The 115,343-nt window shown below is 45.2% G+C and carries 110 protein-coding genes and 3 tRNA genes (2 of these 113 running past the window's edge); 67 read left to right on the top strand and 46 right to left on the bottom strand.

Translation table 11 applies throughout. From position 1 onward, the window contains the following. From LG368_RS02860 to LG368_RS02850, 3 genes are all read left to right on the top strand, one after another. Positions 1–410 carry the 3' portion of a phospholipase A gene (locus LG368_RS02860; RefSeq protein WP_226753218.1) on the top strand. Its footprint begins 622 nt before the window's first position, so only the last 410 of its 1,032 coding nucleotides appear in the window; its start codon lies off the left edge, out of view; the stop codon is at positions 408–410. Between the two features lie 92 nt (positions 411–502). After that, positions 503–1,018 carry a phosphatase PAP2 family protein gene (locus LG368_RS02855; protein ID WP_226753217.1) on the top strand — a complete coding sequence of 172 codons (516 nt, stop codon included), beginning with the start codon at positions 503–505 and terminating at the stop codon, positions 1,016–1,018. Then, complete coding sequence (locus LG368_RS02850) at positions 1,015–2,139, top strand: MJ1255/VC2487 family glycosyltransferase (protein ID WP_226753216.1); 1,125 nt, start codon at positions 1,015–1,017, stop codon at positions 2,137–2,139. The genes LG368_RS02855 and LG368_RS02850 overlap by 4 nt, the downstream gene beginning before the upstream one ends. 38 nt (positions 2,140–2,177) lie before the next feature. On the opposite strand, the gene LG368_RS02845 is transcribed toward LG368_RS02850, so the two are convergent. Further along, positions 2,178–3,101, bottom strand: coding sequence for a dienelactone hydrolase family protein (locus LG368_RS02845; RefSeq protein WP_226753215.1), 924 nt, complete (start codon positions 3,099–3,101; stop codon positions 2,178–2,180). 243 nt (positions 3,102–3,344) lie between these two features. Between LG368_RS02845 and folM the strand changes: the two genes are divergently transcribed. From folM to LG368_RS02830, 3 genes are all read left to right on the top strand, one after another. After that, positions 3,345–4,067, top strand: a complete 723-nt coding sequence (folM, locus tag LG368_RS02840) for a dihydromonapterin reductase (RefSeq protein ID WP_226753214.1) — start codon at positions 3,345–3,347, stop codon at positions 4,065–4,067. 84 nt (positions 4,068–4,151) lie between these two features. Then, on the top strand, positions 4,152–4,835 hold the full coding sequence (gene folE / locus LG368_RS02835; RefSeq protein ID WP_226753213.1) for a GTP cyclohydrolase I FolE: 684 nt from the start codon (positions 4,152–4,154) through the stop codon (positions 4,833–4,835). Positions 4,836–4,994: 159 nt separating this feature from the next. Further along, a complete protein-coding gene (locus LG368_RS02830) occupies positions 4,995–5,342 on the top strand; it encodes a hypothetical protein (RefSeq protein ID WP_226753212.1) in 348 nt (115 codons plus the stop codon). A gap of 46 nt (positions 5,343–5,388) precedes the next feature. Here LG368_RS02830 and LG368_RS02825 read toward each other — a convergent pair whose 3' ends face one another. After that, positions 5,389–6,315 carry a helix-turn-helix transcriptional regulator gene (locus tag LG368_RS02825; protein ID WP_226753211.1) on the bottom strand — a complete coding sequence of 309 codons (927 nt, stop codon included), beginning with the start codon at positions 6,313–6,315 and terminating at the stop codon, positions 5,389–5,391. 230 nt (positions 6,316–6,545) lie between these two features. On the opposite strand from LG368_RS02825, the gene exaC reads away from it, so the two are divergent. The 6 genes from exaC (at position 6,546) to LG368_RS02795 (ending at position 14,037) form a co-directional block, all read left to right on the top strand. Beyond that, positions 6,546–8,063, top strand: coding sequence for an acetaldehyde dehydrogenase ExaC (gene exaC / locus LG368_RS02820; protein ID WP_226753210.1), 1,518 nt, complete (start codon positions 6,546–6,548; stop codon positions 8,061–8,063). Positions 8,064–8,298: 235 nt separating this feature from the next. Then, positions 8,299–9,681: an L-serine ammonia-lyase gene (locus LG368_RS02815; RefSeq protein ID WP_226753209.1), complete on the top strand. Its 1,383-nt coding sequence runs from the start codon at positions 8,299–8,301 to the stop codon at positions 9,679–9,681. Positions 9,682–10,013: 332 nt separating this feature from the next. Then, on the top strand, positions 10,014–11,588 hold the full coding sequence (locus tag LG368_RS02810; RefSeq protein ID WP_226753208.1) for an inorganic phosphate transporter: 1,575 nt from the start codon (positions 10,014–10,016) through the stop codon (positions 11,586–11,588). A gap of 227 nt (positions 11,589–11,815) precedes the next feature. Beyond that, positions 11,816–12,496 (top strand): hypothetical protein, encoded by a 681-nt coding sequence (locus tag LG368_RS02805; protein ID WP_226753207.1) that lies wholly within the window; start codon positions 11,816–11,818, stop codon positions 12,494–12,496. 90 nt (positions 12,497–12,586) lie between these two features. Then, a complete protein-coding gene (locus LG368_RS02800) occupies positions 12,587–13,369 on the top strand; it encodes a hypothetical protein (protein WP_226753206.1) in 783 nt (260 codons plus the stop codon). A gap of 50 nt (positions 13,370–13,419) precedes the next feature. Further along, positions 13,420–14,037, top strand: a complete 618-nt coding sequence (locus LG368_RS02795) for a LysE family translocator (RefSeq protein WP_226753205.1) — start codon at positions 13,420–13,422, stop codon at positions 14,035–14,037. Here the strand turns inward: LG368_RS02795 and LG368_RS02790 are convergent. Together LG368_RS02790 and LG368_RS02785 are read right to left on the bottom strand one after the other, a co-directional pair. Continuing rightward, positions 14,034–15,995 (bottom strand): DNA topoisomerase III, encoded by a 1,962-nt coding sequence (locus tag LG368_RS02790; RefSeq protein ID WP_226753204.1) that lies wholly within the window; start codon positions 15,993–15,995, stop codon positions 14,034–14,036. The genes LG368_RS02795 and LG368_RS02790 overlap by 4 nt on opposite strands. 98 nt (positions 15,996–16,093) lie before the next feature. Next, positions 16,094–16,315: a hypothetical protein gene (locus tag LG368_RS02785; protein ID WP_226753203.1), complete on the bottom strand. Its 222-nt coding sequence runs from the start codon at positions 16,313–16,315 to the stop codon at positions 16,094–16,096. Between the two features lie 201 nt (positions 16,316–16,516). On the opposite strand from LG368_RS02785, the gene LG368_RS02780 reads away from it, so the two are divergent. Next, positions 16,517–17,137 (top strand): BamJ family beta-barrel-assembly machinery protein, encoded by a 621-nt coding sequence (locus LG368_RS02780; protein WP_226753202.1) that lies wholly within the window; start codon positions 16,517–16,519, stop codon positions 17,135–17,137. An 81-nt stretch (positions 17,138–17,218) separates the two neighbouring features. Here the strand turns inward: LG368_RS02780 and LG368_RS02775 are convergent, their stop codons facing one another. The 9 genes from LG368_RS02775 to LG368_RS02735 form a co-directional block, all read right to left on the bottom strand. Further along, on the bottom strand, positions 17,219–17,635 hold the full coding sequence (locus tag LG368_RS02775; protein ID WP_226753201.1) for a GNAT family N-acetyltransferase: 417 nt from the start codon (positions 17,633–17,635) through the stop codon (positions 17,219–17,221). A 15-nt stretch (positions 17,636–17,650) separates the two neighbouring features. After that, positions 17,651–18,874 (bottom strand): cupin domain-containing protein, encoded by a 1,224-nt coding sequence (locus tag LG368_RS02770; RefSeq protein WP_226753200.1) that lies wholly within the window; start codon positions 18,872–18,874, stop codon positions 17,651–17,653. 148 nt (positions 18,875–19,022) lie between these two features. Then, on the bottom strand, positions 19,023–20,396 hold the full coding sequence (purB, locus tag LG368_RS02765) for an adenylosuccinate lyase (RefSeq protein ID WP_226753199.1): 1,374 nt from the start codon (positions 20,394–20,396) through the stop codon (positions 19,023–19,025). A gap of 216 nt (positions 20,397–20,612) precedes the next feature. After that, a complete protein-coding gene (locus LG368_RS02760; protein ID WP_226753198.1) occupies positions 20,613–22,832 on the bottom strand; it encodes an NADP-dependent isocitrate dehydrogenase in 2,220 nt (739 codons plus the stop codon). 210 nt (positions 22,833–23,042) lie between these two features. Further along, entirely contained in the window at positions 23,043–23,672 is a 630-nt protein-coding gene (gene hflD / locus LG368_RS02755) for a high frequency lysogenization protein HflD (protein WP_226753197.1), read from the bottom strand. Between the two features lie 27 nt (positions 23,673–23,699). Continuing rightward, positions 23,700–24,830 carry a tRNA 2-thiouridine(34) synthase MnmA gene (gene mnmA, locus LG368_RS02750; RefSeq protein ID WP_226753196.1) on the bottom strand — a complete coding sequence of 377 codons (1,131 nt, stop codon included), beginning with the start codon at positions 24,828–24,830 and terminating at the stop codon, positions 23,700–23,702. A 69-nt stretch (positions 24,831–24,899) separates the two neighbouring features. Beyond that, positions 24,900–25,298 carry an NUDIX domain-containing protein gene (locus tag LG368_RS02745; protein ID WP_264193950.1) on the bottom strand — a complete coding sequence of 133 codons (399 nt, stop codon included), beginning with the start codon at positions 25,296–25,298 and terminating at the stop codon, positions 24,900–24,902. Continuing rightward, positions 25,234–25,989, bottom strand: coding sequence for a pseudouridine synthase (locus LG368_RS02740; protein WP_226753195.1), 756 nt, complete (start codon positions 25,987–25,989; stop codon positions 25,234–25,236). Before LG368_RS02740 ends, LG368_RS02745 begins: the two co-directional genes overlap by 65 nt. Before the next feature lie 170 nt (positions 25,990–26,159). After that, positions 26,160–26,372, bottom strand: coding sequence for a cold shock domain-containing protein (locus LG368_RS02735; protein WP_226753194.1), 213 nt, complete (start codon positions 26,370–26,372; stop codon positions 26,160–26,162). 205 nt (positions 26,373–26,577) lie between these two features. Between LG368_RS02735 and clpS the strand changes: the two genes are divergently transcribed. Together clpS and clpA are read left to right on the top strand one after the other, a co-directional pair. Then, on the top strand, positions 26,578–26,928 hold the full coding sequence (clpS, locus tag LG368_RS02730; protein WP_226753193.1) for an ATP-dependent Clp protease adapter ClpS: 351 nt from the start codon (positions 26,578–26,580) through the stop codon (positions 26,926–26,928). A gap of 20 nt (positions 26,929–26,948) precedes the next feature. Beyond that, a complete protein-coding gene (gene clpA / locus LG368_RS02725; RefSeq protein ID WP_226753192.1) occupies positions 26,949–29,204 on the top strand; it encodes an ATP-dependent Clp protease ATP-binding subunit ClpA in 2,256 nt (751 codons plus the stop codon). A 182-nt stretch (positions 29,205–29,386) separates the two neighbouring features. Here clpA and infA read toward each other — a convergent pair whose 3' ends face one another. Beyond that, positions 29,387–29,605 carry a translation initiation factor IF-1 gene (infA, locus tag LG368_RS02720; RefSeq protein WP_226753191.1) on the bottom strand — a complete coding sequence of 73 codons (219 nt, stop codon included), beginning with the start codon at positions 29,603–29,605 and terminating at the stop codon, positions 29,387–29,389. Between the two features lie 228 nt (positions 29,606–29,833). Then, complete coding sequence (gene aat, locus LG368_RS02715) at positions 29,834–30,577, bottom strand: leucyl/phenylalanyl-tRNA--protein transferase (RefSeq protein WP_226753190.1); 744 nt, start codon at positions 30,575–30,577, stop codon at positions 29,834–29,836. A gap of 653 nt (positions 30,578–31,230) precedes the next feature. On the opposite strand from aat, the gene LG368_RS02710 reads away from it, so the two are divergent. From LG368_RS02710 to cobA, 7 genes are all read left to right on the top strand, one after another. Then, positions 31,231–32,154, top strand: coding sequence for a hypothetical protein (locus LG368_RS02710; RefSeq protein WP_226753189.1), 924 nt, complete (start codon positions 31,231–31,233; stop codon positions 32,152–32,154). A 166-nt stretch (positions 32,155–32,320) separates the two neighbouring features. Then, positions 32,321–35,188, top strand: a complete 2,868-nt coding sequence (locus tag LG368_RS02705) for a DNA translocase FtsK (RefSeq protein ID WP_226753188.1) — start codon at positions 32,321–32,323, stop codon at positions 35,186–35,188. A 32-nt stretch (positions 35,189–35,220) separates the two neighbouring features. Further along, entirely contained in the window at positions 35,221–35,853 is a 633-nt protein-coding gene (gene lolA / locus LG368_RS02700; RefSeq protein WP_226753187.1) for an outer membrane lipoprotein periplasmic chaperone LolA, read from the top strand. Continuing rightward, entirely contained in the window at positions 35,853–37,226 is a 1,374-nt protein-coding gene (locus LG368_RS02695; protein ID WP_226753186.1) for a replication-associated recombination protein A, read from the top strand. Before lolA ends, LG368_RS02695 begins: the two co-directional genes overlap by 1 nt. Next, the gene (crcB, locus tag LG368_RS02690) at positions 37,223–37,594 is read left to right on the top strand and encodes a fluoride efflux transporter CrcB (protein WP_226753185.1); all 372 of its coding nucleotides are present in this window, start codon (positions 37,223–37,225) and stop codon (positions 37,592–37,594) included. Before LG368_RS02695 ends, crcB begins: the two co-directional genes overlap by 4 nt. 58 nt (positions 37,595–37,652) lie before the next feature. Continuing rightward, positions 37,653–38,954 (top strand): serine--tRNA ligase, encoded by a 1,302-nt coding sequence (gene serS / locus LG368_RS02685; RefSeq protein ID WP_226753184.1) that lies wholly within the window; start codon positions 37,653–37,655, stop codon positions 38,952–38,954. A 105-nt stretch (positions 38,955–39,059) separates the two neighbouring features. Beyond that, the gene (cobA, locus tag LG368_RS02680) at positions 39,060–39,806 is read left to right on the top strand and encodes a uroporphyrinogen-III C-methyltransferase (protein ID WP_226753183.1); all 747 of its coding nucleotides are present in this window, start codon (positions 39,060–39,062) and stop codon (positions 39,804–39,806) included. A gap of 35 nt (positions 39,807–39,841) precedes the next feature. On the opposite strand, the gene LG368_RS02675 is transcribed toward cobA, so the two are convergent. The 5 genes from LG368_RS02675 to LG368_RS02655 form a co-directional block, all read right to left on the bottom strand. Beyond that, positions 39,842–40,156: a TusE/DsrC/DsvC family sulfur relay protein gene (locus LG368_RS02675; protein WP_226753182.1), complete on the bottom strand. Its 315-nt coding sequence runs from the start codon at positions 40,154–40,156 to the stop codon at positions 39,842–39,844. Positions 40,157–40,163: 7 nt separating this feature from the next. Continuing rightward, entirely contained in the window at positions 40,164–40,451 is a 288-nt protein-coding gene (locus LG368_RS02670; protein WP_226753181.1) for a DsrH/TusB family sulfur relay protein, read from the bottom strand. A gap of 2 nt (positions 40,452–40,453) precedes the next feature. Next, on the bottom strand, positions 40,454–40,822 hold the full coding sequence (locus LG368_RS02665; RefSeq protein ID WP_226753180.1) for a DsrE family protein: 369 nt from the start codon (positions 40,820–40,822) through the stop codon (positions 40,454–40,456). A 4-nt stretch (positions 40,823–40,826) separates the two neighbouring features. After that, positions 40,827–41,219: a sulfurtransferase complex subunit TusD gene (gene tusD / locus LG368_RS02660; protein WP_226753179.1), complete on the bottom strand. Its 393-nt coding sequence runs from the start codon at positions 41,217–41,219 to the stop codon at positions 40,827–40,829. A gap of 164 nt (positions 41,220–41,383) precedes the next feature. Then, positions 41,384–42,037, bottom strand: a complete 654-nt coding sequence (locus tag LG368_RS02655) for a Bax inhibitor-1/YccA family protein (RefSeq protein ID WP_226753178.1) — start codon at positions 42,035–42,037, stop codon at positions 41,384–41,386. 232 nt (positions 42,038–42,269) lie between these two features. Here LG368_RS02655 and LG368_RS02650 point away from each other — a divergent pair, with 232 nt between their 5' ends. The 8 genes from LG368_RS02650 (at position 42,270) to LG368_RS02615 (ending at position 47,394) form a co-directional block, all read left to right on the top strand. After that, positions 42,270–43,076 (top strand): DnaT-like ssDNA-binding domain-containing protein, encoded by an 807-nt coding sequence (locus LG368_RS02650; protein WP_226753177.1) that lies wholly within the window; start codon positions 42,270–42,272, stop codon positions 43,074–43,076. Next, complete coding sequence (locus LG368_RS02645; RefSeq protein WP_226753176.1) at positions 43,012–43,794, top strand: replication protein P; 783 nt, start codon at positions 43,012–43,014, stop codon at positions 43,792–43,794. Before LG368_RS02650 ends, LG368_RS02645 begins: the two co-directional genes overlap by 65 nt. Positions 43,795–43,914: 120 nt before the next feature. Next, entirely contained in the window at positions 43,915–44,556 is a 642-nt protein-coding gene (locus LG368_RS02640; RefSeq protein ID WP_226753175.1) for a response regulator, read from the top strand. An 18-nt stretch (positions 44,557–44,574) separates the two neighbouring features. Next, on the top strand, positions 44,575–46,398 hold the full coding sequence (gene uvrC, locus LG368_RS02635; RefSeq protein ID WP_226753174.1) for an excinuclease ABC subunit UvrC: 1,824 nt from the start codon (positions 44,575–44,577) through the stop codon (positions 46,396–46,398). 71 nt (positions 46,399–46,469) lie between these two features. Beyond that, positions 46,470–47,030, top strand: coding sequence for a CDP-diacylglycerol--glycerol-3-phosphate 3-phosphatidyltransferase (pgsA, locus tag LG368_RS02630; protein ID WP_226753173.1), 561 nt, complete (start codon positions 46,470–46,472; stop codon positions 47,028–47,030). A gap of 95 nt (positions 47,031–47,125) precedes the next feature. Beyond that, positions 47,126–47,200 (top strand) — tRNA-Gly (locus LG368_RS02625). A 22-nt stretch (positions 47,201–47,222) separates the two neighbouring features. After that, positions 47,223–47,296: transfer RNA gene (locus LG368_RS02620), tRNA-Cys, on the top strand. An 11-nt stretch (positions 47,297–47,307) separates the two neighbouring features. Beyond that, positions 47,308–47,394: transfer RNA gene (locus tag LG368_RS02615), tRNA-Leu, on the top strand. A 280-nt stretch (positions 47,395–47,674) separates the two neighbouring features. Here LG368_RS02615 and LG368_RS02610 read toward each other — a convergent pair. The 3 genes from LG368_RS02610 to nspC all read right to left on the bottom strand — a co-directional run bounded on the left by LG368_RS02610 (position 47,675) and on the right by nspC (position 51,459). Further along, positions 47,675–48,880 carry a hypothetical protein gene (locus LG368_RS02610; protein WP_226753172.1) on the bottom strand — a complete coding sequence of 402 codons (1,206 nt, stop codon included), beginning with the start codon at positions 48,878–48,880 and terminating at the stop codon, positions 47,675–47,677. A 195-nt stretch (positions 48,881–49,075) separates the two neighbouring features. After that, a complete protein-coding gene (locus tag LG368_RS02605; RefSeq protein WP_226753171.1) occupies positions 49,076–50,314 on the bottom strand; it encodes a saccharopine dehydrogenase family protein in 1,239 nt (412 codons plus the stop codon). Between the two features lie 47 nt (positions 50,315–50,361). Then, positions 50,362–51,459: a carboxynorspermidine decarboxylase gene (gene nspC / locus LG368_RS02600; protein ID WP_226753170.1), complete on the bottom strand. Its 1,098-nt coding sequence runs from the start codon at positions 51,457–51,459 to the stop codon at positions 50,362–50,364. Positions 51,460–51,750: 291 nt separating this feature from the next. On the opposite strand from nspC, the gene LG368_RS02595 reads away from it, so the two are divergent. From LG368_RS02595 to LG368_RS02570, 5 genes are all read left to right on the top strand, one after another. Continuing rightward, positions 51,751–52,266: a PAS domain-containing protein gene (locus LG368_RS02595; protein WP_226753169.1), complete on the top strand. Its 516-nt coding sequence runs from the start codon at positions 51,751–51,753 to the stop codon at positions 52,264–52,266. 5 nt (positions 52,267–52,271) lie between these two features. Next, positions 52,272–53,750, top strand: a complete 1,479-nt coding sequence (locus LG368_RS15530) for a methyl-accepting chemotaxis protein (RefSeq protein WP_276572990.1) — start codon at positions 52,272–52,274, stop codon at positions 53,748–53,750. Between the two features lie 115 nt (positions 53,751–53,865). Continuing rightward, complete coding sequence (locus tag LG368_RS02580; protein WP_226753168.1) at positions 53,866–54,456, top strand: NnrU family protein; 591 nt, start codon at positions 53,866–53,868, stop codon at positions 54,454–54,456. A gap of 40 nt (positions 54,457–54,496) precedes the next feature. Continuing rightward, a complete protein-coding gene (gene yegD, locus LG368_RS02575) occupies positions 54,497–55,861 on the top strand; it encodes a molecular chaperone (RefSeq protein WP_226753167.1) in 1,365 nt (454 codons plus the stop codon). A 213-nt stretch (positions 55,862–56,074) separates the two neighbouring features. Then, on the top strand, positions 56,075–56,746 hold the full coding sequence (locus LG368_RS02570) for an energy-coupling factor ABC transporter permease (RefSeq protein ID WP_226753166.1): 672 nt from the start codon (positions 56,075–56,077) through the stop codon (positions 56,744–56,746). Positions 56,747–56,826: 80 nt separating this feature from the next. Here LG368_RS02570 and LG368_RS02565 read toward each other — a convergent pair whose 3' ends face one another. Further along, on the bottom strand, positions 56,827–57,732 hold the full coding sequence (locus LG368_RS02565; protein WP_226753165.1) for a LysR family transcriptional regulator: 906 nt from the start codon (positions 57,730–57,732) through the stop codon (positions 56,827–56,829). A gap of 113 nt (positions 57,733–57,845) precedes the next feature. Here LG368_RS02565 and LG368_RS02560 point away from each other — a divergent pair, with 113 nt between their 5' ends. Continuing rightward, the gene (locus LG368_RS02560) at positions 57,846–59,048 is read left to right on the top strand and encodes an MFS transporter (protein WP_226753164.1); all 1,203 of its coding nucleotides are present in this window, start codon (positions 57,846–57,848) and stop codon (positions 59,046–59,048) included. A 26-nt stretch (positions 59,049–59,074) separates the two neighbouring features. Here the strand turns inward: LG368_RS02560 and trxC are convergent, their stop codons facing one another. Further along, positions 59,075–59,524, bottom strand: a complete 450-nt coding sequence (gene trxC, locus LG368_RS02555; protein WP_226753163.1) for a thioredoxin TrxC — start codon at positions 59,522–59,524, stop codon at positions 59,075–59,077. Between the two features lie 142 nt (positions 59,525–59,666). On the opposite strand from trxC, the gene LG368_RS02550 reads away from it, so the two are divergent. Continuing rightward, the gene (locus LG368_RS02550) at positions 59,667–60,278 is read left to right on the top strand and encodes a 3'-5' exonuclease (protein ID WP_226753162.1); all 612 of its coding nucleotides are present in this window, start codon (positions 59,667–59,669) and stop codon (positions 60,276–60,278) included. Positions 60,279–60,458: 180 nt separating this feature from the next. On the opposite strand, the gene ppsA is transcribed toward LG368_RS02550, so the two are convergent. Then, on the bottom strand, positions 60,459–62,858 hold the full coding sequence (gene ppsA, locus LG368_RS02545; protein WP_226753161.1) for a phosphoenolpyruvate synthase: 2,400 nt from the start codon (positions 62,856–62,858) through the stop codon (positions 60,459–60,461). A gap of 217 nt (positions 62,859–63,075) precedes the next feature. Between ppsA and LG368_RS02540 the strand changes: the two genes are divergently transcribed. The 14 genes from LG368_RS02540 to LG368_RS02475 all read left to right on the top strand — a co-directional run bounded on the left by LG368_RS02540 (position 63,076) and on the right by LG368_RS02475 (position 75,555). Continuing rightward, a complete protein-coding gene (locus LG368_RS02540) occupies positions 63,076–63,879 on the top strand; it encodes a pyruvate, water dikinase regulatory protein (protein WP_226753160.1) in 804 nt (267 codons plus the stop codon). A gap of 340 nt (positions 63,880–64,219) precedes the next feature. Beyond that, complete coding sequence (rnr, locus tag LG368_RS02535; protein WP_226753159.1) at positions 64,220–66,829, top strand: ribonuclease R; 2,610 nt, start codon at positions 64,220–64,222, stop codon at positions 66,827–66,829. 57 nt (positions 66,830–66,886) lie between these two features. Next, positions 66,887–67,648, top strand: coding sequence for a 23S rRNA (guanosine(2251)-2'-O)-methyltransferase RlmB (gene rlmB / locus LG368_RS02530; protein WP_226753158.1), 762 nt, complete (start codon positions 66,887–66,889; stop codon positions 67,646–67,648). Between the two features lie 29 nt (positions 67,649–67,677). Continuing rightward, positions 67,678–68,751, top strand: coding sequence for a nicotinate-nucleotide--dimethylbenzimidazole phosphoribosyltransferase (cobT, locus tag LG368_RS02525; protein ID WP_226753157.1), 1,074 nt, complete (start codon positions 67,678–67,680; stop codon positions 68,749–68,751). Then, positions 68,748–69,536, top strand: a complete 789-nt coding sequence (locus LG368_RS02520) for an adenosylcobinamide-GDP ribazoletransferase (protein ID WP_226753156.1) — start codon at positions 68,748–68,750, stop codon at positions 69,534–69,536. Before cobT ends, LG368_RS02520 begins: the two co-directional genes overlap by 4 nt. Beyond that, a complete protein-coding gene (locus LG368_RS02515; protein ID WP_226753155.1) occupies positions 69,533–70,126 on the top strand; it encodes a histidine phosphatase family protein in 594 nt (197 codons plus the stop codon). The genes LG368_RS02520 and LG368_RS02515 overlap by 4 nt, the downstream gene beginning before the upstream one ends. Positions 70,127–70,202: 76 nt before the next feature. After that, a complete protein-coding gene (locus LG368_RS02510; protein ID WP_226753154.1) occupies positions 70,203–70,817 on the top strand; it encodes a trimeric intracellular cation channel family protein in 615 nt (204 codons plus the stop codon). Positions 70,818–70,898: 81 nt separating this feature from the next. Then, on the top strand, positions 70,899–71,573 hold the full coding sequence (gene cobO / locus LG368_RS02505) for a cob(I)yrinic acid a,c-diamide adenosyltransferase (protein WP_226753153.1): 675 nt from the start codon (positions 70,899–70,901) through the stop codon (positions 71,571–71,573). Positions 71,574–71,719: 146 nt separating this feature from the next. Next, entirely contained in the window at positions 71,720–72,163 is a 444-nt protein-coding gene (locus LG368_RS02500; RefSeq protein ID WP_226753152.1) for a tetratricopeptide repeat protein, read from the top strand. 293 nt (positions 72,164–72,456) lie between these two features. Beyond that, a complete protein-coding gene (locus LG368_RS02495) occupies positions 72,457–73,077 on the top strand; it encodes a YitT family protein (RefSeq protein ID WP_226753151.1) in 621 nt (206 codons plus the stop codon). 175 nt (positions 73,078–73,252) lie between these two features. Then, entirely contained in the window at positions 73,253–73,783 is a 531-nt protein-coding gene (locus tag LG368_RS02490; protein ID WP_226753150.1) for a GNAT family N-acetyltransferase, read from the top strand. Between the two features lie 25 nt (positions 73,784–73,808). Then, on the top strand, positions 73,809–74,498 hold the full coding sequence (locus LG368_RS02485) for a pseudouridine synthase (RefSeq protein WP_226753149.1): 690 nt from the start codon (positions 73,809–73,811) through the stop codon (positions 74,496–74,498). Positions 74,499–74,512: 14 nt separating this feature from the next. Beyond that, complete coding sequence (locus LG368_RS02480) at positions 74,513–74,881, top strand: DUF2750 domain-containing protein (RefSeq protein ID WP_226753148.1); 369 nt, start codon at positions 74,513–74,515, stop codon at positions 74,879–74,881. A 29-nt stretch (positions 74,882–74,910) separates the two neighbouring features. After that, entirely contained in the window at positions 74,911–75,555 is a 645-nt protein-coding gene (locus LG368_RS02475; protein WP_226753147.1) for a TetR family transcriptional regulator C-terminal domain-containing protein, read from the top strand. A 7-nt stretch (positions 75,556–75,562) separates the two neighbouring features. Here LG368_RS02475 and LG368_RS02470 read toward each other — a convergent pair whose 3' ends face one another. Beyond that, positions 75,563–79,018 (bottom strand): hybrid sensor histidine kinase/response regulator, encoded by a 3,456-nt coding sequence (locus LG368_RS02470; RefSeq protein ID WP_226753146.1) that lies wholly within the window; start codon positions 79,016–79,018, stop codon positions 75,563–75,565. A 356-nt stretch (positions 79,019–79,374) separates the two neighbouring features. Here LG368_RS02470 and LG368_RS02465 point away from each other — a divergent pair, with 356 nt between their 5' ends. Then, entirely contained in the window at positions 79,375–79,857 is a 483-nt protein-coding gene (locus tag LG368_RS02465; RefSeq protein ID WP_226753145.1) for an FKBP-type peptidyl-prolyl cis-trans isomerase, read from the top strand. Between the two features lie 135 nt (positions 79,858–79,992). Here LG368_RS02465 and LG368_RS02460 read toward each other — a convergent pair whose 3' ends face one another. Further along, positions 79,993–80,619: an OmpA family protein gene (locus tag LG368_RS02460; protein ID WP_226753144.1), complete on the bottom strand. Its 627-nt coding sequence runs from the start codon at positions 80,617–80,619 to the stop codon at positions 79,993–79,995. 592 nt (positions 80,620–81,211) lie between these two features. On the opposite strand from LG368_RS02460, the gene LG368_RS02455 reads away from it, so the two are divergent. The 4 genes from LG368_RS02455 to LG368_RS02440 all read left to right on the top strand — a co-directional run bounded on the left by LG368_RS02455 (position 81,212) and on the right by LG368_RS02440 (position 84,351). Then, on the top strand, positions 81,212–82,315 hold the full coding sequence (locus tag LG368_RS02455) for a DMT family transporter (RefSeq protein ID WP_226753143.1): 1,104 nt from the start codon (positions 81,212–81,214) through the stop codon (positions 82,313–82,315). A 15-nt stretch (positions 82,316–82,330) separates the two neighbouring features. After that, on the top strand, positions 82,331–82,624 hold the full coding sequence (locus LG368_RS02450; protein WP_226753142.1) for a hypothetical protein: 294 nt from the start codon (positions 82,331–82,333) through the stop codon (positions 82,622–82,624). Between the two features lie 396 nt (positions 82,625–83,020). Further along, on the top strand, positions 83,021–83,590 hold the full coding sequence (locus LG368_RS02445; protein WP_226753141.1) for a sigma-70 family RNA polymerase sigma factor: 570 nt from the start codon (positions 83,021–83,023) through the stop codon (positions 83,588–83,590). Further along, the gene (locus LG368_RS02440; RefSeq protein ID WP_226753140.1) at positions 83,587–84,351 is read left to right on the top strand and encodes an anti-sigma factor; all 765 of its coding nucleotides are present in this window, start codon (positions 83,587–83,589) and stop codon (positions 84,349–84,351) included. The genes LG368_RS02445 and LG368_RS02440 overlap by 4 nt, the downstream gene beginning before the upstream one ends. An 85-nt stretch (positions 84,352–84,436) precedes the next feature. On the opposite strand, the gene LG368_RS02435 is transcribed toward LG368_RS02440, so the two are convergent. The 6 genes from LG368_RS02435 to LG368_RS02410 form a co-directional block, all read right to left on the bottom strand. Then, positions 84,437–85,171, bottom strand: a complete 735-nt coding sequence (locus LG368_RS02435; RefSeq protein WP_226753139.1) for an amino acid ABC transporter ATP-binding protein — start codon at positions 85,169–85,171, stop codon at positions 84,437–84,439. Between the two features lie 13 nt (positions 85,172–85,184). Next, a complete protein-coding gene (locus LG368_RS02430; protein WP_226753138.1) occupies positions 85,185–86,132 on the bottom strand; it encodes an amino acid ABC transporter permease in 948 nt (315 codons plus the stop codon). A gap of 137 nt (positions 86,133–86,269) precedes the next feature. Further along, the gene (locus LG368_RS02425; protein WP_226753137.1) at positions 86,270–87,058 is read right to left on the bottom strand and encodes a transporter substrate-binding domain-containing protein; all 789 of its coding nucleotides are present in this window, start codon (positions 87,056–87,058) and stop codon (positions 86,270–86,272) included. A 196-nt stretch (positions 87,059–87,254) separates the two neighbouring features. Next, a complete protein-coding gene (locus LG368_RS02420) occupies positions 87,255–88,124 on the bottom strand; it encodes a DNA replication terminus site-binding protein (RefSeq protein WP_226753136.1) in 870 nt (289 codons plus the stop codon). A 66-nt stretch (positions 88,125–88,190) separates the two neighbouring features. Next, positions 88,191–88,664, bottom strand: coding sequence for a GNAT family N-acetyltransferase (locus tag LG368_RS02415; RefSeq protein ID WP_226753135.1), 474 nt, complete (start codon positions 88,662–88,664; stop codon positions 88,191–88,193). Between the two features lie 147 nt (positions 88,665–88,811). Then, positions 88,812–89,465, bottom strand: coding sequence for a helix-turn-helix domain-containing protein (locus tag LG368_RS02410; RefSeq protein ID WP_226753134.1), 654 nt, complete (start codon positions 89,463–89,465; stop codon positions 88,812–88,814). Positions 89,466–89,805: 340 nt separating this feature from the next. Here LG368_RS02410 and glnT point away from each other — a divergent pair, with 340 nt between their 5' ends. The 5 genes from glnT to LG368_RS02385 all read left to right on the top strand — a co-directional run bounded on the left by glnT (position 89,806) and on the right by LG368_RS02385 (position 95,662). Further along, a complete protein-coding gene (gene glnT, locus LG368_RS02405; protein WP_226753133.1) occupies positions 89,806–91,140 on the top strand; it encodes a type III glutamate--ammonia ligase in 1,335 nt (444 codons plus the stop codon). 44 nt (positions 91,141–91,184) lie between these two features. Next, positions 91,185–92,084 carry a class II glutamine amidotransferase gene (locus LG368_RS02400; protein WP_226753132.1) on the top strand — a complete coding sequence of 300 codons (900 nt, stop codon included), beginning with the start codon at positions 91,185–91,187 and terminating at the stop codon, positions 92,082–92,084. Positions 92,085–92,108: 24 nt separating this feature from the next. After that, a complete protein-coding gene (locus LG368_RS02395) occupies positions 92,109–92,792 on the top strand; it encodes a GltB/FmdC/FwdC-like GXGXG domain-containing protein (RefSeq protein ID WP_226753131.1) in 684 nt (227 codons plus the stop codon). Between the two features lie 20 nt (positions 92,793–92,812). After that, the gene (locus LG368_RS02390; protein WP_226753130.1) at positions 92,813–94,135 is read left to right on the top strand and encodes an FMN-binding glutamate synthase family protein; all 1,323 of its coding nucleotides are present in this window, start codon (positions 92,813–92,815) and stop codon (positions 94,133–94,135) included. 267 nt (positions 94,136–94,402) lie between these two features. Then, positions 94,403–95,662, top strand: coding sequence for an ammonium transporter (locus LG368_RS02385; RefSeq protein ID WP_226753250.1), 1,260 nt, complete (start codon positions 94,403–94,405; stop codon positions 95,660–95,662). 139 nt (positions 95,663–95,801) lie between these two features. Here LG368_RS02385 and LG368_RS02380 read toward each other — a convergent pair whose 3' ends face one another. Continuing rightward, entirely contained in the window at positions 95,802–96,557 is a 756-nt protein-coding gene (locus LG368_RS02380; protein WP_226753129.1) for an IclR family transcriptional regulator, read from the bottom strand. Between the two features lie 203 nt (positions 96,558–96,760). On the opposite strand from LG368_RS02380, the gene purU reads away from it, so the two are divergent. Genes purU through LG368_RS02350 form a run of 6 tightly spaced genes read left to right on the top strand, consistent with a single transcriptional unit; the run spans position 96,761 to position 103,637 of the window. Next, positions 96,761–97,615: a formyltetrahydrofolate deformylase gene (purU, locus tag LG368_RS02375; RefSeq protein WP_226753128.1), complete on the top strand. Its 855-nt coding sequence runs from the start codon at positions 96,761–96,763 to the stop codon at positions 97,613–97,615. Positions 97,616–97,645: 30 nt separating this feature from the next. After that, a complete protein-coding gene (gene folD, locus LG368_RS02370; protein WP_226753127.1) occupies positions 97,646–98,539 on the top strand; it encodes a bifunctional methylenetetrahydrofolate dehydrogenase/methenyltetrahydrofolate cyclohydrolase FolD in 894 nt (297 codons plus the stop codon). 14 nt (positions 98,540–98,553) lie between these two features. Then, entirely contained in the window at positions 98,554–99,801 is a 1,248-nt protein-coding gene (locus LG368_RS02365) for an FAD-dependent oxidoreductase (protein WP_226753126.1), read from the top strand. Between the two features lie 10 nt (positions 99,802–99,811). Continuing rightward, positions 99,812–100,123: a sarcosine oxidase subunit delta gene (locus LG368_RS02360; protein WP_226753125.1), complete on the top strand. Its 312-nt coding sequence runs from the start codon at positions 99,812–99,814 to the stop codon at positions 100,121–100,123. Then, positions 100,120–103,041, top strand: coding sequence for a 2Fe-2S iron-sulfur cluster-binding protein (locus tag LG368_RS02355; RefSeq protein ID WP_226753124.1), 2,922 nt, complete (start codon positions 100,120–100,122; stop codon positions 103,039–103,041). Before LG368_RS02360 ends, LG368_RS02355 begins: the two co-directional genes overlap by 4 nt. Further along, the gene (locus LG368_RS02350) at positions 103,041–103,637 is read left to right on the top strand and encodes a sarcosine oxidase subunit gamma family protein (RefSeq protein WP_226753123.1); all 597 of its coding nucleotides are present in this window, start codon (positions 103,041–103,043) and stop codon (positions 103,635–103,637) included. Before LG368_RS02355 ends, LG368_RS02350 begins: the two co-directional genes overlap by 1 nt. Before the next feature lie 123 nt (positions 103,638–103,760). Here the strand turns inward: LG368_RS02350 and LG368_RS02345 are convergent, their stop codons facing one another. From LG368_RS02345 to LG368_RS02295, 11 genes are all read right to left on the bottom strand, one after another. Further along, positions 103,761–104,234 carry a PaaI family thioesterase gene (locus LG368_RS02345; RefSeq protein WP_226753122.1) on the bottom strand — a complete coding sequence of 158 codons (474 nt, stop codon included), beginning with the start codon at positions 104,232–104,234 and terminating at the stop codon, positions 103,761–103,763. A gap of 103 nt (positions 104,235–104,337) precedes the next feature. After that, a complete protein-coding gene (locus LG368_RS02340) occupies positions 104,338–105,978 on the bottom strand; it encodes an electron transfer flavoprotein-ubiquinone oxidoreductase (protein ID WP_226753121.1) in 1,641 nt (546 codons plus the stop codon). A 60-nt stretch (positions 105,979–106,038) separates the two neighbouring features. Continuing rightward, a complete protein-coding gene (locus tag LG368_RS02335; RefSeq protein ID WP_226753120.1) occupies positions 106,039–107,829 on the bottom strand; it encodes an acyl-CoA dehydrogenase family protein in 1,791 nt (596 codons plus the stop codon). A 54-nt stretch (positions 107,830–107,883) separates the two neighbouring features. Further along, complete coding sequence (locus LG368_RS02330; protein ID WP_226753119.1) at positions 107,884–108,819, bottom strand: electron transfer flavoprotein subunit alpha/FixB family protein; 936 nt, start codon at positions 108,817–108,819, stop codon at positions 107,884–107,886. Beyond that, positions 108,820–109,608, bottom strand: a complete 789-nt coding sequence (locus LG368_RS02325; RefSeq protein WP_226753118.1) for an electron transfer flavoprotein subunit beta/FixA family protein — start codon at positions 109,606–109,608, stop codon at positions 108,820–108,822. Between the two features lie 11 nt (positions 109,609–109,619). Continuing rightward, a complete protein-coding gene (locus LG368_RS02320) occupies positions 109,620–111,299 on the bottom strand; it encodes an acyl-CoA synthetase (protein ID WP_226753117.1) in 1,680 nt (559 codons plus the stop codon). 24 nt (positions 111,300–111,323) lie between these two features. After that, positions 111,324–112,127, bottom strand: a complete 804-nt coding sequence (locus tag LG368_RS02315; RefSeq protein ID WP_226753116.1) for an enoyl-CoA hydratase-related protein — start codon at positions 112,125–112,127, stop codon at positions 111,324–111,326. Continuing rightward, positions 112,117–112,965, bottom strand: coding sequence for a 3-hydroxyacyl-CoA dehydrogenase family protein (locus LG368_RS02310; RefSeq protein WP_226753115.1), 849 nt, complete (start codon positions 112,963–112,965; stop codon positions 112,117–112,119). The genes LG368_RS02315 and LG368_RS02310 overlap by 11 nt, the downstream gene beginning before the upstream one ends. A gap of 21 nt (positions 112,966–112,986) precedes the next feature. Next, on the bottom strand, positions 112,987–113,910 hold the full coding sequence (locus tag LG368_RS02305) for a branched-chain amino acid ABC transporter permease (protein ID WP_226753114.1): 924 nt from the start codon (positions 113,908–113,910) through the stop codon (positions 112,987–112,989). Positions 113,911–113,921: 11 nt separating this feature from the next. Beyond that, the gene (locus tag LG368_RS02300; protein WP_226753113.1) at positions 113,922–114,809 is read right to left on the bottom strand and encodes a branched-chain amino acid ABC transporter permease; all 888 of its coding nucleotides are present in this window, start codon (positions 114,807–114,809) and stop codon (positions 113,922–113,924) included. A 78-nt stretch (positions 114,810–114,887) separates the two neighbouring features. After that, positions 114,888–115,343: the 3' portion of an ABC transporter substrate-binding protein gene (locus LG368_RS02295; RefSeq protein WP_226753112.1), read on the bottom strand. 759 nt of this gene lie beyond the right edge of the window; 456 of the gene's 1,215 nt are visible here — the last part of the coding sequence; its start codon lies off the right edge, out of view — the gene reads right to left on this strand; its stop codon occupies positions 114,888–114,890.

Genomic DNA, 115,343 nt, shown 5'->3' with positions numbered 1-115,343 from the left:
GGTTTGTGCATCAATCGAATGGGCAATCGGAAGCGCTTTCACGTTCTTGGAACCGTTTCTATGTTGACTTTATGTTTGAATATGGTGATACCGCGTTTTCGTTTAAGCCATGGTATCGTTTGCCTGAATCCCGCGACATAGACGATAACCCAAATATTGAGAATTATTATGGCTATGGTGAATTTAATCTGATTCACGCCATTGATGATTACACAGTAGAAATCATGTTGAGAAACAACTTAAAAGCCGATGATAACCGTGGCGCCATTCAGTTGGGTTTCACGTTTCCTTTATGGGGGAAAACCCGAGGCTACGTACAGTATTTCAATGGTTATGGGCAGTCCTTGTTGGATTACGATCATCAGACGCAATCCTTGGGAGTGGGGTTGATGTTGACTAACTGGCTTTAACCTTCTGTCACTGACTTGTCACCGGAATGCCATGTAACGGACACTTTACTGGTTTATGTTGGAATCATCACATAACCAGTTGGGTCCGTCTGATGAGTCTATTACAAAATATTCATTCCTTTGATGTGCAAACATTCTCTTGGTGCATGGCACGCAAACACAGAGTGACCCTAACTCGAATGGGTCGAGCGGTTTCTTTTTCAGCCGATGGGCCATTGTACGCTGTTTTGGCGGGGGCGCTGTGGTGGCTGGGTTACGAAGAGTTGGTTTGGGTATTGATGTTTGGCTTTTTGCTTGAGCGAAGCTTATATCTTATTCTCAAGCGAGGCTGCAAACGCAATCGGCCCGCTCAAGCGTTAGAAAATTTTAGTAGTTTTATCATTCCTTCTGATCAGTTCTCTTTTCCTTCTGGACACACATCCGGTGCCTTTTTTATGGCATGTTGCCTCAGTGAGTGGTTTCCGAGTTTCAATATGATTCTGTATGTATGGGCAGCCAACGTAGGCTTGTCTCGTATTTTCCTAGGAGTGCATTTTCCAACCGATACGGTGATTGGGGCTTTGTTAGGATGTTTGTGTGCTGGGCTGGCAATTGGAGTCGTGTTATGAGGATTCTGTACGGTGTTCAGGGCACAGGAAATGGTCATATTACGCGTGCTAGAGCCATGGCGTATGAAATGCATCAACTGGGTATTGACGTTGACTTTGTATTCTCGGGGCGAACCGTAGAAGATTACTTTGATATGGCGATATTTGGTCACTATCAAACGTTTGAAGGGTTGAGTTTTGTAGCGCGAAATGGCGAGTTAGATCTACATGCTACTTATAAAAAAGCCCGTTTAGGTCAGTTCTATCGCGATGTACAACGCTTAGATACACGAGGTTATGATCTGGTCATGACGGACTATGAGCCGATTGTGGCTTGGGCGGCAAAGCGTCAAGGCGTGCCTTGTCTTGGGTTTGGTCATCAGTATGCGTTTACACACGACATTCCGCGTTACCAAAAAAATCGACTTGCTCAATGGGTAATGTCGAATTTTGCGCCTGTATCATCGCAATTAGGCGCTCATTGGCATCACTTTGGGCATCCTATTTTGCCGCCCTTAGTATCCATGCCAGAAACACAGTCTACGGTTTCTGCAGATCATGTGTTGGTGTATTTGCCTTTTGAAAACAGTGAGGCGGTATTTGAATGGCTAGAAGCCGTACCGAACTACCATTTTCGAGTGCATTGCAAAGACATTGATCCGGGTATTTATGGCAATATTGAAGTCTTTCCCTTTGATCGAACGACTTTTCAGAAAAACCTTAGTGAATGTCAATCTGTGCTGTGTAATGCGGGATTTGAGTTAAATTCAGAGGCATTGCAGCTAGGGCGACGTATTCTAACGAAACCATTAAAAGGGCAAATTGAACAACACTCTAACGTCATGGCGTTGTCTCTACTGGGATTGACCAGTACTTGCGATGCACTGGATGAAAAGGTTATTGCCAACTGGTTAGAGACCCGTGAGGTTGCCCAGATACGTTACCCAAATGTTGCAAAAGCGGTGGTTGAGTGGTTGGTGTCTGGACATGACGAGCGCTTAGACGATCTGTGTGAGTCGCTTTGGAGTCAAGTGAGCAGCGATCAGCCTATTGATTTTTCCTATACAAAAACATCAAAAGTATCAGATCAACAACGCATAAAACCACTAAGGATACGAACTAAAAAAAGCGCGGCCATGTGACATCACATCAACCGCGCTGCGTTTTTCGCTGTATCGTATTAGGCGTTTAATGTCTGTTTAAAAAAGCCTAGGGTACGTTCCCATGCTAATTCGGCATTTTTCTCTTGATAGCGTGCCGTTGAGTCATTATGAAAACCGTGATTGGCGGTTTGATAAATATAAGCCGTGTAGTCAACATTATTGGCTTTTAAGGCTTCTTCATAATCAGGCCAGGTCGCGTTCACTCGTTTATCTAGCTCAGCAAAGTGCAATTGCAAAGGCGCCTTGATTTGATCAAGATTAGATTTTGCTGGTGTACCGTAATAGGGCGCGGCGGCGTGAATGGTATCCGGCATATTCGCTGCCAGTGAGTTAGTTAAGTAGCCACCAAAACAGAACCCCACCATGCCGACTTTACCTGTTGTAAACTCATGGTTTTTCAGCAACGTAGCAGCATCCATGAAGTCGCCTTCAATCTTCGCACCATCGAGCGTTTTCTGCATGGCTCGGCCTTCATCATCATTGCCGGGGTAACCACCGAGAGGAAAAAGTGCATCGGGTGCAAAGGCAATGAAACCTTCTTTAGCAAGGCGACGAGCCACATCTTCAATATATGGGTTGAGTCCACGGTTCTCATGGGCAACCAACACCGCGGCCGCTTTATTGTTTACATCGACACCCTTTGGTACGACCAAGTAGCCGCGGGCTTTGCCATGTCCATTGGGCGAATCATATTCCACGTAGCTGGCGGTAATATCCGGATCATTGAAAGAAACTTGTTCCGCAAGCGCGTAGTTGGGCGTGAGGGCACCGGCCACAACAGAGAGTGTTAGGCCTGCAACACTAAGAGTGCCAAGACGGGAAAGAAACGTACGACGATCGATGTCGCCATGAGCGTATTCATCGTACCAATCAAAGGCTTCTTGTGGAATGCTCTTAATGGCGGTGGTTTGGTGACCGGATTGCTCTGTCGATAATGTCATGGTGTTTCCTCTTATGTGAGTGAATAAAACGGTCCGATAAGTGTCGAGTGGTCATTCATTGATTTAACTTACGGCTTAAACATTGCGTAATAGTTACGATGGGTCAAGCACAACAGATGACATTTACTGATCTTATTCAATTACGGTCGCGTAACTAAAACATCTGCCAATGAAGAGTGAGACTCTTTTGAAGCATTTTTAACGAGTAGATCCACAAAGATAACTTAACAGGACTGGACATTCATGACGCGTAAAATGCCAATTATTATTACCGGTGGAGGGCAACGATTGGGGTTGGCTTGTGCGAAAGCGTTAAACGCTGAAGGGCATCAGGTTATCATAACGTACCGTAAGCCGAGAGAAGAGATTCGGTCGTTGGAGCAGCAGGGTGTCGTGTGTATTCAAGCCGATTTTTCGAGTACCAAAGGCGTAGATGATTTTATTTCCACTGTTAAGCAAAATTATTCCGCGTTAGGTGGCATTATTCATAATGCCTCTGAATGGGAGTCAGAAAAAAACAGTGTTGACCCTAGTACCTTGATGGAAAAGATGTGGCAAGTACATGTATTTGCGCCTTATCGTATAAATCTCGCGTTTGAAGGCTTATTATGTGCAGGTTTCGAGCACGACGGCCAAGCTGACATTATCCATATGACGGATTATGTGGCGGAAAAAGGCAGCGATAAGCACATTGCTTATGCGTCTAGTAAAGCCGGTTTAACCAATTTAACGTATTCCTTTGCGAAACGTTTCGCTCCAAATATCAACGTAAATGCGATCGCGCCTTCGTTGTTGATGTTTAACGATGAGGATGCACCAGAATATCGTAATAAAGCACTGAATAAGTCTTTGTTGCGTAAAGAACCTGGTGAGCAAGAGGGTGTGCTCGCGGTTCAATACATACTAAGCAGTCGCTATATGACAGGTCGAACCTTGTCACTGGATGGAGGTCGGCATCTAGTTTAATGATAACGGATGTCATTTATTTTAACGCCTCTATCGATATAATGAACGATATAACGAGGCAGGTTAAGCAACGTAGGACAAAACATGAAAGCCAATACAGCAGAAAAAATTAACCTCAATCGTCTTGTGTTGTCTGATGAGGCGAAAAAAGTACAGCAAGCTTTGATCAGTTCAGGGTTAGAAACTCCGATGATTGATAATGGCCTAACCACGGAAGAAAAATATCAGCGTATCAAAAATGCGTTTGAAGATGTGGTATCGACGCTTGGTCTGGATTTAACCGATGACAGTTTGGCGGAAACGCCCCATCGTATCGCTAAGATGTATGTGAAAGAGATTTTCTCTGGTTTAGATTACAGTCAATTTCCTAAAATTACCGTGATTGAAAACAAGATGAAAGTAGACGAAATGGTGAAGGTGAGCGACATCAGCTTTACCAGTACCTGTGAGCATCACTTTGTCACCATTGACGGCATGGCGACGGTCGCTTATTTGCCAAAAGATAAAATTATTGGTCTTTCTAAGATCAACCGCATTGTGCGCTTTTTCGCTCAGCGACCTCAAGTTCAAGAGCGCCTAACACAACAAATCCTGGTGACACTGCAAGCCTTGCTTGAAACCGACAATGTTGCTGTGAGCATCAATGCTGTGCATTATTGCGTAAAATCACGAGGTGTGATGGACGCCAGTTCTTCCACTCAAACCACAGCGCTAGGCGGTTTGTTCAAGCGCAGCGATAAAACGCGTGGCGAGTTCTTGTCAAAATAGTATCTAAACAGCTTTGTTGCAAAAATGCTCAGTTATCTTTTCATTGAGCATAAAACATAGGCTAATAAAGAGTCTGCTCCGGCAGGCTCTTTTTTTGTGTGCAATGCCTTGATCTAATGACACAATATTAAGCAAATTTAAAACAGCGGTAACATGGTCATGTCAAAAAACACTTCTAATAAAACACCGGAAGAGAATACAGCACCGGAACACGCTTCCTCAGAACGCCCTGTGGCAACACACAAACTTGTTTGGTTTCCTGCGAAAAAAAATGGCTGGGGGTGGGGAAAGCCTTGTACATGGCAAGGCTGGTTAGTCATGCTGATCTATCTGGCGTCTATTATTCTCTTTAGTGTTGCCATTGACCCCAAAGTGGATTTATTGCCTTGGTCAATCGCCATCGGCACCTCTACCCTGTTGCTTATTACTATGTACGTTTGGAAGGGCGATGCGCCAAACTGGCAGTGGAAAACCATTGATAAAAAAAAGCGTCGCCTTTTTAAATAGACTGAGCGTTATTGAGAGACACGGATTATTCAAATACGCAGTGTCTCTATTGTGTGCTGAGCGTTCTTTGTGCAACCTGTCGAGGCGACATGCCAAAGTGCTGATGAAAGCGTCGGCTGAAGTGACTCAAGCTTAAATACCCCAATTCGTAGCTTACTTCGGTCACAGAGCATTTTGCTTTTAAGCGCTGGTAAGCTTTTTCCATACGGCGCTGGTGTTGATATTCGACAGGCGTACAGCCTAATTGACGCTTGAAACTTTGATAAAAACGACTCCGACTCATACAAGCGGTTTTTGCTAATTGATGAATGTCTAACGGTTGAGAAAGGTGATTTTCTATCCACTGAATAACACAGGTTAGGCCATTGGCATCGGGGGTGTTGTGGCTAAAACGCAGCAAGGCGTCTCGACCGTGATGGCGAAGAATGCGCGTCACCAACTCACTGACGCCAAAATCCACCAGTAGATCTCGGTCTGGATCATTGCGAATAAAATCACTGGTCAATCGGTCAATAACCTGTTGTGTGCCCTGAGTATGCAAGGTGTGCAAGTGCTGATTCGGATCAATAGGGGCGTGAGTGGGTAATGAATCAACCATGATGTCGTTCATACGATCACAGATCTGCTCAACGCGTTCCTTAGAGATCGCAATGGTAAGGCATGTTGTTGGGGCATGGTGTTCTGCTTCAGGGAAGTCAATAAAGACTTCTTCTTTTGGCGCTAAGATAAAGGATTCATGGGGCAGAAATGGAATATTGTCATGGGCTTGGGTGTGCATCACCTTTGCGCCTGTCACCATACCGCAATACAGTAGGGTATCGGCTTTTAAGCTGACTTTTTGGGCTTGTTCATAGGTATCATAAATGCTGAGCTCAGCGTGGGGGCCGGCAAAGCAAACACGATTCTCCACCAGTTGGACGGGGGGACGCTTGTACCTTGATAGTGTTTTTTCTGTCGATGCAGATGTATTCATTTACCCACCTCTTTTTGTCTTAATTATTTGGCGTGGCGCATTTTTATACAGACATAATCACGTTTGTCCGTTCTGGGGTCAAGACTCTCTTTTCATTATTAGCGATAAATAAAAATGGATAATGAGGCAAGTTTGATGGACTCACAGGCAAGTTTTTTCTGTTTTTTGTTTCTACAGTAGTCATCAAGGTGACACCTTAATCTAACAAAAACAATAATGGAGATGACGATATGATCTATGCACAGCCTGGAACAAATGGAAGCCTTGTCACGTTTGATGCCGAATATGGCAACTTTATCGGTGGCGAATGGGTTGCCCCAGTCAAAGGGGAATACTTTGATAATATCAGTCCCGTTAACGGCGAAGTATTTTGCCGCATTCCTCGTTCTACAGAAGAAGACATAAACCTTGCACTAGATGCCGCTCATGCTGCGCGTGCGGCATGGGGAAAAACATCGGTCACGAACCGTTCAAACATCCTATTAAAAATCGCTGACCGCATTGAGCAAAACCTAGAAGCTTTAGCCGTTGCTGAAACATGGGACAACGGCAAAGCGGTCCGTGAAACACTCAATGCGGATATTCCGCTAGCGGCCGACCACTTTCGTTACTTTGCCGGTTGTTTGCGTGCACAAGAGGGCAGTACCGCTGAACTAGACGAACATACCGTTGCTTACCATTTTCATGAACCGCTCGGCGTTGTAGGGCAAATCATTCCGTGGAACTTTCCGATCTTAATGGCGGCTTGGAAACTAGCACCTGCATTGGCTGCGGGTAACTGTGTGGTCATGAAGCCAGCTGAACAAACGCCAGCATCGATTCTGGAATTGATCAAAGTGATTCAAGACTTGCTACCGCCGGGTGTATTGAACATCGTGAATGGCTACGGCAAAGAAGCGGGTCAAGCGTTGGCAACCAGCAAACGCATCGCTAAGATCGCCTTTACTGGCTCGACACCGGTAGGGTCACACATCCTAAAATGCGCGGCAGAAAATATTATTCCTTCCACCGTCGAACTCGGCGGAAAATCGCCGAACATTTATTTTGCCGACATCATGAATCATGAAAAAGAGTTTGTCAGCAAGTGTGTTGAAGGTTTGGTATTGGCTTTCTTTAACCAAGGGGAAGTGTGTACTTGTCCATCACGCGCCCTCGTTCACGAGTCCATCTACGATGAATTTATGGCGATGGTGGTAGAACGCACCAAAACCATCAAACGCGGCAACCCATTGGATACTGACGTTCAAGTCGGTGCACAAGCCTCAAAAGAGCAATACGAAAAAATTCTGAGCTACATTGATATCGGTAAAGAAGAAGGCGCAGAATTGCTTACCGGTGGTGGCGTCGAGTCGATAGACGGTTTGGGTAACGGCTTTTATGTGCAGCCTACCTTATTTAAAGGGTCCAATGACATGCGTATTTTCCAAGAAGAGATCTTTGGCCCAGTCGTTAGTGTGACGACTTTTAAAGACGAGGCGGAAGCCTTGGCGATTGCCAACGACAGTGAGTTTGGTTTGGGCGCCGGTGTGTGGACACGGGACACCAATCTTGCGTATCGCATGGGGCGTAACCTAGAAGCAGGCCGTGTTTGGATGAACTGTTATCACCAGTATCCAGCGCATTCTGCGTTCGGTGGTTATAAGAAATCCGGTGTGGGTCGTGAAACTCATAAAATTGCCCTTGAACATTACCAGCAAACAAAAAATATGTTGGTAAGCTATGATGTTAATCCACTCGGCTTTTTCTAATTTTCATTAGACTTGTCGTAAACAGCAAATCAAGATAACCCCCCAAAAAACCAAAAGAGATGTCTTTTGGTTTTTTTCGTTTAAGCCTCACAGTATTTTCAGTGGTTATTTTTATTTTGTTTCTTATTGGAAACTTTTTCTCTTAAGTGATAATTTTGTCGAATAATAAAATGACATTCTTCAATTTTTAATGCGGTGCACCCGTTTTGTGCACGTTCTGAAAGAGGTAAACGCCATGGCCACCAGTTTATTTGATCTTTTTAAAGTGGGGATTGGCCCTTCTAGTTCTCACACCGTTGGCCCCATGGTGGCGGCGCATCAATTTGCTCAGCAGTTAGCGTCTTTAGACATCATTGAAAACATCACTCGTATCACCGTTGATCTTTATGGCTCCTTAGGGGCAACAGGGAAGGGGCATGGTACTGGCAACGCTGTATTGATGGGATTAGAAGGCGAGTGGCCAGACACGATTGACCCAAGCGGTGTGGTGGATCGAGTGGCACAGATTAATAAAACCGCTTGTGTTTCCTTGCTCTCAAGGTATCCCGTAACATTGAATCCAGAGAGCGATTTGATCTACCACCGTATTGACCGATTGGATTTTCATGCAAATGGTATGGTGTTGATAGCATTTGATCAGCAAGGTACAGAGCGACATCGATCGACTTTTTATTCTGTGGGTGGAGGCTTCATTGTGGAGGAGGATGAGCAAGGGCAAGCCGTTCTGCAGGAAGACACAACGAAACTCCCCCATGTTTTTCATAGCGCCAAGACGCTGATGGCCTTGTGTCATGAGCAAGATAAAAGCATTGCTCAAATTATGTTGGAAAATGAACGGTATTGGCGTTCAGAGGAAGAGATTCAACAAGGCATACTGTCTATCTGGTCAGTGATGAAGCGTTGTGTTCAACAAGGCATTCAAAACGAGGGGATTTTACCAGGCGGGTTAAAAGTAAAACGTCGTGCGGCCAGTCTATACAAGGACTTATCCAGTAAAACACGCATGGATATGATTACACCTTCATTAGGGGCAATGGATTGGGTCAACCTATATGCCCTTGCGGTCAACGAAGAAAATGCCGCTGGTGGTCGTGTGGTGACAGCCCCCACCAATGGGGCAGCCGGTATCATCCCCGCGGTATTGCATTATTATTGGGAGTTTTGTCCTCGCTCTTCCGAAGAGGGCATTGTGACCTTCTTTTTAACCGCGGCTGCGATTGGCCTGTTATTCAAGGAAAATGCGTCAATTTCTGGTGCTGAGGTCGGGTGCCAAGGGGAAGTGGGCTCTGCATGCGCGATGGCAGCGGCTGGGTTGGCGGCCGCAACCGGTGGATCACCTGAGCAAATTGAGAATGCCGCCGAAATTGGTATGGAGCACAACCTAGGATTAACGTGTGATCCTATTGGTGGCTTGGTGCAAGTTCCTTGTATTGAACGTAATGCAATGGGAGCAATAAAAGCAATTAACTCTGCAAGCATGGCATTGCGTGGCGACGGTTCTCATTATGTTTCTTTGGATAAAGTGATTCAAACCTTGCGTGAAACGGGCTTGGATATGAACGATAAATACAAGGAAACCTCACGCGGTGGCTTAGCGGTGAACGTCATAGAGTGTTAAATAAGGGTAAAACAGATGCGTGTTCTTCAGCTCTGCATCAAACGTAACAAAAGTGTCATATTTCTGTAGTATATTTCTGTTCAGTGCCGAGTGAGGGTACTTTTTCATCGCGTGTTTTTGTAACAAGTTCATTGCGTCACACTCACTGAGAGTAGGGGTTTTTATCTACAGATAGCCGGTGTAAAATGACGCAAAATTGACACATTACAGATATGTGACGGGATGAGTTGAGAGCCAAATAACACTAGGTGCTGGGATAGCATGTCGTTGTTTAATAAAGTTTTTATTTTCTAACGGTTTGGCATAGATTAATTACAGACAGAAGAGCCCGTATGGATCTTACAAATAGCCCTAAAGAAAAAGCATCGTTACCAAGTGGAAACGAATTTGTGCGTGTATTAATTGCCCTAGCCTTTGTTTTAGCCTCAGGCTTTTACGCGACGATGAACGGTATGGAAGCCTCCAATCTGTCTATTTTGGCCATTGCCGCTGCCATCGGTGCTTATATGGCGGTCAATATCGGTGCCAATGATGTTGCAAATAACGTGGGTCCTGCCGTGGGAGCGAAGGCTTTATCCATGACGGGAGCGATTCTCATCGCAGCGGTTTTTGAAGCAGCAGGTGCTTTAATTGCAGGGGGAACCGTTGTCGGCACCATTAAAAATGGCATCATCAATCCCAGTGCGATTGGCGAAGCAGAAACCTTTATTTGGGTCATGATGGCAGCGCTATTAGCCGGTGCAATCTGGTTGAACTTGGCCACGTATTTAGGGGCTCCGGTTTCAACGACTCATTCTATTGTTGGTGGTGTACTGGGAGCGGGTATTGCTGCTGGTGGCTGGGATATTGCCAACTGGGACAAAATGATTGCGATTGTGGCAAGTTGGATTATTTCTCCTGTGATGGGGGGAGTTATTGCCGCCTTGTTTCTTATGTACATTAAACGCTCTATTACCTATAAAAATGACATGATCGCGGCCGCAAAAAAAGTCGTTCCGCTGTTAGTTGGCATCATGGTTTGGTCATTTTCAACGTACCTTATCTTGAAAGGTCTGAAGAAAATCTGGAAGCTCGACTTCATGACCGCCAGCCTAGTCGGTTTTGCGATCGCACTGACAGCCTACTTCTTGGTTCGCCCTATGGTAGACAAAGCCGCTTCTGCGTTGAAAAATGATAAAGACGCTGTCAACAGCTTGTTCACCTTGCCCTTGATCGTGTCGGCAGCGTTGTTAAGCTTTGCTCATGGTGCTAACGATGTGGCAAATGCAATCGGGCCACTGGCGGCCATCAACGACGCATTAATGTCGGGTGTGGTGTCAGGAAAAGCCTCTATTCCTATTTGGGTCATGATGATTGGTGGGGTAGGTATTGCCTTTGGCCTTGCCTTGTTTGGACCAAAATTAATCAAAGCCGTCGGGTCAGAAATCACCGAGTTAGACAAAACACGTGCATTTTGTGTGGCAATGGCAGCCGCTATTACCGTGATTATTGCGTCTCAGCTTGGTTTACCCGTTAGCTCTACTCACATTGCAGTAGGCGGTATCTTCGGTGTGGGGTTCCTACGTGAATATTTGAAATTGTCTTATGATAAGAAATTATCTGCGATTATTTCTCACTCAGAGTCTGCTGGACTGGATGGGTTGCAAACGCAAGAATTCGTAAAACGCTTTAAGCTAGCCGATGTCGATGAAAAACGTGCTATCTTAAAAGAGTTGAAAGCAGCCCGTGCGGCGTCACCTATTTCCTCTCAAGAGCGTAAAGGGTTGAAGAAAGCGACGAAGAAAGAGTTAGTAAAACGCTCCGCCTTACTGCGAATTGCTGCTGCTTGGGTGATTACCGTCCCTGCATCGGCGATCTTATCCGCGATTATCTTTTATATTCTATTGGGCTTCTCTGTCTCCCGATAAGGTAAAAAGGGAAAAGCATTAAGAGAAAAGAGTACCGGAAGGTATAAAAGCGTAAAGAAAGGATGCACCCTAGGCGATAAAAAAGAGAAAACAGGTCAGATAATCTGCCCGGTTTTCTCTTTTAGTGTTTTATTAGAGTCATAAAACAATTGGACGTTTTTGATGGCTTGTGGGTTGCGCTAGATAAAGGGAGAAGAGAAAAGTAACCTCAACAGGTAGAGTCCAATATGTTGATTTTTTTTACCATTGTTGGCGTTATTTTATGTGTGTCTGTGCTGCCGTTTTTACGGTGGAGAGCGAAACAAAAAGCGCTAAAAGAGAAGATACTGGCACGTTTATCTAGTCGTAGTGAGCACCTTTTGTATTCGATTGAAATGGTGTCAGATCGGTACCTTATCAAAGAAACAAAGATTTTTATTTTTGAGCACCTTGTTTCTGTTCTTTCTGGTTTGGTTAGAGCAGGTCATCAGTCTGAGTTTGTTACCAAGAAAGAAGAGCTGGTGCGGATGGCCACAGAGTTAAGGCTTGGTCAGATGCCGGAGACAAAAGACAGGGTGTCCAACCAAGAACAGTTTGATCATATGGGCAAAGCATTGTCGTATTTGATTAAAGAAATACGCGTTATGCCCGAGAACTTTGGTACAAGTCGTGCTCTGGTACGACATCACTTGCTGCTGCTTCGTTATGCTAATGCGTTGGCGTATCGTGATTTATTGGTTCATCAAGCTAAGCAAGACCTGGACAATGATCGTAAGAGCCAAGCATTAGAAAAGCTTCGAGATGCGTTAGCGATTATTGAAAAAAATGGTTCCGTAGAACTTTCTAAAAAAGAAAAAGCACGCTTGCAAATGATGATCAAAGACGTTGAAAGTCGTCTTTTTACAAAAGACAGCAGTGAAACAGAGTAAAAAAACACACCCTGCTAGCAGGATAATGGTTTATCTTCTTTATACTCAATGCACCCGCGCTAAATACGACTAAGGTAAACACGGTTTTATATGACAGCTATGACTATCACTGTACTCATATTATTGGTGGTTGGCTTTGTGGCCCTAGTGGTTGTCATGCAGCTAAAAGAGCAAGCTAGGCTCGATAAGTTACGAAAAATCGCTGAGTTGAACAATAAAATACGCCAAGTCCGCCGTTATCTTGACGAGACCCCGCCACAATACCAGCCAAAAGATATGCGACTCTGGTTAATTTCGAGAAAGATCAAACTCTATGAGCAACTGCTGGCGTTACAGCCGGATAAAACCATGTCGCGTCGTCATGATAATTTAGTTGAGGAGTTGCAACGCTTTCAAGACAGTAAGCAAAAAAGACGTGCGAAGCCAATTAACGATGAGCTTATGATTTTAGAAATACGCCGGTTATTTGAGTCTTTCAAATCCTTTTTAATCGCATCAAAAAAAGAGCGCACCATCAGTGGTGACGTTGTTCATCGTTACAATCGCTTATTGCACTTTTATCACTTTAAAGTAAGCTCGGATTATCATGCCTATTTGGCGCGACAGGCGTTTTTAAGTGGTCAACTGGATACTTCTATTGATCTTTATAAGGAATCGTTGAATCAATTAAACCCTGTAAAAGAGACCATCGAGGCACAGGATACCATTAGTCGCCTGAAGGATTTATTACACGAAATTATTGAGGATACTGCACTGCAAAAAGCCGAACAAGAGATGAGCAAGCATGAAGATGTAAAGCGCGAAGCCGAGCTGGATGCGGAGTGGAATAATTATATTGAGGGATCAGACTTTCAAACCAAAAAGCGCTTTTAGCCCTCGATTCTTTTATCGCTTTAGCCATTACCTCAGATAAGGATGTATTGATGAACCTCGCGTTGCTGTCTGCTTTTATACCTACCTTCTTTTTTGTGTCTTTGACGCCCGGTATGTGCATGACCTTGGCCATGACGTTGGGTATGACGATTGGGATTAAACGAGCATTGTGGATGATGCTTGGAGAGCTGGTTGGTGTGGCAACCGTAGCCACCTTATCTGCTGTCGGAGTAGCGGCTTTATTGTTAAATTACCCCAGTGTGTTTGTGGTATTAAAGTATTTAGGGGGCGCTTATTTAGCCTATATTGGCGTACAAATGTGGCTTTCTAAAGGTAAGATGGCAATCAAAACCAATGAAGAAGGTGCATCGGCATCGCGCACAGAATTGATGTCTCAAGGCTTTGTCACCGCTATTGCTAACCCTAAAGGCTGGGCTTTTTTTGTGGCTTTGTTGCCGCCTTTTTTGGACTCAAGCCTACCGCTATCGAGCCAACTTGTGGTCTTGATTACTATTATTTTGCTGTTGGAGTTTAGTTGTTTAATTATTTACGCCGCAGGCGGTAAAACACTAAAAAGCCTACTGATGAAAAGTGGTAATGTACGCATTATGAACCGTATTGCTGGCACGCTCATGGTCGGCGTTGGTATTTGGTTAGCAGCAGGTTAGCTTGCTGGCTTTGATCGTTTTTTGGTTGTCGTTTTTCTTCTGCTCGTTGTTGTTGTCTTCTTACCAGAGGCGGTTTTTCTTTTAGCAAACGGCTTTTTACTGGGGGCAGGTAGATTTTGTAGCGCGGAGGTGGGAACGTCTTTTGATCGGCTAATCAACTGATGTAGATTGTCTTCTAGATCGGTCATGAACGACTGATAACTGCTTTCCCCTAAGCTGATGCGGTTTAGTGATGCCTCCCATTGTGCTGTCATGTCTGGCGTGACCAGCTGATCCGGTAAACAAGCAATAAGGGCGCGGCCTGTTTGGCTGGCGTTAATTTGTTTCCCTTGCCTTGTTAAGAAGCCTCGTTTGAAAAGTAATTCAATAATACTGGCTCGGGTTGCTTCAGTACCCAGTCCATCGGTTTCTTTCAGAATGGCGCGTATCTTCTTATCTTTTACATATCGACTGATCCCTGTCATGGCACCCAATAAACTGGCATCGGTGAAGGCAGCGGGGGCCGTGGTAACTTTTTCTTTCACCTCGCCTTTTGTACACCAAAGAGACGAGTTTTTATCCAATCTTGGCAGCTCGTTTTGTGTTTCGTCTTCGCCGTCTTGATGGTTTTTTTTATCCGGGAGCAGCGCTTTCCAGCCTGCTTTTATGGGGGTGCTGCCTTTTGCTTCAAACCGTCCGCCAGCGATGTCCAGTGTGATATGAGAAGCAAGGTATTCATAGTCTGGGTAAAACTGCATTAAGTATTGTCGTGCGATTAAACCAAAGACCAGCGACTCTGTTTTGCCTAACGATGCGGCTTTATGTGCCTGAGTTGTGGGGATAATGGCGTGATGGGCAGTGACTTGTTTGTCGTTCCAAGCTTTACTTTTTCGACTCGGATCTGCCTTATCACCACCCGCTTGCTTTAATGCGGCTAAAATGGCGGGGGCGTCCTTATGCTGTTGATTGGGTAAATAGCGACAATCTGACCGTGGATAGGTAATCATCTGATGTCGTTCATACAGGATTTGACAGGTATCTAGCACCTGCTGAGCAGACAAACCAAATGCTTTCGCTGCATCAATTTGCAAGGTTGATAAGCTATAAGGCAGAGGAGGAGACTGCTTTTTTTGTTTGTAGTTCGCGTCAATCAGAGTCGCTGGCTGATTACTGATCCTTTGCGCGACATTCTGAGCAAGCGGCAAGCTTAACACACGGTTTTCTTCGTCCATATAGGGTTGGCAGGCATCGCTTGGTAGCCATTTTGCTTGAAAGTGTTCATTTTTTTCTGTTTGAATGTGTGCCCATACCTGATAAAAATTTTTAGGAATAAAGTCTTCGCGCTCTTTATCACGGGCGACAACCAAACCTAAGATGGGGGTTTGAACTCGACCGATGGACAGTACGCCTTGATAGCCAGCTTGTCGTCCTCGAATGGTGTAAGCGCGGGTTAAATTTAAGCCGAATAACCAGTCGGCACGAGCACGTCCTAAGGCTGAACGAGAGAGGTCAGCAAATTCGCTATTAGAGCGGAGATTATGCAACGCTTTCTTGACGGCAGAAGGCGTTAAGTCGCTGATAAGTAATCTTTGGGTGTTTTTCAGCTTTTGGACAGACACCTTGGTGTAATGCAGCACTTCGTCTACCAGGAGTTGACCTTCACGGTCTGGGTCGCCAGCGTGTACCAATACATCGGCTTTTTTAATCAGTTTTTTAAGGATACCAAGCTGCTTTTTGGTATTGGCTTTTTCTTGCCATTGCCAATCTGTTGGCACAATCGGTAAGTGATCTAGGTTCCAAGATTTATAGATAGGGTTGTATTCGTGGGGTTCTGCTTGTTCTAGTAGATGGCCGATACACCAGCTGACACAATCACCATTTGGTAGCCAAATGCAGCCTTCTTCTTTTTTTTGAGGGGAAGGAAAAGCGGCGGCAATAGCACGGGCTAGGCTGGGTTTTTCTGCAATATAAAGAATCATAGATACACTTACTGTTTATATATACAGTAAGTGTATCTAAGTGCGTCTCGTGTGACCAGAGTGTTGAAAGGGTTTGCTGTTATTAAGTCGTATCATCCTTAGCTCTTACTTTGTTGTCGAGAGCTGATCGTGGTATCGACTTGTAAAGCGGTTGCGTCTGATACATTACTGTTGCTTGGCTGGCTGACATTATTGGCAAATAAAAAGCAGCTCATCGACGAGATAAAAATAAAGCTCACAAACAGGACGCCCCAATAATCGGTTTTTTTGTCGTCCCTGTGGGCAGCAGATGTTGCTGGAATAAAGTTTTTCGTTTTCATCTTGTTCACCTCCGTTGATTCTTACCTGATTTTTCAAATGATAATTGTTTTCATTTAAAAAATCTATGGTCTTTATAAAAAATATTTTGTAAAGAAAGCAAGGGTTCAATGGCGCCATGATGAGGTGAGTTTGTGCTTATATTATAAAGCCTATGTTACAATGTCGGTTCAAATTTTTATGAATAAATAAGAGAGTATAAAATGTCAGAACTGTCGTTCGATTCGAATGAATCTAAAATTGCTTACGGCATTGGTCGTCAGATCGGTGATCAACTTCGTGGTAGTGATTTAGGCGAATTGTCCCTAACGCATCTTTTTGCTGCGATTGAAGATGCTTTAAATGGCGTGGAAATGCGTGTGCCAGGTGAAGAGCTTGAAGCCGCGTTTGCTGAGCTACAGCAAAAAATGGAAGAAAAAGCACGTGCAGGTTCTGAAGAAACTGTTAAAGCGGGCGAAGCTTTCCTTGCTGAAAACAAAGCCAAAGAAGGCATCCAAGTAACAGAAAGTGGCTTGCAGTTTGAAGTACTTGAAGAAGGAACAGGCGCAACACCGAAGCGTGAAGACACGGTACGTGTTCATTACGAAGGTCGTTTGATCGATGGCCAAGTATTCGATAGCTCTATCGCTCGCGGTGAGCCAATTGAGTTCCCACTGACTGGCGTGATTGCGGGTTGGACAGAAGGTCTTCAGTTGATGAAAGAAGGCGCGAAATACCGTCTTACTATTCCTGCAGAATTGGCGTACGGTGCTCAAGGTGCGGGCGCTATGATTCAGCCATTCTCTGTATTGCAGTTTGATGTTGAATTGATTGCTGTTGTGTAATTTTGTTCATAACAAAAAAGCATGTCTCAATGACGTGCTTTTTTTTGCTTACGGTTTTGACTGCACACGGTAGGCCTGTTTTTAAATCGCTCTTTCCATGCGAACGTGCATTTTTCCTGCCTCTAAGAAGACTTTGCCGTCAGTGATAAAATTCTGCTTGTCATAAAAGGGTTGTACGTCGGTTTGGGCGTGCAAAAAGACCTGTCGAATCCCCATTTCACGAGCGACCTTGATGGCGCGGTTCAACAGCATTTCACCGTAACCTTGGTGACGATAAGAAGCGAGTACCGCTAATCGACTAATTTGACCGTTCTCACTCAAACGGCAGGTGCCGGTGGGCACGGCTGTTGTGCCAAATGAGACAAAGTGCACAGCATCTTGGTCGATATCATCCCATTCGTCTAAGGGGTCGATGCCTTGTTCGATAATAAAAACCTGTTTGCGTACAAAGCTGAGTTGTTCTTTGCTGCTGTGCCAATCTGACGTTAATACCTTCATTCAAGATTTCCTGTGTTAGTCATCGTCTTCCGTGGCGGTGAGCTCAATAAGCCCTTGTTGTTGTATAAAAAAGCGTACCAGCGGTTCAAGTTCATCGTTTTTTGACCAGTCTAACCCTGATAGATCAAATTCGACTTGGTGGCAGACCGCCTCCACAAAGCCAATGAGTTCCGCATCGACGAGTTGGTGTTCACCGTTGCAAAACACGCGAATTTCACCTTCTTCTGCGTTGGCGTGTTCAAGGTTTGTTTCTTGTACATAATAGCAAATACGCGCATCACCAGGGCGCACAAAAGTGTGACCTTGTTGTGCGTTGTTAAAAGCCTGATCAACGTCTTGTTGGTTCAATGGCGATAAAAATTCTGGGTATTTACTTTCACTCATGGTTTCGCCAAGCCATTGAGCCAGTTGATCAGGTTGATTAATCAGTCGTGATAATTGCGCTTGCAGGTAATGGATATCGTCTTGGCTAATATGGGCGCTGTGCTGGCGTGCTGAGGTTTCAGGTGCAGCAAAGCGATCCTTGGCATCTTCGTTTTCACATAATTTATCGCGAATGCCGGTCAGTACATCTTGCATGCTTGGCGCACGAAAGCCCACAGAGTAAGTGATACAGTCATCATCTAAAGCGCGACCATTGTGGGCAAAATTCGGCGGTAAGTACAAGATGTCGCCTGTTTCAAGTTCCCAATCCATATCCGCGTTGACCGGGAAATTGTCCAGAATATGCAATTTGATGTCTTGGATAGCGGAGTCTTGGTACTCGTCTGGTGCAAGCACTTGCCAGCGACGGCGACCACTGACTTGAACGAGAAACACATCGTATTGATCATAATGTGGCCCAACACTGCCGCCTGTTGTGGCGTAGCTGGCCATGACATCGTCTAAACGCCAACTGGGTAAAAATTGAAAGCGTTCCTTCAAGGCTTGAATTTCTGGCACCCAATGATCGACGGCTTGAACCAGTAGCGTCCATTCTTGCTCGGGTAAGTTTGCAAAGGTTTCTTCATTAAATGGACCCTGCTTTGTTTCCCATGGTGTCTTACCGTGTTCAATCACAATACGAGATTCAATCTCTTCTTCCATGGTCATACCAGCCAATTCATCGGCTTCCAACGGTAGGGTGAAGTCCACTAAGCCGCCACGAATCAACAAAGGCTTTTTTTGCCAGTAGTGATCTAAAAAGGTTTGTGCGGTCATACCGCCAAGTAAAGCAAGTGGGGTATTTAAGTCTGTCATATTGGGCTCGTTAAAATGAAAAGAAAACAGATAAGGCGTTGTTTGGGTTGTACTGAAATACGCTGTAGCACGCAAAGGCAACACACAAAAAGAGCCGATAAATCGGCTCTTTTATTTGGCGTTCACCTAAGGGTGACCATGACAATAATCAGTCACGAATGGCTTTGGCTTGAGCCACGGCGTTACCAATGTAGGTGCCCGGTGTCAGCTTTTTCAAGTCTGCTTTTGCTTGCTCTGGCATCTCAAGTGTATCGACAAACGCCTCGATTGTTGCTTGGTCGATAGTACGGCCACGCGTTAACTCTTTTAGCTTTTCGTAGGGTGATTCAATGCCGTAGCGACGCATGACGGTTTGGATAGGCTCAGCCAACACTTCCCATGCGCTGTCTAAATCGGCGTTCAAGCGAGGAGCGTTGATCTCTAATTTACTGATGCCTTTAAGGGTTGCTTGGTAAGCAATCAAGCTATGAGCTAAGCCGACGCCTAGATTACGCAGTACAGTGGAATCGGTCAGGTCACGTTGCCAGCGTGAAATGGGCAGTTTGGCGCTTAGATGCCCCATGATGGCATTGGCAATGCCCAAGTTACCTTCAGAGTTTTCGAAGTCGATAGGGTTTACTTTGTGAGGCATGGTTGAAGAACCAATTTCGCCTGCAATGGTTTTTTGTTTGAAGAAGCCCATAGAAATGTAGCCCCATACATCGCGGTCAAAATCGATCAATATGGTGTTGAAACGACTGATGGCATCGTACAGTTCCGCGATGTAGTCGTGTGGTTCGATTTGTGTGGTGTAAGGGTTCCAAGTTAAACCAAGAGAGGTCACAAAGGCTTCTGCGTGAGCTTGCCAATCGACATCTGGGTAAGCAGAAAGGTGAGCGTTGTAGTTACCTACGGCACCGTTGATCTTGCCTAAAAACTCTACTTTTTCGATCTGCTTAAGCTGACGGCTCAGGCGAGCGGCCACGTTAGCCATTTCTTTACCAACAGTGGATGGCGATGCTGTTTGACCATGGGTACGAGACAACATAGGTTGCTCAGCATGCTCAATGGCAAGACCTTGAATCGCACTGATAACTTTGTTGAGTTCTGGTGAAATGCCTTCTTTGAGGGCTTCACGTAACATCAAAGCGTGGGACAAGTTGTTGATGTCTTCGGATGTACAAGCAAAATGCACAAATTCAGAAATGGCCGCAAGTTCTGCATGATCCGCCATGCTGTTTTTAATGAAGTATTCAACCGCTTTGACATCATGGTTTGTCGTTTTCTCAATGTCTTTAATCGCCTGAGCATCGGCTTCACTGAAGTTGTCAGCAAGCTGATCCAATAAGGCGCTGGCTTCACTGCTTAGGGCAGGGACTTCGGTGATTTGTGGGTGATTGGCAAGTGCCTGCAGCCAGCGAACTTCGACTATGACTCGCATACGTAGTAAACCGTATTCGCTTACAGAGCGACGCAGTACATTGGTTTTCGATCCGTAACGACCGTCGATAGGGGAAATTGCATTTAAGCTAGTTAATTCCATTGAGATAACGCCTCGAACATGGTTTTCAGGGAGCCGATATTATAGGCAAAAGAGGCTTGGTAATACAGGGAATAGGGGGAGGAATCCCGTTAATAACCGACGTCATAAACGAAAAAAGCCCAGAAGCGACGGTATTTTGTCACACTCTGGGCTTTTGCTATTCGCATGAGAACCGTTTGATTAGGGCACTTCGTTCAGTACTCAGTGCCTAACGAATTACAGTGTTGCTAAAGCGGTGTTAAAGGTATTACTTGGACGCATGATTTTTGCCACTTCAGCCAGGTCGATATGGTAGTAACCTGTTAGACCGGCAGGCTTGCCTTGAACCGCTGCCAATTCTGCAACGATAGTGGCTTCTTTCTCTGCCAACTCTTTCGCCAGTGGCGCAAACTTCGCAGCCAATTCTGCATTGTCTGTTTGTGCTGCAAGCTCTTGAGCCCAGTACATAGCCAAGTAGAAGTGGCTACCACGGTTGTCGATGTCACCCACTTTACGTGCAGGAGATTTGTTGGTATCCAACAATTTGCCAGTTGCCTTGTCTAGGCAGTTTGCCAACACTTTCGCTTTTTCGTTGTTTTGCTTGATACCAAGCTCTTCGAACGATACAGCGACAGCAAGGAATTCGCCTAATGAATCCCAACGAAGGTAGTTTTCTTCCATAAGCTGTTGAACGTGTTTAGGCGCTGAACCACCCGCACCTGTTTCGTACATACCGCCGCCTTTAAGCATAGGTACGATAGACAACATTTTTGCAGACGTACCCAATTCCATGATTGGGAAAAGGTCAGTCAAGTAGTCACGCAATACGTTACCAGTCACTGAAATCGTGTCTTTACCGCGAATAAGGCGTTCCATAGAGAAACGAATCGCTTCGTTGTAAGACATGATGCGAATGTCTAGACCACTTGTGTCGTGCTCTTTTAGGTATGTTTCAACTTTCTTACGTAGCTCATTGTCATGAGCACGTTCTTCGTCTAACCAGAAAACCGCCGGTGTGTCAGATTGACGAGCGCGTGTAACACCCAATTTTACCCAATCGCGGATGGGGGCGTCTTTGGTTTGACAAGCACGCCAGATGTCGCCTTTCTCAACAGTGTGTTGCATCAATACGTTGCCGTTTGCGTCTACAACACGCATAACACCGTTCGCTTTCATTTCAAATGTTTTGTCATGAGAGCCGTATTCTTCTGCTTTCTGTGCCATTAGGCCAACGTTTGGTACGGTTCCCATTGTGACTGGGTCAAAAGCACCGTTGGTTTTACAGAAGTTAATCGCTTCCTGGTAAATACGGGCATACGTACTTTCTGGCATAACTGCTTTGGCATCGTGTGCTTTACCGTCACGACCCCACATTTTACCTGAGTTACGAATCATCGCAGGCATGGATGCATCAACGATAACGTCGCTTGGTACGTGCAAGTTAGTGATGCCGCGATCGGAATCAACCATTGCCAACTCTGGACGTGTTGTGTAGCAAGCATCGATAGCTTGTTTGATTTCTTCTTGTTGTGCTTCTGGCAATGTTTGGATTTTATCGTAAACGCTGCCTAGACCATTGTTTGGGTTAACGCCAAGTTCTTTGAAAAGCTCACCGTACTTTTCGAATACGTCTTTAAAGAAAACCGTGACCGCATGACCAAATACGATAGGGTGAGACACCTTCATCATGGTTGCTTTAACGTGCAAAGACCACATGATGTTGTTGTCTTTAGCGTCTTGCAAAGATTCTTCAAAGAAGTCACGTAGCGCTTTGCAGTTGATGTTCATGCTGTCTAGCACTTCGCCTTCGATAAGAGGAAGAGACTTTTTCACTTCTACTGTGCCGTCTTCACCAACAAACTCAAGACGAACAGTTTGCGCTTCTGTCATGGTGACGGATTGCTCAGATTCGAAGAAATCACCGCTGCGCATGTAATCGGCATGTGACGTCGATGTTTTGCTCCACTTACCCATAGAGTGTGGGTGTTTGCGAGCGAAGCCTTTTACTGCCGCCGGTGCGCGACGATCAGAGTTACCTTGACGAAGTACTGGGTTTACCGCAGAGCCAAGCACTTTTGAATAACGTGCTTGAACTTCTTTTTCTTCGTCAGTGTGTGGGTTTTCTGGGTAATTCGGTAGGTTGTAGCCCTGTGCGTTAAGTTCTTTGATTGCCGCGTACAATTGTGGCAAAGACGCACTGATGTTAGGCAATTTAACAATGTTTGCGTCTGGATTAGCGGTAAGGTCGCCCAAAAATTTTAGGCCATCTTCTACTTGCTTGTCAGCGGGCAAGAGATCAGAAAAAGCCGAAAGTATGCGGCTTGCTAACGAAATATCGGTCAATTCTAGTTTGATATCAGCTTCTTTTGCGAAAGCGCTAAAGATAGGTAGTAAAGAGGCTGTTGCCAGTGCTGGTGCTTCATCGGTCAATGTGTAGTAGATGGTTTGTTTCGACATGTATTTCCCCTAACATTTCAGGCTGTTGGCCTATTGGATCGAAGAGGACTTTTAGTCGCCCTTCGCTAACATAAATGACCTGTTCATGTTGCCATGCTCAGGCCAGAAATTTGCTCGATATACTACCTAAAAACACAGGCTAGAGATATCGGCTCGTATATATACTCAAAATTGATCGTAATTATTCGTTTTATTGATGTCATACCCAGATCAATGGCGCGCATCCAGTGCAATTAATAATGACTTTCGTTTGAAAATCAAGTGCCAGCGTTTTCCGCCTAGCTGACGCCACAACATAGCGGCACGTATCCCCGCCATAAAAATTGCTCTTACTTGATTGGCGATTTGAGGTTGTTGCAGATGTCGACTGTCGCCATGCACTTGAATTCTAAAGGATAATTTACTTAACGTGTCTTGATACATGCCTGAAATAGCGGCCACCATGTTTTCATGTAATACACTGTCGTAATGGGCTTTTTTTTGCTCTATCTGACCGATTTTTTGGCCAATAGTGGACAGCATGTCTGGCTCTTTGGCGAGCTTGCTTTCAAGGTGCATCAAGCTTAAGGCGTATCGTAATGTGTCTGGATTAACACTACGACGCTCTTTTCCTAAGGCCTGACGAGCGATTTTTCGACCCAAGGCTAAATGGCTTGGGCAATCCCACTGGCCGCCGTAAATGTCTTCGGTAGACGATGCGTTGACCATTAGAATACTTTCCAACATGGGCTCTAAGCTGGCATTGTCGACTTGCCCGGTTTTGGCTAACACAGCCACCAATTCTGCCGCTTGGAATACGGCAGACAGGGCGATGGATTGCTCTTTTTCTCGGCTACTCATGCTTTGAACTCTTAGGTTGCTTGAGGGTTATTTGTTAAAGGCCACATTGATGATGCCGCCGCCAAGGCATACGTCATCAAGGTAAAACACCACAGACTGACCGGGTGTGACGGCCCGTTGAGGCTCAACAAAAGACACCTCGACGCTACCGTCTGCTAATTCGTGAATGGTGCATTCTTGGTCAAGCTGACGGTAGCGGCACTTGGCTTTACAGGTTAACGGGAAATCCGGCTTCTCACGAGCTACCCAATCAAAACCGTCGGCGATAAGGTGTGTCTTAAACAAAGAAGCGTGCTGACCGCCTTGAGTGACGATCAATACATTACGAGTTAGGTCTTTTTCGACCACATACCAAGGATCATCGGAGTAATTGGCTAGACCGCCAATCCCCAAGCCCTGGCGTTGACCTATCGTGTGGTACATCAAACCATGGTGGCGGGCAATCTTGTCCCCCTCGAGAGTTTCTATGTCACCGGGTTGCGCTGGTAGGTATTGCTCTAAAAAGTCTTTAAAACGACGTTCGCCGATGAAACAAATACCCGTACTGTCTTTTTTGTTGTGCGTCACCAATTCATATTCTTCGGCTAAACGACGCACTTCGGGTTTTTCCAGCTCTCCAACGGGGAATAAGGTCTTAGCAATCTCGTCTTTTCCTACGGCATAAAGAAAGTAGCTTTGATCTTTGTTACCGTCTAACCCTTTTAATAGCAAAGGCTCACCGTTTTGATCTGCACCGCGACGCACATAGTGTCCGGTGGCGATATAGTCCGCTTTAAGAGCCATCGCGTACTCTAAAAAGGCTTTGAATTTGATCTCTTTGTTGCACAGGATATCTGGGTTTGGCGTACGACCTGCTTTGTATTCTTCTAAGAAATGCTCAAAAACATTGTCCCAATACTCCGCTGCGAAATTGGCGGTGTGCAGTTTAATGCCCAGTTTGTCACAGACCGCTTGGGCATCGGCCAAATCGTCTTTGGCGGTGCAGTATTCGGTGCCGTCGTCTTCGTCCCAGTTCTTCATAAAAAGACCTTCCACCTGATAGCCCTGTTTCATCAAAATAAGCGCTGAGACAGAGGAGTCGACACCACCAGACATACCCACAATGACTTTTTTATCGTGATTGGCTGGTTGATTCGTTAGGTATTGGTTTTCATTCATAACCGGTTGTTTCTCATTCTGCGAAGAGGCTAGGCCTCGGTAAATTGGATGACGTAGTGTACTGTATTTTTATCGTGTCGGCACAGGCGATAAATGGCGATTCGATAAGAAGGTTAGAGGCATAATGGGGTTGTTTTGTGAATCTTCAATACAGGTTTTGATCAAAGGGCTGCGGTGAGGCAACGCCATAATTTCGTCGTAAGTGAGCCAGTGACTGGATACGATGTCTTCGTCAAGCGGTTCTTTGGTGTCGTAAAGAGGTTCACACACAAAGCACAAACGGTGGTAAGTGTCTGCGCCTTCGAACGGTGTAAAAGCATACAAACCCAGTATTCCCAGCGGTTTGATTTGCCAGCCTGATTCTTCTTTGGTCTCACGGATCACGGCATCCAGAGCACTTTCGTTATTTTCGATGTGTCCGGCGGGTTGGTTGAGTACGAGCTTTCCGTCCTGCCATTCCTTTATCATCAGATAGTGCGTTTCCTCTGGTGTTTGGCCGGTTCTTTTTATCAGCGCGGCGACGGTCAGGTGAGGGAGTCGGCCTCTTTTTTTGTTGGTGCTGTCTGTTTTGTTCAAATTTTGTTACCTCGTTCGAAAGCGTTTCGGTTGGTGTGATGTATTGCCATTGCCCCAGTGGAACTTGCTCTAATGTGTAAGGGCCAATCGCGTAGCGAATCAAGCGTAATGTCGGAAAACCAACAGCAGCGGTCATGCGTCGCACTTGACGATTTTTGCCTTCACGAATTTGCAATGACAGCCAGCTGGTGGGAATGCTTTCTCGGTGTCGAACGGGCGGCACTCTTTGCCACACTTTTGGAGTCGACATACGTTCAGCGTGAGCCGGTTTAGTAAGGCCATCTTTCAGATCAACGCCGTGGCGAAGTTGCTCCAGTGCTTCGTCGGTGATGTCGCCTTCCACCTGCACCCAATAGGTTTTGGGTAATTTAAAGTCAGGGGACGCAATAATATGTTGTAAAGCGCCGTGATTGGTTAGCAACAACAGACCTTCTGAATCAAAGTCCAGACGGCCTGCCGGATAAAAATCAGGCGCTTCTATAAATTGGGCAAGCGTGTCTTTATCGCCTTCTGCAGAGAACTGGCTTAGTACGCGAAAAGGTTTATTAAAGGCGATTAAAGAAGAGATAGGTGAAGAAGACATAAGCGAAGAAGGCATAAGGTAGAAAAAAGCATCATTTAAATGTGGGCTTAACAAAAAGCGTCGAGCAAGACCATTCCCTGCTCATGTGATCCGTAAAGTAGCAAATTCCGGCGCTCAAGGCGACGTACCTCGTCAATGAAACGAGAGACTTTTTAGCAGTGAGTGGCTGACTATGGTTGATAAATGATATTGATGTCGACGGCATGTAAGCCGCGCTCTCCTGGTTCAACATGAAAGCTCACCGCTTGGCCTGCCTTAAGTGTTTTATAGCCTTCCATGTTGATGGACGAAAAATGCAGGAACAACTCTTCGCTGAACTCTTCAGAAACAATGAATCCATAGCCTTTAGCATTGTTAAACCATTTAACAGCCCCATAGTGCATCTGGTACTCCTTAATAGAACATTGACGGGTGAAATTTTGACGTGCGTTTATCGGTGTCAATTTGCCTTTCTCTTACACAGCGTAGAAGCCCTTTTGGTATTTGTAAAACCCTAATGGTAATCTGTCCAGCTGAAAACGTCGTACATAAGTAATAACCGACCAATGTTGTCCGGTTATGGTGAAAATCTAGCCTCAGAGGCATGGGATGATAAAAAATCAACAAATTACGTTAACATCGGAAGATGATGATCAATATGGGCATTCGAATATTGCGATTGCACCAGAAGAAACCGAACTAAAACCGCCATCCATGTACCAGGTCGTTCTTTTTAATGATGACTACACACCAATGGATTTCGTTGTTTTTGTCTTACAGCGATTTTTTTCTATGGATGGAGAGAAGGCGAATCAGGTAATGTTAGAAGTGCATATGAAAGGGAAAGGCGTTTGTGGTGTTTATCCTTTTGATATTGCTGAAACAAAAGTTGCCATGGTACAACAGTTCGTAGAGCAAAATGAGCACCCCTTAATGTGCGACCTACAAAAAGTCGACTGATTCAGAGCGAGGGAATAGCAATGTTAGATAAAGAACTAGAGCAAACCCTAAACACAGCGTTTAAAGCAGCGAGTGAAAAGCGTCACGAGTTCATGACAGTAGAACACCTGCTGTTGGCTCTGATCGACAACAACGCGGCGTCGAGTGTGTTAAAAGCTTGTGGCGTCAATTTAGAAACATTGACCTTAGAGCTACAAGAATTTATCAACAGCACAACACCCATGATGCCGGACGATGACGATGAGCGTGAAGTTCAGCCAACATTAGGTTTTCAACGAGTGTTACAGCGCGCTGTTTTTCATGTTCAATCGTCGGGCAAGCGTGAAGTCACGGGGGCCAATGTGCTGGTGGCGATATTCAGTGAGCAAGAAAGTCAAACCGTGTATTTGCTGAAACGCCATGGTGTTGCGCGCATTGACGTGGTGAATTTTGTTGCCCACGGCATTTCCAAAACGGGCGATGGCGAGTCGCAGGAGATGGAAGGAGAAGAGGAAGGTGAAGAGTCGACTACCGCTCCCTTGCAAAAATTTGCGACCAACCTAAATGAAGAAGCAAAAGCGGGCAAGATCGATAAATTGATCGGCCGCGAATACGAAGTGGAGCGCGTGATTCAAACCTTGTCTCGTCGTCGTAAAAACAACCCATTGTTGGTTGGCGAGTCTGGCGTAGGTAAGACGGCCATTGCAGAAGGGTTAGCGAAACGCATTGTTGACGGTCAAGTGCCAGAGGTCATTGCCGATGGTGTGGTTTACTCACTGGATTTGGGTGCGTTATTGGCCGGCACAAAATACCGTGGTGATTTTGAAAAACGCCTTAAACAACTGCTTGGCGAATTAAAGAAATTGCCTAATGCGATCTTGTTCATTGATGAGATCCACACCATTATTGGCGCCGGTGCGTCTTCTGGTGGTGTGATGGATGCCTCTAATCTGTTGAAACCTGTCTTGAGTTCTGGCGGTTTACGTTGCATTGGTTCAACTACTTTCCAAGAATTTCGTGGCGTGTTTGAAAAAGACCACGCCTTGGCACGTCGATTCCAAAAAATCGATGTCAATGAGCCAAGCGTTGATGATACGTATCAAATCCTTAAAGGCATTATCGGAGCATTTGAAGATCACCATAAAGTGAAATACGAAGAGCCTGCGTTGTTAGCGGCGGCTGAGCTGGCACAACGTTATGTACCAGATCGTCATATGCCGGATAAAGCCATTGATGTGGTGGATGAGGCAGGGGCTTTTCAGCGCTTACAGCCGGAAGAATCGCGTAAAGGCGTGATTACCGTGGCGGATATCGAAGAGATTGTGTCTAAGATTGCCCGAGTTCCCGTGCGTGCAGTGAACTCCGATGACAAGCAAATTCTATCGAACCTTGAACGCAACTTGAAAATGGTGGTTTTTGGTCAAGATGGCGCCATCGATACCTTGTCTGCGGCGATCAAACTGTCCCGTGCGGGTTTAAAAGCCGAGCAAAAACCGATTGGTTCTTTCTTAATGGCTGGGCCAACGGGTGTGGGTAAAACCGAAGTCACTAAGCAATTGGCGAAGCAGTTGGGCTTGGAGTTGATCCGCTTTGATATGTCAGAGTACATGGAGCGCCATGCGGTATCTCGTCTTATCGGTGCGCCACCGGGTTATGTTGGTTTTGATCAGGGTGGCTTACTAACAGAGGCGGTCACAAAAAATCCACACAGTGTGGTTTTGCTGGACGAAATTGAAAAAGCGCACCCAGAAGTCTTTAACTTGCTATTGCAGGTGATGGATCACGGAACGCTGACCGACAACAATGGTCGTAAGGCCGACTTCCGCAACGTGATCTTAGTGATGACGTCGAATGCCGGCGCGGAAGAGTTGGCTCGTCGTTCTATTGGCTTCTCTAGCCAAGACAACTCAACGGATGGCATGGAAGTGATCAACCGTACCTTCACGCCAGAATTTAGAAACCGCTTAGACGCTGTGATTCAATTCCAGCAGTTAGATGAACGCATCATCTTTAACGTCGTAGATAAGTTCTTGGTTGAGCTTCAGGCGCAGCTGGATCCGAAAGGGGTCTTGTTAGAAGTGTCTGATACGGCACGTGGCTGGTTAGCGAATAAAGGCTACGACAGACAAATGGGTGCTCGACCTATGGCGCGGGTGATTCAGGAGCATCTGAAGAAGCCTCTGGCTGACCACATCTTGTTTGGTGACTTGAGTGAAGGCGGGCATGTTAAGGTCATGCTAGATGAGAAGAGCGATGAATTGATCTTCGATGTCATTAAAGAGACGGTGACTCACTAGTTCTACTTCTAGTGCTAAGCTGGTGGATCGGCTTCTAGGTCTACCGGCTTTTCAAAGCTTGCCTATTGGTTAAACCAACCAACAAACGGGCATAAAAAAACCGGATTAATCCGGTCTTTTTATGTCTTCTTTTTATCTGATCGTATGTCGCACTAAGGCAAATATACAGATCTGATTAAAAATTAACGTGCGCGGTAAACGATACGACCTTTTGTTAAGTCGTAAGGTGTCAATTCCACTTTTACTTTGTCGCCGGTCAAAATACGAATGTAGTTTTTACGCATTTTTCCAGAGATATGAGCAATTACAACGTGTCCGTTTTCTAGCTCGACACGGAACATGGTATTAGGCAACGTATCAACGATAGTGCCCTCCATTTCTAAGCCTTCTTCTTTTGCCACAATATGTGTCCTATGGTGTTAACTTTCTATTGTTTAGTAGACGCCGACCATGTCATATTCGAAGATCTACAGACTAAGAGAAAAGGTGTTCCTCTTGGTCGATTGAGCGCTAAATATCTACATCATTACGGTGTATTTAGCGACGCCTGAATTTTGATCGAGCGTATTTTGCCTAAAAATGCGCCGTAAGGCAAATTTCCTGACGGCGTTAGGCGGCTTATTTTGCTTCTAAAGAGGATACTTCGTCCCATTTTTGCCCATTTCAAGCAGTTTCATATTTTTTTCAACACGAGGAATGAACTGCGCCAACTGCTCACAAAACACCGATCTGGGCAAACACTTGGCCCCCAGCGACATCAAATGATCAGATTCTACTTGGCAATCAATCAGTTGGATTTCACACTGATCGGCCAGTGAGCAAAAGACACGTAACGCCGCTTTAGACGCATTGGCTTGCAAAGAAAACATGGACTCGCCAAAAAACATTTTTCCCATGGCGATACCATAAAAGCCACCAATCAAATGCTCTTGGTGCCAAATTTCAATGGAATGCGCAAAGCCCATTTTATGCAGCTCGGTGTAAGCCGATTGGATGTCAGTTGAAATCCAGGTGCCTTCTTTATCGGCTCTTAACGATGCACATTGTTCAATGACTTGACTAAAAGCTTGGTTAACCGAATAGGTCCACTGGGTTTTCTTGAGGGCTTTTTTGAGCGATTTTGAAGCATGAAAGGTGTTTGGCACCAAAGTGCAGCGTTCTGCCGGGTGCCACCACAAAATCGGATCGGGGTCGCTGAACCAAGGGAAAAAACCTTTGCTGTATAGGTGCAATAGTCGAGCCGTTGATAAATCGCCCCCGACGGCCGATAAGCCTTCAGGGTCTTCAAGGGCTTTGCTTGGGTCAGGTGTGTCGTAAGGCGACTCGGTTAATAAGACAAGCTCGTGTTTTTCGTTTGGTATATCTGTTGTCATGGTGCGATGACGCTCCCCAATCGAAGTGGTAATAAAGACAGAAAATGACTGGAAAGAGAGTAAAGCATTAGAGGTCAAACTGGTACGCTTTTAGCATAGTCGTTTTCTGACAACATGACCATGTTCACTAAAATGCGTAGGGCATCAGGTGTGTTTAACATCTTAAATAAACGACTCAAATAAAAAGATCAAAAAAGTTTAAAGAAAACGTTATGTTACCCGATATGAAAACTAAGGAAGAAAAGATATTCAACTTGCGACTTGCTGACACAATGTTATGCTTAATTGATTGAAATGTGCATAGTTAAGCCAGTCAAAGTGTACGAATTGTTCTCTGTTGAGCAATTTTTGTTCAAAGAAGAGTGCAAAACGGAAAAAAGAATAAAAAAAGTGCAAGGAGTGCTTGACCCATTATAGAAAACTTGGTTTTAATCAACTGAGTCTTAAACGAGAGTTCTGGTATTCAGAGTTAGCGTGTTAGGGGTAAAAGATACTTTGCTTTTTTGGTTATTGTCACAAAAGTGAAACTGATCGCTTTTATGATAAACGAATCGTTGATTTAGCAGCGTTTCTGGTATTTAAAAGCGTTTACATTTTTTAAAGAGTTAAAATAGGTCTACAAGACCACACTATAATATAAAGGGGAATCTTGAATGAAAGCGATTAAACTTGCTTCTGTGTTTGCGGTATCAGCTGTTGCGGCTGCTGTGTCTACTGTTAGCGTTGCGGCTGAGCCAGTCTTTAGTGGTACAGCGGGTCTTTACTACACATCTTATGAGGATGGCGCTACTTATACTGATGATGATGGCGTTGAGCAATTCTATTCTGATAATGCTAGCTCTGATGGTGAGGTAAACATCATTATGGATACTGGCGTTGTCTACTTTGATCTTGATATGGAAAATGGTTCGGACGGTGGTTTTCAGCTTGACGAAGCTTACGTAACCCAAGGTGCCGTACAATTTGGTGATTTTGATGGTTCTTTGATTGATTCTGCAGCCTACAGTGCTGGCGTTTGGGAAGATCTTGATGATGCTAAGTTCGTTCTAGGTAATGACTTGGGTGTTCGCTATTCAGTAAACGACTCTTTGACTGTTTCTGCTGAAATCGCTGAAGGTGAAAATGACGGCAGTCTTGCTGTAGCTTATGAAACTGAAATGGCTGGTTTGACGTTGGGTGTTTCTGGTGGTTTTAATCTATCAAGCGATGACGCTAAAGAAGGTAAAGTATTGACTCTAGGTGTAAGCGCACCTCTAGGCATGGCGACACTGTCTTCTTTCGTGCAGGTTGGTTCAACAGAAGATCAAGATGTGATGAACACAGGTATTGGTATTGATCTGCCTTTGTCTGACCAGTTGTCTGTTGCTCTTCAGTACTACACTGAAGGTGGTGAAGTCACTGCTTCTATGGTTGAGGACGATGCAACTCTAACGAAAGGTGCAGATTTAGCTGATAAAGGTATTACGGAAGCCACTGTATACTACGCTGTAGGTGATGTAACTTACTACGCAACTTACGTTGCTAAAGAAATTTCAGACGCTGACTACTCTGTAATTGGTGCAACAGTAAGCTTCTAATATTCATAACTTGTTTATGAAGACAAACTCTTACTGAGTAAATACGAAAGCCAACCCTCTGGGTTGGCTTTTTTTATGGTAAGCTTAGCGCACTGAATGCTCATAGAAACGTTCTTAAACGGTGGGCAAATGTTGTTTTGATTAGCATAAATTAGGAAGTGACGTTTTGTCAGAAAAAGTGAGTGAGTCGGTACGATCACCAATTTGGGGACTGTTTGCTAAGCAGGCGGCGTTTATTGCGGCCATGCTGTTTTTTGTTTTCTTTTTATTGGCGACTTACAGCTATCACCCTAATGATGCCGGTTGGTTTTATTCGGGCACCGGCGCCGCCATTCAAAATTCCATGGGAGCGATTGGGGCCACCATTGCTGACATCACCACCAGTTTTTTTGGCTCCTTATTCTATTCTTTACCGCCTTTATTCTGCTGGGTCGCCATCATTCTTTGGCGTAACCCCCATGGATTGCTGTCCCTGAACAACACGCTCCTTTGTTGTGTCGGCAGTATTTTGTATTTGTCATTTGGTTCTGTGCTGTGCTTTTTGCACACTGTGGGTAACGCAAGTTTACCCTACGGGGCCGGTGGCATATTGGGCAGTGGTCTTGGGCAAATACTCTATCGTTTTATTGGTTATGACGGTGCCACACTGGTGAGTTTAGCCCTTGTCATTTTATCCTTTACCTTATTGGCGCAATTAAACTGGCTTAACCTGATGGATCGTTTAGGCGAATGGGTCTATGGTTTTGTTTGTTCACAACAGCAAAAATGGGCCGTTCGTCGAGAAGCCAAACAAGCGGCGACTGCTGATCTTGACTCGTTTGAAGAGGTAGAAGAAGAACCCGCCATCGTCAGAAAAAGACGCAAAGCACAAATAAAAACAATGTCAGCCGTTACGGTAGAAAAAAGCCTTGCTGACGAAGACCCCCTTACCGATGAAGAGTCACTGGAAGACGAAACCCGTACAGCAAAAGCCCGCTTTAATTTGTCGTCTTTATTTTCAAGGAAGTCGTCTAAAAAAGACACGGTGGAAGAAACTCCGCCTGAAGATGAAGTGCCAACTCAAGTCAAACGACCGCTTAAAAAAGACGCCACGGCACCTATTCATGAAGAACCTGAGTTTGGTGGTCTAGACGCTTTATCCATTGATGACGATGACCTGGATTTTGGTGATACCTTGTACATTGATGAACCTTGGGAAAAACAAGCGCCTCTAAAAAAAGAGCCAGCAACGACTGTTCAGGCAGAGCCCAGACAGCAAACACCGGTTGCACCAACTTCACGCGAGTTATCCTCGAAGAAAGAGGCATCAAGCGAGGAAAGCATAAACGATGCTGCGCTTGACGAAAATGTTCCTGATAAAGGTACTCTTGATAAAAACACTTCTGATAAAAGTACTTTCGATGAAAGCGCTCCTGATAAAAGCGCGCCTGAAGAAGATGATTTGCTACCGGCGTCTCAAAAACCCGCTTTTCGAACATTGTCGGAAGCCAGACAGTTAGACTCTCTTGGTGGCGGTCACGGTAATGAAGAGCAACGCAATACTGAAATAGAAGCCTATTCCTTACCAGACCGCTCCGTTCTGACGCAGCCCAAACCCAAGCAGGGCGGTTATTCGGAAGAGGAGCTTTTATCACTGTCTGAGCTATTAGAGCAACGACTGTTGGATTTTGGTGTCAAGGTCGAGGTGGTGGAAGTCAACCCAGGGCCCGTGATTACCCGTTTTGAAATTCAACCTGCACCCGGTATCAAGGTCTCGCGTATTACCAATTTAGCGAAAGATTTAGCGCGTTCTTTGAGTGTGATGAGTGTCCGTGTTGTGGAAGTCATTGCAGGGAAATCTACCATTGGTATTGAGATTCCCAACCAGGTACGTGATACCGTTTATTTCTCCGAAGTGATTAATTGCGACGCGTACGATCGGTCTTCTTCGCCTCTTACCTTGTCCCTTGGTCATGATATTTCCGGTGAACCTGTAGTGGTGGATTTGGCGAAAATGCCCCATGTACTGGTTGCAGGCACAACGGGTTCAGGTAAATCCGTCGGCGTAAATGCGATGATTTTGAGTATGTTATTAAAATCGACGCCAGACGAAGTGCGGATGATCATGGTGGATCCAAAAATGTTAGAACTGTCGATCTATGAAGGCATTCCTCATTTGTTGACCCCTGTGATCACTGACATGAAAGACGCAGCGAACGGATTGCGTTGGTCTGTTGACGAAATGGAACGTCGTTACAAGCTGATGTCAAAACTGGGGGTGCGTAATATTGCGGGTTACAACAAAAAAGTCCGTGAAGCAATCGACGCTGGATCGCCGATTGAAGACCCTTTATGGCAGCCAGAAATGGCGATGTTTTCTGAAGATGGGGTGGCGCGTACCGTACCGCATCTAGAGCCATTGCCTTATATCGTGATTGTCGTAGACGAATTTGCCGATATGATGATGATAGTGGGCAAAAAGGTTGAAGAGTTAATCGCCCGTATCGCACAAAAAGCCCGAGCAGCTGGTATTCACTTGATTCTAGCCACCCAGCGTCCTTCGGTTGACGTAATTACCGGCTTGATTAAGGCCAATATCCCGACACGCATGGCGTTTCAGGTGTCTTCTAAGATTGATTCTCGAACCATCCTAGACCAAGGTGGCGCTGACCAACTGTTGGGGATGGGGGACATGCTGTACCTTCCTGCTGGTTTGCCTACCCCGATTCGAGTGCACGGTGCTTTTGTCTCCGATGAAGAGGTGCACGGTGTTGTTGAGGAGTGGAAACAGCGTGGTGAGCCAAATTACATCAATGATGTGGTGGTGAATCCAGAAGATTTGATGTCTGGTGATGACTGTGAAGACAAAGACGCTCTGTATGATGAAGCTGTAAAAATTGTCGTCGAAACCCGTAAAGCGTCGATCTCTTCTATTCAGCGCCGTTTGAAAATAGGGTATAACAGAGCGGCCAATCTAGTGGAAGCCATGGAGGCCGCTGGTTTAGTGGGGCCGATGGGCACCAATGGGCAACGGGATATTTTAATTCCTGAATAATTAATTGGGTCTGTTAATGGAGAAGTGTGTAAATGAATAAAGCAATTGCGACACTGGCTGTGTCTGTGCTCATCCTGTTTCAAACGGCCGCCTCTTACGCTGCGGATGTCACGGACAGTACCTCTGCGATTGAGCGTCTATTGGAAATGAACCGCAATATAGAAGGTGAATTTCGCCAGGTAACCTACGACGATAAGGGCAAGCAGCTACAGGTTAGCGAAGGCATTTTTCTATTGGCGAAACCCAATCAATTTGTTTGGGACAGTGTCACGCCCTTTTCTCAGCGCATTATCTCTGACGGCCAATACATCACGATTTGGGATGTAGACTTGGAACAAGCGACGAAAAAGCCCTTAGCGGGAGCGGTTGGTAACTCGCCTGCGGCCTTGTTAGGGCGACCGGCTGCTGACGTGCTGCCACACTATGTGGTCACTATACTGGGTGAAGAAAAGTTTCGTTTAGCTCCCAAAGGAGAAGAGGATCTGTTTCAAAATTTAACGTTGTCGTTTCGTGATGGCGTCATTAGCGCAATGAGTATTTTAGATGCACTTGGCCAAACGACGGTGATTGAATTTAAAAATATCGAAGCCCATGATGGGGTGGCAAAGGAAAACTTTGTGCTGGATCTTCCCGATTACGTGGATGTGATCGTAGAAGGACAATAATGAAAGACCTGTTTTCAGAGGCTCCTGAATCGGCGTATCAGCCTCTTGCCGCGAGAATGCGACCGGATACCTTGGACGACTACATTGGTCAGGCGCATCTTGTTGGCCCTGGTAAGCCTCTGAGGCGCATGGTAGAAACGGGGCATTGCCATTCTTTTATTCTCTGGGGGCCGCCAGGTGTTGGAAAAACGACCTTTGCACAACTGTTATCTAATGCGCTAGATGCGCAGTTTATTGAGTTGTCAGCCGTTATGTCTGGTGTGAAAGATATCCGTGTAGCGGTAGACAAAGCTAAGCAACTGCGACTAATGAAAGGCACGCAAACCGTGTTGTTTGTTGATGAAGTACACCGTTTTAATAAATCCCAACAAGACGCCTTTTTGCCCTTTATTGAAGACGGGACGTTTTTATTTATTGGTGCGACCACAGAAAATCCCGCATTTGAGTTGAACTCTGCCTTGTTGTCGAGGGCTCGAGTTTACCGTTTAAAAACACCCAGTATCGAAGAGATAACACGGGCTTTAACCCGTGCACTTGATTATCAGAGCAAAGTTTCAAAGCCCCTTCAGATAGAGGCTCATTACGTGTCTGTATTGGCGCAAGCAGCCGATGGCGACATTCGTCGTGGATTGAATTTTCTGGAAATTTTGTCAGATCTGGTTGAGCCTGGTGATGTTGTGACTGAGGATCAATTAGAAGACGTACTTGGTGGTCGTTTGCGTCGTTTTGATCACAAAGGCGATGTGTTCTACGATCAAATTTCCGCTTTTCATAAATCTGTACGAGGTTCGTCACCCGATGGCGCCTTGTACTGGATGGCGCGTATGCTTGATGGTGGTTGTGACCCTCTGTACATTGCACGTCGTCTATTGGCGATTGCGTCTGAAGACATTGGCAACGCTGATCCTAGAGCCTTACAAATTGGTTTGAATGCATGGGATGTGTTTGAGCGGGTTGGGCCGGGTGAAGGTAATCGCGCCATTGCTCAAGCGGCTGTTTATATGGCCTGTGCTCCTAAAAGTAATGCTGTTTACAAAGCGTTTAACCAAGCCATGAGCGACGTTGCAGCACAGCCGAGCTATGATGTGCCGAACCATTTGCGTAACGCACCAACCGCATTAGCAAAAGAGATGGGTCATGGTGAAGAGTATCGTTACGCACATAACGAAGACCATGCTTATGCTGCTGGTGAGCATTATTTGCCTGAAGCCCTCGTTGGTACGAGCTATTATCAGCCGACAGACCGTGGTTTGGAGAAGAAGATAACCGATAAACTGGGGTGGTTGTCGGAATTAGATAAACAAAGTCCGCTAAAACGCTACAGTAAAAGCGGTGATTCTCCGACATGGGATCCAGGCGGAGAGCAAGCATGATGTACCTGATGATTGCTTTTGGAGGCGGTGTTGGCGCTCTGAGTCGTTACGGCCTTACCAAATGGATAAACACGTATTGGACGCATTATTTTCCTTTTGCGACCATGGTGGTGAATGTGTTGGGTTGTGTCCTAATGGGCATAGCCTTCGTGGTGATCAGCGAGCGTTTACCTGTTCTTGAGCCTTATCGCCCTCTGGTGATGGTGGGTTTTTTAGGGGCTTTCACCACATTTTCGACTTTTTCTTTGGAAATTGTCTCGCTTATTAACATGCAAGCTTGGCTAAGTGTTATAAGCTATTTATTATTGAGTTGTGTTTTGGGGGTTGTGGGTCTTGCTGCTGGCATGGCCTTAGCGCGTTTACTGTAAAAGAAAGGCGTGTTCCTCATTTATTTTTTTCTATTGTTTAAAGGATATTGTTGCAGAAATGTTAGACATTAAAGCATTACGCGCTGACCCAGAAGCCATCGCGGCTCAACTTAAAAAGAAAGGCTATGAGTTAGATGTGGCGGCTTTTTCTTCCTTGGAAGAGCGCCGTAAGGCCATTCAAATGGAAACGGAGCAGCTGCAACAAGCCCGAAACTCGGTGTCCAAAGAAATCGGACAGGCGATGAAGGCGGGTGATAAAGAAAAAGCCGCGGAATTAAAAGCGCAGACAGCGACTTTAGGGGATGACCTTGAAGCCGCTAAAGCACAGTTGACACAAGTTCAAAATGAGTTTGAAACCCTGTTAGAAGGCATTCCAAATTTACCCCACGACTCTGTGCCAGAAGGTCTGACAGAAGACGATAACCTAGAAGTGCGCCGTTGGGGTGAGCCAAAAGTCTTTGATTTTGAAGCTAAAGACCATGTTGATTTAGGCGAAGCAATGGACATGTTGGATTTTGCCGCAGCGGTTAAAATCACCGGTTCTCGCTTTGCTGTGATGCATTCTGACTTAGCGCGTCTTCATCGTGCGCTGACGCAATTTATGATCAACACACACGTTGATTTGCATGGCTATTCTGAAGTGTATGTGCCTTATTTGGTTAACGCACACTCTTTAAAAGGCACAGGCCAGTTGCCCAAATTTGAAGCCGACTTGTTTAAAGTGCCGGTTGATAAAGAAAGTGGCAATAATGACTTGTACCTTATTCCAACGGCGGAAGTGCCAGTCACGAATTTGGTTCGAGATGAAATCTTAAACGACGCTGAGCTGCATAAAAAGTTTGTGGCTCACACGCCTTGTTTCCGCAGTGAAGCCGGCAGTTATGGCCGTGATACTCGTGGTATGATTCGTCAGCATCAGTTTGAAAAAGTAGAACTTGTGCATGTGTGTCGACCTGATCGTTCTGCAGAGGTTTTGGAAGAATTGGTCGGGCATGCTGAGTCCATCTTACAAAAACTGAATTTGCCTTACCGTACCGTGATTCTATGCGGTGGTGACTTGGGCTTCTCTGCTCACAAGACGTATGACATAGAAGTGTGGTTGCCTGGGCAAGGTAAGTACCGTGAAATTTCATCTTGTTCTAACATGTGGGATTTCCAAGCTCGTCGTATGCAAGCTCGCTGGCGTAATCCAGAAACCGGTCGTCCTGAACTGGCTCATACTTTGAACGGGTCTGGTTTAGCAGTAGGTCGTACTTTGGTTGCCGTGCTTGAAAACTATCAAAATGCGGATGGCAGTGTGCAAGTCCCTGATGTTTTAGTGCCTTATATGGGGGGTAAAACGGTCATTAATAAAGCCTAAACGACAGTAAAAATACGCCAACGCCTAAGGATAGGGTGTATAAAATTAACTGAATAAAAAAGCTTCTCAGGAAGCTTTTTTATTTTTTAGTCGGAACAACAGAATATGACGGGCAAGGTCTATTTGATTGGTGCGGGTCCTGGTGACCCAGAGTTATTAACATTAAAAGCGCATCGTTTGCTTACTATGGCAGATGTCGTGTTGTATGACAGGTTAGTGGGGAAAGAGATTATTGACCTCATTCCAGATACCGCTGAGAAAAAATACGTCGGTAAGGCAAAATCGTTACACAGTTTGCCCCAAGAGGAAATCAACAGTTTATTGGTCGCTAAGGCGAAAGCCGGTAATAGGGTGGTTCGACTTAAAGGAGGGGACCCTTTTATTTTTGGCCGTGGTGGAGAAGAGCTGGAAGAGTTAATTGAAGAGGGTGTGCCTTTTGAGGTTATTCCCGGTGTGACGGCCGCAGCAGGGTGTGCTGCCTACGCGGGGATTCCACTCACGCATCGTGACTACGCACAATCCGTACGTTTTTTAACTGGGCACTTGAAAAACGGCACAACCGATCTGCCTTGGGAAGAGTTAGTTCATCCTGCTCAAACCTTGGTGATCTATATGGGGCTCACTGGCCTACAAGAGATCAGTCAATCTTTAATTCGGTTTGGTATGGTGCCGTCTATGCCTGTGGCCGTAGTGGAAAAGGGGACCACTAGCGAACAACGTGTTTTCACCTCCACCATTAAAGAGGTGTACGAGGTAGCGACACAGAATGAAGTAAAATCGCCTGCTTTGCTGATTATCGGTGAAATCGTTACCTTACAGAGTAAGCTTGAGTGGTACGGAAAGTACAAATAACCCCCGATAGCGATGCATCGAGAGTCATTGCTGGGTTACAAGCAATTCGCAGGCTTAGGCAAGCCTGCGATTTTTGCTGCCAGTTTGGGTGGACTGCCTGGGAACAGTGTCATTAGGTATATGCTCCGCCCTTTTTCTGCCCCCAGTTTCTTGCTAACCGCTTTTACTAAAGGGCGCATGGCAGGCGACACTTCAAATTCTTGATAAAAATCACGTAATAAATAAATGATTTCCCAATGGGCGTCGGTCATTTCAATATCGACATCGCTCGCTAGTTGTCCTGCTAACTCTGGCGTCCAGTCGGCAAGGTTCAACAAATAGCCTTCTTCGTCTAGTCGTGGTTGATTCATTCTGTTGTTACCAGCTTATGTTTTTTTCCGCTTGAAAAGTCAAAGTCACCCATTCAGCGTCTGATAGCGGAGTGCCGATGCTAGGGGACAAGCCATAGGCGAGTGCATCGCTTTGCAAGTAATAGAGGGTTACATTTTTTTCTTTGATCAGTGTTTGCATGGCCTGGCTATCTTGGGTTAAACGTAAAACGCCTTCTTCAATCAGCATAACTTGATCGCCGACTTGAAGGCTGTTTTGCCAAAGCGTCTCTAATGACACTGGATATTCTGACTGGTTGATTTGGTGGAGCTGCATAATTAAAACCGAAAAACTTGTTGGTATTGGGAAAAGAGCCTTTGCCATTGTTGCGTGTTCAGCGCTGTTACACCGGACCACGTGTTTTGAGCCAGTTCAGCGTTTTTTGCTCCAGGATGTTCTGTTTCAGAGCGTTCTATATACACATTATCAATATCATAGAATTCTAGCCCTTCTAATAGCTTATGTAGGTTCTTTCCGTGTAATGCATCGGGTTGCTGGTTTAACGTCAGTAAAGCCAGTGCTGGACCGGAGACACAAAGATCGACCGCTTGCTCAAACGTCGCCAGCACTAGCGCTAAGTCTAGCCCTTCTTTGCAGGCTAAGCCTGTATAAGGGCTGCTGTTTAGGTGGATTAAGGTGTTTTTCATAATGCTATTTAAACTGGATGATTTTATCGGTGGTGTTAATGAGGTCAACGAGAGTGCCTAAACCTTCTAGCTGAAAGTGTTCGGCTAAGGAGTGCTGACTTTGCTCATAACGCTGGCTTTCGCTTTCACTTAAGATACCTCTTCTCACAGAGGCTGCAATGCAGACATAGAGAGGAAAGTTGTTACTGACGGCTAACTCTTGCCAAGCCTGGGTGAGGTTGTATTCGTCCCTAGGGGGTTGAGATAAGGCGTTTGCAAGGAGTACCGCATCTTCGTAAAAAAACACGCCCTTGATGCTGTTTGGGTGCGCGGCAACAGCGGCTTTTACAAATCGAAGAGCTGAGTGGCAAGCCTTACTTTGATAGGGTGAGCCAGTGATCAGTAGCGTGTATTGCATTGGGTGTCACCTTTTTAAAACCGTTACATTAAAGCCATCACATTAAAACCACCACCTAACAGAATACGATGGGTCGGTGAGGTTTAGGGTATGTGCTATTAGGGTCAAATTTTACACATAAAAAAGGCCGCAGTCAGCGGCCTTTTTCAAAAGTAGGCAAGTGATTAATCACGCGCCATGCCCAACAATGACAAGATGCTTAGGAACATGTTGTACAAAGAGACATACAAGTTCACGGTTGCCACGATGTAATTGGTTTCACCACCACGAACGATTTGATTGGTTTGCAATAAGATAATGGCGGCAGAAAACAGGGCAAAACCTGCAGAGATAAAGATCTGCAAGGCTGGCATTTGAACAAAGAAGCCCGCGATCACAGCGAATAGCAGAACAAAAAAGCCCACGGTGATGAAGCCATTTAAAAAGCTAAAATCTCTTTTAGACACCAAAGCGTAAGCAGACAAGCCTAAGAAAGACAAGCCAGTAATGCCTAGGGCGCTCATGATTAAGCTCGCACCGTTTGTCATGTTCATGTACATACTGAGGATAGGACCAAGTGTGAGCCCCATAAACCCTGTGAGTGCAAACACACACAAGATACCAACGGCACTGTTTTTAAATTTATGTGTCAAAAACAACAGGCCATAAAAACCCACTAGGGTCAAAATTAACCCAGGGTGTGGCAGGTTTAGAGCCATGCTCAATCCTGCCGTGAAAGCACTAAACAAGAGTGTGAGCGACAACAAACCGTAGGTATTACGGAGCGTTTTGTTTGCCGCTTGTGACGATTGCGTCGAAAGGGCTTCAGTATAACGCATGGTGTTCTCCTTCAAATTTTATGTCATCGGTAGACTTAATATGCGGTTGAAAGTTCCAAACTTCAAGCGGCATTTGTGTCAGTACGCCTTTATCTTAGTAAAGACAGTGTTAGAAACCTTTATAAAAGCGTCATGAAAATGTCTCAGATAGAAGGAGGGGAAGACGAAGGTTGTCGTGCTTCTGATGATGCCTTTTGATAAACTATTGTTCTATATAAATGAAGTGAGGTTTATGTTGGATAACGATTACTCTTTACCGATATCCTTTTCGATGGCGACTCAAATCGGTCTAGAAGAAACGGTATTGTTGACCTTTCTTAAGCAGCAAGCGTACCTGATCGGATCAAATGCGATGCGAATAGAGGCGAGTCGCTTGAGTGCACAGTTGCCTTTTTGGACATTGCCTATCCTTATGCGTTTATTGTCCAATTTGCAATTGAGCCAGTTGATCGTTTTTCAGCGCAAAGACGACTTATTGGAAATTCAATTGGCCTCTAAAAAAGCAGCGACTGCGCCGAATGGTGCATCAGAGGCGCCGCCTAAAGATGAGCCGTTGATGGCGAAAATGGATCGTATGCAAAAGGCGTCTCGGGAAAAACAAGAGGAATTTACACCTCAAGCAAAAAGTCAGCCTCCTAAGCAATCAGCTCGTCAGTTTGATGTGCCGTCGTCGCCCCCTGTGGTCAATGATCGTCGTGGTGTAACGGATTTTGATTTATATTTAGAGCAAAAAGAGCGGGCTCGACAACCTGATCAATGGCAGCCTGAAGAGGCAACATTGGAGCAAATCGCACAAGCGGGAATTGCCCGTGAATTCGCTTTATCATTACAAACTGAATTTTTATTGCGTATCAAAGAGCAACGCAAAAACGTCAGAACTTGGAACAGTGAATTTTTTAAATACGTAAAACGTCAGTGGCAGTACAAACAATCGGATCGGTCTTCATATGAAGGAACCTCAAGCAATTCAACATTTGCTAAAACCTCTAGAGAACAAGTTAGCGACGCCCTCAACAACATCCACGACACAGACTGGTGAGTATGGTGCCAGTGGCCGTGAATCTGGGCCAACCGAGGCAGAGCAACAAACACGCGTACTGGTAAACATGCTGTTTGCACGTTTTAAAGCGATTTATACCCATAAATTTGCCTCAGCTTACAGTACAACAGACGAGGTAAAGTTAGCAAAGCGGGAGTGGGCAATTGCCCTAAAAGGCTTTCAAGAACCGCTTCTCGCTCATGCAGTCGAGCGTACCAAAGAAGTTCACCCTTGGCCTCCGACGATTGCTGATTTTTTAAAGCTTATCAGTACTGCCTACAAGGCGTACGGTTTGCGTGACCCGCGTTCTGCTTACTTGGAGGCATGCGGCTGTCGCTCTGATCCTCTACAGTATAAGTGGAGTCACCCCGCGGTGTTTTTTGCTGCGTCTGATGTGGGGTGGTACAAGCTAAAGTCTGAAGAAGAACGTTCAACTTGGCCACTGTTTGAAAAAAGTTACACGAAAATAGTCGATCGAGTCATTGCCGGAGAGCGACTGAAAATACCTAAAGTGGTCATGATCGAAAATCAGCGCACGCTTAATGTGACTGAATTGGCGGGCCATATTTCTAAAACCTTGGCTGTTTCAGAAGAGCGGGTGATGCCGTTGTTGTATTACACACAAAAAACAGCAGGCACGAGCATTCGTCAGCGGTATCGTGAGATAAGTCAGAAAAAACTAGCAGAAATGGGTTACCACGAAAAACTTCCAGAATAACGATGAGTTTTTCGTCTTTGTTCGATAACATCATGATAATAACAAGACGCTCCAGACAATTGGCCTGCCAGGCAATTGTTAGCGTTGACAGGGCGTGTGAGAGAGCTTGGTGAGGCGATTATGTTAAAAGTACTGATTGTTGATGACCATGATGTGGTCAGCCATGGTATTAGTCGAGTGCTGCAAGATGTCAAAGGCGTTGACGTCGTCGGTGTGGTGCACAGTGGTGAAGACGCTATTGCGCAGTCGAAAGCCTTGTTGCCCGATATCGTTCTAATGGACGTTCACATGCCGGGCATGGGGGGCTTGGGTGCCACCAAAGAAATCAAACGACTTTTGCCACGAATCAAGGTGATTGCTTTGTCGGCGTTAGAGGACGATTTATACCCTGTAAAGCTTTTAGAAGTGGGGGCTTCGGGGTATTTGACCAAAGGCACGAATACGTCAGAGCTGGTTGAAGCGATTGATACGGTTGCCAAGGGGCAACATTATATTTCACAATCGGTGGCACAAAAGATTGCTCTGTCAAAATTCACGATTGATGGGGAAGGCTCGCCGTTAAGTCAGCTGTCTGATCGTGAGTTACAAGTGGCGCAAATGATTGTTGATGGTAAAAAATCCAGTGAGATTGCCGTCAGTCTGAAAGTGAGTCCTAAAACGGTGAGCACCTTTCGTTCTCGTATTTTTTCTAAATTAAACATAGACAGTGATGTGGAGTTGATTCGACTGGCCATACGCTATCGTGTGCTTGGTATGGGTTAGATGACACTCGAGGTTGATTTGAGTCCTTTAGAATTTGATCCTAAGCATTTTGTCAGCAATTTAACGACTCGTCCTGGCGTTTATCGAATGTACGATAAGTTAGGGGAGTTGCTCTATGTTGGTAAGGCAAAAAATTTAAAAAACCGTGTCGCCAGTTATTTTCGCGCAACAGGGTTAACGACAAAAACCATGGCGTTGGTCAGCCGTATCCACAGCATAGAAATTGCCGTTACCAAAAGTGATACGGAAGCGTTGTTGCTAGAGCAAACACTGATTAAGCAGCATCGGCCTCCTTATAATATTCTGTTACGTGACGACAAATCTTATCCTTATATTCTATTGTCTGATCATACTCATCCTGCTTTGTTATTTCGTCGTGGCAAAAAGCACAATAAAGGCACCTTGTTTGGGCCATTTCCGAGCGGCCCAGCGGTTAAAGATAGTCTAATCACCATGCAAAAAGTCTTTAAAGTTAGGCAGTGCGAAGACAGTACCTATGCCAATCGTTCTCGACCTTGTTTGCAATATCAGATCAAGCGTTGTTCGGGACCTTGTGTTGGCTTGATCAGTAATGAAGAGTACGCATCCGATGTGCGTCACGCAAAAATGTTCCTACAGGGCAAAGATCAAGAACTAACAGCAGAAATTACCGCACAGATGAGCGCGGCGGCAGTCGAGATGGAATTTGAGCGTGCGGCTGCGTTACGAGATCAAGTGATTCAGCTCAACCATATTCAAGAACAGCAAGATGTTTATGGGCAAACAGGGGAGGCAGATGTGATCGCCTCTCTTATACAGCCTGGTGGCTTGTGTGTGCACGTGATGATGGTGCGAAAAGGTAAAGTCGTTGGTAGTAAAAGCCATTACCCTAAAATGCCGATTGAAATCACGGAAGGCGAATTGCTTTCTTCTTTTATCGCGCAGTTTTATTTAGGAGGCAGTCAAGAATTGCCTAAGACGATTATTTTAAGTCACGAATTGGAAGACAGTGAAGCGCTGATAGAAGGCATTTTTCAAACCACGCAGAAAAAAATTGAAGTGGTTCACAATGTGCGTGGTCAGCGTGCTCGATGGCTTGATTTGGCGAAACTCAACGCTGAACAAGGTTTACAGGCAAGATTAAACGACAAACGTAACCATTTTAGCCGCATTACCGCATTGCAAAAACTGTTGGGCTTTAAAGCGCCGCCTTCGCATATGGAGTGTTTTGACATCAGTCATTCCAGTGGTGAGGCAACGGTAGCGTCTTGTGTTGTATTTGGGCCAGACGGTCCAGATAAAAAGCGCTATCGTTCCTTTAATATAGAAGGTGTCGAGCCTGGCGATGATTACGGAGCAATGAAGCAGGCGCTTACTCGTCGTTATAAGCGTGTGAAAAGTGGTGAGCTGGCGGCGCCTGATGTGTTGCTTATTGACGGTGGTAAGGGACAGCTTACGCAAGCAGAAACGGTATTAAAAGAACTGGGTTTGGTCGATATATTCCTACTTGGCGTGGCGAAAGGGGATACGCGCAAACCTGGTCTTGAAACACTGTATATTGGTTCGAAAGAGGAGGAGGTCGTCTTGCCACCAGACTCCTCGGCGTTGCATCTTATTCAGCATATACGCGATGAAGCCCACCGGTTTGCGGTGAAGAGTCATCGTCGTAGAAGAGACAAAAAACGTCGACACTCTGCTTTAGAAGGTATTCCAGGTATTGGACCTACTCGACGCAAAGAGTTGCTGATGGCGTTTGGGGGTTATCAGGAGTTGTTGTCGGCGAGCCAGCAAGATATTTCCAAGGTCAAAGGTATCAGCACAAAGAAGGCAGAAGAGATTTACCTTCATCTGCACAAAAATTAGTTTACAAAAGTTAACGTATAAGCGTTAAGCTTGTTTTATGTTTGGCACTCAGTACTCTTACTAGGAATAAAATGAACATACCGAATATCTTGACTTCCGTACGGATCTTTATGATTCCCGTTTTGGTCACTATTTATTATTTGCCATGGGAAGGCCGTTATCATGCGTGTGCCATTATTTTTGCGTTAGCCGCAATCACTGACTGGTTGGATGGTTACCTAGCAAGAAAGCTTAATCAGGCAACGGCGTTTGGTGCTTTTTTTGATCCTGTCGCTGATAAGCTTATGGTTTCGATTGCTTTAGTGCTGCTGGTGGCGAGTTATTCGAATCCTCTGTTAACGTTGGCCAGTGCCGTTATTGTTGGTCGTGAGATTGTTATTTCTGCGTTGCGAGAGTGGATGGCAGAAATGGGGAAACGTGCCAGTGTAGCGGTGTCATACATTGGTAAGCTAAAAACCACAATGCAGATGATTGCCATCTTCATTTTATTGGGCTCTCACCCAGGTAGCTTTCAATCGCATCTTGGGGAGGCAGTATTGATCGCTGCCGCATTGTTGACGCTTTGGTCGATGTATATTTATTTAAAAGCTGCGTGGCCCGAGTTGATGGCCAAAGAATCGAACAAAAAATAAACGGATCAAAAAAAATGCCTAAGTTATGAATTAATTTGAATTTTTTCCTTGACGTGAAGGCTCAAATACATAGAATAGGCCACGTCTTTTGAGACGCGGGAATAGCTCAGTGGTAGAGCACAACCTTGCCAAGGTTGGGGTCGCGAGTTCGAGCCTCGTTTCCCGCTCCAATCAAAAGACAATCTGATAGAAGGCCGGATGGCAGAGTGGTCATGCAGCGGACTGCAACTCCGTTAACGCCGGTTCGATTCCGACTCCGGCCTCCAAAATCAGATATGCCCGGGTGGTGAAATTGGTAGACACACAAGACTTAAAATCTTGCGCTTTAACGAGCGTACCGGTTCGATTCCGGTCCCGGGCACCATTTATGGTGCCTTTTTTTTCGCCTAAATTTTCCTATCTTGCTCTATCCCCCGCCAATACTAGCTTTCAGCGTTTCTTTTTAATTCTTCAAAATTCTATCTTTTCCGAAATTTTGCACAGAAGCTGCACCGCAATTTGTACCTGCGAATATTTTATAAGATATAAGTGGTTCATTCAGGTAATAGAAAACCGATTGGTGTCTAAGGCTTATTAAGCTTACCTCCAGATTCAATAATGAACTGGAGGCAAGCAGTGAAAGGAGTTTAAGGGTCTAGTTTTGACTATTCTTCTGTAGTGGCTGATATGTCGTTCGCATCAGTTGTCTTTTCGGAAGTTTCGGCTGGCGCTTCGTCAATTGAGCTACTTTTTGTTAGCTTCTGTATATTCGTCTCAGTCAATTCTCGTATTTTTGCCTCTAGTAACTCACTGTAGGCGGTCTGATTGTCTAGCGCATCAGTCAGTTCTTTTTTCTCTTGAGAGGCCAATTTACTTGCACGCATGCTAGATTCAATGAAGTTAACAATCAGTGCACCTTGTTCTTCTAGAGCAATATCACGACGATCTTCTGCGCCTAACGCTTCACTGATATTCAGTAAAATCTTTTCATGAGTAACAATATAATTCTCATAGTCTTTTTCAGGCAAAGCTTTAAGTTTTTTTACCGCCAAAGTGATTTGTTCCGCACGTTTCACTAAGAACATTGTCTCGTCCGCTTTTTTCTCAATGGCTGCAATGTTACGAGGATCTGTTGAAATAAAAGCGGTTGTGCTGTTTAACGCTGCTGACACCTGAGATAGAGCGTTCGGTGCAAATTGTGCAATGTCTGTTTTTCTGAGTCTATCAAACTCATTTTTAGCATCTGTGAGGTAAATGGTAGAGACGGTCTTTACTTCAAGTAAACGTTGGCTTTTTACCAAATTTGGTTGCTCGCTGATGGCATTATCTATTTTATCGCCAGCGATTTGGTCAACAAGTTGTTTTAACGATTTATCTAACTCTTCTACCGTATTAGGGAAATATTGTTTGGCGTCGATTTTAACCAGCTGTTCTCTATAATCAAAGGCTTCGGCAAGGACAGATAGCGATGTAGCCTTCACTTTTTCTGCATGAGAGAAATACGTTTTAAACTCTAGGATCGCTTCCTCAGCAGCCTCTATGTTTGTTTGTGAGCTAAAAAAACCCGTTTTACTGTTTGCCTCAGCTGGGTCTATTTCAAATTTGGCATAGTATTGTTTTGCTGTATTCAGTGCCTCGCTTGCTTCATCTATGTCTTTTTCTGCGAACCAGCTTAATTCTTCCTGTTTGCCTTTTTTAAGTGCTTTATCAGCATCATCTATTGTTTTCTTTAAGATACTGACTTGGCTAATAGTACTAGATTGCTCCGCATCGGAAGCAAGACTGGAGACTGAATCTGGATTAGAAGCACAACCTGATAAGACAAGTGTCGTGGCAGTAAGTAATGAAGCGAGCCTGAGTTCCCTTTTCATAATGATGATCCTTAATGAATGATTTCAACACAAAATATACATGATCTTTGCATTGTAAAGGGATAGCGTAAAATATGTAAGCTAATAAGGCAGATGTGTCAGTACATTTAATCGATAAAAAATAACCCCGCGGCGCGAGGTTATGAGGTGTTGAGCGGGCAGTATTATTGAAATAATACTGCTACAAAACTGCTTTTACAGAGTAAAAGGGCGATCACCGTTTTCGTCTTTAATGCGGGTCGGTAAGCCCATGTCGTTCAATAAACCTAAGAAAGGTTTTGGATCAAGTTGTTCGACATTGCGCATTTCTTTTGCATCCCACGTGCCGTTCGCCACTAGAATAGCGGCGGCAACCGGTGGAACGCCTGCGGTGTAGGAAATACCTTGGCTACCCACTTCGTTGTAAGCGTCTTTGTGGTCTGCGACATTGTAGATAAAGACTTCTTTTTCTTTACCGTCTTTCAAGCCTTTCACAACATCACCGATGCAAGTTTTGCCGGTGTAATCGGGTGCCAAAGAAGACGGATCAGGAAGCACCGCTTTAACCACTTTAAGAGGCACAACGTCTAAACCTTCCGCCGTTTTTACTGGTTGCTCAGAAAGCAAACCTAGGCTTTTCAGAACCGTAAAAACATTGATGTAGTGTTCGCCAAAGCCCATCCAGAAACGTACATTTGGCACGTCTAGATTCTGTGAAATAGAGTGCACTTCATCGTGGCCCGTCATATAAGCCGTTTGCGTGCCGACTACTGGGAGGTCGTCAGTACGGCTGATTTCAAACATTTTGTTTTCTTGCCAAGCGCGGTTTTGCCAAGAGTACACACGTCCGGTAAATTCGCGGAAGTTGATCTCTGGGTCAAAGTTCGTAGCAAAATATTTGCCATGACTGCCAGCATTAATATCAATAATATCGATGTCGCTGACACTGTCAAAATAATCGTTGTAAGCAAGGGCGGCATAGGCGTTTACGACACCTGGATCAAAACCTACCCCGAGAATTGCGGTGATGCCATTGTCTTTGCATAAATCACGGCGCTTCCATTCGTAGTTGGCGTACCAAGGGGGTGTTTCACAAATTTTTGTTGGGTCTTCGTGGATCGCTGTGTCTAAATAAGCGGCACCTGTTTCGATACAGGCTTCTAAGACAGACATGTTAATAAAAGCGGAACCCACATTGATGACGATTTGTGATTCTGTGTCTTGGATCAGCTTAACCGTAGCTGGCACGTCAAGAGCATCAAGGGCGAATGCTTGAATGCGGCCCTCTATCTTTAAACTGCCTTTGTCGAGGACACTGGCTACAATATCGTCGCATTTCGTAACGCTGCGCGAAGCAATTGCGATATTGCCCAGTGTGTCATTGTGTTGGGCGCATTTGTGTGCCACAACACGTGCCACGCCTCCGCCACCGATAATAAGGACATTTTTTTTCATAGTAACGCGATCTCCAAAATAAAAAGGTTGCTTTGTCTTTGTTGTGATTAAGACAAGTTTTGTTCGAAATCCCTGTAATCAAACTCTCTAACAAGCTCGATTTGGCCGTCCAGTTGGCGAATGGCAATAGATGGCATTTTTACACCATTAAACCAGTTCTTTTTCACCATGGTGTACCCTGCAGCGTCTTGGAAAGACAAACGATCGCCCACTTGCAAAGGCGCATCAAATTTAAATTCACCAAAGATATCGCCTGCTAAGCAAGACTTCCCACAGATCATGTATTCGTTTTCGCCATCGCAAGGCGCCATTTTCGCATTTTCACGATAGATTAATAAGTCCAGCATGTGCGCTTCGATAGAACTGTCGACAACGGCGAGGTTTTTGCCGTTAAATAATGTGTCTAGCACCGTCACTTCCAGCGTGGTGCTTTTGGTAATGCTGGCTTCGCCTGGTTCAAGATAAACCTGAATGTCGTATTTTTCGGCAAAGGCTTTTAAGCGCTGGCAAAACAAATCCAGTGGATAGTCGTCACCAGTAAAGTGAATGCCACCGCCTAAACTGACCCACTTTACCTTTTTAATGAGGTGACCAAAGCGTGTTTCAATAAGCGTAAGCATTTCATCAAAGCGTGCAAAGTCTTCGTTCTCACAATTGTTGTGGAACATAAAGCCTGAAATATCCTCTATGACGGTCGCAATTTTTTCTGGATCCCATTCCCCCAAACGGCTAAATGGACGTGCCGGATCGGCGATTAAAAATTCAGAGGTACTCACCTGAGGGTTAACTCGTAAGCCACGTGTTTTGTCTTGACTCACTTCTTTGAAGCGGTCAAGTTGACCAATGGAGTTAAAAATCACTTTATCAGAGTGAGCGAGAACTTCAGCGATTTCATCGTCGGCGTAAGCGACACTGTAGGCGTGGGTTTCCCCTTGAAACCGAGTCTTCCCAAGTTTAACTTCGTATAGAGAGGAGGAGGTGGTGCCGTCCATGTAGTCTTGCATTAAATCGAAAACAGACCAAGTGGCGAAGCACTTCAAAGCGAGCAACGATTTTGCGCCAGATTGTTGGCGAACGTAAGCGATTTTCTCTAAATTTTTGAGAAGAGCTGCTTTGTCGATAAGGTAGTAAGGTGTCTTAATCATGGCAACCTGTCTAAGGGGTCAAAGCGACGTATTCTAGAGCAAACGACAGGGCTTTTTCTAGCGTAAACAGAAGTATTTTAATGATGTTTTTACTGTACTTTTCACTCTGTACCTTGCGATGTTACAGTCAATCGTAGTGAACATCTTGTGCAATCAGTATCATTCCTCAAAAGAGCGGATGTTTCTTAATATGTGATGATCACAAGATTTGTTGTCTTATGTCTATAAAAAATAATATCAGCGTTATAAAGTGCTATTATTATAGAAATTTTCTCTGATTCGGTAGTATGTATGTCAAAAGAAATTACTTTTTTACCTGAAGAACTGATCATCAGTAAAACAGATCTTAAAGGAAAAATTACCTATTCAAATCGTGCATTTATGCGAATTTGTAATTTTCCTGAGAGTGCCTTGTTAAACCAACCACACAATATGATACGCCACCAAGATATGCCTAGGGGCGTTTTTTATGGTATGTGGAAAGCACTCCAGTCAGGGAATGAATTTTTCGGTTTTATTAAAAACAGCACCTCAGATGGCAACTATTATTGGGTGTTTGCAAACGTGACTCCCGATCAGATTGGCGAACAAAAGATAGGCTATTATTCGGTTAGACGTGTTGCCCCTCCAAAATCATTGGCGACGATTACAGAGCTTTACGCCAAAATGAGAGAGATAGAAGCCAGCAGTAATAAAACCAATGCGCCAGAAAAAAGTTGGCAATGGTTGAATGACCACTGCCAAGAAACCGCGGGAATGAGCTATGACGCATTTATCCTTAATCATTATCAAAGTTTTAGGCAGTAAAAATAATGACAAAGTACAGGCATATCAGTAAACACATCCCTTTTATGCAGCAAAAATACGCCATTACTTGTATCGTGTTTTTCGCTTTTTCCGTGATAATCAGCCTTGTTAACCTTTGGCAGTTTGGCTTTAGTTACTCTGATATTGTGTTTCCAATATTAGTAGGTGTTTTTGCCTTGATCGCTTGGAATGATCACCGTAAGCCGGTTATTGCGCTCAATACGATTAAAGAAACCTTGGCCGAGGCCAAACGTGGTAACACCCATATTCGCGTGACTAACACCAAAGGCTTGGGTGAGGTCGGTGAAGTCGCTTGGGCGCTTAATGATTTTTTAGACATTGTTGAAAGTAGCTTTAAAGAGCTTTCCAACAGCTTTTACGCAACGAGTCAGCGACATTTTTACCGCAAAGTATTGACCGATGGTATGCCGGGTGAGTTTGGCGTTATGATGCAGAACGTCAATGTGGCGATTAAAGGCATGGAAGACGCGGATAACTTTGCTCGACAAAATAAATTATTAGGCAGACTACACACCTTAAACACATCCAATTTGCTGCTTAATCTGAAAAACAGCCAGTCTGACTTGAGTTTGTTGTCCTCGAAAATGGACGACGTTTTGAATATTGCATCAAAAAGCCGCGATGGCGCACAAAAAGGCAGTGAAACGGTCTCTGGCTTGCGCGACTCCGTTGGTGATGTCAATGAGCGTATGGCCAGCGTAGAAATCAGTGCCCATGAGTTGGAAGAACAGAGTCATAAGATTGCTGATACGATTAAGCTAATCAGTGATATTGCTGAGCAGACCAATCTGCTGGCTTTAAATGCTGCTATCGAAGCGGCAAGGGCGGGCGAAGTGGGTCGAGGCTTTGCGGTTGTAGCGGATGAGGTACGAAATTTGGCGACGCGCACTCGATCTTCCACAGAAGAGATCAGTGATGTGATAACAGGCTTGAGAACACAAATTGATACCATGGTGCAACAGACCTTGGCGGTCAGTCAGCAAACAAAACAAATTGGCAGTGAAATTGATACGTTCCATGATAATTTTGATGACGTTGCGACGGCTTCTCAATCAACTATTACGCTTATGACACAGACAAAAGACCGAGCGTTCGCGTCTCTTGTGCAGCTTGATCACGTTATTTACATGCAAAATGGCTACATAGGTCTTGAGTGTTACGGTGAAGGTCCAGAAGCTGAGGCGACACAAGTGGACCATTTTAATTGCCGACTAGGGAAGTGGTATTACGAAGGGATGGGAAGAGACGCCTTTGAACACACGTCGGGTTACCGTGAGCTAGAATCTTACCACGCACGGGTACATACACGCATACAATCTGCGATGACGCTGGTCAAAGGTGGCTGGATGAATGATGACGTTGTGTTGGATGAGTTGGTAGAACATGTTCGTGATGCGGAAGACGCCAGTAAAGGCGTGATGTCGTGCATTACCAATATGGTGACTGATAAGCACTCATTGTAATTTCTTAATAGTAATAAAAAAATAGCCAATACAGTCACTGTGTTGGCTATTTTTGTGTGTGTAAATCATAATTTCCCCTGTAAAAAAAGCTGTAAACGTTAAGGAATCTGTTCGTATGTTAGTGTTAGTAATTGGTTTGGTAATATTTTTTGGTGTGCATTCGATTCGCATGTTTGCACCGGAGTGGCGCGAAAAAGCCATGCATCGAGAGGGATCGCTGCGATGGAAATTGCGTTTTGGCATGATCACTTTAATTGCCACGGGCTTTATTATCATCGGCTATTCTCAGTTACGCTTCGCCCCAACCTGGTTGTGGTTTCCACCTATGTGGACGCGTCATTTATCGGCCCTGTTAATGTTGGTGGCGCTTTTCTTTGCCGGTTCGGCTTTTATTGAAAACAGCACCATGAAAAATAAAATGGGGTATCCCTTCTTAATCTCAGTAAAAGTGTGGACGCTAGCGCACTTACTGAGCAACGGCACGCTGGCCGATGTCATTCTTTTTGGTAGTTTCTTAGTGTGGGCGGTTGTTGGCTTTGCTGTTTATCGTCGTCGTGATCGTAAAGCGGGTGTGGTGTATAAAACGTCCACCTTGTCGAGCTTACGCCCCAATCTTGTTGCCATGGTGTTCGCGCTGGTGTCCTGGATTATGATTGTTTTCCATCTTCATCAGGCGTTAATTGGTGTGCCTGTTTTTGTATCGTAGAATGTGCGGTTTTTTAGAATTGGGTTGTTAGGTAAACAAGATGATTTGTGGATTTGATTACGGCACATCGAACTGTGCGCTAGGGACGGTACAAGATTCTAAGGTGTGCTTGGTTGCGCTTGAGGGTGAGCATGCCTTTTTGCCATCGACTTTGTATGCGTTAAACCGTGACTTGATTACGGAAGCCGTCGGTCGAGGCGTGACAGGTTTGGAGGCTCGTCAGAATTTTGCGCAATTACGTCAAAACGCGCTGACACGGGCTAAACGTGCTCGCTATGAAGAAGACATTGCGGATGAAGATCAGACCGTTTTCTTTGGTCGCGCTGCGTTTGAAGAATACTTTCAATGGCCTGAAGAGGGCTATTTTGTTAAATCGCCTAAGTCTTTTTTAGGGGGAACAGGACTACGAGCTGAGCATATTCACTTCTTTGAAGACATCGTTACCTTAATGATGCAAAACATCAAAAAACGTGCGGAGCACAGTTTAGGTGCTGAGATTACCCATACGGTGATTGGTCGACCCGTTAACTTTCAAGGGTTAGACGCGGATGCGAGTAATCGTCAAGCCTTAGACATATTAACCACAGCGGGTAAGCGAGCAGGTTTTAAAGAAATCGAGTTTCTGTATGAGCCTATTGCGGCCGGCTTGGATTTTGAAACTAAGATGGTCGATAACAAAACTGTACTGGTGGTGGATATTGGCGGGGGAACAACCGATTGCGCCATGGTGCGAATGGGGCCTGACTACGTGAGTAAAGACGACCGTGGCGCGGACTTTTTAGCGCATACGGGTGAACGCGTAGGGGGGAACGATTTAGATATTCAAATTGCAGGTAAGCATTTGATGCCATTATTTGGTATGGATTCTTTATTGAAGACAGGCCTTCCCATGCCGACCCAAATGTATTGGAACGCGATTACAACCAATGATGTGTCGGCCATTGCAACGTTTAACAGTCTTGAAACCAAAAACCATATTGGTCAGATGCGTCTTGATGCAGCCGAGCCGACCTTGATTGATCGGTTTTTGCGCATGCGTGAGGAAAAGCACAATTACCATATCGTTCGCAGCGCGGAGGAGGCGAAGATTGCTCTGTCAGAGACACACACCCATCGTGTTGATTTGGCATACATTGAAGCCGCATTAGGAGCGGATATTCATCGTGACGCATTGTCAGTGTCGATTGCTTCGCCTTTAGAAAAAATGCTTAACCTCATGTCATTGGCGATCGAACAGGCGGGCGAGCAACCGGATCTAATCTATATGACCGGCGGATCGGCAAAATCTCCGGTTATTCGAGCGGCAATACAGCAACGTATTGGGGATATTCCCGTTTTAGACGGCGATCATTTTGGGAGCGTCGCAGCAGGATTGACGGTGTGGTCTGAGCGTCTTTTTAAATAACGATGTTTTACCAAGTGTCTTTTGTTGAATGGTATTAGGCAAACACCCTAATAAAATGGCACGTTTAATGAATAGTACTGGTTTAATGAATAGTACTAAATAATGTTTGTGTTATCTGTTTATTGGATCTTTTATGAAACAACCGTGGTTGTCATAAAAGCGTTTTAATCTGACTCATACGAGAAAGTATGGTCGTTACTTTGGAGATACATTGTGCATATTGAACCAGGCGTTGTAGACGGAGCAAAAATTGTGTTGAGTTACGCGACGGCATTGGCCGCTTTTGGCTTTTCTGCCAAAGCGTCCATCGACATGATTAAGAAAGACGGCCTTTTGTCTTTAATGGGGCGCAGTGTTTTAACGACCTTGCTGGTGTTTGCTTTTTTTGAAGTATTACCTCATCAAGCTGTGGGGGTGTCTGAAGTACACTTGATTTTAGGGTCAACCTTGTTCTTGATTTTTGGTGCAGCGGCCGCTTCCATGGGGTTAATATTAGGCTTACTGGCGCAAGGCGTACTGTTTGCGCAATTTGACTTGCCGCAATACGGTATGAACGTAACGACGCTATTATTGCCGTTATTTGCGATGTCAGCGGTCGCGCGTCGTACAATCGCGGCCAATACGGCTTATGTCGACATCACCTATAAGCAAGCGTTACAACTTTCGTTGACGTATCAAGGTGGGATTGTTGCTTGGGTGGCTTTTTGGGCTTTTTATGGACAGGGTTTTGGCGCAGAAAACCTCACCTCTGTGGCGACTTTTGGTATTGCCTATTTGAGTGTTGTTTTGCTTGAGCCATTGCTGGACCTTGCTGTATTGGCTGGAGCCAAAAGTCTGCACAGATTTAAAGGTTCTGTTTTGCTAGAGACACGCCTTTTCCATTAAGAGAAGGTGATTAAGCTTATCTGATAAATACACGTAAGAAGTACCCATAGGCCAAATGGTCTATGGGTATTTTTTTGTGTTTACAGAGCAACAGAGGAGAAGCCAATGCCCTCACTGCGACCGTGTTCACTGACGAAATCCAAAAAGGTCCGGTTGGCTTGGGAAAGGTAACTGTCTTTGCGCCAAGCGATGCCTAAATCTAGCCAAATTGGTGGGTCAAATGAGCGCGTTAGCAATTGATCTCGTTCTTCAACCACCATGGCAAGCAGTGTCGATACTCCAAAGCCTTGTTGGGTGATGGATTTAATTAATGGAATAAGATTCGTTTCAAAGCCAATTTTGGGTGTTCGCTTACAGGCTTTCGCTAATTTATCGACGATACGGCGGTGGAAAAAGCCCTCTTTGAACATCACCAGTTCTTCGTCAAAAAAAGCATCAGGAGAGACGCGTTCGAGTTGAGCAAAGGGGTGGTCTGTGGCAATCGTGACCAACATCTCTTCCCTTAATAAGGCTCGGGTTTCTAGGCTCTCAGGTAAGGTTTCAGCGACGATGACACTAAGATCCAGTTCTCCATTTTCAAGCATTTTCTGCAGCTGCCAGGTGCCTCCCTCAATGACCTTGAGCGTTAACGTTGGATAGCGATGACGAAAGGCCATTAGAATGGGTGGAAAATAATAAGAGCCTAACATGCTTGGAATGCCCACTCTGACTTCCCCTTGGTTTAGTCCTTTGAGCTCACGCATTTCAAGCAAGGCCTCATCGGTGGCTTGAATAATCTTTTCAGCGTGTATTAAAAGCTTTTTTCCTTCATCGGTTAAGCCGATATTACGGTCCGCTCGGTGAATCAGCGTTAAGCCTAGGTCCTTCTCGAGTTTTTTTATTGCCATGCTCACCGCTGGTTGTGCAACGCCTAATTGTTGGGCGGCCTTGGTAAAGCTTTCGGTTTTGGCAATGGCGATCAAGTAGCGAAGTGGTTTAATGTCCATCAGTTAATCTTATGGTTTTGATAAGGTAGATATATTTTATTGATAAATTGGTGGGGCGTATAGTGGCGCAGTTGTTTTAACTTGAGATGGACTTGTTCCGGTGGAGAGAGTGCGTGATTGAAGTAGGCAGTTCCGTTTTTTGGCGAGGAACCTTAGCGTTAGTGATTGGTTCTTTTATGATTTTTGCCAATGTGTATATTACGCAACCTCTGTTGCCGATGATTGCCAATGAGTTTGATATTACACCTCTGCAGGCCAGCGGTAGTTTTACGATTACGACGTTGACGCTGGGAATTTCTTTGCTGTTCTATGGGCCGATCTCTGATGCGTTAGGGCGAAAAGGCATCATGGTGATGACCATGGTGGGAATTACGTTAACGACCTTGTGTTTGTCTTTGGTGCACAACTATGAAACCTTGTTGGCGTTGCGCGGTTTACAGGGCTTTTTTCTTGCGGGGTTGCCGGCGATTGCTGTGGCGTATTTAGGCGATGAGTACACGCCGGAGGCGTTGCTGGTGGCGGTGGGATTGTATATCAGCGGCAATACCTTAGGCGGCATTGGTGGTCGCTTAATCGGTGGTTTTGTGGGTGAGTGGCTTGGCTTTTCGGCTGCGTTTGGGGTGATGAGTGCAATTAGCTTTGTCTGTTTATTAGCGTTCTTCTTTCTTCTGCCAAAATCTCAGCACTTTGAGCCGAAACCCCTACGGGTGGGGCATATTGTGTCCAATATGAAAAGCCATTTGCAAAATCGTCGTCTGGTGATCAGTTATTTTATCGGCGGCTTTAGCTTTTTTATTTTTATCAACCAGTACAGTTACGTTACGTTTGTTATTGAAGGGGCACCTTATAATTTGACAGCAAAATATGTGGGCTTACTGTTTCTGACGTATTTGTCTGGGACGCTGGGGTCGGCAATATCCGGTAAATTAGCGAAGCGTTTAAGTCAGCCTTACATCATGGTGCTGGGCACCAGTATTTTTATTGTTGGCTCGTGTGTGACCTTAGGGAACTCCCTGTGGGCGATTATTGCGGGCTTATTGATTAACAGCTTTGGCTTTTTCCTGTGCCATTCCACAACCAGTGGTTTTGTCAGTCGTAATGCAAAACACTCAAAAGCCAGCGCCTCGTCCTTGTATCTGGTGTTTTACTACCTAGGCGCCAGTTTGGGAGGGTTCTATTTGGACCCATTCTGGCAAATGAATGGTTGGACCGGTGTCATCATGGGGTCTTGGTTGATTCTTGGTTTGGTCATCCTCGCTGAGTTGAGCTTAATAAAAGATCACCGTCGTTCTGCTATGGTCGAGAAGCTCGGCTAGTAACGGCCTACAAGCAAGCGCTGCTTTTATTGTTTAGGGAGATGTTGCGTTAACCATTGCTTAAACTGAGGTTGTGATAAGGCGCCGGAAAGTCGAGTCACTTCTTTGCCCTTGTGAAAGATCATCAGAGTCGGAATGGAGCGAATATGGTAACCACCAGCGGTTGCTTGGTTTTGCTCGGTGTTAAGTTTCATAAAGCAGGCTTGTGTGGCCATATCAGCGGCTGTTGCTTCAAAAGTTGGCGCAAACTGTTTGCAAGGACCACACCAAGGTGCCCAAAAATCCACCACAACAGGCAGATCGCTGTTCGCAATAAAGCGCTGAAAATGCTGATCGCTGCCAATAACGGGCTGAGTGGTTAAGAGTGTTTTACCACATTTTCCGCAAATCGGTTTGTCACCCAGTTTAGCTTGAGGCAAACGATTTTTGGTAACACAGTGTGGACAAACGATTTGTACTGGGGAGTTTGTGGTCATGTTAAGCCTCGATACATCCTATGAAATGCGTTATTCGCAACGCGTCTAAGTTCTCAATATTGGGCTTTTCATGTTTTAATTCAAGTGCAATGATTTTCTCTTTTGCTTTAACCGCTTCCCTTGTTTGTGGACATACTACTTTATGCAACGCCCGACAAAAGAACAGATCACAGAGTTACCCCTGTATGAGGGGCTTAACCTAACAGACATCCATCTTGTTGAAACCGATTCAGACGCTGCGCATGCTTTGCAGGTTTTACAACATGAATCCTGCCTAGGATACGACACAGAAAGTAAACCAATCTTTCGTAAAGGCGAGGTCAGCCCTGGCCCCTCGTTGATCCAGTTAGCCACAGAGCGGACGGCATTTTTATTTCCTACTCGTTTTCCGGCAGCGCTTAAGGCCGCTGCTGAGCTTTTAGCAAGAACGGACATCAAGAAGGTAGGGTTTGGTTTAAAAGACGACAATCGTGAATTGCGTGGCAAACTTAATATCACTATCTGCAATACGTTGGATCTGTCTATGGCATTAAAGGCATTAGCTGGAGAGAAAAACGCCATTGGTGCTCGTGCAGCGGTGGCGATGGTATTGCAACAACGATTGGGGAAAGGTGCTCAAAAGTCCAATTGGGGAGCTTATCCATTACGTGAAAATCAGATACTGTATGCGGCAAACGACGCACATTCAGCAATCAATATTGCGTTAACCCTATCGCGACAAGGCTTATTGGACATGCCTAGCAATAAGAAATAGGCATAAAAAAAGCCCCGCCTGAGCGGGGCTATCAAACTAGAGAGTGACACTCGATAAGGTCACATGCTGTGCAAACACAGCATTCTGATTTAATAAAACATCACCAATGCTTTATTAAAATGCAGGCAGTCGGCCAATGGCATCCGTGTCGAATAGCATTGGCCATGGAGATCAATCCGTTTATATCGCTTGGCTGTCTGACGCCGCATTTTTCAATACTTCGTCTAAGTGAATCCAAGTTTCAACCACGGTGTCTGGGTTAAGCGACATGCTTTCAATGCCCTGTGCCACAAGCCAATCAGCAAAGTCTGCATGGTCAGAAGGGCCTTGGCCACAAATGCCCACGTACTTGCCTTTTTCACGACACGCCGTGATCGCCATTTTAAGCAGTTTTTTGACAGCGGCATTACGCTCATCAAACTTGTCGGCAATCAGTCCAGAATCACGGTCTAAGCCAAGAGTTAACTGAGTTAAATCATTAGAACCGATAGAGAAGCCATCGAAGTATTCTAAGAACTCATCGGCTAATAAAGCATTAGAAGGGAGTTCACACATCATGATGACTTTTAGACCGTTCTCACCACGTGCTAAACCTTGCTCTGCTAACAGCTCAGTGACTTGTTGCGCCTCTTCTAGGGTACGTACAAATGGGATCATGATCTGAACATTGGTTAAGCCCATTTCATTACGTACACGGCGGATGGCCTCACACTCCATCGCGAAGCAATCACGGAAAGAATCGTCTATGTAGCGTGCAGCACCACGGAAGCCCAGCATTGGGTTTTCTTCATCTGGTTCAAATAAAGGTCCGCCCACAAGGTTGTGGTATTCGTTGGACTTAAAGTCAGACAAACGCACGATAACCGGCTTTTGTGAAAAAGAGCAGGCGAGTGTGGCAACCCCTTCGACTAATTTATCAACATAGAACTCAACTGGGCTGTTGTAACCGGCAATACGATGATTGATCTCTTCTTGTAGGGCTGGCGTCATTTCAGCGTAGTTAAGCAGGGCCTTAGGGTGAATGCCGATCATGCGGTTGATGATGAATTCTAAACGCGCTAAGCCGATACCGGCATTAGGTAGCATCGCGAAATCGAAAGCACGGTTTGGATTACCCACGTTCATCATGATCTTCACCGGAATTTCTGGCATGTTGCCAACTTCCGAAGTGATGATGTCAAAAGATAGGGCGCCTTCATAGACAAAGCCCATGTCACCTTGAGCACAAGAAACAGTGACTACTTGTCCATCTTTCAACACGTCCGTTGCGTCACCACAACCTACTACCGCAGGAATACCCAGTTCACGTGCGATGATCGCTGCGTGACAGGTACGTCCACCACGATTGGTTACAATCGCTGAGGCACGTTTCATGATGGGTTCCCAATCTGGGTCAGTAATATCAGTGACCAAGATGTCGCCCGGCTGAATGCGATCCATGTCTGCGATAGAAGACAAGACTTTGACTTCGCCTGTCCCGATTTTGTGACCGATCGCACGACCTGTCATAAGAACAGAAGAAGTGCCTTTTAAGCTGTAACGTTCCATGCTTTGCGCGTTAGCTTGGCTACGGACGGTTTCTGGGCGCGCCTGAACGATGTAGAGTTTGCCATCAACACCATCTTTTGCCCACTCGATGTCCATTGGGCGTTGGTAATGTTTTTCAATGATGCAAGCTTGACGTGCCAAGTCTTCGATTTCGTCGTTGGTCAATGCAAAACGATTTTGGTCGTCTAAAGTAACAGGGACAATTTTAACAAACTCGTCATCGCTGCCGACTTCTGCGTATTCCATTTTTTGAGCCTTGCTGCCTAGGCTTTTACGCACAACCGCTGGACGCTCTGCGGCCAATGTGGGTTTGTGAACGTAGTATTCGTCTGGGTTGACAGTACCTTGTACCACCATTTCGCCAAGACCGTATGCAGCAGTAATAAAGACGACTTCGTCAAAGCCAGACTCTGTGTCTAGAGTGAATAAGACACCGGAAGCGCCAATGTCACTGCGTACCATTTTTTGAATACCAGCGGACAAAGACACGCCTTGATGTTCGAAACCTTGGTGAACACGGTAAGAGATCGCACGATCATTAAACAAAGAGGCAAAGACGCGTTTAATTGACGCTTTGATATCCGCCAACCCTTTTACGTTAAGGTAGGTTTCTTGTTGTCCCGCAAACGACGCATCAGGCAAATCTTCTGCCGTGGCAGAAGAGCGAACGGCAAAGGACGTATCGTCTGCATTGTCTTCGCACAACACCGCAAAAGCGGCTTCGATTTCTTGGTCAAATTCGGCCGAAAAAGAGGCTTCTTCAATCCATTGGCGAATTTGTACACCCACTTGAGCCAGTGCTTGCACATCGTCTACATCTAATGCATCTAATGTCTGATGGATTTTTTCATCCAAACCACTTTCGGTGATAAAACTTTGATATGCATAAGAAGTGGTCGCGAAACCGTTTGGCACTTGAATGCCAAGGTCTGTCAGGTTGGAAATCATTTCACCTAAAGAAGCGTTTTTACCGCCTACTTCACCGACATCTTCCATATGAAGATCTTTAAACCACTTTATAAACTTGCTCACAAGAGACTCCAGTTTTTATATAAATGAATAGCAAAAATCGTTTTACAGTTTGTTGTACTTAGTCAGGTATTCAGTCATCTAACACTTGTCAAAGCGCTTGATGTGCGTTCATTGTATGTAGGGTTATTACCATGAATAAAATTGATTATTCGATGTAGTTTTATTTCAATCGAAAAAACAAATGTCGTTAGATAACAACAAAATAAGGTTAAATTAAATGAAAGTGTATTTTGTTTCCGATGGAACCGCGATCACGGCGGAGGTGTTTGGGTCGGCTATGTTGTCGTTTTTTGATGTGGCGGTGGAGACCAAGAGTGTGCCTTTTTTAGCCACTAAGGATCAAGCCGAAGGTCTGAAACATCAGATCAATGAAGAGATGAAAAACACAACTGGGCTCATGGTGTTTTACACCATTTCGGACGCAAATATTCGCAATATCATCGAGTCATGCGATTGTCATTGCTACAACTTGTTTGGGGATTTGTTATCACCGATCGAGCAAGCTTTAGGTGTTAAAGCACAGCCCACTGCACAGAAAGCCCACGGCATGAAAGAAGGGGTTTATGATGGTCGTATGGATGCCGTGAACTACGCATTAGCCAATGATGACGGGGCATCCGTAAAGAATTTTGCAGAGGCCGATATCATTTTGTTAGGGGTGTCGCGCTCAGGAAAAACACCAACAAGCTTATATTTGGCGATGCAGTATGGCATCAAAGCGGCCAACTACCCGATTACCGAAGATGACTTTTCTGCCCCTGGTTTGCCTAGGGTGTTGAAAGAGCATAAGAAAAAACTTTATGGACTTACCATTGACGCACAGCGACTGCATGAAATCCGTACAGGGCGTATGGCAGCGAGCAAATACGCTTCTTCTCGTCAGTGCCGATACGAAGTGGATGAGGTCGAGTCTCTTTATCGTCAGGAACGTATCCCGTTTCTAAATTCGACAAAATTGTCTGTGGAAGAAATTTCCACCAAAGTGATGGCGGAGATGAATTTGGTGCGTCATCGACAATAAAGCAAACACCTTGACCAATCGAATTATTCGATATGTTCGTGCTTTTTGCATGAAATTTAGACAAAAAAGGAATGAAAATATTTTACTTAGGTCAAATCTTTATTACCAAGAAGATAGAAAATGTCATAAATACCATCATATAAAGGGGCTTTGTTGTGTAATTACCAAATCAATGGCTTGTGTAACTGTGTAGATAATGCTGACAGCAGAGTGAATTTGCAGAGTATTGCCTGATTATGCTCTATAATGATAAGTAATTTACAACGCTCCAAATAGTGGGATGTTCATATGTCTATTTTTAAAAGGGCGTCTTATTGAAAAAACCAAGGATAAACACACATTGAGTAATAAAAAAGTTAACGATCCACACCAGCAACGAGAAGCGTCTAAGTACGATAACCCTGTGCCAAGTCGTGAGTTCATTTTAGAGTACCTTGCCACACAAAATAAAAGCATGGGTCATCTTGACCTGTGTGCAGCCTTTTCACTAACCGGTGAAGATGAAATAGAAGCATTGCGCCGTCGCCTTATCGCTATGTGCCGCGATAGCCAGATGGTCAGCAATCAGCAAGATGAATACTCACCGCTGTTAGAAAGTGACTTAATAGAAGGTTATGTTCAGGGAAACAAAGAAGGACATGGCTTTTTGTTGCGTCCAAACGATGACGATATCTTTTTGTCAGCGCGTCAAATGCAGAATGTCATGGATGGTGACAAAATCAAAGCGCGCCTGTCGGGTCGTAGTGTAAAAGGACGATTAGACGGTGTCGTGGTTGAGGTGATTGAACGCAAGCACAGTCAGCTGGTGGGTCGATACTACGAAGAAAGTCGAGTCGCGTTTGTTACGCCAGAGAACCCTCGTATTGCCCAAGATATTTTGATCACCACCGACTCGGGTTTAACGCCTTCCCATGGTCAATATGTACTGGCAGAAATTGTTTCTTATGCTGAACGTGGCAAGCCTGCTCAAGGTCTAGTGAAAAAAGTACTGGGTGACTTTATGGCACCGGGTGTGGAAATCGATGTGGCAATGCACCGTTTTGACATTCCCCATGAATGGCCTGCTGCGGTTGAAAAACAAATCAAGCAGTTTGGTACAGACGTTGCGGAAGAAGACAAAGCGCATCGTGTTGATTTACGTGATACGCCGTTTGTTACCATAGACGGTGAAGATGCCCGTGACTTTGACGATGCTGTGTATTGCGAAAAGACACCGGGTGGCTGGAAGTTGTTTGTTGCTATTGCTGACGTGTCGCATTACGTCAAAAAAGGCAGTGCGCTAGATGAAGAAGCTATTGTGCGCGGTAACTCCGTCTACTTCCCTGGCAAGGTGATTCCCATGTTGCCAGAAGTGTTGTCGAATGGATTGTGTTCGTTGAACCCAGATGTTGACCGTTTGGCCATGGTGGCAGAAATCTCTCTCACTTCACGCGGTAAAATGCGCGGTTTTAAATTCTACGAGGGCTTGATTCGTTCCCATGCGCGTTTGACTTACTCAAAAGTGGCAAAAATGATGGCGACAGAACCTGAGGAGCAAGGTCTAGAATTGCGCGAGCGTTATGCTTCTATTGTGTCTCATATTGATGATTTAAGCGGTTTGTATCAGGTGTTAAAAGGCGCTCGTGATGCGCGTGGTGCGATGGAGTTTGACACGATTGAGACCCGCATGGTGTTTGATGAACACTCTAAAATTGAACACATTGTGCCGGTTGAGCGAAACGATGCCCATAAGTTAATCGAAGAATGCATGTTGTGTGCGAACGTCGCCACGGCAGAGTTGCTTATTAAGGCGGATTTACCCGCTTTGTTCCGAGTGCATGAAGGGCCAAAAGATGACAGATTGCTGACGTTGCGTACCTACCTAGGGCTGCTCGGCTTAGAGCTTACTGGGGGCAGCAAACCCACGCCAGCGGATTATGCGGCTTTGTCCGAAGCGATCAAGGATCGTGGTGACGCACGCAGTATTCAAACCATGATGTTGCGTTCTATGTCACAGGCGGTCTATCAAGCTGACAATCTAGGGCATTTTGGCTTGAACTACGAAGCTTATACTCATTTTACGTCGCCGATTCGTCGCTATCCTGATTTGTTGGTACACCGCGCTATTCGTTACCTGATTCGTGGCGAAAATCGCCCAGCGATACGCCAAGCACATCGCGTTGCGGGGAGTCCTGAGTTAAAACAGCGTAAAATTTACGGCTACGATCACGCCAATATGGATGAGTTTGGTGATTCTTGTTCGCTGACGGAACGCCGTGCTGACGAAGCGACACGTGATGTGGAGTCTTGGCTCAAGTGCCAATACGTTGAGCAGCATTTAGGCGATGCGTTTGAAGGCATTGTGACCGCGGTTACACCGTTTGGTTTGTTTGTTGAATTGCAGGGGCTGTTTGTTGATGGTTTGGTGCATATTTCTGGTCTAGGGCAAGACTATTTCGTCCATGACATTGAGCATCAAGCCATTGTTGGTGAGCGCACCGGTAAGGTCTTCCGTATGGGGGATAGGTTAAAAGTGCGTGTTGCCAGTGTGAATTTGGAACAGCGTAAAATTGATTTGAGCATTGACGACAGCAGTACTCGACCGTCTCGTAAAAGAGTACAACGCGATGATCAAACCGAGCTGGATATGCAATTAGCGCAGTTGCCGCCTATGGAGTTGGGCGGACGTTCAAAGCCAAAGTCGGCGAAAAAGTCATCGACAGCAAAAACAGTGGACGATGCAAGCAAGAGCAAGGATAAGAAAAAAGACAAAGACGCCACATCTGCTAAAGAATCGGATGGCAAAGCGAAGAAAAAGCGTCGTTCACCGGTATCAAAAGGGAAGCGCATTCGTCAAAAGAAAACCGCGTCAGCGGCCAACGCCAGTGGCAAGTCAGCACCGGTGACGAAGAAGCCTAAGAAACCGAAAAAGCCCAAAAAATCCAACGCAAAGTCGAAAGCCAAAGAGTGATCCGCGTTAGTGCCCAATAAAAAAGGGGACTTGTGTCCCCATTCAACAGAGTAAACAATGTCAGATTTAGAATGGATATACGGCATACATGCCGTGGAAAATGCGTTAAACCAACAACCTGAGCGCATTAAAGAAGTGCGTTTTCAAGAAGGTCGTGATGACAAGAAAACGCAGCGTTTGCAGCAATTATGCAAAAGTCACAAAGTGCGTTGCTCTGTTGTGCCACGTCGAGACCTTGATCAGCTTTTTACCAAGAACAAAGACCGTGTTGTTCACCAAGGTGTGGTGGCTTACACCGAAATGAACAAGGCTGGCAACGAGGCTGATTTGCATACCTTGGTGGCTGGACTGGATGAAAACCCTCTTATCATTATTCTTGATGGTGTCACTGACCCTCATAATCTAGGAGCGTGTTTGCGCAGCGCCGATGCCGCTGGTGCGCACGCTGTTGTCATGCCCAAAGATAACTCAGCACCGTTAAATGCGACCGTTAGCAAGGTGGCCTGTGGTGCGGCAGAAAGCATCCCTGTCTATGCGGTGACCAATCTCGCACGAACCATGAAAAAACTCCAAGATCAGGGTGTTTGGATCTTTGGAACAGCAGGCGAAGCCACCCAGACGGTATACGATCAAGACTTTACCATTCCCACTGCCATCGTGATGGGGGCGGAAGGGCAAGGTATGCGTCGTTTAACGCGAGAGCAGTGTGACTACCTTGTGAAGTTGCCGATGGCCGGTGTGGTGTCTAGCTTAAATGTGTCGGTTGCGACCGGTGTTTGCCTGTATGAAGTCGTTCGTCAGCGCGCAGTAAAAGCATAAATGACAACATCACGTTAAGGAGCAACACTGTGTTTTCATCGTTTTCGATTCCGTCTCTTAACTCTACGCTTGACCTATCGTTGCAACAAAAAATTGACCATAAAACCAAACCGTTGGGTTCACTGGGGGCGCTTGAGCACATTGCGTTTCGTTTGGGTAAAATTCAGCAGACACTGACCCCTGATGTGTCTAAACCTAAGATGATTGTGTTTGCAGCAGATCATGGCGTGGTGGCTCAAGGTATCAGTTTGTTTCCTCAAGAAGTCACGCCACAAATGGTGATGAACTTCTTACAGGGAGGGGCCGCAGTGAGTGTATTTTGCCAACAACATCAGGTGCCATTGCGTGTTGTGGATGTGGGGGTAAACGCTGACTTAGTGCCTCATCCGCTTCTGGGTGTCCGCAAAGTGGCTTATGGCTCGCAGGACTTTAGCCAGCACGCTGCCATGACCAGCAAACAAGTGGCTCTGGCCATTCAAGCTGGGGTAGAGGAAGCCAATGATGCGATGGATGACGGGGTGAACTTGCTGATGTTTGGAGAAATGGGCATAGGCAACACCGGTGTTTCTTCTTGTATGATGACCGTTTTGATGGGGATCAGTGCACAAGACAGTGCGGGTCGTGGCACAGGGCTAGATGCTTCGGGCGTGTCCCATAAGGCGAAGATCATTGAGCAATCCATTGCCCGAGCGGAACAGGAAACGGGCCAGACAATGGACTGCTGGAGTGCACAAACCTTGGCAGAGCAAGTGGGCGGCTTTGAAATTATCGCGATGGCAGGTGCTATGTTGCAGTGTGCTCAGCGTCAGACAGCGTTTGTTGTCGATGGTTTTATTTGTACGGTCGCGCTGCTGTTTGCCCAAAAAGTGTCGCCAAACGTTGTTGAATACGCGATTTTTGCTCATCAATCACATGAAAAAGCACACTCTCGTTTGTTAAAGCACCTGAAAGCGGACGCCATTTTAGCGTTAGATTTGCGCTTAGGCGAAGGCTCTGGTGCGATTCTAGCGTACCCTCTCATCCAAAGTGCCTGTGTCTTTTTGAATTGCATGGCAAGCTTTGAGAGTGCCGGTGTCACCGATACCCAAGGCGATAAAAGTTGATAAGCACTCAGTGGATGATGCCTTATTGGCAAGGGTTTAAGCGAAGCTTGGTAACCTACACGCGAATACCATTAAACGTAGACTGGGGAGACGCTGTGCCACATGTTTCTCCTGTGTGCTTTTTACCTAGCATTGGTATGGTTGTGGCGTTATTGAGCGCTTGGCCGTTGTGGTTTGATTTTTCGACCTCCTTACAAGCATTACTCATGTTACTAACGGCAGTGTTATTAACCGGTGGTTTTCATGAGGACGGTTTAATGGATGCCTGTGACGGTTTAGTGGGAGGCTGGACGCAAGAGCAACGTCTGACAATCATGAAGGACTCCCGTATAGGCAGTTATGCGGCGCTATCAATCTGGTTTTCCTTGTCATTAAAGTGGTTATTGTTAAGCGAATTATTAACTGCGATTCCAGATTCATTCCTAGGGTTTATTTACACACTCAGTGCTTGGTGTGCGGTGCATGTGTTAGCAAGAATGTTTCCACTGATGCTGATGACATCATTGGATTACGTCACCATGGGGAAAAGCAAAGCAAACAGTATGATCACCAAATTGACGCTACCTCAGTGGAGTATTGCTCTGTTGCCTTGCTTATTAGTAGGCATGGTGGCGTTTGATTTGTTTGATATTATGGCAACCTTGCTTTGTTCCTTGTTGTTGGTACTGCTGATGCACTGGTATTTAAAAAGAAAGCTCTCTGGGTTCAATGGCGATACTCTGGGTGCCAGTGAGCAAGTTGGCGAAATCTTCATTATTTTGTGTTTGCTGGTGTCTTATTCATGAAGTTGTTTTTACTGCGTCATCCTAAGCCAGATGTAAAAAAGGGCTTATGTTACGGTGATCAAGATGTACCTTTGTTAGCGGGCTGGGAAACGGCGGCAGAGGCGATCAAAGGGAACTTGTCATTGGATTTCACACAGACCAATAATGTGTGTTTTCACAGTCCATTACAGCGTGCGGCTTTATTGGCTGAGCGAGTCAGTGGCGGCCAATCGATCTGTGTAGAGGCGTTAAAAGAGTTAGACTTTGGCGACTGGGAAGGGCTGTGTTGGCAAGACATTCCTCGACAGGAAATTGATGCTTGGGCTAGCGACATTGTTCATTCTGCACCCTATAATGGCGAATCTTTACAGGTGGTTGCAGATCGAGTTTGGCGCTGGTGGTTGTCTGTTAAAGATGAGCCGATTGAAAACGGTGTGGTCGTTGCGCATTCCGGTGTGATTAAGGTGTTTGTGAGTCTTTTGTGTCAGTGGCCACTTGAACAGTGTCATCGTATTGATGTGGGCTTTAACAGCATTACTGAGCTGCATATTCAAGGCGATTTTGTGTCTTTAAAGCGTTTGGGTGCCGGGGATTGGGCTGTGAATTCATAAGAAAATAGGCTGTCTTTGGGAAGTGTGCGGTTTGGTATTCACCAAGCCTTCTGATGTTCGATTGAGAAAAAATAACATGTTGCTCTATTGGTTAGGTATGTTTGGCATTGCTGCGTTTGCTATTACAGGCGTTATTTCGTCGGGTAAAAAAGACATGGATCTTTTCAGTTTGGTGTTTCTCGGGATGGTAGCGGCCTTGGGCGGTGGTACTATTCGGGACACGGTGCTGTCGGTTGAGACGGTCTATTGGGTGGAAGATACCTCTTATCTTTGGGTGGCCTTGCTGTCATCGGTGGCGGCATTTTTTGTTATGCCTCATGTCGACGATAGACGTAAAGTTTTCCATTATGCCGACTCCTTTGGTTTGGCCTTGTTTACTGTTGTTGCAACGGAAAAAGTCATGAGCCTAGGTTTTTCTTCGCCTATCGCGATTCTTATGGGGGTGGTGACTGGCATTGCGGGCGGTATGATTCGTGATGTATTGAGTAACCGTGAACCTCTGGTATTGGGGCGTGAATTTTACGGAACGCCGGCTTTGCTTGGTGCCATATTGTTTGTGTTACTTCAAAAAAATATGCCTTTTCATGAGTTTAACTCGATTTACGCTGTAGGCTTTATTTTTATACTGAGGGTGTTTGCGATTCATCGAGATTTGTATTTTCCAAGCTGGCTGCTTTATAAAAAGAAGTAGTACAAGGTGGGAAGGTGTTTTTTCGATGTGAGGTCAATTCGTATCGCCTTGCTGGGTTCATTTTAACGAAAGAGAAAACTTATGAGTAATTCGCAACAGAGTACAACATCCGATAAAGGCACTGTTCTCGCTAAAGACGCGGCACACAATACAGACACAACTGGGGAAGTCGCAAAAAATGAAGCGCGCCTTTTAAAGAAGAAAGCCGTAGTGGATCAGCGTATTGCTGCTGCGACAGAGGAGCGTGGCGTAACGATTTTACTCACGGGCAACGGTAAGGGAAAAAGCTCCAGTGCATTTGGTACAATGGCACGAGCGCTCGGTCATGGACAGCAAGCTGCTGTGATTCAGTTCATCAAAGGTCGAAAAGAGACAGGAGAACAGTTGTTCTTTGGCTCGCATCCGCAGGTGGGTTTTCATGTAATGGGGCACGGTTTTACTTGGGAAACACGAGATCCAGAACGAGAGAAAAAAGCGGCCGAACAAGCATGGGCGTTGGCCAAACAGGTTTTGTCTGATCCTGCTGTGCACTTTGTTTTGCTCGATGAGATTACTTATATGTACAAGTACGGTTATCTAGACGAAGCCGATTTGCTTGCCGCACTGGCCGCGAGACCGGCACATCAGAATGTGATGATGACTGGGCGCACAGCACCGAGAGCACTTTTAGAGAGTGTAGACACACACAGCAAGATCGCTAATGAACGCCATGCTTTTGCCAGTGGTGTTAAGGCGCAAGTAGGGATTGAGTGGTAGGCAGCCTTTGTTTATTTTATAGGCAAGTTAAATAAAGCGATTAAAATGAGATTAATTCTCAAATAGACTGGCTTTCTTTGTTTTCTTTTATGATAATGGTTCTCGTTAAGTGCTTTTATTTATCATTTTAGACAATGGAGATCGCCATGCAAAACTGGGAACGTTTAACAAGACATGCTAACAGAGCGTATTCAAACCACGATTTTTTAGAAGCGGTGGATTTAAATCGCCAAGCGCTGTTGCATGCTGAGCGGTCTTTTGATGATGATTTTTATCAAGATGCGGAATCCACAGTGGCCGCTGCTGCCGTCAGTTACCTCAATATTGCCGAATCTTACACAGCGTTAGGCGATTACATTTCTGCAAATACGCAATTCGAAAATGCGGTTAACTTTTTGCAAATTATCATTGCTCGTTCTGATGTTAATGATGAACAACGTGATCTTATTATGCGTACAGCCAATCATATTCGCTTTGAGTGGGAGTTGTTTACTCAAAGTTTTGGTCAAAAAGTATCCGCTCAGGGGCGCGCTTTAATGCGTTCGTTAGCCCACGCTGTGGCGATCCCTGTTGCTCATGCTCATCATTGATGTTTGATATGAACTGGACAGAGTGTCTGCATTGGGTATTGCTCTTTCTTGCGATAGGCATGGTGTTTGGAAGCTTCCTGTATAAGCGCCTGATTAGGGTGCTTTAGGGGCTTGCGGATCAAGTGTCAAGCAATCAAGACACTTTACCTGTCAGTGCGAAAAGAGACTGTCTTTGAAAGCTGTTGTTAAGCAAATTTTTCTCTACAATCTTTCGGCATATTAGACCAAAGCACTCTGCTTTTAAGAGCGATCTTTGGAATACGATTTTATCTATTGTCGCTGAGAGAGCCCCTATGTCCGCTATTGAAATACCTGCAGTCAAAAAACACACACGCCTTGAAGATGCTCAGGCGGTGATGTTGGGAACCTTAATTATTGCTTTGGGTGTAAACCTTTTCACTCATGCTGGCCTTTTAACGGGTGGCTCAGCTGGGTTGGCGTTTCTGATGCAGTACTCGACGTCATTCAGTTTTGGTCAGGCTTTCTTTTTAATCAATTTGCCTTTTTATGTGCTGGCATGGGTGCATTTTGGCTGGGAATTTACCCTCAAGACCTTTTTATCCGTCTTTTGTTTGTCTGTTTTTTCCGATATCACGCCAATGTTGATTACCTTTGAAACGCTCAACCCTCTGTACGCCAGCGTAGCAGGGGGCTTTTTGATGGGCGTGGGCTTTCTGATGCTGTTTCGCCACAATGCAAGTTTAGGTGGACTCAATATTTTGGCGCGATATTTATCGGAAAAATACGCGATTTCCATGGGTAAATTTCAAATGGCAGTGGATTGTGTCATTGTGCTTATGTCTGTCTTTGTTGTGGATTACAGCTTGATTCTCATTTCTTTTGTTGGGGCGGTGGCGTTGAACCTAATTATTGCTGTCAACCACAAACCCGAACGTTATATGGGGAATGTGTAGTGAATACTGCCTCAATGTTACGGCATGAGTATAAGACGGCTTGAGTCGTCTTTTTTTAGCTGTCTTTTTTGGAATAGGCATTCTGGGGCGGTATTTGGGTTAATAGTGTCTGATATTTCCTAAGCGTGGTTTGCTCAGGTATGATTAGCGCAATCCAAATGCAGAGGACCCCCCTTTGGAACTGCTCAAAGTTGATAATCTTAACCCCTATCTCGATGACCTAATTGAACTCCTGTGTGATGCCGTAGACTCTGGTGCTCCAATTGGTTTCCTACCGCCAATGAGCGATGCGGAAGCAAAGTCTTATTGGCAGTCGGTTAATGACGATCTGCAAGCCAATGCACGCCAGGTGTTACTGGTGCGCGAAGACGACAAAGTGGTCGGCAGTGTACAAATAGGCATGTCGCCAAAAGCCAACGCATTGCATCGTTGTGATGTTGAGAAGCTTATGGTGCACACAGACGTTCGGGAAAATGGTCTGGGTAGTATTCTTATGCAAGGTGTTGAGCGAGTAGCCGCTGCCATGCAGAGACACCTACTGATTTTAGAGGTGAGAAGCGATGACATTGCCCATGATATGTACGTCAACATGGGTTACATTGCTTTTGGTGAAGTACCGGGCTATACCCGCAGTGCGAATGGTATGTTGCATAATGCGACCTTCTTCTACAAAGAAATTGAAACCACCCACGAAGTATTTTCTTAATTTAACAAAGCCATAGGCGATACCCTTGAGACTTGATTTTTATTTATCCCATGTGACTGAACTGGCGCGTAAAGCCGCCAAGATTGCCGCTTCCAAAGGCCGTGTGACGGTGAATGGAGACGTGGTGAAAAAAGCCAATTACACCGTAAAAGAAGGCGATCAAATTTGTCTAGACGACACACTGTTAGCGTGGCCTTCAGAGGGCTACTACTTGCTGAATAAACCGGCCGGGTATGTGTGTGCGAACCATGACCCTGATCATCCAACTGTACTGGATTTGGTGCCGCCTCACCTAGGTCAAGAGTTGAACATTGTGGGTCGTTTAGACAAGGACACCACGGGCTTGTTGCTATTAACAACCGACGGTCAATGGCTACATCGTATTACGTCGCCTCGTAATGCTTGTGCAAAACGGTACAAGATGCTGTTAGCGGACCCCATTAGTGACAACGCATTAAAGCAGTTAGAGGCTGGTGTGATGTTGCATGGTGAAGATCAACCCACTTTGCCTGCGGTAGCAGAGCGCATCAGTGAATGTGATATTTATTTGACGATTCAAGAAGGCAAATATCACCAAGTGAAACGTATGTTAGCGGCGGTTGGTAACAAAGTGGAAGAGCTTCACCGTGATCAAATTGGCGACCTTTCACTGGATGAGGATTTAGCCATCGGCGAATTTCGTGAGTTAACCGACGTTGAAGTCGCGTACTTTTAAAGAGAGAGAGCACAATGAAAGAATTATCCATGGATGAGCGCGTACAACTATTAGTCGCGTCTGACAGTGAACGTTTAGCGTATTTTATTGAGCAGGTTAAACACACAGAACAAGTGTGGAGCCTGAGTAATGATGAAGGCTTTGTTATGGTCGAAACAGATGACGGTGACTGTGTGATGGTGTGGCCTGATGCAGAGTTTGCTAGTCAATGGGCCATAGAGGACTGGGACGATTGTGAAGCCGTTGCTGTGCCGTTGGCACAATTTAAAGCCGAATGGTTGCCAAGTCTTGCGTTGGATAATATTACGGTGGCTGTTTTCCCTAATATTGAAGATGAAGGGAAGCTATCGACGGCGCAAGCATTAACAGACCTATTGGCGTAAATGTCTCTTAATAAGGATGGTAGAGTTTCATGAGTAAGCGTCAGAATCATCGGGAAGAAATCTTTGAAAAAATCTTAGAGGCCGCTGAGATTGAGTTTGGCCTTAAAGGCTACAACGGTGCGAGTCTGCAACATATTGCAGAGCGCGCTGGTCTGCCGAAGCCAAATATTATTTATTACTTCCAGTCAAAAGCCAATCTGTATAAAAGCGTCTTAGATCAGACATTAATGGGGTGGAACGATCTGTTTGATCGCGCCACGTTAGAAGACGATCCAGCGATTGTATTAGACCGTTTTATTCGGGAGAAACTCAAGCAAAGCTTTGAGAAGCCGGGTACATCAAGGTTATTTGCTATGGAGGTCATTGGTGGTGCGCTGCATATTGGTGATTACTTAAAGCAAGAATTGCAGCCTTGGTTTGCTTCTCGAATGGCGTTGTTACAAGGCTGGATGGACGCAGGACGAATGCGTTCTTGTGACCCTGCCAGTGTAATTTATATGATTTGGGCAACAACGCAACACTATGCCGACTTTGAAGCACAAGTGTTGGCACTCAGTGGCGTGACGTCATTAGAAGACACCGATTTGCAACGTATCGGTGACACAGTGAGCGGTATTATTTTGACGGGCTGCGGTCTGACGCTACCGACATCAGAGCCATCATCAAATACCTGACATGGTGTCAGGTATTTTCTCTTAATTGATGAATGTGTTGCACCAAAGCCCGTAATTTTGCGGGTTTGGCGGGTTTTGCCATATAGGTAATCCCCAGTTTCTGGCATTCCTCAACCAGTTCTGGGTCTCTCAGGGCGGTAATTAATACGGCTGGAATCTTTTTACGAGCACGATCGCGCAATGATTGGATCAGCGCCAATCCATTATGATTTTCGTCTAGGTTATAATCGACCAACAACAACTCCGCTTCGCCATCAGCATTTAATGCATCATCAAAACGATTAAAAGTGCGGCAATCACATTGCCAATGCGTCAGTAGGGTATTCATTGCGGTGAGGTTATTCTGCTCATCATCGATACACCAAACATAGCAGGTAGCGAGTTTTTCGTGTTGCGTGCTGACTTTTGTTGGTGCCTGTGAGGTTTCTGTTTGGCGACTCTGTGCAATGGGAATACCGATGCTAAAACAACTGCCTTTGCCCGGTGTGGAATGAATTTCCGTCGCAAGTCCAAGCTGTTTTTGCATACGGCGTACCAAGCCCAATCCTAACCCCATACCAGGTTCTTGTGTGTTCTCCCAGCGATAAAAATCGTCAAAGATTTTCTTCTGTTCGCTCTGCGGGATACCCACGCCTGTGTCCCATACCTGTAAGTACACTACGCCATTTCGAGGTCTTACGCTCAGCAGTACGCGACCTTGACGGGTGTATTTAACCGCATTAGAAACAAAGTTTTGAATAATACGACGCAGATAAATAGGGTCTGTGTGTACTCGAAAAGGGCGTAAATGCGTTGTCAGCCGAATGTTTTTGCTGTCGGCGATAACGTCAAATTCTTGAACGATGGGAGTGAGAATATCCTGTAGATCGCAATCGACTAAGGTGGGTTTAATGGCACCTTGATCTAAACGCGCAATTTCTAATAGAGTCGAGATAAGTGCTTCCGTTGATTCTAGGGAATCGGACAAGCGTTCAATCACTTGACTGGTGTCTTTCGGTAAAGACGTCGATTGCAAAATGCCCATGTACAGTTTAGCCGCATTCAGTGGTTGTAAAATGTCATGACTTGCCAAGGCAAGAAATTCGGTTTTAGAGGCGTTGGCGCGTTCGGCTTCCGCTTTCGCACTGATGAGTGCTTTTTCTGCCTGGTTACGACGATCGATTTCTTGTAAGAGTTCTTGGTTGACACCTTGGACCTCTTCAGTGCGCGCTTCGACCCGTTTTTCTAAGTCAATATTGGCTTCTTTGAGCGCTTGCTGACTTTCAATGTGTTCTGTGACATCAGTAAAGCTGGTGACAAAGCCGCCATCGGGTAAAGGGTTACCTACCATTTCGATAACGCGTCCGCTGCTGCGACGGCGTAAAAATCGATGGGTTGTGCCTTTACGTAAATGCTCTAAACGTTTGTTGACGAGTTCTTCTATGTCGCCCACGCCACATTCACCTCGTTCAGCATTAAAGCGAATCAGTTCTTCTACCGGCAGACCTAATTTGAGCATGCCCTCGGGATAGGGGTAGAGAGAAAGATAGGTTTTATTCCACGCCACAATTCGTAAATTTTTATCGACCACACTGATGCCTTGGTCGAGGTTGTCCATAGAAACAAACAGCAGGTTTTGGCTGAATTGAATGGCCTGAGTGGTTTCGTCAAGATATGTGACCATTTCTTCTACCTTGATTTTTTTATCAATCAAGAGGGAGTTTATAATGGTTCGAGCCGATGACCCTCCTAGGACACCGCCTAAAATACGTTCACAATAGTCAATAAAAAAACGACTGGGTGTCAGGCTAGGTGTGATGGTTTCGCCATAGTCGCGTTCAAAGTTTGCAAGAACGTGTTGGCTTTTTTGTTTGCCTAAAAAGGTTTCCATCAGCACAGTAAAGTCGCTGTTTGTCGCCTTGCTTTTGGGTTTAAACAGCCCTTTTTCTTGTTCTGTTTTGAGGCTAACAAACGCGGTTGCTTGAATGCGGTCAATGAGCCGTTCAGTTGATAATAATGAGCCGACGACATACCCCGCGAGATTGGCAATGAGACTGATAAAAGCGCCATAACTGATCATTTCAGAGCGTGATTGGGCGTTGTCTAGTCCCCAGTCAAGGTTCCCTGTCAGGGGCAGCATCATCAATAAAACCCACGACAAAAAGCCCAGCGTCAGACCTGTATAAACGCCATAAGCATGCGCCCGTTTCCAATATAGCCCCCCGATAACCGCTGGCATTAACTGCAAAACTAAGGAAAAGGCCAGCACGCCCGTTCCCGCCAGAGATTCATTGTTGGCCATTTTTTGATAGTACAAGAAAGACAACGACAAAATGCCCAGCATGGCCAGACGGCGTATGATTAAAATACGTCGACGGTATAAGGGGAGTGATTGTTGTTGTGCACTGGCACGAGCCAGCATGAGAGGTAAAATGACATCATTACTGATCATAATGCTCAGCGCAAAGGTGGCGATAATAATCATGGCGGTGGTAGCCGACATGCCGCCTAAAAAGATCAGCATCTGCAGGGGTAAGTTGTCTGATACTAGGGCAAACTGAATGACGTACGTATCGGGATTGACGTTTCCAGCAAATAACTGCTGACCGACGATGGCGATCGGCGGGATGATGACGGCGAAAATCAAGAGATACAAGGGAAACAACCAGCGGGCCATGTTCGATTGTTTATTGCTTTGATGGTCGACCACAGTCACATGGAATTGTCGTGGTAAACAAATAACGGCGGCAGCAGACATAAAGGTCTGCATTATAAATGAGAAAGATAGAAATTGTTCTGAGTTCCAGGCAGAAAGTGCACCGCTTTGATAGAGCGCTTGGAAGTCAATGTCTTTAGCCATTAGTATGGCGACCATGCCTACCGCTATGATCGCGACCAATTTAAATAACGACTCGGAACCAATGGCCAGCATCATACCCGAACGGTATTCGGTGACTTCGACTTTGCGAGTACCAAATAACATGGCAAAAATACCAATCAGTATCGTGGCAATAAGGACAACCAAGTTATTTGACGATTCGCTGTGATGGACAAACAGAGCAAAGTTTGAACCGATGGCTTTAAGTTGTAAGGCAATGTAGGGAATAACCGCTAGCATACTGATCAGTATCACCAACGGAGCGGTAATCGGACGCTTGCCATAGCGCGATGAAATGAAGTCAGCAATGGAGGTGATATTTTGCTTATGACTGACGGCAATCAGTTTGCGCAATACAGGAAATGCAAACAAATAAAGCAAAATAGGGCCCAGTAGAACGGGCAAGTAATGCCAACCGGAACGTGACGCTTCCCCGATAGAGCCATAGTAGGTCCATGCGGTGCAATAAATGGCCAGAGATGCACTGTAGACTAACGGGTGTCGAGTGAGCTTTTTTGCCGTCGCGCTTTCTTTGTCGCCCCAGATTGCAATCCAGAATAAACCAAAGACATAAAAAATGGCCAGAAGAACCCAGAAAACAGTCATTAAATACAGTACCTGTAAGAGGCTAAAAGGTTATCGTTTGTATTATTAAATGTAGCATAGGCGAGAGGGAAATCCTCTACGACTTAGGTCTTGACGGAAGCGCTTACAAGGACAAAATAGAATAAAAATCATTTTTTTAAAGAGAATATTCCCCAACCCCTTTAAAAATTAAGGCGCGTACCAATCTCGTAAGGGTATACGGTAGTTATTACGCTTATGGAACGTTATCATATTGCCACCAACTATTGTTTGGGTTCGTGTTGTGGCTGTGTCGCGCTTATTGTTGAAACGTAAGGTTTGCTTGTATCAAACGCTCGTTCCCTTATAACTTATTATTTATTACTTAGGAGAATACAATGCAAATTACTGAAAACGCGGTTGTGAGCATGCACTACACATTGAAAGATGAGCAAGGCCAGCAGCTTGATTCGTCTGTCGGTCAGGAACCGTTAGTCTTTTTGAGCGGCGCTCAAAACATCATCGACGGCCTTGATAAAGCACTGCAAGGTAAAGTAGCGGGTGATAAGTTGGACGTTTCAGTTGCCCCTGAAGAAGGGTACGGTGCGGTACACGAAGAGCTGATCCAAAAAGTACCTACTGAAAACTTCCAAGGTGTTGACGAAATTCAGGTTGGCATGCAGTTTATGGCGCAGACACCTGGCGGCCAACAGCCTGTTACCGTGATCGCTGTAGAAGACGATGGCGTTATGCTGGATGGTAACCACCCTCTTGCTGGCAAAACATTGCAATTTGACGTTGAAATTATTGATGTACGCGAAGCGTCTACTGAAGAACTAGAGCATGGTCATGTTCACGGTGAAGGCGGTCATCAGCACTAAGCGTTGATGGCAAAAAGTAATACACTCAGTCAAACAAAAAAGCAGCTTTGGTAACAAAGCTGCTTTTTTTATGGAATTTGCTATTGATTATCAAAGATCAATAGCAGTCAGTATTCAGATTCTGTTCCACTGCTGTTAGTAGTTATTACGCGCTGTCTGAGTGTTTTTATCAATACTAAACACATTCCATCGTGCTTCTTGAAACGACGTTTTCGCCAACACTTCCGCTACCACACGACGATTTTTCTCACGTCCCCATGCGGTTTCATTGGTTGCAATGGGATTCATTTCACCAAAGCCAACACCTTTGACGCGACTCTCATCAATTTTAAAGCTGTTAATTAGAATATGACTAATAGCACTGGCTCGCTGTTGAGATAAAGAGCGGTTTAGCTCATCGGATCCTACGCTGTCAGTATGACCTTCGATGACGGCTGTGGCGGCTGGATTCGCTTTTAAGAAATCCGCAAGCTTTTTAAGTTCAGGGTAAAAAGCGTGTTTCAAATCTGCTTTACCTGAATCAAACAACACCTTTAACTGAATGGTAAGGCGTTCTTCTGTGATGGTACTGCACCCGTCATTGTCAACAAACGCACCAGACAGCGTGTTCGAGCACATATCCCGAGCGTCAATCACACCATCGGCATCTGAGTCGATAATACGACTGTGTGGGTTACTGGTGTATAAACTCTCGGCTTGTAGGGCACAACTCAAGGTAAGTAAAAAAGCGAATGTACTGATGGTTTTGATGAGAGTGATCATAGGGTGTACCTCATTTGTCTTTTTGTTCAATGCAAATAAGTGTAATGGGCTTGAAAAAAGTGCCCTATGGGCTTTTTGTAGCTTATACGCCTTTAAAAGCGTGTTTTGTAAGGCTTTTGTGAGTAAGAAAGGCATTTACGTCACATTGTATCTGGATTGTAATTTTGTGTGAAAGAGAGGCTAAACCGTAAAGAAAAAGGACATAAAAAGGTATAAAAAATATTTATTCCCTCAAATAGCCGCTAATCTATGGTAGTCTACGCGCCCTGGTATGCGAGTGACTAAGCAATTTATTCCCTGTTTAAACCAGTTCGAGCGCTTTCCCCATGCGTTTCTCGATATCTCGTTTTTTTATCGGTGGCCCGTCCACCCTTTTGGTCGTTTGTGGCTCACCACAGATAGGCCTCCATCATATAGTGCCACTGTTTATTATTCAGTGTTGCACTGCTAATTGGCGTAAAAGGTTCATTGTTGAATACATTCTATTCAACGTATGTTTTTTTCTGCGCCTTCAGGTTTGCATCAGTCTCTCTCAGCTAATGCATAAACTACCCTGTTAACAGGAGACAAGAATGAGTTTTAAGGAAATATCATGAGTCAATCAAATCATCTTAACGCTGCGCGAGCACGTTTTACTGCCAGCAGCATACGCTGGGGCTTTATGTGGGCGCTATGGGCTGCCGTACTTTGGGGGGCTTGGTATGTCCCCGGGTCTGCGGTCTGGTTCGAAACACCTTACGTTGATTTAAGCTATGAAACAAATACGGAATTACTTTTAGCAGCTGCTGTTCTAACAACCTTTAATGCCATTACTGTACTCATTTTTCTTTTTGTGTGGAATGCCGTATTAGGTAAATTAGGCGAATATGTACGCACTATGAAACAAATGCGTCATATTTCAAAGTGGTTCTTTATTGGCGCTATTTTTGGCGGTCCTATGGCGATTTTCGGATCGTATTTGGCAATCGGTTATATAGGGGGGGCTTTTGCTGCGATTGCTGCGCTGATGTATCCGATTATCGGTGCGACCTTAGCGCGACTTTGGTACAAGGAAAAAATCACTCGTCGTGCAGCGTTGGGGATTTTTATCTTGTTAGCGGGTGGCGTAACCGTATATGCCCCCGGCATTGTGGCTGAAATTAATGGCACGGGCGAAGCTGGATGGTTAGGTTATCTAGGGGGCGCTATGGCAGCCATTGGTTGGGGTGTGGAAGGTGCGATTGCTGGCCGTGGTCTGGATGTTGCTGATCCTGACGTGGGGATTACAGTGCGTTTTACCGCTGAAGTTTTGTATTGGGTCTTGTTAATTTTACCTGGTATTTATCTGTTTACTGACCAGCCGGTTGTTGAACTGGTTGTTAGTACGTTTAACTGGGCTGCGATTGGTTGGCTGATGTTGGCAGGCGTGACGTTCGCGTTTTGTTATGTGTCTTGGTACAAGTCTTTTCCTCTGATTGGTGTTGGACGTGGGCAAGCGATTGCTGCGTTGTATGGCCTATTTGCGGTCATCTTTCTTGCCATCTTTACCCTAGAATTGCCTGAATGGAACTTTTTAGTCGGTCTGCTGCTTTTTGTTGGCGGTGGCTTTGTTATGTTTACTGAAAGCAGTGATGTCCTTGAAGTGGTTCGTGCGGTATCGACAGACGCAAAATCGGACAAAACGACTGACTCCGCTGGTACTGCGGCAAAACTCTAAAAAAGTGAAGGTATTATGAATAAGTTGCATATGAAGGGGCGACTGCTCCAGCTCATACATGATGAGCAAGAAGAAGGTATTTGGGATTTTCAGGTGACGGAAGCGGTCATGGCTGAATATGGGGTTAGCGGTGCGTATTGGCGTGGTACTACCCGCGTTACGTTAGCGGATTTGTTTTCCAGTGGCATTATTGAAAGCATGGAAGAGAAACTTGATGAACATGCTTACTTTGGTACAGACCGTATTTTGTTTAAATTCCGTCTTAATGAGTTTGGTCGTCAACGCATGCGTGATACGGCACTAATTTAATCTGTACTTCTGAGTACTGAGATAATTTTTAATAAAGAGGTGAGTATATGTCGGATTTTTGGGGGTTTGCTGGTGCAGACATATTGGCCGTTGTGGTCATTGTTGTATTAAGCAGTACCGCGCTTTATCTAGCGCGAACGTTCGTTACTAAGTTCTAATGTCACGATAACAGACCGAGTTAATACTCGGTCTGTTATCAATTTAATTCTCTTTCTTACGACCCAAGGTCACTTTGTTGGGAACAACTAGTTACAAAAGTTTTCTTGCTAGAAAAATCCGTCAAGCTATAAGATACATCGACCAAAAGCTCATCCATTAGAGCCCAAAAAATACCCACACTCGTGCCATTGCGCACATTGTCTAATAAGTTGATAAGTGTCTTAATCGTATTTGCCTATGAATGAATATAACTTACCAAAGCAACAAACCTCGGAGTCACTCGTCGTGCTTCTGAATAAAACGGCACAGCAGGATCGTGAAGCTTTTGCAATGTTATACCATTCAACACACCGGAAACTTTTTGGTATTGTTCATCGTATCTTAAAACACGATGCAAAATCTGAAGAGATATTGCAGGAAATTTATCTGAAAATTTGGGAGAAATCGTCTTCGTATCAAGCAGACGTGTCTTCTCCTATAACATGGATGGCAACGATTGCCCGGAATCGTACCATTGACGAAGTGAGAAAAAATCAGTTGCCAGACAGCGATGAAGAGATAGATTTTGACTCAATCATTGATGACTCCATGGCGCCTGAAGACGCTTTTGCTAAAAGCAAAGAGTTGTCAAAGTTAGAGTCGTGTTTGGCAGAACTGGGTGCACCACGGGGAGAGATGATTAAAGCGGCTTATTTAGATGGTTATTCACGACAAGAGCTTTCTGAACGTTTCAATCAACCGTTGGGAACCATCAAAACGTGGTTACACCGTGGTATTAAGCAGTTGCAAGGTTGTATGAAATTATGAAGAACGCCACTGATAAAGAGCGACAGATTTTGGCTGCGGAGTTTGTGTTAGGCACGCTCGACAAGAACGAACGACATGCCGTCAAAGTGCAACGTAAGCAAGATGCAAAGCTGAACAAAGCCATTATAGACTGGCAAAATCATTTTTCCGAGTTAAATCAGTATGTTGACGAGCGCACACCGAGACCTGACCTTCTTGATTGTATCTTAACGAAAATTGACCAACAGAATGCGAATGAGAAATCACCGCTTTCGAAGAGTCAAACAGTAAATGCAATGTCTCAGGATCAAGTGATCATCGACTTGCAAGCGATGCGGGCAAAGTTAAAGCGTTGGCAGTTTGCTGCATTGAGTTCTTCTGCTGTTGCAGCGTGTTTACTTGTGTTTGTAGTACTTCCTTCGTCCCCAGAGCAGACGAATGCACCATTTATTGCAACGTTTCAGTCGGACGATAGCCAACCCGCTTTTATTATGTCGTTAGACATAGCCACTCGACAGCTTACTGTTAGACCGATTACAGCGCAGGGGCAAGTCGGAAAAACATATCAGCTGTGGATTAAATCGGATGATATTGGGCCATCGCCACGTTCGTTAGGCTTACTAGGGGATGCAACTGGCCAGGTTCAGAAGCAAATTGATTACGCGTCTGGAACGTTACGTCACGCTACTTTTGGCATCAGTCTTGAGCCCGCAGGCGGTTCACCGACTGGTTTACCAACAGGTCCCGCTATTCACGGTAAGCTTTACCCAACATCGCTTTAATTTCACAATAAAAAAGCGCGCTTATCTTGCTACCCTTAAAATGGGATGGTCAATATAAGAGCGCTTTCTTGTTCTATCTTACTAACTAAAGTACTTTTGATAAGAACTTTTGCAGTCTAGGATTAGAGGGAGTATCAAAAAAGTTATTGGGTGTATCAGACACTAAGAGCTCACCATCCTCCATAAACATCACCCGGTCAGCCACTTCTTTGGCGAACCCCATTTCATGGGTGACCACAACCATCGTCATGCCTTCTTTAGCAAGGTCTTTCATTACATCCAATACTTCACCGACCATTTCAGGGTCGAGTGCTGAAGTTGGTTCATCAAAGAGCATAATATTAGGCGTCATGGCCAATGCACGGGCAATAGCAACACGTTGCTGTTGACCGCCTGATAAGTGGTTAGGGTAGTTGTCCTGTCGGTCGGCGAGGCCTACTTTTTTTAGAAGGCTTTCAGCGTCTTTTTTAACCTCTTTTGGAGCACGGTTTGCGACTTTAAGAGGGGCCAGCATGACATTGCCCAGTGCGGTTTTGTGTGGAAAAAGGTTGAAGCCTTGGAACACCATACCAACGTCTTGACGAAGTTTATTTATGTCCGTTGATCTGGCATACATATCAATACCATCAATCTCGATGGCACCATTATTAATGGTTTCAAGCTGATTTAAGGTACGAAGAAAAGTGGACTTTCCAGAGCCAGAAGGACCCACAATGACGATCACTTCGCCTTTGTCTACGTTTACTGACACGTCTTTAAGAGCATGGCACCCGTTGGGGTAGATTTTATTGACCTTCTCGGCACGAATGATATTTTTCATGATGAACTCTTCATTAGTCGCTTGCAGACAGTTTTTTCTCAAGTGCTTGAATCGCCCAAGATAAACCACTGGTTAAAATAAGGTATAACGCGGCAACGGTGAACCACACTTCAAAAGGCGCAAAGCTGCCACTGACAACTTCACGACCCGCTTTGGTTAAGTCGGTAATTGAAATGACTGAAACCAGTGAGGAGTCTTTGATTAAGTTGATAAACTGTCCCGCCAGTGGTGGTAAGGTTTGCTTAAAAGCTTGAGGCAAAATCACATAAATCATAGCTTTAGGGTAGTTCATACCCAGTGAGCGAGCTGCTTCCATTTGTCCTTTGGGGATAGACTGAATCCCAGAGCGCACAATTTCCGCCACGTAGGCAGAGGTAAATACCGAGAGGGCAATGACCCCTGCCGTAAAGCGTTCTAGATCTAGAACGGTGCCAATAAAGAAATAGACAATAAAGATTTGCACCAGAAGCGGTGTGCCACGAATAAGTTCAATATAAACAACAGAGAGTTTCTTCAATGCTGGGTTACTTGATATCCGCATCAGGCCAATAAATAGCCCTAAAAACAGAGCGAACACCAGCGACCATGCAGAGATTTTGATCGTGGTAATAACCCCTTGAAGAATCGGACCAATACGCCACTCTTCAATGGTGGCTAGGCTGTCACCTTCAAAAATAAGATCGCCTTCGTAAACACTAAGAGAGGAATAACCACCCAATTCAACAATGGTGTCGCCACTCAGATTTTGCAGGACAAGCTGATTGTTTGCCGCTAGAACGATTTCACCGTCTGCAGGCGCATTAATTGACGAAGCGGCATTGGTGGCAATGTAAGGAACAACGCGCTCCCAGTTCCAGTTGTAGTCAATGCGTTTTCCGGAGGCGTAAATAAGCCAACAAACAGAGATTAAAACCAGAACAAAGATCGCGTTCCAGAATAGGGATTTAAGATTTAATTGCATGTTGTACCAAGAGTTTATGGGAGACGAGTTTAAAGCTAGGCGATCATTATCAGATCGTAGAGTGTATAGTAAAAAAACAGCGCTGCATTTAACAGCGCTGTTTTTTCTTCACATTCATAAAAATGAAGGCGTGATCATTACTGAACTTGTTTTAACCATTTATCATCGTTAAACCATTTGTCATAAATACGATCATAGGTTCCATCCCCTTTGATCTGACGTAGGTAAGAGTTCAAAAAGTTCAAGGTGTCGTGGTTGCCTTGCGCTACCGCCCAACCTAGAGGTTCGTAGGTGAAGGGTTCTGATAGGTGAACAAGTTGGCCTTTGTTTTCCGCGTTGTAGATTGCGTTATAAGGCAGGTCATAAATGAAGGCATCGACCTTGCCATTTGCAACTTCAAGTACGGCTTCAGACTGCGTCTCGTAAAGGTTAACGCTGGCTTTAGGCAAGTAACGCTTGATCGCTTGCTCGCCTGTTGTGCCCAGTTTTGTCGCAACATTGTAGCCTTGATCATTTAGATCACGGTAACTGGTGACTTTGTCCTTTAGGGAAGGTGACAACAAAATAGATTGACCGATAATCACGTAAGGATCAGCAAAGTTAACTTGAGTGTTACGCTGAGGCGTGATGGTCATCCCCCCCATGATGATGTGACATTTTCCGGTTAAAAGGGTTGGGATAATGCCATCCCATGCCGTGTTAACTGGTACAAAGTCCACGTCCATCGCACGTGCCATTTGCTTACCCAAATCGATGTCAAAACCAATGTATTGACCGTTTTTCGCCGTCATTTCGAATGGCATATAGCCAGAATCAAAACAAACTTTTAGCTCACCAGAGCTTTTAATGTCATCTAAAACAGGATCAGCAAAAGCCGGTGCCGTAGACGCTAGGGTCAGCGCAGCAATGGATAGTAGTTTTTTCATAAAGGTCTCTTTCTTGGTAATAAGTAAATAAAGTGTATGCAATAAGCATATCGTAAAAAGTAAGATTGATACAATGAAACCGTTTATTCAACGAAACAGTGCATTTAACACAATAAATTTGCCCATAAGATAAGCGCTTAACGTGACGACCTTCAAGTCGTGGGCTATTTTTTCATATCTAACGGCCATCAAGGTTTTATGCTGGAAACATTTCAATTGTGACCCCCCCAAATGTTCCTAATATTTCAGCTGCGACCTTGTCAGAGCGTATCTTTCTTCTTTCGTTGGCGTGAAATTCAGCAAGTGATTTCAATTTGATTGGGTCTTCCTGTATAAAAATCAAAGGCATAGGTGCGGTAACGGTTTTGATGCCTTCGTCTGTTTTGATATTAACGACTGGCTGAACCGGAACGGGTCGTCTGATTCTGAGTTGCGCTTCTGGTGTGTTCTCAACTTTTGCGATCAGTTGTTCTAGAGGGAGTTGGTGTTCAAAACCAGAACGATGCATCTCTTTTACCATGCGTTGTAAAAGTTCTTGTTTGATCGGTCTAGAAAGAGAATCTTTTCTTTGCCATGAAAAGCGAGCAGAGGCGATAGTCTGTTCACTAAGGCATCGAATGTGACGATAAAGGTGCATAGTCATGATTTTAGGGCATTCCGCTCTTAATGCTTCAAAACGTTCATTACGAGACTGAAATGTTGTCTTTATGTAGTTTTCAATGGCGGTTTTAGCCGTATTGATGTCGTTTATAAGCTCTGGGAGGAGAAGTGCTTCAGGGCTTTTAAGTGGCGACAAGCAAATAGCCCCCACTGTGCGCCTTGCTACTTTCTGAGAGTAGTCAGGTTTGATATGAAGGTCTTGATAGCACTGAGCGGCGTGATACAGAGCGTCCTTCCCGCGATACTCATCAAAAGATATTTTAGTGATAGGTTCGCTTTCCATTCCTTTTAATGTCGCAGGCAGTGGGTAGGCGAGGGCCGATGTCGGCTGTACGTGCCTAAGAATATCATTAAGAGTCTGAATTCCTTGGTTTATAATGCAAAACTGTTCTGAAATAAGCGACATAAGAAAACCTACCAAAATTTGCTAAACAGGGCGGATGAAATCTAAATCATCATAAAAATAACAAACTCAATTTACCCCAAGCAGCGAGTTGTTGAGCATGGTGTAATGCTCAATGCCGTCTTCCATGTACGGTTCAGAAATAACGTTAAAGCCGTGAGCTTGGTAAAAACGTTCAAGGTGTGATTGTGCGCCTATTTTAATGGGGTAATTTGGCCAGCGCTTAGTGATTTCTCCTAGCGCATGGTGCATAAGAATATGCCCTAGTTTTTCCTTACGGTGAGATGCCGCTACGACTACCCGTCCTATGCTGGTGTGATCTGGATAAGATTCACCCTCTGCAAGTAACCGAGCGTAAGCAACTACTTTGCCTTCTGAAAGGGCGTACAGATGTTGGGTGTTTTCTTGCTTATCAAGATCGTCTAAATCTAAAAAGACACAGTTTTGTTCCATTACAAACACTTCAGAGCGTAGCTTGAGAATATCGTATAACACAGCAACAGAAAGCGAATGAAAAGGTTGGCAGTGCCAAGTAATGATCATTAATGGGTGTCCTTATGACTGATTAACTTTTTGTGGGATAGCGACTGAACATATGTAATATAAATGTAGCTACCTTATTCTGTGTCTTTTATTGGATGAATTGGCCTAGTGGTAAGTTGGCTACTGATCGCCTCAAAGATCACTTCTCTAGCCTTTACTGTCGTGCACAATAAAAGAAAGCAATTTAATCGGCACTTCTTCTAGCACCTCTGGGCCATGTGATATTTCAGCGTCGAAGGAGAGAGAATCACCCGCTTCCATTTGATAAATATGATTGCCATGACGGTAGAGAAGTCGTCCTTCAAGAAGGTGAATAAATTCTTGCCCACGATGAGAAAAAGTTGGAAACACTTCACTGGCATCGTCCATGGTAATCAAAAAAGGTTCATAGGTTTGCTTTTTCCCCTTGTTGTAACTTAACAGCTGATAGGTATGGCCTTTCTCTGTTCCTCTTCTCACCACCTCCATACCTTGTCCTGACTTGGTTAGCTGCGCACCGCCCTCGGGTCGATCGTAATCGGCAAACAGTTGTGAAATAGACAAGCCGATGGCATCGCACAACCGGCTTAGGGTATCTAAGCTTGTTGAGACTTGTGCGTTTTCTACTTTACTGATCATGCCTTGGCTGACTTTTGCGATTCGTGACACATCAGCAATTTTTAACGCCTGCTCAATACGCTTACGTCTCACTTGAAGAGCAATGTACTCTTCAAGCTTTAACTTCTGCGATGTGCTCCTTTCTTGAACAATATCGCCTCTTTTCAGGGCGGAAGCGTGTTCTGATGGTGCGTCAGCTTTCATTTATTACGTCCTTAGCGTTTCGCATCAGCCAAATATTGATGGCTGTTAATGGTAAGAGCAAAAAATACATCATATAAATCATAATCTTACACTGGCAGTAAATTATTTTTCTTAATGATTAAGTTTATGGCAAAGATATTGCTTTCTTTAAAGGAAATAAAGATTCCCAAAGGGAAACTTTAGTAGATTTTATTCGATGCTCTCTTCGTCCTATATAAAAGGCAAATTGGCACAACAAGCAACCGCTTGTTTTATCAATGATAACCAGCACTTTTACTTAGGAGGTTTGACTCACTGATTAGAACATACCTTAAGTTCATAATATGTTAGGAGATAAGAAATGCAATCAGATGCGGTGGAAAACTTTCTTAAAAATCACGATATTAAATATGTGCTCGCACAATTTGTGGATATACACGGTGTGGCAAAAACCAAGTCTGTACCTGCAAAAAATATTTTTGATGTCGTGGAAAAAGGGGCAGGGTTTGCAGGTTTTGCCGTTGCAGGCCTTGCAATGGAGCCTCATGGACCTGACTTTCTAGCTCGCGGTGATCTTTCTACTCTTAGCATTGTGCCTTGGCAACCCGGTTACGCTCGTATGGTGTGTGACGGTTTTGTTAGCAATGCCCCCCATCCTTACTGTTCTCGTGTTGTATTGAAGCGACAGATTGAAAAGTTAGATGCGGAAGGCTGGACTTTAAACACCGGTCTTGAGCCAGAGTTTTATTTATTCAAGAAGGGTGAAAAAGGCGAACTGTTGCCCGTTGATCAGACGGATACCCTAGTCAAACCTTGCTATGACTACAAAGGCTTATCCCGCTCACGAGAATTTTTAGAACGCCTGACCGAGTCTCTGATAGAAGTCGGGTTTGATGTCTATCAAATTGACCATGAAGACGCCAACGGCCAGTTTGAAATTAATTATACCTACGGTGATGCCTTAGAATCGGCGGATCGTTTTACGTTTGTCCGTATGGCGGCAGGTGAAATTGCCAATGATATGGATATGATTTGTTCTTTCATGCCAAAGCCTGCGCCCGATGCGACAGGTAACGGCATGCACTTCCATTTATCCATTACGGATGAATCCGGTAAAAACCTCTTCAATGATGATTCAGACAAGCACGGTATGGGGCTATCCAAAATGGCCTATCATTTTACCGCAGGTATTTTAGCGCACGCGAATGCCATTTGTGCTTTCGCTGCGCCTACAGTGAATTCTTATAAGCGTTTGGTGGTTGGGGGCAACAGTTCTGGTGCCACTTGGGCACCGGCTTATGTTTGTTACGGTGACAACAACCGTTCCGCGCTAGTGCGTGTGCCCTATGGTCGTTTGGAGTTCCGTCTACCGGATTCTGGTTGTAATCCTTACCTTGTTCACGCTGCGCTTATTGCAGCCGGTATGGACGGTATCAAGCGTGAATTGGATCCAGGCGAGCCGTTAAACATCAATCTATACGACCTTTCTCTTGACGAAATTATCGAGAAAAACATTGAGATTCTACCTCAGTCTCTTGGTGATGCATTAGACAAACTAGAAGAAGACGAGATCTTTATTGAGGCCATGGGCAAAGACATTGTCGACGAGTTTATTAAGGTGAAACGTGCGGAATGGAATGAATATTCACGCCAAGTATCCAGTTGGGAAGTAGAACGCTACGCTGAGTTCTTTTAATTTTATCAATAACAAGTATGTGAATATTTATAGAGGTTTCTGCTATGTGTGGAATTGTCGGACTGTATTTAAAAAACGATAAATATCAAAACACCTTAGGTGAGTTATTTGAACCTATGTTGATTGCCATGACGGACCGCGGTCCCGACAGTGCCGGTTTTGCTATTTACGGTGATGAAGTAGCAGATGGTTGGGTGAAGTTGACTGTACGCCATATTGAAGAAGCGTTTGATTGGGGGGCTCTGGCAGAACAAATGTCGAGCGCCTTAGGTTGTAAAGTCGATTGGATGCAAAATGCCAACGTGGCGGTATTAAAAGTGAACAGCGACGAAGCGTCAGCTCGCGCTTGTCTTACTGAGCTTTGCCCGGATGCGCTTGTTTTGAGTGCGGGTTCTTCGATTGAAATCTTGAAAGAAGTTGGTTTGCCAGAAAACATTGCTTCTAAATTTAACCTTAGCGGCATGAAGGGTTCTCATATTATTGGCCATACGCGCATGGCGACTGAATCGGCGGTCACCATGGAAGGCAGCCATCCTTTTTCTACAGGGTCGGATTTGTGCCTTGTACACAACGGCTCCTTGTCTAACCACAACCGTTTGCGCGATAAGTTAAAACGCGAAGGTATTACCTTTGTGACACAGAACGATTCTGAAGTGGCTGCAGGGTATTTGACGTGGCGTCTAAATCAGGGTGAAAGCCTAAAAGAAGCGTTAGAGCACGCCCTGAAAGATCTGGATGGCTTTTTTACCTTTACCATCGGAACGAAAGACGGTTTTGCGGTTATGCGTGATCCTATTGCTTGTAAACCCGCTGTGATGGCGGAAACGGAAGATTATGTTGCTATGGCATCTGAGTACCAAGCATTAACAACGTTGCCGGGCATTGAAAACGCCAGAGTTTGGGAACCAGAGCCCGCTACTTTTTACATCTGGGAACGCAAATAGCCCATAGGTTTAGGAGATTAAAACATGAAGACGTTTGATTTAGCGGTAAGCTCAGTACGAGATTTTAACCAAGCGCTGCACGACCAAAAAAGCACCACAACGGAAAAAGAATGGGTGGCAACAAACCCAAAAGGCAGTCATAACATTGCGGTTGGTCTCGATGCTGATATCGCTGTCGATGTACAAGGTCATGCGGGCTATTTTTGTGCAGGCATGAATAAAACGGCGTCAGTTACGGTACACGGTAACGCGGGACAAGGTGTGGCAGAAAACATGATGTCTGGCACCGTTCGCGTAAAGGGTGACGCATCGCAAGCGGCCGGCGCAACGGCTCACGGTGGCTTATTAGTGATCGAAGGAAATGCCGGTGCGCGTTGTGGGATTTCCATGAAGGGCGTCGATATTGTGGTGAAGGGCGATGTGGGTCACATGAGCTGCTTCATGGGGCAGTCTGGTTCCTTGGTGGTGTGCGGTGATGCTGGCGAAGCGTTAGGTGACTCTTTGTATGAAGTGCATATCTACGTAAAAGGCACAGTGAAGTCATTGGGTGCAGACTGTATCAAAAAAGACATGCGCGAAGAGCATATTGCAGAGTTAACGGCTTTGCTGGAAAAAGCCGGTTTTGATGAAGACCCTACTGCCTTTACACGTTATGGCTCGGCTCGTCAGTTATACACCTTTAAAGTCGACAATGCGTCCGCTTACTAATTTTTTAAGAGGTTTTTATTATGAGCAACGAGAAAAACATCAGCTTAAAAGAGTCTTCCACGTTTGACCGTGCGACCATGGCCGAAATTCGTCGTGCAGCAGACACCGGTATTTACGATATTCGTGGTTTTGGTGCTAAACGAAAACTGCCACATTTTGACGACTTATTGTTTTTAGGCGCGAGCATGTCGCGTTACCCGCTAGAAGGTTACCGTGAAACCTGTAATACCTCTGTGGTATTAGGTGACCGTTTTGCAAAGAAACCCATTACCATCGAGACGCCTGTTACCATCGCGGGCATGAGCTTCGGCGCCTTGTCTGCCAATGCAAAAGAAGCTTTGGGTCGCGGTGCTTCTATTGTTGGCACGTCAACGACAACCGGTGACGGTGGTATGACACCAGAAGAACGTGGTCAATCAAGTAAGCTTGTGTATCAGTACTTGCCATCTCGTTACGGCATGAACCCAGACGATTTGCGTAAAGCCGACGCCATCGAAGTGGTATTGGGGCAAGGGGCAAAACCTGGCGGCGGCGGTATGTTGCTGGGTCAAAAAATCACCGATCGTGTGGCACAAATGCGTAATTTGCCAAAAGGCATTGACCAACGTTCTGCATGTCGTCATCCAGATTGGACGGGGCCGGATGATCTGGCGATTAAAATTCAAGAAATTCGTGAAATCACCGATTGGCAAGTGCCGATTTACATCAAAATTGGTGCAACTCGTACCTACTATGATGTGAAGTTAGCGGTCAAAGCGGGCGCGGATGTCATCGTTGTTGATGGCATGCAAGGTGGTACAGCGGCCACACAGGATGTGTTTATTGAACACGTAGGGATTCCGACCATGGCGGCGATTCCTCAAGCGGTTCAAGCACTGCAAGAAATGGGCATGCATCGTAAAGTCCAATTAATCGTATCTGGTGGTATTCGTAACGGTGCCGACGTTGCTAAGTGTATGGCGTTGGGTGCGGATGCGGTTGCCATTGGTACAGCGGCCTTGGTTGCTTTAGGTTGTAACGACCCGAAATGGGACGACGAATACAAAGCCATTGGTTCTGCTGCAGGTTATTACGATGATTACCAAGACGGTAAAGATCCAGCAGGTATTTCCACCCAAGATCCAGAGCTGAGTAAACGTCTAGACCCTGTTGTAGCGGGCCATCGCCTAGCCAATTACCTACGTGTGTTAACCCTAGAGGCACAAACACTGGCGCGTGCTTGTGGTAAGAACGATTTGCGTAACTTGGAGCCAGAGGATTTGGTTGCGCTTACGGTTGAATCTGCAGCGATGGCGCGGGTGCCATTAGCTGGTACCACTTGGGTGCCTGGTCAACAGTTCTAATTTTTCTGTTTCTAAAGTGTTTTTGAAAACCACGCCAAGGCGTGGTTTTTTTGTGCACACTCTTTATGAAATGACTCCTAATGGTGCCTAATTTAAAGAATCCTCTTCATTTCTTGAAAAAAAACTTCATATATCAATAGTTAATAAAAATACCTATATATTTCAATGGCTTAAAAAAAGCTGGCCTAGAAACTGTATTATGAATAAATAGGAAATTAAATTTCTCACTAGTAAATTTTATAGATCGCAACGTGGAGAGTAATGTCTATGGTTAATATGGTGATGGAACTGAGCTACGCATTGGATACCTTCTATTTTCTGATGTGTACAGCGCTCGTAATGTGGATGGCAGCTGGTTTTTCGATGCTCGAAGCGGGGTTGGTTCGAGGTAAAAATACCGTCGAAATCCTCAATAAAAACGCCTTGTTATACGGTATTGCGTGTTTTGTGTATTTGGTCGTTGGTTATAACGTCATGTACCCAGCAGACCCAATCAGCTCGTACATTCCAGGTATTGGCTTTTTCTTGGGTGCCGATAACAGTGTAGAAGCGGTTGTCAGCGGTGCCGCTGATGCGCCGTATTACTCAACTATGTCAGACTTTATTTTCCAAGCGGTCTTTGCTGCCGCGACGATGTCTATCGTGTCCGGTGCGGTTGCAGAACGTATGCGCCTATGGCCTTTCTTGATTTTCGCCATTGTCATGGTGGGTTTTATCTACCCAGTAGAAGGTTACTGGAAATGGGGCGGCGGCTTCCTAGATGAATTGGGCTTCCAAGATTTTGCCGGTTCCGTTGTTGTCCATATGGCCGGTGCTGCCGCGGCTTTGGCCGCTGTTATTATGGTTGGACCACGTAAAGGTCGCTACGGTAAAAATGGTGAAATTCGTGCCATTCCAGGGGCGAACTTACCCTTAGCCGCTTTGGGGATGTTTATCCTTTGGATGGGGTGGTTTGGTTTTAACGGTGGTTCAGAGTTAAAAATCTCTAACGTTGAAGAAGCCAACGCCGTGGCAAAAATCTTTGTGAATACCAACGCGGCAGCGGCCGCAGGTATGATCGCGGCGGCGTTGCTCGCTCGTGCTTTATTTGGCAAAACCGATTTAACGATGACGATTAATGGTGCATTGGCTGGTTTGGTTGCTATTACCGCAGAGCCTTTGGCACCGTCTGCTGGTGTTGCTTCGTTCATTGGTGCGATTGGCGGTATTGTTGTTGTATTGTCCGTTTTGATGTTGGATAAACTGAAAATTGATGATCCAGTGGGTGCGATTTCTGTCCACGGTTCAGCGGGTATCTGGGGTATCTTTGCCGTCATGATTTCCAACGATGATGCGACCTTTATTGGTCAGTTAACCGGTACTGTGTGTACTTTCTTGTGGATGTTTACTATGACGATTATTGCACTTTGGGTGATCAAGAAAGTCATGGGTCTGCGTGCTAGTGAAGAAGAAGAGTTAGAAGGTATGGATATGCATGAATGTGGTATGCATGCTTACCCAGAGTTTGGTGTTGAAGCCAATAAGTAGCGTATTGCGCTGCACTTGTTACGCCCCCCATTTAGCGTAACCAAAAGGCCCCATTATGGGGCCTTTTTACTGTCTGCTTGTTATGAAATGTGCTTGTTTTGCTACGATAGGAAGCGAGTTTTTTGGTGATTGAAAACGACTATGGCGTTGCCTGAGAAATGGCTTTGGCGGTACTTAAAAGGTGCTCTTTTGCGGCGTCAAATTGTTCTTGGTTGTTCATAATTTGGTCGGCACCAGAGATGTTGATGGCCGCGATCACTTTGCCAAGATAATTGGTAATGGGCACGGCAATGGCCGTGGCGTTATCAGAACGGTTACTTGAAAAACCTTGTGTCCATTCTCGTTTTAATAAGGTTTTCAGCTCCGGTAAAGATTGTGGATAGGGGCCAGGGTAAGAATCGAGTTGCAGTGTTTGGTACATGGCGTTGAGTTCTATTTCACTCAATTGTTGCAATAAAATACGGCCCATGGCGTTGGTGTGACACGGTAAGCGCGAGCCGAGTGGAATGTTTACTGACAGACGTTGTGATGCTTGAGCGCGATAAATATAGACGGTTTCTAAGCCATCACGAATGGCCAAATGGCAAGAAATAGAGGTGTTGTCTCGCAGTTCGTTGAGGTGCGGTGCGGCAATATCGACCAGATCTTTTCCCGCTAAAAAAGCAAAACCACGGGAGACAACTTGGGGACCAAGCTCATAAGCATTGCGAGTTACTTTTTTCAAATAACCCATGTCCAATAGCGTTTGCACAATGCGGTACGTCGATGAGGCGCTAACCCCCAGAAACTCAGCAAAATCCTGAGTGGTAAGGACTCTTTTCTCTTTATCGAACATCTCGATAATTTGCAGCCCTCGAGATAAGGCAGGAACGTGATAATCGGTGTTTTTACTCATAATTTATTCCATATACGGTGTGATTTTTAACAGGTGAATTAAATTCTGATTTTTTAAAAAGATTCGTTCTTTTTACTTTCAAAAATATTTCAATGCAATATATTTGTATAAACAGGTCGATAAATAAGCGAAGTTTTAAAGTTATATATTCATATGTAAATAAAAAATTCATATTTAAAAAATAGATGGCAGGGGAACAGATCATGGCAAAAGAATTTGTGTTAAAAGCATCGTGTGAAGCAACGAGTGGTATTGTCGCGACGGTGGCATCTTACTTAGCAGACAATCATTGCTACATTGCAGAAATGCACCAATTCGATGACGAGGAGAGCGAACGCTTTTTTATGCGTGCGGAATGTCGAATTGAAAATGATGACCTTACCATTGAATCCATTCAAGAAGGTTTTGATGAGCAAGTAGCGCAATTCAATATGAGCTGGGAAATTTACGATAAAGACCAGCCTGTCAGAGTCTTGTTAATGGTCAGTAAATTTGATCATTGTTTAGACGATCTTTTATACCGCCATCGTAAAGGTGAGTTGCCCATGGAGATCACCGCCGTGGTGTCGAATCACAAAGACCTGCGCCCTATGGTAGAGCGAGAAGGTATTCGCTTTGTTCACCTGCCTGTTAGCAAAGAAAACAAAACCGAACAAGAAGCGGCTTTGCTCGACATTATTACAGAAAGTAAAACTGATCTTGTTGTGTTAGCGCGCTATATGCAGATTCTTTCTAACTCATTATGTAAACAGTTACACGGTCGAGCAATCAACATTCACCATTCATTTTTACCAGGTTTCAAAGGCGCAAAGCCTTATCACCAAGCCCATGAACGTGGTGTCAAATTGATTGGTGCAACCGCCCATTATGTGACATCGGATCTAGATGAAGGCCCCATTATTGAGCAGTCTGTTCAGCCGGTGGATCATACCTATTCTTCTGAGCGTTTGGTGGCTCTTGGACGTGATACGGAAACCGTTGCTTTGGCGAATGCGGTTCGTATGCACCTAGAGCATCGCGTTTTCATGTATGGCAATAAAACCGTCGTTTTTAAATAATTCACCCAGCTTGTAGATCAGGAGATCATCATGACGATCAACATCGACGGTAAAGCGCTTGCCGATGAAATAGTGCAAAGTGTTGCAGACAAAGTCACTCTTTTTAAGCAGAAGCATGCTATCACTCCGGGGTTAGCCGTGGTGTTGGTCGGTGATGATCCTGCGAGTGGGGTTTATGTCCGTAACAAAATAAAACGTTCAGAGCAGGCGGGTTTAAGATCGATCGAACACCGTCTTTCTGCTGAAGTGAGCCAAGCGGAATTGGATGCGTTAATCGATGCTCTGAATCAGGACAGCTCTGTACATGGCATTCTCGTGCAATTGCCTTTGCCCAGTCATTTATCGGATAAAAAAGTCATCGAGTCGATTTCGCCAGCAAAAGATGTTGATGGGTTTCATCCGACGAATGTGGGTCGCCTTGTCACAGGCGAGGCCGACTTGATTCCCTGTACTCCCTTGGGGTGCATGATGATGTTAGAGCGTCAGTTTGTTGATCTGTCTGGCAAGCATGCAGTGGTCATAGGGCGCTCTAATATTGTAGGTAAGCCCATGGCGAGCTTGTTACTGCAAGCCAATTGTACCGTTACTGTAGTGCATTCACGGACGCAAAATATCGAGGCGCTATGTCGGGAAGCCGATATTTTGGTGGCTGCCGTAGGCAAACCTTTGTTTGTCAAGGAGAGCTGGGTGAAGCCTGGTGCCGTGGTGATAGATGTCGGCATTAACGCCATAGATAAAGAGGTCAAACGTAAGCTGGTGGGAGACGTAGATTACGATGCGGTTTTTCCTCATGTGTCTGCTATTACGCCTGTTCCAGGTGGTGTTGGGCCGATGACCATTGCTTGTCTTATGCAAAATACACTTACTGCTGCTGAATGCCAATTGGCTAATGCTGCCGCTGAACAGTCGCTGACAAAGATTTAATAAGGAAGCTGGTTATGCCTTTTTCATTACTGAAATACGGATTAAAAAACGATTACCCTTTTGAAAATGATGTGGATTTACCTTCCCCAACGGCATTAAAGAAACACTATGATGTGGTCATTATTGGTGGTGGTGGACACGGTGTCGCAACAGCCTACTACCTTGCGAAATACCACGGTATTACCAATGTGGCGATTCTTGAAAAAGGCTACTTGGGTGGCGGAAATACGGCAAGGAACACGGCGGTCATTCGTTCTAATTACTTAACGTCGGAAGGGGTAAAATTTTACAAAGAATCGGTGGATTTGTTTAAAGGTTTGTCCAACGAGTTCGACTTTAACATTATGTATTCTTCCCGTGGTCAGCTTACTTTGGCCCACACAGAGGCCACCGTGCGTTCTTTCCGTCAGCGTACCGAAGTGAATACCCACTTTGGTGGAAAAACAGAGTTGATTGATCCACAACAAATCAAAGAATTAGTGCCCACATTAAACATGAATCCTGCGGATATGCCTATTTTAGCGGGTTTGTGGCACATTGACGGAGCAACAGCACGTCATGATGCCGTCGCTTGGGGCTATGCAAAAGGCGCAACGCAACGGGGTGTTGAATTGCATCAATTAACCGAAGTCACCGATGTGATCGTGGAAAATGGCAAGGCGACTGGCGTAAAAACCAACCGTGGTAATGTCAGTTGCGGTTGTATTGTTCAAGCGGTTGCTGGACACAGTTCTGTTGTGGCAGCAATGGCAGGCATCAAGATGCCTATTACCACTTACCCATTACAAGCCATGGTGACGCAACCGGTTAAGCCTTTTTTGAACCCTTTGGTCAGTTCGTCCGCTTTGCACTGTTATGTACAACAGACAGGTCGTGGAGAAATGGTCTTTGGCGGCGGCTCAGACCCTTATCCACTTTATAACACGCGTTCAACCATGGATCTGAAAGAAAGCTTACTGGCCAGTGCGGTGGAAATGTTCCCTTTTATGGCGAATCTAAAGCTGATGCGTCAATGGGCGGGTATAACAGACATGACGTCCGACTACAGCCCCATCATGGGGCTAAGTCCAGTAGAGAATTATTATTTAGACGCCGGTTGGGGAACATGGGGATTCAAATCCACACCCATCTGCGGCAAAACCATGGCTCAGCTGGTGGCGAATGGTGGCAAGGTGCCTGACTTGATTGCTCCGTTTGCAATGGATCGTTTTGACGTCTTCCGTCAAGTGAATGAAATGGGCGCGACAGCGGCAAGCCACTAAGGGGAAAGCAATGAAAATCATGCATTGCCCATTAAATGGGCCAAGAAACATCAGTGAATTTGTTTACGGTGGCGAAGTAAAGCCGATGCCAAATCCACATACGTGCTCTGATAAAGAGTGGGCGGAATACGTGTTTTATTCTGACAACACCATTCGCATTATTACCGAGTGGTGGTATCACGCGCCCTCGGGTTATTGGTTTATTGCTGAGCGCCACACAGCCAGCGACGAGATTTTAAAAACCTACGATCCATCCGAACGCTTTGATCAACGTATCGAGTTTGACAGTAAGCCCGAACTTACACAGGAGCCGTCAATATGAGTGGACACAATCGATTACCCGCCCCTTCAGGCTTATACATTAACCGCGATAAAAGCGTGAATTTCACTTTTGAAGGGAAGAGTTACCAAGGTCTAGAAGGGGACACGATCGCCAGTGCTTTGATCGCTAACGATCAATGGCTAATGTCTCGTTCTTTTAAATACCATCGCCCTCGTGGACCATTAACCATGGCTGGTCAGGACGCCAATACCTTAGTACAGCTTAAAAGTGAGCCGAACGTTTTGGCTGATCGTCAAAATATTGCTGCGAATATGGATGTGATGGGGCAAAACTACAACGGCTCGCTGGAAAAAGACAAAGACGACAAATTAGGCTATGCCGGTCGCTTTATGCCAGTGGGCTTTTACTATCGTGCTTTTTATAAGCCTGCAGGAATTTGGGATAAGTGGGAACCCTTTATCCGTAAAAAAGCAGGGCTAGGTTTTGCTGATCTAACGTTCAAGCCGGTTTACCATGATAAAGCTTATCTTTTTCATGATGTTGCAGTAATAGGCGCTGGTCCTGCTGGTTTAGCTGCGGCCCTAAAAGCCGCCAATGCTGGTGCGAGTGTTTTACTGGTTGACGAGAACCCTGTATTGGGTGGTGCTTTAACGTATCACCGCTTTGATATAGAAGGTGTTTGCGCTTCAGCATTAAGAACGAAATTGACCCACGATGTACTGAATCACAGTAATATTCGTGTCCTGACCAGCGCGACTTGTAATGGCTGGTTTACCGATAACTATTTGCCGGTGATTCAAGGCAACCGTATGTTTAAGGTACGTGCGAAGCAATGTATCGTGGCGTCGGGAGCATTTGAGCAACACGTGGTTTTTCGTAACAACGATGTACCGGGCGTGGTGATGTCGAGTGCTGCAATGCGCTTAATGTCTCAATATGCGATTAAACCTGCCAACAAAGCCGTTATGCTAACGGGTAACGACGATGGTTATTTGTGTGCGTTAGAACTCATTAAGCATGGCGTATCTGTGCCTGTCATTGTTGATATGCGTAAGCAAGTAGATGATCCTGCTTTGTATGATGCAGTCGTGGACTTGGGTATTAATGTTCTGTTTGAGTCGACTGTTTATGAAGCCGTTCCGAGTGCCGACAAAAAGCGCCTTGCAGCAGTACAAATCCACAAAATAACCGGAAAAGGTCAGGTTGCCGCAAACGGTATTAGCCTTCCTTGTGAGTTGTTGTGCATGTCGGCAGGTTACATGCCTGTTTATCAACTGCTTTGTCAGGCAGGGGCTAAATTGAGCTACGATGACGCCAGTGCGCGTTTTGCTTTAACGAATCTGCCTAAAAACCTGTATGTAGCAGGTTCAGCAAATGGTATGCATGAACTGAATGCCGTGATAAATGACGGTGAAGTGGCTGCCCACACGTGTTTGTCTTCGTTAGGTTTGGCGAGCGATTCGCCCGAATCCATTGCTTGCCAGCGTCATACCAACTTTCCATGGCCTATCTTCAAACACCCAAAAGGTAAGGATTTCGTCGATTTTGATGAAGACTTGCAGGCAAAAGACATTATTAATGCCACCCGTTTGGGTTACCGAGATGTGCAGCTGGTTAAACGTTTTTCTACGGTGGGCATGGGACCATCTCAAGGTCGTCACTCTGCGCTACCAACAGCACGTCTCGTGGCCGAAGCGACTCATCGTAGTGTCACTGAAACCGGTGTGACGACGGCAAGGCCTCCGTTTGTGCCTGAAAAATTAGCGCACATTGCTGGTCGTATTTTCAGTCCTCATCGTTTTACGCCGATGCATCAACGTCACCTTGAATTGGGGGCGCACATGATTCCTGCTGGCATTTGGCGTCGCCCTGCTTATTACGGTAAACCGGCTGATCGTGACGCGATTATTCAGCAAGAAGCCACCATGGTTCGTAACGCGGTTGGCATGATTGACGTCAGTACCTTGGGTGGGTTGGAAGTGCGAGGCCCAGATGCCGCAGAATTTGTGAATCGGATTTATACTTTTGGCTTTTTAAAACAACCTGTCGGTAAAACCCGTTATGCTGTTTTAACCAATGAACAGGGCGTTGTGGTCGACGATGGTGTGTCTTGTCGTATTGCTGAGGATCATTTTTACATTACGGCAACAACCAGTGGTGTGGACGCTGTGTATCGCGAAATGACGAAGTGGAATGCTCAGTGGCGTTTAAGTGTCGATATTGCCAATGTGTCAGCGGCTTTTTCTGCCGTGAATGTAGCAGGGCCGTTAGCACGTAAAGTGTTGGACAAAGTCTGCTCAGATGTAGATTTTTCCAATGAGAGTTTTCCTTATTTGGCCTACCGTGAAGGCACGATTCAAGGTGTTCCGGTGCGACTGTTACGAGTGGGGTTTGTGGGTGAACTGGGTTACGAAATACACATGCCGACGCTGTTTGGGGAAGCATTATGGGATCTGCTGATGGAAGCCGGTGCAGAGTTTAATATGAAGCCTTTTGGTGTGGAAACGCAACGTTTACTGCGTCTCGAAAAGGGTCATATTATTGTCAGTCAAGACACCGACGGTATGTCGCACCCTGGCGAGTTATCGCTTGGTTGGGCGGTCAATCGTAAGAAGCCGTTTTTTATTGGCAGTCGCTCGGTTGATATTGTGATGGCGCGTAAGCAAACGCGTAAGTTAGTAGGCTTCAAACTCAGTGCACACAGTACGCGTCCAAAAGAAGGGCATATTGTTTTAGCTGCGGCCAATCAAGTGGACTGTGCGATTACCGGTAATGTCACTTCGTCAGAATATTCCAGCACCTTAGGTGCCAATATTGGTATGGCGTTCGTTGGTATTGATCAGCAAGAAGTCGGTTCGACGTTTCCCATTCGGGTTGACGGTGGTGAAGTGGTGATGGCAGAGGTGGTTAAGCTGCCTTTTTATGACGCCGGTAATGCGCGTCAGGAGGTAATCTAATGGATCTTTTTAATCTAAGTGCAGCGCCTGATTTGCGCAAAAGTATGCTTGATCTGGCATCGACTAAAGCCAAAGCAACGCGGTCGAGCATTAAGATGCAAGATTGTACGGTGTTTTCTCGCGCTGGTTTTCGTGGCACGGGTGCCGAGGCTTTTTTAGCTTCCCATGGCATTGCGATTCCCACTAAGCCGAACGAGTCTTTGTCTTGTCAAGCGTCTTTGGTAGTGTTGCGTTTAAGCCGGTCAGAGTTTTGGATCATAAGCACGGATAACAGTGAGCATGCGAAAATTGAGGCATTGGAAGTGGCGGCTATGGGGGTAGAAAATGTATACCCTTTATACTGCCAGCACAGTCATGCCTGCTTTATGCTGACAGGGGCAGAAACTGAAAATATGTTTTCAAAAGTGTGTGGTGTCGATTTGCGCAATAACGTTTTCCCTGTAGGGGCAGTGGCTCAAACGTCGGTCGCTCGTACAGGCGCAATCGTGACAAAACAGACTCACGCACAAGGCGATTACTTTTTGTTGTTTGCCGATATTGCCAGTGTGCAGTACCTCTGGGAAGCGCTCACTGATGCGGCAGCGGAATTTGTTTAACATCGATTTATAAACACCGGATTGCGACAAATCCATACGTGTGTTTATGGTAACCACCAAGCAATCCTTGCTTGGTGGTTTTTTTATTTAAAAGAGAGTGTATTCGTTGACGGTAGGTTATTTTTACTCAGATTTTAACCTTACCGCTGTCATGGTGCCTGTGGCACAGAGCATATTTCCAGCGCTTAGGCTCAATGTAATTGTGGCTTTTCTGTCTTTTAGTTGCGTGACTTTTCCACAAAGAGTTAACTCTTCTCCAATTGGGGTGGGGCGTAAAAAGTCGATTGATAACGACGCCGTGACAAAGCGAAGAACAGGCGTACTTCCCATCTTTCGGCCTTGTGTTTCATAAGCCGCTGCAGCAGCTGATGCGGTGCCGTGACAATCTAAAAGCGATGCGATCAGTCCACCGTAGGCATTATTAGGAACCCCACCAGTGTGGTAAGGCTTAGGCGTAAAATGTGCGATGGTGTGCGTCTTATCTTCATCATTTAGCCAGTAGCTTTTTAGTTGTAAACCATGGGGATTATCACGACCACAGCCATAGCAATGGCTGAACTCTGCTGAGTAGGAATCTTGAAAAGCCTTTTTAGACATGATGTTGTCCCTGTCTCTTGTGCTATTAAAGACACACTAAAGAGCGGTGTGTTTTTAATAGCGTATTAAAGAAAAACCATTTTATAAAAGCACAATGAATTTTTTACATGTTGGGGTAGTTTGGCCCACCACCTCCCTCTGGCACGAGCCATTGAATATTTTGCCCATAGTCCTTGATGTCGCAGGTTTTGCAATGAATGCAATTTTGTGCATTTATCTGCAGCTGTGGTTGGTTGTCCTTCTCTATCAATTCATAGACACCGGCTGGACAAAATCGCTGAGCGGGTTCTTGATGTAAAGGAATATTGATTTGATAAGGTTGTTCCTTATCATGCAAATGTAGGTGGCAGGGTTGGTCTTCTTCGTGATTGGTATTAGATAAATACACGGAAGACGACTTATCAAAACTCAGTATACCGTCAGGTTTGGGATAAATGATCTTAGTACATTCGGCTGTGGGTTTGATTTGTAAATGGTCAATTTTTTTGTCATGGAGTTGAAGGGGTAAATGCCCCTTGAAAACGTTTTGCTCCAAGGTGTTAAACGCACCGCCCCAAATGGGTCCTAAATTGTGTAACGCAGGGCCGAAGTTTTTTGACTGAAACAATTCGCTGTACAGCCAACTATCACGAAAGAGTGATTCGAAGTCTGTCGCTTCAGAGTGTTGGTGCTTTAATGCACTAACAACGGCCTCAGCGGCAAGCATGCCTGATTTCATGGCGGTGTGTGTGCCCTTAATACGTGAGAAATTCAGTGTGCCTGCATCGCAGCCAATCAACAAACCACCGGGGAAGGTCATTTTAGGCAAGGCGTTAAAACCGCCTTTAGCAATAGCGCGAGCGCCATAGGAAACACGTTTTCCACCTTCTAAATATTGCGCTAACTTAGGGTGATGTTTAAGTTGCTGACATTCGTCAAATGGATTGACCCATGGGTTGCTATAGTTGAGATCGACAATCAGCCCAACTGCTACTTGACTGTTTTCCGTATGATAAAGAAAAAAGCCACCGCTGGTATCATCTTGAAGCGGCCACCCAGTGCCATGTATTACTAAGCCTGGTTGATGTTTGGTGGGGTCAATATCCCATAGTTCTTTAATACCAATAGCGTAATGCTGAGGGTCTTTTCCTTGGTCTAAAGCGTACTTCTTAATCAAGGCTTTACCTAAATGACCACGGCAACCCTCCGCGAAAATAGTAAATTTTGCTTCTAATATCATGCCAGGCATGTAACCAGGTTTGGGTTCGTTTTGTGCGTTAAGCCCCATATCTGCAGTGACAATTCCTCTCACGCTACCATCGTCGTGATAAACCACTTCGGCGGCAGGAAAGCCTGGGAATATTTCCACGCCTAAGGATTCTGCTTGTTCTGCTAACCAGCGGCACAGGTTACCTAAGCTGGCAATGTAATTGCCTGTATTGTGCATGGTTTTTGGGGCTAACCACGTTGGAATAGTCCAATGTTGGGTTGAATTACGCAGCCATAGTATTTGATCCTCTTTGGCCGGTACGTTTAAAGGGGCTTGGAGCTCAGACCAGTCTGGGAACAATTCGTTGAGCGCTTTTGGGTCCACGACTGCGCCTGATACGATATGGGCGCCGACCTCAGAGCCTTTTTCCACCACACAAACGGTGATTTCTGTTTGCTGAGCTTGTGCTAATTGTTTTAGACGACAAGCCGCAGATAATCCTGCGGCGCCAGCGCCTACAATGACTACATCAAATGACATGACGTCGCGTTCCATATTGCCTCTCCTTTTAAAGTGGTAGAGCTTTAAATTTCTAAGATGCTCATTTTTTAAATATTAAAGTTGGTCAATATCAAGTGAGAAAGTACTGCTCAAACCGCTTAATATCGTGTCGGCATGCTGATAAACACGCGGTAAGTAGTATTCTGCATAAAAATGCGCGGTCCCTTTTTTTCCTATTAAGAACTCGTCGCTGTACTGCACGCTTTTATCGTGGGTTTCGTCTTGGTTATGTAATTTCGATGCGCATAAGGCACTTTTTGCCATTAACCAGCCCCCACATAAATAGCCCATCATCATCAAATAATCGACACTGACGTTGGCTGTTAATTGACGATCTAACTTGCCTTGTTCAAGTAACCAGTTTTTTACTGTCGTGGCTTTTTGTAACGCAAGGGTGAGTCGTGGTGTTATTTGTTGGAGTGTTTTGTCTGTACTGGCGGCTAATTCTATGACGGTGTTGTTTATATCGTTCAGTAACTGGCTTAATGCATTTGCTTCATCACTGAGCGTCTTTCGGCCGACTAGATCCAGTGCTTGAATACCGGTAGTGCCTTCATAAATGGTCAAAATACGAGCGTCACGGAAATGCTGTGCTGCTCCCGTCTCCTCAACAAAGCCCATACCACCGTGAACTTGAATGTTAAGTGACGTGATTTCCTGAGATAGCTCTGTCATCCAGCCTTTTACGATCGGTGTGTAAAATTCAACGCGTTGTTTTGCGTCAATATCACCGTGATGATGCTTGTCTATATCCGCTGCGGCATAAAGTGATAAAGCACGCATGGCTTCACAGCCGGACTTCATTGCCATCATCATACGACGCACATCTGGGTACTCAATAATAGCGATTTTTTTGCCATCTTTATGGGTTCCTTGAGTACGGTCTTTCGCAAACTCACGCGCTTGTTGGTAAGCTCGCTCGGAAATTGATAACCCTTGTAGACCAACAGACTGGCGAGCATGGTTCATCATGGTGAACATGTAGCTTAAGCCTTTGTTGGGTTCACCGATTAAGTAACCGATCGCACCACCGTTATCGCCAAAGCTCATAGTACAGGTCGGACTGGCGTGAATTCCCAGCTTATGTTCAAGAGAGATACAGCGAGCATCATTGAGTTCAGTTGGCTCACCTTCTTCAGACAGCAAATATTTTGGCACCACAAACAATGAAATACCTTTCACACCTGCTGGAGCGTCTGGTAATCGTGCTAAGACCAAGTGCACGATATTAGGGGTCATTTGATGATCGCCCCAAGTGATATAAATTTTTTGGCCACGAATGAGGTAATGATCGTCTTTTGGTGTGGCTTTGCAGGCAACGGCCGCAAGGTCAGAGCCTGCGTTAGGTTCCGTTAAATTCATGGTGCCAGTCCATTCACCAGAGATGAGTTTATGGAGATAGTGCGCTTGCAGTTCTGGGCTGCCGTGAGCGATTAAGGCTTCTACTGCACCTTGGCTTAACATAGGGCAAAGTGCAAATGCCATGTTTGCAGAGTGCCAAAGCTCATTCACTGCGGTGCCTAAAACATTTGGTAAGCCTTGGCCACCAAATTCAGTGGGTCCAGTGAGCCCAGCCCAGCCATTGTCAATATATTGCTGGTAAGCGTCTTTGTAGCCAGGGCTTTGCTCTACACAGTGATCAACCAAAACTGCGCCGTGTTTATCGCCTTCGGCATTGAGAGGAGCCAGTACATCGGTGGCCAGTTTACCAGCCTCTTGTACGATGACATCTGCCAGTTCGACAGAGACATCTTCTAATGCGTAGCGTGCAGCGAGTTTGTCCAGTTCCACCAGTTGATCGAGGACAAAAATAGTATCTTGTTGTGGTGCAGTGTAAATACTCATAAATCACCTTAAAAATAGATAGACGGTTGTTATTTCGTAAAAAATACTGGAAACCTACAAATCTGCTGTCATTGCAGGGACCGCTTCAAATAAGTCAGCGACGAGTCCGTAATCAGCAACAGAGAAAATAGGCGCGTCTGGATCGTTATTAATCGCGACAATGACCTTTGAGTCTTTCATACCAGCAAGGTGCTGAATAGCGCCAGAAATACCAATGGCAATATAGACGGAGGGTGCCACCACTTTTCCGGTTTGTCCTACTTGTAAATCGTTGGCTATATAACCTGCATCGACAGCGGCTCTTGAAGCACCCACCGCCGCACCTAATTTGTCAGCTAGGTCGTAAATAATGGAAAAGTTGGACTCTGAGCCGATGGCACGACCACCAGAGACAATGATGTCTGCGCCACTTAACTCAGGGCGATTAGATTCACTCAATGTCTGTTTAACGAAATTCACAGAGGGCATCGGTAACTCAATGGACAATGCCTGAATCTGTGCGGGCGAGGCAGTAGGGTTGTGATTGGGAGAGGTAAATGCACTGGTGCGAATGGTTAGTACCTGACAAGTTGCATTATTTTTCACTGTGGCGATAGCGTTACCGGCGTAAATAGGGCGTTTGTATTGGTTAGGACTGATGATTTCGATCACATCAGACACGGCATTCACATTACACAGCGCAGCAATTCTAGGCGCTAGGTCTTTGCCAAATGACGACGTTGCTAACAAGATATGGCTATATTGTGAGCGTAAACTGGCAATAACAGGGGCGAGAGTCTCGCTAAACGGTAGGGTAAGCGCTTCATTATCCCACGTTAAAACTCGATCAATGCCACTGATGGACGATGCATCCTGCCCTAACTGTGCAATATCGTGACCTGCGATAAACAGATCAATCGGTTGCCCAAGCTGTTGCGCCGCTCCTAGGGTTACCAAGGTTTCAGCTTTTAAAGCGTGTTGGTTATGTTCAGCAATAATCAATGTTTTCATTTAGGCCTCCTCATCATGCTTTGGCATCTGTATTTGGGTGCTACTGCGCAGAGCTAACATTAGTTCATCAACAGACTTCAACATAGTGCCAGCTTGCCGTTGGATTGGGGTGTCCACAGAGATCAACTCGATATCGTTAGTTAATTCAATCGCAAGATCGGATAAGGTTTTCACTACCAACGGTTTGCGCTTGGCTTGCATTATTTTAGGTAAGGCAGCAAAGCGAGGTTCATTGAGGCGTAAGTCTGTGGTGATGACCGCAGGTAAAGGCATTTCTACGGTGAGCAGTCCGCCGTCTACTTCTCGTGTAATAACGGCTTTTTTATTCTCAATTTGAACATGAGAGGCGCAGGTTGCCTGCGGGCAGTCTAGTAAGGCTGCAAGCATCTGCCCAGTTTGATTATTGTCGGCATCAATAGATTGCTTACCCAGTAAGAAAATATCAGCATTTTCTTCTTGCTGGATGTTTTGCAAAATTCTAGCGACATCCAGCGGGCTAACAGGCGTATTACACTCTACCTGTAACCCTCGGTCAGCACCCAAAGCCAGCGCACTACGAATTTGCTCTTGGCAACTTTTTGGGCCAATGGACACGACCAAAATATCATCAACGATACCCGCTTCTTTTAGTCGAACGGCTTCTTCAACTGCTATTTCACAAAAAGGGTTCATTGACATTTTTGTGTTACTTAAATCCACATCGCTGCGATCGGCTTTTACGCGCACTTTGACGTTATAATCAATGACACGTTTAACAGCAACAATGGCTTTTAATGGTTGGTTTGTCATTTACTGCTCTCCTAATTAAGACTTGTCGAGGACAAGGCATTGGCTTGATCCCTGAGTAAAAACTTCTGTACTTTTCCTGTGGATGTTTTGGGCAAGGGGCCAAAAATCACGTATTTTGGGGCTTTAAAGTGCGCCATATGTTCACGGCAGAATTGAATGATGTCGTCTTCGCTGACGATATTTGTACTTTTTAAAGCGCTGTCTTTTAACGTAATGAAAGCACAGGGCGTTTCGCCCCACTTATCGTCTAACTTGGCGACAACGGCGGCTTCTTGCACCATAGGATGACGATAAAGGGTGTCTTCTATTTCGATGCTGGAGATATTTTCACCCCCAGAAATAATGATGTCTTTCGAACGGTCTTTGATTTCTACGTAGCCGTCACTGTGCCAAACGGCCAGATCTCCTGAGTGGAACCAACCACCAGTAAATGCTTTTTCGGTTGTGGCTGGGTTGTTTAAATACCCTTTCATGACTAAATTCCCGCGCATGAAAATTTCTCCCAACGTTTTTCCATCTTGCGGAACGGGTTCTAAACTGTCTGGGTCAGCTACCATTAAGCTCTCTAGCATCGGGGCTTTAATGCCTTGGCGAGCTTTTATACGTGCTTTTTCTTCATCGCTGTGATCGTCCCACTCATCCTTCCATGCGCAATACACACAAGGTCCGTAGGTTTCTGTTAAACCGTATACATGAGTGATGTTAAAGCCGATAGACTCCATGGTTTGAATAACGGCTGCTGGTGGTGGTGCCCCCGCTGTCATAATATTTACAGGGTGTTCAATGCCAGATTTAACACTGTCTTCGGCCGCGTTGAGCATATTGAGAATGATGGGTGCGGCACATAAATAACCGATTTTCTCTTGTTTGATAATAGTAAAGACATCATCGGCTTTGGCGTGGCGTAAGCTCACACTCACGCCGGCCATGGCTGCGATTGTCCAAGGGAAACACCATCCATTGCAGTGAAACATAGGTAATATCCACAAATATATGGGGTGCTGAGTCATACCCCACGACATGGCGTTGCTGATAGCATTTAGATACGCACCGCGATGGTGGTATAACACACCTTTTGGGTCACCTGTGGTGCCAGATGTGTAATTAAGCGTAATAGAATCCCATTCGTCTTCAAGAATTGGGCAATCAAAAAATTCATCACCTTGTGTTAGAAACGTTTCGTAGTCTGTTGTACCAGCCCGTTCACCTCCGACCCACTGAGTGTCGTCAATGTCGATCACTAAGGGTGAATGAGGCATCAGCTCTAACGCTTCTTTTAACAAAGCACCAAATTCTCGGTCTACAAAGACGATCTTGCTGTTAGCGTGTTGCAAGATAAACGCAATAGTAGGTGCATCAAGCCGAGTATTAATAGAATTTAAAATAGCGCCAGCCATGGGCACGCCAAAATGTGTTTCAAAATGCTCTGAAATATTAGGTGCAATGACGGATACCGTATCGCCCTTGTGAATGCCTTCGCGTTGTAACGCACTAGCAAGCTGGCGACAACGTTGGTAAGTTTCGTGCCAAGTGCGCTTGATCGGGCCATTGATGGTCGCAATACGATCAGGATAAATATTGGCGGTACGCTCTAAAAAAGAAATGGGTGTTAATGCGGTATAGTTGGCGATGTTTTTATCCAAATGACCGTTTTTTCTTATCTGAGTATCGAGGGCGGTATTATTATTCATATTATTGACCTCATTATGTCGTTGTTATTGATTTGAGAAGCGAGCGGGGCGACGTTCGAGAAAAGCCGCCATTCCCTCTGTTTGATCTTGTGTGGTAAAGCTTAGAGCAAAGCGTTCGGTTTCAAGTTGGCAGCCGTCTTGCAGTGACATATTCAAACCTTGATGGATCAGCTGCTTGGCAAAACGTACGGCGCATGGCGAATTTCTGGCAATTTTGTCTGCTTGCACCAAGCCGCCCTTCAATAGTTCTGCAGGGCTGAATATCTGATTGCATACATTCAGTTTGAGTGCGTTTTGAGCCGAGATACGGTCGCCTGTGAGAATCCAATGCATGGCGTTACCTTTGCCAATGCTTCGAGCTAAACGTTGCGTGCCACCAAACCCTGGTGTAATACCAAGAGAAACTTCAGGTTGGCCAAATACTGCGTTTTCACTGGCTAAAATATAGTCACAACTCAGCGCTAACTCGCATCCACCTCCAAGGCAAAAGCCATTCACTAAAGCGATCACCGGAGCAGAGCAAGACTCTATTTGCTGCATTAACGCCATGCCTAAAGATGAGAAATCACGTGCTTCTAGGGCGGTCATCGATTGCATTGCTGCGACGTCTGCACCGGCTACAAAAGCCTTATCGCCACTGCCCGTGAGCATGATGACTTTTGTGCTTGGTAACGAATCTAGCCATTGGAACGCTTGGTTTAATGACATCAATAGTGCACTGTTTAAGGCATTCAAGGCTTTTGGACGGTCGATAGTAATCAGCCAAATGTTGTCCTGAGGTTGTGTCAGTAAAAGGTGGTCGAAGGTAGGTGTCATGTTAGCGTTCATAATGATAAAACCCCTGTCCGACCTTTTTACCTAATCGCCCAGCGTCGACCATTTGGCGTAACAAGGGAGCAGCGCGATATTTGCTGTCGCCAAATTGTGTGTACAACACGTCCATGATGCTTAAACAGGTGTCTAACCCTATTAGATCAGCGAGTGCTAATGGGCCAATGGGATGAGCGGCACCGAGCATCATAATTTGATCGATCTGTTCTTCTGTTGCATTGCGTTCTTCGAGAACAAACACCGCTTCATTAATCATTGGCAACAAAATACGATTCAACACAAAACCGGCGCGATCTTTTACCGGAATAGAGATCTTGCCAGCCCTTTTAGCAACCTCCATCACGGTCATCGTGGTAGATTTGTCTGTTTGCAATCCTTCAATAACTTCGACTAGCTGCATTAATGGCACTGGATTCATAAAGTGCATACCAATCATACGTTCTGGGTTGGGTATACTGGCGGCCAAGCGCGTAATAGATAACGATGAAGTGTTACTAGCAAATAAAGTTGAAGCCGGACAGATGGAAGCTAATGCTTGAAAAATAGTGGTTTTTACCTTTTCTGATTCTGTCGCTGCCTCAATCACCAAATTAGCTGAAGTAAGTGATGAAAGTTCAGTTGAGCATTGAATAGCCGCAAGATAGTCGTTGTTAGCTTCAAGTAGGCCTTTTCCAGTCAATTTTTCAATACTTTGGCGGATTCGTATAACCGCTTTATCTAACGCGTCAGCCGAAGAATCAACCAATTGAACTTGATAACCCGCACAAGCCATCACTTGTGCGATGCCTTGCCCCATTTGTCCGGCGCCAATCACGCCAATAATTTGAATACTCATGGTTTAGTCCTTAGCCAAAGCTTAAAAGTTATTGCGACGAAATTTATTAAATTGACCGACAATCCCACTGCGAAAACTCAATACACAGAGGACAAATACTGCGCCCATAATGATGTGCAAATAGTTGCCTAGCTCACCACCACTTAGGTAGTTTTGCATACTCACCACGACGCCTGCGCCGACTAGTGGTCCAATGATGGTGCCGACACCGCCTACCAGTGTCATTAAGATGACTTCTCCTGACATGTGCCAATGCACGTCGGTTAAAGACGCTAATTCAAAGACGAGAGTTTTCGTTGAGCCAGCTAACGCAGACAGGGCTGCGGAGATGATAAAAGCAATCCATTTATACTGATTTACATCGTAACCAAGTGATGTTGCACGGCTTTCATTTTCTCGGATGGCTTTCATTATTTGCCCAAAAGGTGAGTGCACGGTGCGGTGAATTAACCAGAAACCGACTAAGAAGATAGCCAGTACGAAATAGTACATAGTTTGGTTATCCGCTAAGTCAATGAGGCCAAATGCCTTGCCACGAGGCACGCCTTGCAAGCCGTCTTCTCCGCCAGTAAAAGGCGCTTGTAGGTATAAGAAAAAGACTAACTGTGCTAAGGCTAAAGTCACCATGGCAAAATAAATGCCTTCTCGTTTTACGGCTAACTTGCCAAAAACTGCGCCTAATAAACCACCAGCGATCGTACCTGTGATGATGGCAATTTCTGGTGTTAAACCGCTGTTGATCATTAACCAGCCTGTGACGTACCCGCCTGTGCCGAGAAACACCGCGTGTCCAAAAGACAGTAAACCGGCAAACCCCAACAGTAAGTTGAACGCACAAGCGAAAAGGGCAAAGCACAGCACCTTGGCCAAGAAGACCGGATAAATAACTAAAGGAGCAGTCAGTGCCAGTCCTAACAAAATTAAAATGGCTAAACGAGATCGCATAAACAGTGCTCCTAAGTATTTTTGCCGAATAGGCCGGAAGGTTTGATCATTAGCACAATCACCATGACAAGAAAGATCACTGTTGCTGACGCCTCTGGGTAAAAGTACTTTGTTAAGCCTTCTACTATTCCCATACCTAGCCCAGTTAAAATGGCACCACCAATGGATCCCATTCCGCCAATGACGACGATGGCAAAGACAATGATCAATATGTTTGATCCCATATCGGGTGAGACGGAATACACAGGTGCAGCCATGACACCTGCAAACCCCGCTAAGCCCACGCCAAAACCAAAAGTGAGTGTCACTATCAATGGCACGTTAATACCAAATGCTTGTAACAATTGAGGGTTTTCCGTACCAGCACGCAGATACACGCCAAGCTTAGTTTTTTCGATCATCCACCAAGTGGAAAAACAAACCAAAACTGACACTACAATGATCCAAGCGCGATAATTAGGTAAATACATAAAGGGTAAGCGCATTCCGCCTTTTAAGACGTCAGGTACTGGATAAGACTGACCTGAAGAGCCAAACCAGTGAGTGAACATTCCTTGTATCATTAACGCCAAACCAAACGTTAACAGTAAGCTGTATAAATGGTCTTCGTTCGCAATGGGACGGATTAAGAAGCGTTGGATTAAGATTCCGACTAGACCAACAACAACCGGCACGACGAAAAGAGCAACCCAGTAGCTCATCCCCATGTATTTAAAACCTAGCAAGGCGACAAAAGCACCGAGCATATACATGGCGCCTTGGGCAAAGTTGATGATGCGCAAAAGTCCAAAGATAATAGCTAAGCCAAGGCTGAGCAGCGCGTAAAAAGAACCGTTAATCAGTCCGATTAATAACTGACCGAACAGCGCAAAAAAATTAATTCCGAGAAAAGTTGCCATAACGTGTCAACTACCTTGAATATAAATCGTGTGGAAAATAAGGAAAGCCGACGTTGGCTTTCCTCACTACTACCAAGATTAGAACGCGCAGCTTGGCAACATTGGGCTGTAGGCTTTATTGCCCGGGATGACCTCAACAATATTATAAATATCGTTTTTACTCTTACGGTCAGCCGCCTCTTTGATTTCGACCAATAACATGTCGTGCTCCATGCGGCCATCGGCACGGAACGTTGCATTTCGGGCGAAAAAGTCATCCGGCTTGGTGTTTTTCATTTGCTTCATTACGGCATCAGAATCATCTGTCCCCACTGCTTTAACCGCTTTTAAATAATGCATAGTGGCTGAATAAGCACCGGCGTGTGACATAGAGGGAATAGCACCATGTAATGCTTCAAAGCGTGTGCTCCATGCTCGAGTCTGATCGTCCATGTCCCAGTAAAAGCCAGTGGTTAAGCGCATTCCTTGAGCCGTCTCTGGATCCATTGCTTGTGCGTTCGGTGTGAAAACTAATAAACCGGCAATATCCATATA

This window comes from Marinomonas algarum (assembly GCF_020532605.1).
Classification (GTDB): Bacteria; Pseudomonadota; Gammaproteobacteria; order Pseudomonadales; family Marinomonadaceae; genus Marinomonas; species Marinomonas algarum.
Note: the sequence above shows the minus strand (reverse complement) of the source record. Positions and strands in the feature narration are given on the sequence as shown.

Coding starts and splice junctions, on each gene's coding strand:
- LG368_RS02855 (WP_226753217.1), top strand. CDS start 503: ATGAGTCTATTACAAAATATTCATTCCTTTGATGTGCAAACATTCTCT.
- LG368_RS02850 (WP_226753216.1), top strand. CDS start 1,015: ATGAGGATTCTGTACGGTGTTCAGGGCACAGGAAATGGTCATATTACG.
- LG368_RS02845 (WP_226753215.1), bottom strand. CDS start 3,101: ATGACATTATCGACAGAGCAATCCGGTCACCAAACCACCGCCATTAAG.
- folM (WP_226753214.1), top strand. CDS start 3,345: ATGACGCGTAAAATGCCAATTATTATTACCGGTGGAGGGCAACGATTG.
- folE (WP_226753213.1), top strand. CDS start 4,152: ATGAAAGCCAATACAGCAGAAAAAATTAACCTCAATCGTCTTGTGTTG.
- LG368_RS02830 (WP_226753212.1), top strand. CDS start 4,995: ATGTCAAAAAACACTTCTAATAAAACACCGGAAGAGAATACAGCACCG.
- LG368_RS02825 (WP_226753211.1), bottom strand. CDS start 6,315: ATGAATACATCTGCATCGACAGAAAAAACACTATCAAGGTACAAGCGT.
- exaC (WP_226753210.1), top strand. CDS start 6,546: ATGATCTATGCACAGCCTGGAACAAATGGAAGCCTTGTCACGTTTGAT.
- LG368_RS02815 (WP_226753209.1), top strand. CDS start 8,299: ATGGCCACCAGTTTATTTGATCTTTTTAAAGTGGGGATTGGCCCTTCT.
- LG368_RS02810 (WP_226753208.1), top strand. CDS start 10,014: ATGGATCTTACAAATAGCCCTAAAGAAAAAGCATCGTTACCAAGTGGA.
- LG368_RS02805 (WP_226753207.1), top strand. CDS start 11,816: ATGTTGATTTTTTTTACCATTGTTGGCGTTATTTTATGTGTGTCTGTG.
- LG368_RS02800 (WP_226753206.1), top strand. CDS start 12,587: ATGACAGCTATGACTATCACTGTACTCATATTATTGGTGGTTGGCTTT.
- LG368_RS02795 (WP_226753205.1), top strand. CDS start 13,420: ATGAACCTCGCGTTGCTGTCTGCTTTTATACCTACCTTCTTTTTTGTG.
- LG368_RS02790 (WP_226753204.1), bottom strand. CDS start 15,995: ATGATTCTTTATATTGCAGAAAAACCCAGCCTAGCCCGTGCTATTGCC.
- LG368_RS02785 (WP_226753203.1), bottom strand. CDS start 16,315: ATGAAAACGAAAAACTTTATTCCAGCAACATCTGCTGCCCACAGGGAC.
- LG368_RS02780 (WP_226753202.1), top strand. CDS start 16,517: ATGTCAGAACTGTCGTTCGATTCGAATGAATCTAAAATTGCTTACGGC.
- LG368_RS02775 (WP_226753201.1), bottom strand. CDS start 17,635: ATGAAGGTATTAACGTCAGATTGGCACAGCAGCAAAGAACAACTCAGC.
- LG368_RS02770 (WP_226753200.1), bottom strand. CDS start 18,874: ATGACAGACTTAAATACCCCACTTGCTTTACTTGGCGGTATGACCGCA.
- purB (WP_226753199.1), bottom strand. CDS start 20,396: ATGGAATTAACTAGCTTAAATGCAATTTCCCCTATCGACGGTCGTTAC.
- LG368_RS02760 (WP_226753198.1), bottom strand. CDS start 22,832: ATGTCGAAACAAACCATCTACTACACATTGACCGATGAAGCACCAGCA.
- hflD (WP_226753197.1), bottom strand. CDS start 23,672: ATGAGTAGCCGAGAAAAAGAGCAATCCATCGCCCTGTCTGCCGTATTC.
- mnmA (WP_226753196.1), bottom strand. CDS start 24,830: ATGAATGAAAACCAATACCTAACGAATCAACCAGCCAATCACGATAAA.
- LG368_RS02745 (WP_264193950.1), bottom strand. CDS start 25,298: ATGATAAAGGAATGGCAGGACGGAAAGCTCGTACTCAACCAACCCGCC.
- LG368_RS02740 (WP_226753195.1), bottom strand. CDS start 25,989: ATGTCTTCTTCACCTATCTCTTCTTTAATCGCCTTTAATAAACCTTTT.
- LG368_RS02735 (WP_226753194.1), bottom strand. CDS start 26,372: ATGCACTATGGGGCTGTTAAATGGTTTAACAATGCTAAAGGCTATGGA.
- clpS (WP_226753193.1), top strand. CDS start 26,578: ATGATAAAAAATCAACAAATTACGTTAACATCGGAAGATGATGATCAA.
- clpA (WP_226753192.1), top strand. CDS start 26,949: ATGTTAGATAAAGAACTAGAGCAAACCCTAAACACAGCGTTTAAAGCA.
- aat (WP_226753190.1), bottom strand. CDS start 30,577: ATGACAACAGATATACCAAACGAAAAACACGAGCTTGTCTTATTAACC.
- LG368_RS02710 (WP_226753189.1), top strand. CDS start 31,231: ATGAAAGCGATTAAACTTGCTTCTGTGTTTGCGGTATCAGCTGTTGCG.
- lolA (WP_226753187.1), top strand. CDS start 35,221: ATGAATAAAGCAATTGCGACACTGGCTGTGTCTGTGCTCATCCTGTTT.
- LG368_RS02695 (WP_226753186.1), top strand. CDS start 35,853: ATGAAAGACCTGTTTTCAGAGGCTCCTGAATCGGCGTATCAGCCTCTT.
- crcB (WP_226753185.1), top strand. CDS start 37,223: ATGATGTACCTGATGATTGCTTTTGGAGGCGGTGTTGGCGCTCTGAGT.
- serS (WP_226753184.1), top strand. CDS start 37,653: ATGTTAGACATTAAAGCATTACGCGCTGACCCAGAAGCCATCGCGGCT.
- cobA (WP_226753183.1), top strand. CDS start 39,060: ATGACGGGCAAGGTCTATTTGATTGGTGCGGGTCCTGGTGACCCAGAG.
- LG368_RS02675 (WP_226753182.1), bottom strand. CDS start 40,156: ATGAATCAACCACGACTAGACGAAGAAGGCTATTTGTTGAACCTTGCC.
- LG368_RS02670 (WP_226753181.1), bottom strand. CDS start 40,451: ATGCAGCTCCACCAAATCAACCAGTCAGAATATCCAGTGTCATTAGAG.
- LG368_RS02665 (WP_226753180.1), bottom strand. CDS start 40,822: ATGAAAAACACCTTAATCCACCTAAACAGCAGCCCTTATACAGGCTTA.
- tusD (WP_226753179.1), bottom strand. CDS start 41,219: ATGCAATACACGCTACTGATCACTGGCTCACCCTATCAAAGTAAGGCT.
- LG368_RS02655 (WP_226753178.1), bottom strand. CDS start 42,037: ATGCGTTATACTGAAGCCCTTTCGACGCAATCGTCACAAGCGGCAAAC.
- LG368_RS02650 (WP_226753177.1), top strand. CDS start 42,270: ATGTTGGATAACGATTACTCTTTACCGATATCCTTTTCGATGGCGACT.
- LG368_RS02640 (WP_226753175.1), top strand. CDS start 43,915: ATGTTAAAAGTACTGATTGTTGATGACCATGATGTGGTCAGCCATGGT.
- pgsA (WP_226753173.1), top strand. CDS start 46,470: ATGAACATACCGAATATCTTGACTTCCGTACGGATCTTTATGATTCCC.
- LG368_RS02610 (WP_226753172.1), bottom strand. CDS start 48,880: ATGAAAAGGGAACTCAGGCTCGCTTCATTACTTACTGCCACGACACTT.
- LG368_RS02605 (WP_226753171.1), bottom strand. CDS start 50,314: ATGAAAAAAAATGTCCTTATTATCGGTGGCGGAGGCGTGGCACGTGTT.
- nspC (WP_226753170.1), bottom strand. CDS start 51,459: ATGATTAAGACACCTTACTACCTTATCGACAAAGCAGCTCTTCTCAAA.
- LG368_RS02595 (WP_226753169.1), top strand. CDS start 51,751: ATGTCAAAAGAAATTACTTTTTTACCTGAAGAACTGATCATCAGTAAA.
- LG368_RS15530 (WP_276572990.1), top strand. CDS start 52,272: ATGACAAAGTACAGGCATATCAGTAAACACATCCCTTTTATGCAGCAA.
- LG368_RS02580 (WP_226753168.1), top strand. CDS start 53,866: ATGTTAGTGTTAGTAATTGGTTTGGTAATATTTTTTGGTGTGCATTCG.
- yegD (WP_226753167.1), top strand. CDS start 54,497: ATGATTTGTGGATTTGATTACGGCACATCGAACTGTGCGCTAGGGACG.
- LG368_RS02565 (WP_226753165.1), bottom strand. CDS start 57,732: ATGGACATTAAACCACTTCGCTACTTGATCGCCATTGCCAAAACCGAA.
- trxC (WP_226753163.1), bottom strand. CDS start 59,524: ATGACCACAAACTCCCCAGTACAAATCGTTTGTCCACACTGTGTTACC.
- LG368_RS02550 (WP_226753162.1), top strand. CDS start 59,667: ATGCAACGCCCGACAAAAGAACAGATCACAGAGTTACCCCTGTATGAG.
- LG368_RS02540 (WP_226753160.1), top strand. CDS start 63,076: ATGAAAGTGTATTTTGTTTCCGATGGAACCGCGATCACGGCGGAGGTG.
- rlmB (WP_226753158.1), top strand. CDS start 66,887: ATGTCAGATTTAGAATGGATATACGGCATACATGCCGTGGAAAATGCG.
- LG368_RS02515 (WP_226753155.1), top strand. CDS start 69,533: ATGAAGTTGTTTTTACTGCGTCATCCTAAGCCAGATGTAAAAAAGGGC.
- LG368_RS02510 (WP_226753154.1), top strand. CDS start 70,203: ATGTTGCTCTATTGGTTAGGTATGTTTGGCATTGCTGCGTTTGCTATT.
- cobO (WP_226753153.1), top strand. CDS start 70,899: ATGAGTAATTCGCAACAGAGTACAACATCCGATAAAGGCACTGTTCTC.
- LG368_RS02500 (WP_226753152.1), top strand. CDS start 71,720: ATGCAAAACTGGGAACGTTTAACAAGACATGCTAACAGAGCGTATTCA.
- LG368_RS02495 (WP_226753151.1), top strand. CDS start 72,457: ATGTCCGCTATTGAAATACCTGCAGTCAAAAAACACACACGCCTTGAA.
- LG368_RS02480 (WP_226753148.1), top strand. CDS start 74,513: ATGAAAGAATTATCCATGGATGAGCGCGTACAACTATTAGTCGCGTCT.
- LG368_RS02475 (WP_226753147.1), top strand. CDS start 74,911: ATGAGTAAGCGTCAGAATCATCGGGAAGAAATCTTTGAAAAAATCTTA.
- LG368_RS02470 (WP_226753146.1), bottom strand. CDS start 79,018: ATGACTGTTTTCTGGGTTCTTCTGGCCATTTTTTATGTCTTTGGTTTA.
- LG368_RS02465 (WP_226753145.1), top strand. CDS start 79,375: ATGCAAATTACTGAAAACGCGGTTGTGAGCATGCACTACACATTGAAA.
- LG368_RS02460 (WP_226753144.1), bottom strand. CDS start 80,619: ATGATCACTCTCATCAAAACCATCAGTACATTCGCTTTTTTACTTACC.
- LG368_RS02455 (WP_226753143.1), top strand. CDS start 81,212: ATGAGTCAATCAAATCATCTTAACGCTGCGCGAGCACGTTTTACTGCC.
- LG368_RS02450 (WP_226753142.1), top strand. CDS start 82,331: ATGAATAAGTTGCATATGAAGGGGCGACTGCTCCAGCTCATACATGAT.
- LG368_RS02445 (WP_226753141.1), top strand. CDS start 83,021: ATGAATGAATATAACTTACCAAAGCAACAAACCTCGGAGTCACTCGTC.
- LG368_RS02440 (WP_226753140.1), top strand. CDS start 83,587: ATGAAGAACGCCACTGATAAAGAGCGACAGATTTTGGCTGCGGAGTTT.
- LG368_RS02435 (WP_226753139.1), bottom strand. CDS start 85,171: ATGAAAAATATCATTCGTGCCGAGAAGGTCAATAAAATCTACCCCAAC.
- LG368_RS02430 (WP_226753138.1), bottom strand. CDS start 86,132: ATGCAATTAAATCTTAAATCCCTATTCTGGAACGCGATCTTTGTTCTG.
- LG368_RS02425 (WP_226753137.1), bottom strand. CDS start 87,058: ATGAAAAAACTACTATCCATTGCTGCGCTGACCCTAGCGTCTACGGCA.
- LG368_RS02420 (WP_226753136.1), bottom strand. CDS start 88,124: ATGTCGCTTATTTCAGAACAGTTTTGCATTATAAACCAAGGAATTCAG.
- LG368_RS02415 (WP_226753135.1), bottom strand. CDS start 88,664: ATGATCATTACTTGGCACTGCCAACCTTTTCATTCGCTTTCTGTTGCT.
- LG368_RS02410 (WP_226753134.1), bottom strand. CDS start 89,465: ATGAAAGCTGACGCACCATCAGAACACGCTTCCGCCCTGAAAAGAGGC.
- glnT (WP_226753133.1), top strand. CDS start 89,806: ATGCAATCAGATGCGGTGGAAAACTTTCTTAAAAATCACGATATTAAA.
- LG368_RS02400 (WP_226753132.1), top strand. CDS start 91,185: ATGTGTGGAATTGTCGGACTGTATTTAAAAAACGATAAATATCAAAAC.
- LG368_RS02395 (WP_226753131.1), top strand. CDS start 92,109: ATGAAGACGTTTGATTTAGCGGTAAGCTCAGTACGAGATTTTAACCAA.
- LG368_RS02390 (WP_226753130.1), top strand. CDS start 92,813: ATGAGCAACGAGAAAAACATCAGCTTAAAAGAGTCTTCCACGTTTGAC.
- LG368_RS02385 (WP_226753250.1), top strand. CDS start 94,403: ATGGTTAATATGGTGATGGAACTGAGCTACGCATTGGATACCTTCTAT.
- LG368_RS02380 (WP_226753129.1), bottom strand. CDS start 96,557: ATGAGTAAAAACACCGATTATCACGTTCCTGCCTTATCTCGAGGGCTG.
- purU (WP_226753128.1), top strand. CDS start 96,761: ATGGCAAAAGAATTTGTGTTAAAAGCATCGTGTGAAGCAACGAGTGGT.
- folD (WP_226753127.1), top strand. CDS start 97,646: ATGACGATCAACATCGACGGTAAAGCGCTTGCCGATGAAATAGTGCAA.
- LG368_RS02365 (WP_226753126.1), top strand. CDS start 98,554: ATGCCTTTTTCATTACTGAAATACGGATTAAAAAACGATTACCCTTTT.
- LG368_RS02360 (WP_226753125.1), top strand. CDS start 99,812: ATGAAAATCATGCATTGCCCATTAAATGGGCCAAGAAACATCAGTGAA.
- LG368_RS02355 (WP_226753124.1), top strand. CDS start 100,120: ATGAGTGGACACAATCGATTACCCGCCCCTTCAGGCTTATACATTAAC.
- LG368_RS02350 (WP_226753123.1), top strand. CDS start 103,041: ATGGATCTTTTTAATCTAAGTGCAGCGCCTGATTTGCGCAAAAGTATG.
- LG368_RS02345 (WP_226753122.1), bottom strand. CDS start 104,234: ATGTCTAAAAAGGCTTTTCAAGATTCCTACTCAGCAGAGTTCAGCCAT.
- LG368_RS02340 (WP_226753121.1), bottom strand. CDS start 105,978: ATGGAACGCGACGTCATGTCATTTGATGTAGTCATTGTAGGCGCTGGC.
- LG368_RS02335 (WP_226753120.1), bottom strand. CDS start 107,829: ATGAGTATTTACACTGCACCACAACAAGATACTATTTTTGTCCTCGAT.
- LG368_RS02330 (WP_226753119.1), bottom strand. CDS start 108,819: ATGAAAACATTGATTATTGCTGAACATAACCAACACGCTTTAAAAGCT.
- LG368_RS02325 (WP_226753118.1), bottom strand. CDS start 109,608: ATGACAAACCAACCATTAAAAGCCATTGTTGCTGTTAAACGTGTCATT.
- LG368_RS02320 (WP_226753117.1), bottom strand. CDS start 111,299: ATGAATAATAATACCGCCCTCGATACTCAGATAAGAAAAAACGGTCAT.
- LG368_RS02315 (WP_226753116.1), bottom strand. CDS start 112,127: ATGAACGCTAACATGACACCTACCTTCGACCACCTTTTACTGACACAA.
- LG368_RS02310 (WP_226753115.1), bottom strand. CDS start 112,965: ATGAGTATTCAAATTATTGGCGTGATTGGCGCCGGACAAATGGGGCAA.
- LG368_RS02305 (WP_226753114.1), bottom strand. CDS start 113,910: ATGCGATCTCGTTTAGCCATTTTAATTTTGTTAGGACTGGCACTGACT.
- LG368_RS02300 (WP_226753113.1), bottom strand. CDS start 114,809: ATGGCAACTTTTCTCGGAATTAATTTTTTTGCGCTGTTCGGTCAGTTA.